The 111,572-nt window shown below is 72.7% G+C and carries 102 protein-coding genes (2 of these 102 cut by a window edge); 63 read left to right on the top strand and 39 right to left on the bottom strand.

Annotated elements, in window-relative coordinates:
• The 3 genes from QM788_RS07315 to apaG all read right to left on the bottom strand — a co-directional run.
• Positions 1-941, bottom strand: the 5' portion of a protein-coding gene (locus QM788_RS07315) for an MltA domain-containing protein (protein WP_415660825.1). Its footprint begins 40 nt before the window's first position; 941 of the gene's 981 nt are visible here — the first part of the coding sequence; its start codon is at positions 939-941; the stop codon falls past the left edge of the window.
• Positions 942-1,309: 368 nt separating this feature from the next.
• Positions 1,310-3,292 (bottom strand): site-specific recombinase, encoded by a 1,983-nt coding sequence (locus QM788_RS07310; protein WP_415660824.1) that lies wholly within the window; start codon positions 3,290-3,292, stop codon positions 1,310-1,312.
• A complete protein-coding gene (apaG, locus tag QM788_RS07305; protein WP_415660823.1) occupies positions 3,289-3,663 on the bottom strand; it encodes a Co2+/Mg2+ efflux protein ApaG in 375 nt (124 codons plus the stop codon). Before apaG ends, QM788_RS07310 begins: the two co-directional genes overlap by 4 nt.
• A gap of 63 nt (positions 3,664-3,726) precedes the next feature.
• On the opposite strand from apaG, the gene QM788_RS07300 reads away from it, so the two are divergent.
• From QM788_RS07300 to QM788_RS07290, 3 genes are all read left to right on the top strand, one after another.
• On the top strand, positions 3,727-4,341 hold the full coding sequence (locus QM788_RS07300; protein WP_415660822.1) for a DNA-3-methyladenine glycosylase I: 615 nt from the start codon (positions 3,727-3,729) through the stop codon (positions 4,339-4,341).
• Between the two features lie 10 nt (positions 4,342-4,351).
• Positions 4,352-5,035 (top strand): ribulose-phosphate 3-epimerase, encoded by a 684-nt coding sequence (rpe, locus tag QM788_RS07295; protein ID WP_415660821.1) that lies wholly within the window; start codon positions 4,352-4,354, stop codon positions 5,033-5,035.
• Between the two features lie 71 nt (positions 5,036-5,106).
• On the top strand, positions 5,107-5,580 hold the full coding sequence (locus tag QM788_RS07290) for a low molecular weight protein-tyrosine-phosphatase (RefSeq protein WP_415660820.1): 474 nt from the start codon (positions 5,107-5,109) through the stop codon (positions 5,578-5,580).
• Between the two features lie 9 nt (positions 5,581-5,589).
• Here the strand turns inward: QM788_RS07290 and QM788_RS07285 are convergent, their stop codons facing one another.
• The 4 genes from QM788_RS07285 to QM788_RS07270 form a co-directional block, all read right to left on the bottom strand.
• On the bottom strand, positions 5,590-8,691 hold the full coding sequence (locus tag QM788_RS07285; protein WP_415660819.1) for an efflux RND transporter permease subunit: 3,102 nt from the start codon (positions 8,689-8,691) through the stop codon (positions 5,590-5,592).
• Entirely contained in the window at positions 8,688-9,899 is a 1,212-nt protein-coding gene (locus QM788_RS07280) for an efflux RND transporter periplasmic adaptor subunit (protein WP_415660818.1), read from the bottom strand. Before QM788_RS07280 ends, QM788_RS07285 begins: the two co-directional genes overlap by 4 nt.
• A 106-nt stretch (positions 9,900-10,005) precedes the next feature.
• Complete coding sequence (locus tag QM788_RS07275) at positions 10,006-10,914, bottom strand: pseudouridine-5'-phosphate glycosidase (protein WP_415660817.1); 909 nt, start codon at positions 10,912-10,914, stop codon at positions 10,006-10,008.
• On the bottom strand, positions 10,911-11,819 hold the full coding sequence (locus QM788_RS07270; protein ID WP_415660816.1) for a PfkB family carbohydrate kinase: 909 nt from the start codon (positions 11,817-11,819) through the stop codon (positions 10,911-10,913). Before QM788_RS07270 ends, QM788_RS07275 begins: the two co-directional genes overlap by 4 nt.
• A gap of 70 nt (positions 11,820-11,889) precedes the next feature.
• Here QM788_RS07270 and gph point away from each other — a divergent pair, with 70 nt between their 5' ends.
• Entirely contained in the window at positions 11,890-12,558 is a 669-nt protein-coding gene (gene gph, locus QM788_RS07265; RefSeq protein WP_415660815.1) for a phosphoglycolate phosphatase, read from the top strand.
• 8 nt (positions 12,559-12,566) lie between these two features.
• Here the strand turns inward: gph and QM788_RS07260 are convergent, their stop codons facing one another.
• Complete coding sequence (locus QM788_RS07260; protein WP_415660814.1) at positions 12,567-13,163, bottom strand: chalcone isomerase family protein; 597 nt, start codon at positions 13,161-13,163, stop codon at positions 12,567-12,569.
• Positions 13,164-13,423: 260 nt separating this feature from the next.
• Here QM788_RS07260 and trpE point away from each other — a divergent pair, with 260 nt between their 5' ends.
• The 6 genes from trpE to QM788_RS07230 all read left to right on the top strand — a co-directional run bounded on the left by trpE (position 13,424) and on the right by QM788_RS07230 (position 19,249).
• Complete coding sequence (trpE, locus tag QM788_RS07255; protein ID WP_415660813.1) at positions 13,424-14,908, top strand: anthranilate synthase component I; 1,485 nt, start codon at positions 13,424-13,426, stop codon at positions 14,906-14,908.
• Between the two features lie 76 nt (positions 14,909-14,984).
• Complete coding sequence (locus QM788_RS07250) at positions 14,985-15,569, top strand: anthranilate synthase component II (protein WP_415660812.1); 585 nt, start codon at positions 14,985-14,987, stop codon at positions 15,567-15,569.
• Positions 15,566-16,615, top strand: a complete 1,050-nt coding sequence (ltaE, locus tag QM788_RS07245) for a low-specificity L-threonine aldolase (RefSeq protein ID WP_415660811.1) — start codon at positions 15,566-15,568, stop codon at positions 16,613-16,615. Before QM788_RS07250 ends, ltaE begins: the two co-directional genes overlap by 4 nt.
• 3 nt (positions 16,616-16,618) lie before the next feature.
• Complete coding sequence (gene trpD, locus QM788_RS07240) at positions 16,619-17,653, top strand: anthranilate phosphoribosyltransferase (protein ID WP_415660810.1); 1,035 nt, start codon at positions 16,619-16,621, stop codon at positions 17,651-17,653.
• Positions 17,653-18,444 (top strand): indole-3-glycerol phosphate synthase TrpC, encoded by a 792-nt coding sequence (gene trpC / locus QM788_RS07235; RefSeq protein ID WP_415660809.1) that lies wholly within the window; start codon positions 17,653-17,655, stop codon positions 18,442-18,444. The genes trpD and trpC overlap by 1 nt, the downstream gene beginning before the upstream one ends.
• A 118-nt stretch (positions 18,445-18,562) precedes the next feature.
• Positions 18,563-19,249: a uracil-DNA glycosylase gene (locus tag QM788_RS07230; protein ID WP_415660808.1), complete on the top strand. Its 687-nt coding sequence runs from the start codon at positions 18,563-18,565 to the stop codon at positions 19,247-19,249.
• A 26-nt stretch (positions 19,250-19,275) separates the two neighbouring features.
• Here the strand turns inward: QM788_RS07230 and QM788_RS07225 are convergent, their stop codons facing one another.
• On the bottom strand, positions 19,276-19,479 hold the full coding sequence (locus tag QM788_RS07225) for a hypothetical protein (RefSeq protein WP_415660807.1): 204 nt from the start codon (positions 19,477-19,479) through the stop codon (positions 19,276-19,278).
• Positions 19,480-19,636: 157 nt separating this feature from the next.
• Between QM788_RS07225 and QM788_RS07220 the strand changes: the two genes are divergently transcribed.
• Complete coding sequence (locus QM788_RS07220) at positions 19,637-20,203, top strand: thymidine kinase (RefSeq protein ID WP_415660806.1); 567 nt, start codon at positions 19,637-19,639, stop codon at positions 20,201-20,203.
• 152 nt (positions 20,204-20,355) lie between these two features.
• Here QM788_RS07220 and QM788_RS07215 read toward each other — a convergent pair whose 3' ends face one another.
• Entirely contained in the window at positions 20,356-20,592 is a 237-nt protein-coding gene (locus QM788_RS07215) for a hypothetical protein (protein WP_056266878.1), read from the bottom strand.
• A gap of 178 nt (positions 20,593-20,770) precedes the next feature.
• Between QM788_RS07215 and QM788_RS07210 the strand changes: the two genes are divergently transcribed.
• The 7 genes from QM788_RS07210 (at position 20,771) to pssA (ending at position 27,228) form a co-directional block, all read left to right on the top strand.
• On the top strand, positions 20,771-22,471 hold the full coding sequence (locus QM788_RS07210; protein ID WP_415660805.1) for an alkaline phosphatase family protein: 1,701 nt from the start codon (positions 20,771-20,773) through the stop codon (positions 22,469-22,471).
• A 62-nt stretch (positions 22,472-22,533) separates the two neighbouring features.
• Positions 22,534-23,406 (top strand): neutral zinc metallopeptidase, encoded by an 873-nt coding sequence (locus QM788_RS07205; protein WP_415660804.1) that lies wholly within the window; start codon positions 22,534-22,536, stop codon positions 23,404-23,406.
• Between the two features lie 134 nt (positions 23,407-23,540).
• Positions 23,541-24,254: a hypothetical protein gene (locus QM788_RS07200; protein ID WP_415660803.1), complete on the top strand. Its 714-nt coding sequence runs from the start codon at positions 23,541-23,543 to the stop codon at positions 24,252-24,254.
• Between the two features lie 40 nt (positions 24,255-24,294).
• Positions 24,295-24,591 carry an HPr-rel-A system PqqD family peptide chaperone gene (locus QM788_RS07195; protein WP_415660802.1) on the top strand — a complete coding sequence of 99 codons (297 nt, stop codon included), beginning with the start codon at positions 24,295-24,297 and terminating at the stop codon, positions 24,589-24,591.
• On the top strand, positions 24,588-25,499 hold the full coding sequence (locus tag QM788_RS07190) for an HprK-related kinase A (RefSeq protein WP_415660801.1): 912 nt from the start codon (positions 24,588-24,590) through the stop codon (positions 25,497-25,499). Before QM788_RS07195 ends, QM788_RS07190 begins: the two co-directional genes overlap by 4 nt.
• A complete protein-coding gene (locus QM788_RS07185; RefSeq protein WP_415660800.1) occupies positions 25,496-26,596 on the top strand; it encodes a nucleotidyltransferase family protein in 1,101 nt (366 codons plus the stop codon). Before QM788_RS07190 ends, QM788_RS07185 begins: the two co-directional genes overlap by 4 nt.
• Positions 26,597-26,610: 14 nt before the next feature.
• On the top strand, positions 26,611-27,228 hold the full coding sequence (gene pssA / locus QM788_RS07180) for a CDP-diacylglycerol--serine O-phosphatidyltransferase (RefSeq protein WP_415660799.1): 618 nt from the start codon (positions 26,611-26,613) through the stop codon (positions 27,226-27,228).
• A 3-nt stretch (positions 27,229-27,231) separates the two neighbouring features.
• On the opposite strand, the gene QM788_RS07175 is transcribed toward pssA, so the two are convergent.
• The gene (locus tag QM788_RS07175) at positions 27,232-27,453 is read right to left on the bottom strand and encodes a hypothetical protein (protein ID WP_415660798.1); all 222 of its coding nucleotides are present in this window, start codon (positions 27,451-27,453) and stop codon (positions 27,232-27,234) included.
• Positions 27,454-27,768: 315 nt separating this feature from the next.
• Here QM788_RS07175 and QM788_RS07170 point away from each other — a divergent pair, with 315 nt between their 5' ends.
• Positions 27,769-27,945 carry a hypothetical protein gene (locus QM788_RS07170; RefSeq protein ID WP_415660797.1) on the top strand — a complete coding sequence of 59 codons (177 nt, stop codon included), beginning with the start codon at positions 27,769-27,771 and terminating at the stop codon, positions 27,943-27,945.
• On the opposite strand, the gene QM788_RS07165 is transcribed toward QM788_RS07170, so the two are convergent.
• Entirely contained in the window at positions 27,946-28,854 is a 909-nt protein-coding gene (locus QM788_RS07165) for a LysR family transcriptional regulator ArgP (RefSeq protein ID WP_415660796.1), read from the bottom strand.
• A 130-nt stretch (positions 28,855-28,984) separates the two neighbouring features.
• On the opposite strand from QM788_RS07165, the gene QM788_RS07160 reads away from it, so the two are divergent.
• Positions 28,985-30,259, top strand: coding sequence for a D-amino acid dehydrogenase (locus QM788_RS07160; protein ID WP_415660795.1), 1,275 nt, complete (start codon positions 28,985-28,987; stop codon positions 30,257-30,259).
• Here QM788_RS07160 and prsT read toward each other — a convergent pair whose 3' ends face one another.
• Positions 30,260-33,046, bottom strand: coding sequence for an XrtA/PEP-CTERM system TPR-repeat protein PrsT (gene prsT / locus QM788_RS07155; protein WP_415660794.1), 2,787 nt, complete (start codon positions 33,044-33,046; stop codon positions 30,260-30,262). It lies immediately after the preceding gene.
• Between the two features lie 83 nt (positions 33,047-33,129).
• On the opposite strand from prsT, the gene QM788_RS07150 reads away from it, so the two are divergent.
• The gene (locus QM788_RS07150; protein WP_415660793.1) at positions 33,130-34,407 is read left to right on the top strand and encodes an Hsp70 family protein; all 1,278 of its coding nucleotides are present in this window, start codon (positions 33,130-33,132) and stop codon (positions 34,405-34,407) included.
• Here QM788_RS07150 and QM788_RS07145 read toward each other — a convergent pair.
• Positions 34,331-35,023 (bottom strand): UPF0149 family protein, encoded by a 693-nt coding sequence (locus QM788_RS07145; protein WP_415660792.1) that lies wholly within the window; start codon positions 35,021-35,023, stop codon positions 34,331-34,333. The genes QM788_RS07150 and QM788_RS07145 overlap by 77 nt on opposite strands.
• A gap of 118 nt (positions 35,024-35,141) precedes the next feature.
• Here QM788_RS07145 and QM788_RS07140 point away from each other — a divergent pair, with 118 nt between their 5' ends.
• Positions 35,142-37,316: a putative bifunctional diguanylate cyclase/phosphodiesterase gene (locus QM788_RS07140; protein ID WP_415660791.1), complete on the top strand. Its 2,175-nt coding sequence runs from the start codon at positions 35,142-35,144 to the stop codon at positions 37,314-37,316.
• Here the strand turns inward: QM788_RS07140 and gshA are convergent.
• From gshA to QM788_RS07105, 7 genes are all read right to left on the bottom strand, one after another.
• Positions 37,313-38,806: a glutamate--cysteine ligase gene (gshA, locus tag QM788_RS07135; RefSeq protein WP_415660790.1), complete on the bottom strand. Its 1,494-nt coding sequence runs from the start codon at positions 38,804-38,806 to the stop codon at positions 37,313-37,315. The two genes, QM788_RS07140 and gshA, sit on opposite strands and share 4 nt — an antisense overlap.
• Before the next feature lie 46 nt (positions 38,807-38,852).
• Positions 38,853-40,517, bottom strand: a complete 1,665-nt coding sequence (locus tag QM788_RS07130) for a SulP family inorganic anion transporter (protein WP_415660789.1) — start codon at positions 40,515-40,517, stop codon at positions 38,853-38,855.
• Positions 40,514-42,553, bottom strand: a complete 2,040-nt coding sequence (locus QM788_RS07125) for a diguanylate cyclase (protein WP_415660788.1) — start codon at positions 42,551-42,553, stop codon at positions 40,514-40,516. Before QM788_RS07125 ends, QM788_RS07130 begins: the two co-directional genes overlap by 4 nt.
• The gene (locus QM788_RS07120; protein WP_415660787.1) at positions 42,550-44,649 is read right to left on the bottom strand and encodes a diguanylate cyclase; all 2,100 of its coding nucleotides are present in this window, start codon (positions 44,647-44,649) and stop codon (positions 42,550-42,552) included. Before QM788_RS07120 ends, QM788_RS07125 begins: the two co-directional genes overlap by 4 nt.
• A gap of 131 nt (positions 44,650-44,780) precedes the next feature.
• Positions 44,781-46,475 (bottom strand): ABC transporter ATP-binding protein, encoded by a 1,695-nt coding sequence (locus QM788_RS07115; RefSeq protein ID WP_415660786.1) that lies wholly within the window; start codon positions 46,473-46,475, stop codon positions 44,781-44,783.
• A gap of 71 nt (positions 46,476-46,546) precedes the next feature.
• Positions 46,547-47,572 carry an ABC transporter permease gene (locus QM788_RS07110; RefSeq protein WP_415660785.1) on the bottom strand — a complete coding sequence of 342 codons (1,026 nt, stop codon included), beginning with the start codon at positions 47,570-47,572 and terminating at the stop codon, positions 46,547-46,549.
• A gap of 150 nt (positions 47,573-47,722) precedes the next feature.
• Positions 47,723-48,661 carry an ABC transporter permease gene (locus QM788_RS07105; RefSeq protein WP_415660784.1) on the bottom strand — a complete coding sequence of 313 codons (939 nt, stop codon included), beginning with the start codon at positions 48,659-48,661 and terminating at the stop codon, positions 47,723-47,725.
• Between the two features lie 150 nt (positions 48,662-48,811).
• Between QM788_RS07105 and QM788_RS07100 the strand changes: the two genes are divergently transcribed.
• The 9 genes from QM788_RS07100 to QM788_RS07060 all read left to right on the top strand — a co-directional run bounded on the left by QM788_RS07100 (position 48,812) and on the right by QM788_RS07060 (position 58,036).
• Positions 48,812-50,608 carry an ABC transporter substrate-binding protein gene (locus QM788_RS07100; RefSeq protein ID WP_415660783.1) on the top strand — a complete coding sequence of 599 codons (1,797 nt, stop codon included), beginning with the start codon at positions 48,812-48,814 and terminating at the stop codon, positions 50,606-50,608.
• A complete protein-coding gene (locus QM788_RS07095) occupies positions 50,608-52,407 on the top strand; it encodes an ABC transporter substrate-binding protein (RefSeq protein WP_415660782.1) in 1,800 nt (599 codons plus the stop codon). The genes QM788_RS07100 and QM788_RS07095 overlap by 1 nt, the downstream gene beginning before the upstream one ends.
• 127 nt (positions 52,408-52,534) lie before the next feature.
• Positions 52,535-52,864: a PspC domain-containing protein gene (locus QM788_RS07090; RefSeq protein ID WP_415660781.1), complete on the top strand. Its 330-nt coding sequence runs from the start codon at positions 52,535-52,537 to the stop codon at positions 52,862-52,864.
• 43 nt (positions 52,865-52,907) lie between these two features.
• On the top strand, positions 52,908-53,108 hold the full coding sequence (locus tag QM788_RS07085; protein ID WP_415660780.1) for a hypothetical protein: 201 nt from the start codon (positions 52,908-52,910) through the stop codon (positions 53,106-53,108).
• 6 nt (positions 53,109-53,114) lie between these two features.
• Positions 53,115-53,405 (top strand): type II toxin-antitoxin system PemK/MazF family toxin, encoded by a 291-nt coding sequence (locus QM788_RS07080; RefSeq protein ID WP_415660779.1) that lies wholly within the window; start codon positions 53,115-53,117, stop codon positions 53,403-53,405.
• A gap of 102 nt (positions 53,406-53,507) precedes the next feature.
• A complete protein-coding gene (locus QM788_RS07075) occupies positions 53,508-55,274 on the top strand; it encodes a phosphodiester glycosidase family protein (protein WP_415660778.1) in 1,767 nt (588 codons plus the stop codon).
• 357 nt (positions 55,275-55,631) lie between these two features.
• Positions 55,632-56,442 (top strand): IS5 family transposase gene (locus tag QM788_RS07070; protein WP_415660777.1). Its coding sequence is split into 2 segments (ribosomal slippage): positions 55,632-55,895 and positions 55,897-56,442, totalling 810 coding nucleotides; the frame shifts between segments, so codons are not numbered across the junction.
• A gap of 87 nt (positions 56,443-56,529) precedes the next feature.
• The gene (locus tag QM788_RS07065; protein ID WP_415660776.1) at positions 56,530-57,129 is read left to right on the top strand and encodes an ATP-dependent Clp protease proteolytic subunit; all 600 of its coding nucleotides are present in this window, start codon (positions 56,530-56,532) and stop codon (positions 57,127-57,129) included.
• A 10-nt stretch (positions 57,130-57,139) separates the two neighbouring features.
• Entirely contained in the window at positions 57,140-58,036 is an 897-nt protein-coding gene (locus QM788_RS07060; protein WP_415660775.1) for an alpha/beta fold hydrolase, read from the top strand.
• A 24-nt stretch (positions 58,037-58,060) separates the two neighbouring features.
• On the opposite strand, the gene QM788_RS07055 is transcribed toward QM788_RS07060, so the two are convergent.
• A complete protein-coding gene (locus QM788_RS07055; protein WP_415660774.1) occupies positions 58,061-58,483 on the bottom strand; it encodes a copper chaperone PCu(A)C in 423 nt (140 codons plus the stop codon).
• 48 nt (positions 58,484-58,531) lie between these two features.
• On the bottom strand, positions 58,532-59,629 hold the full coding sequence (locus QM788_RS07050; protein ID WP_415660773.1) for an AraC family transcriptional regulator: 1,098 nt from the start codon (positions 59,627-59,629) through the stop codon (positions 58,532-58,534).
• A gap of 155 nt (positions 59,630-59,784) precedes the next feature.
• On the opposite strand from QM788_RS07050, the gene QM788_RS07045 reads away from it, so the two are divergent.
• Genes QM788_RS07045 through QM788_RS07025 form a run of 5 tightly spaced genes read left to right on the top strand, consistent with a single transcriptional unit; the run spans position 59,785 to position 63,702 of the window.
• Positions 59,785-60,693 carry an alpha/beta fold hydrolase gene (locus QM788_RS07045; protein ID WP_415660772.1) on the top strand — a complete coding sequence of 303 codons (909 nt, stop codon included), beginning with the start codon at positions 59,785-59,787 and terminating at the stop codon, positions 60,691-60,693.
• Positions 60,694-60,727: 34 nt separating this feature from the next.
• Entirely contained in the window at positions 60,728-61,150 is a 423-nt protein-coding gene (locus tag QM788_RS07040) for a hypothetical protein (protein ID WP_415660771.1), read from the top strand.
• A gap of 4 nt (positions 61,151-61,154) precedes the next feature.
• On the top strand, positions 61,155-62,273 hold the full coding sequence (locus tag QM788_RS07035; RefSeq protein WP_415660770.1) for a PHA/PHB synthase family protein: 1,119 nt from the start codon (positions 61,155-61,157) through the stop codon (positions 62,271-62,273).
• Between the two features lie 16 nt (positions 62,274-62,289).
• Entirely contained in the window at positions 62,290-62,892 is a 603-nt protein-coding gene (locus QM788_RS07030; protein WP_415660769.1) for a GNAT family N-acetyltransferase, read from the top strand.
• A gap of 39 nt (positions 62,893-62,931) precedes the next feature.
• Positions 62,932-63,702, top strand: coding sequence for an SDR family NAD(P)-dependent oxidoreductase (locus QM788_RS07025; RefSeq protein WP_415660768.1), 771 nt, complete (start codon positions 62,932-62,934; stop codon positions 63,700-63,702).
• Positions 63,703-63,714: 12 nt separating this feature from the next.
• Here the strand turns inward: QM788_RS07025 and QM788_RS07020 are convergent, their stop codons facing one another.
• Positions 63,715-64,491: an esterase/lipase family protein gene (locus tag QM788_RS07020; RefSeq protein WP_415660767.1), complete on the bottom strand. Its 777-nt coding sequence runs from the start codon at positions 64,489-64,491 to the stop codon at positions 63,715-63,717.
• Positions 64,492-64,714: 223 nt separating this feature from the next.
• Between QM788_RS07020 and QM788_RS07015 the strand changes: the two genes are divergently transcribed.
• From QM788_RS07015 to QM788_RS06985, 7 genes are all read left to right on the top strand, one after another.
• The gene (locus tag QM788_RS07015) at positions 64,715-65,479 is read left to right on the top strand and encodes an esterase/lipase family protein (RefSeq protein ID WP_415660766.1); all 765 of its coding nucleotides are present in this window, start codon (positions 64,715-64,717) and stop codon (positions 65,477-65,479) included.
• A gap of 145 nt (positions 65,480-65,624) precedes the next feature.
• A complete protein-coding gene (locus tag QM788_RS07010; protein ID WP_415660765.1) occupies positions 65,625-65,756 on the top strand; it encodes a hypothetical protein in 132 nt (43 codons plus the stop codon).
• 73 nt (positions 65,757-65,829) lie between these two features.
• On the top strand, positions 65,830-67,446 hold the full coding sequence (locus QM788_RS07005; protein ID WP_415660764.1) for a WS/DGAT/MGAT family O-acyltransferase: 1,617 nt from the start codon (positions 65,830-65,832) through the stop codon (positions 67,444-67,446).
• Positions 67,447-67,500: 54 nt separating this feature from the next.
• Entirely contained in the window at positions 67,501-68,817 is a 1,317-nt protein-coding gene (locus QM788_RS07000) for a spinster family MFS transporter (protein ID WP_415660763.1), read from the top strand.
• A 25-nt stretch (positions 68,818-68,842) separates the two neighbouring features.
• The gene (phaP, locus tag QM788_RS06995; protein ID WP_415660762.1) at positions 68,843-69,313 is read left to right on the top strand and encodes a TIGR01841 family phasin; all 471 of its coding nucleotides are present in this window, start codon (positions 68,843-68,845) and stop codon (positions 69,311-69,313) included.
• A gap of 110 nt (positions 69,314-69,423) precedes the next feature.
• Complete coding sequence (locus QM788_RS06990) at positions 69,424-71,127, top strand: long-chain-fatty-acid--CoA ligase (RefSeq protein ID WP_415660761.1); 1,704 nt, start codon at positions 69,424-69,426, stop codon at positions 71,125-71,127.
• 21 nt (positions 71,128-71,148) lie between these two features.
• A complete protein-coding gene (locus QM788_RS06985; protein ID WP_415660760.1) occupies positions 71,149-72,513 on the top strand; it encodes an amidohydrolase in 1,365 nt (454 codons plus the stop codon).
• A 9-nt stretch (positions 72,514-72,522) separates the two neighbouring features.
• Here QM788_RS06985 and QM788_RS06980 read toward each other — a convergent pair whose 3' ends face one another.
• The 3 genes from QM788_RS06980 to QM788_RS06970 form a co-directional block, all read right to left on the bottom strand.
• Positions 72,523-73,428 carry a hypothetical protein gene (locus tag QM788_RS06980; protein ID WP_415660759.1) on the bottom strand — a complete coding sequence of 302 codons (906 nt, stop codon included), beginning with the start codon at positions 73,426-73,428 and terminating at the stop codon, positions 72,523-72,525.
• Between the two features lie 3 nt (positions 73,429-73,431).
• Positions 73,432-74,211 (bottom strand): SDR family oxidoreductase, encoded by a 780-nt coding sequence (locus QM788_RS06975; RefSeq protein WP_415660758.1) that lies wholly within the window; start codon positions 74,209-74,211, stop codon positions 73,432-73,434.
• A gap of 121 nt (positions 74,212-74,332) precedes the next feature.
• Complete coding sequence (locus tag QM788_RS06970; RefSeq protein WP_415660757.1) at positions 74,333-74,809, bottom strand: flavin reductase family protein; 477 nt, start codon at positions 74,807-74,809, stop codon at positions 74,333-74,335.
• Between the two features lie 116 nt (positions 74,810-74,925).
• Here QM788_RS06970 and QM788_RS06965 point away from each other — a divergent pair, with 116 nt between their 5' ends.
• Positions 74,926-75,885: a M48 family metallopeptidase gene (locus QM788_RS06965; RefSeq protein WP_415660756.1), complete on the top strand. Its 960-nt coding sequence runs from the start codon at positions 74,926-74,928 to the stop codon at positions 75,883-75,885.
• A 13-nt stretch (positions 75,886-75,898) separates the two neighbouring features.
• Here QM788_RS06965 and QM788_RS06960 read toward each other — a convergent pair whose 3' ends face one another.
• Together QM788_RS06960 and QM788_RS06955 are read right to left on the bottom strand one after the other, a co-directional pair.
• Positions 75,899-76,534, bottom strand: a complete 636-nt coding sequence (locus QM788_RS06960) for a Crp/Fnr family transcriptional regulator (protein WP_415660755.1) — start codon at positions 76,532-76,534, stop codon at positions 75,899-75,901.
• Between the two features lie 48 nt (positions 76,535-76,582).
• Positions 76,583-77,260 carry a helix-turn-helix transcriptional regulator gene (locus QM788_RS06955; RefSeq protein WP_415660754.1) on the bottom strand — a complete coding sequence of 226 codons (678 nt, stop codon included), beginning with the start codon at positions 77,258-77,260 and terminating at the stop codon, positions 76,583-76,585.
• A 256-nt stretch (positions 77,261-77,516) separates the two neighbouring features.
• On the opposite strand from QM788_RS06955, the gene QM788_RS06950 reads away from it, so the two are divergent.
• The 5 genes from QM788_RS06950 to QM788_RS06930 all read left to right on the top strand — a co-directional run bounded on the left by QM788_RS06950 (position 77,517) and on the right by QM788_RS06930 (position 82,009).
• Positions 77,517-78,317: a class II glutamine amidotransferase gene (locus QM788_RS06950; RefSeq protein ID WP_415660753.1), complete on the top strand. Its 801-nt coding sequence runs from the start codon at positions 77,517-77,519 to the stop codon at positions 78,315-78,317.
• 104 nt (positions 78,318-78,421) lie between these two features.
• On the top strand, positions 78,422-79,546 hold the full coding sequence (locus tag QM788_RS06945; RefSeq protein ID WP_415660752.1) for an MlaE family ABC transporter permease: 1,125 nt from the start codon (positions 78,422-78,424) through the stop codon (positions 79,544-79,546).
• Positions 79,546-80,340: an ABC transporter ATP-binding protein gene (locus QM788_RS06940; RefSeq protein ID WP_415660751.1), complete on the top strand. Its 795-nt coding sequence runs from the start codon at positions 79,546-79,548 to the stop codon at positions 80,338-80,340. Before QM788_RS06945 ends, QM788_RS06940 begins: the two co-directional genes overlap by 1 nt.
• A complete protein-coding gene (locus QM788_RS06935; protein ID WP_415660750.1) occupies positions 80,337-81,380 on the top strand; it encodes an MlaD family protein in 1,044 nt (347 codons plus the stop codon). Before QM788_RS06940 ends, QM788_RS06935 begins: the two co-directional genes overlap by 4 nt.
• A complete protein-coding gene (locus QM788_RS06930) occupies positions 81,377-82,009 on the top strand; it encodes a membrane integrity-associated transporter subunit PqiC (protein WP_415660749.1) in 633 nt (210 codons plus the stop codon). The genes QM788_RS06935 and QM788_RS06930 overlap by 4 nt, the downstream gene beginning before the upstream one ends.
• 333 nt (positions 82,010-82,342) lie before the next feature.
• Here the strand turns inward: QM788_RS06930 and QM788_RS06925 are convergent, their stop codons facing one another.
• On the bottom strand, positions 82,343-84,859 hold the full coding sequence (locus tag QM788_RS06925) for a TonB-dependent receptor domain-containing protein (RefSeq protein WP_415660748.1): 2,517 nt from the start codon (positions 84,857-84,859) through the stop codon (positions 82,343-82,345).
• 102 nt (positions 84,860-84,961) lie between these two features.
• Between QM788_RS06925 and QM788_RS06920 the strand changes: the two genes are divergently transcribed.
• On the top strand, positions 84,962-85,699 hold the full coding sequence (locus QM788_RS06920; RefSeq protein WP_415660747.1) for a response regulator transcription factor: 738 nt from the start codon (positions 84,962-84,964) through the stop codon (positions 85,697-85,699).
• Positions 85,700-85,705: 6 nt separating this feature from the next.
• Positions 85,706-87,064 carry a sensor histidine kinase gene (locus QM788_RS06915; RefSeq protein WP_415660746.1) on the top strand — a complete coding sequence of 453 codons (1,359 nt, stop codon included), beginning with the start codon at positions 85,706-85,708 and terminating at the stop codon, positions 87,062-87,064.
• On the opposite strand, the gene QM788_RS06910 is transcribed toward QM788_RS06915, so the two are convergent.
• Together QM788_RS06910 and QM788_RS06905 are read right to left on the bottom strand one after the other, a co-directional pair.
• Entirely contained in the window at positions 87,061-88,176 is a 1,116-nt protein-coding gene (locus QM788_RS06910) for a YbdK family carboxylate-amine ligase (RefSeq protein WP_415660745.1), read from the bottom strand. The genes QM788_RS06915 and QM788_RS06910 overlap by 4 nt on opposite strands.
• A complete protein-coding gene (locus QM788_RS06905; RefSeq protein ID WP_415660744.1) occupies positions 88,173-89,420 on the bottom strand; it encodes a cation:proton antiporter in 1,248 nt (415 codons plus the stop codon). Before QM788_RS06905 ends, QM788_RS06910 begins: the two co-directional genes overlap by 4 nt.
• Before the next feature lie 84 nt (positions 89,421-89,504).
• Here QM788_RS06905 and QM788_RS06900 point away from each other — a divergent pair, with 84 nt between their 5' ends.
• Together QM788_RS06900 and QM788_RS06895 are read left to right on the top strand one after the other, a co-directional pair.
• On the top strand, positions 89,505-90,068 hold the full coding sequence (locus tag QM788_RS06900) for an MOSC domain-containing protein (RefSeq protein WP_415660743.1): 564 nt from the start codon (positions 89,505-89,507) through the stop codon (positions 90,066-90,068).
• A complete protein-coding gene (locus QM788_RS06895; protein ID WP_415660742.1) occupies positions 90,065-91,204 on the top strand; it encodes a hypothetical protein in 1,140 nt (379 codons plus the stop codon). The genes QM788_RS06900 and QM788_RS06895 overlap by 4 nt, the downstream gene beginning before the upstream one ends.
• Here QM788_RS06895 and QM788_RS06890 read toward each other — a convergent pair whose 3' ends face one another.
• Complete coding sequence (locus tag QM788_RS06890) at positions 91,205-92,287, bottom strand: alkene reductase (RefSeq protein WP_415660741.1); 1,083 nt, start codon at positions 92,285-92,287, stop codon at positions 91,205-91,207.
• A gap of 111 nt (positions 92,288-92,398) precedes the next feature.
• Here QM788_RS06890 and QM788_RS06885 point away from each other — a divergent pair, with 111 nt between their 5' ends.
• Genes QM788_RS06885 through QM788_RS06875 form a run of 3 tightly spaced genes read left to right on the top strand, consistent with a single transcriptional unit; the run spans position 92,399 to position 94,798 of the window.
• Positions 92,399-93,253: a 23S rRNA (adenine(2030)-N(6))-methyltransferase RlmJ gene (locus QM788_RS06885; protein ID WP_415660740.1), complete on the top strand. Its 855-nt coding sequence runs from the start codon at positions 92,399-92,401 to the stop codon at positions 93,251-93,253.
• A gap of 16 nt (positions 93,254-93,269) precedes the next feature.
• The gene (locus tag QM788_RS06880) at positions 93,270-94,031 is read left to right on the top strand and encodes a UPF0149 family protein (RefSeq protein ID WP_415660739.1); all 762 of its coding nucleotides are present in this window, start codon (positions 93,270-93,272) and stop codon (positions 94,029-94,031) included.
• Positions 94,031-94,798, top strand: a complete 768-nt coding sequence (locus QM788_RS06875; protein ID WP_415660738.1) for a metallophosphoesterase — start codon at positions 94,031-94,033, stop codon at positions 94,796-94,798. The genes QM788_RS06880 and QM788_RS06875 overlap by 1 nt, the downstream gene beginning before the upstream one ends.
• Here QM788_RS06875 and QM788_RS06870 read toward each other — a convergent pair.
• The gene (locus QM788_RS06870; protein WP_415661169.1) at positions 94,773-95,738 is read right to left on the bottom strand and encodes a DMT family transporter; all 966 of its coding nucleotides are present in this window, start codon (positions 95,736-95,738) and stop codon (positions 94,773-94,775) included. The genes QM788_RS06875 and QM788_RS06870 overlap by 26 nt on opposite strands.
• A gap of 41 nt (positions 95,739-95,779) precedes the next feature.
• A complete protein-coding gene (gene glpD, locus QM788_RS06865; RefSeq protein ID WP_415660737.1) occupies positions 95,780-97,264 on the bottom strand; it encodes a glycerol-3-phosphate dehydrogenase in 1,485 nt (494 codons plus the stop codon).
• A gap of 26 nt (positions 97,265-97,290) precedes the next feature.
• On the opposite strand from glpD, the gene glpK reads away from it, so the two are divergent.
• Entirely contained in the window at positions 97,291-98,751 is a 1,461-nt protein-coding gene (glpK, locus tag QM788_RS06860) for a glycerol kinase GlpK (RefSeq protein ID WP_415660736.1), read from the top strand.
• A gap of 13 nt (positions 98,752-98,764) precedes the next feature.
• Here glpK and QM788_RS06855 read toward each other — a convergent pair whose 3' ends face one another.
• Entirely contained in the window at positions 98,765-99,082 is a 318-nt protein-coding gene (locus QM788_RS06855) for a DUF805 domain-containing protein (RefSeq protein WP_415660735.1), read from the bottom strand.
• 122 nt (positions 99,083-99,204) lie between these two features.
• Here QM788_RS06855 and QM788_RS06850 point away from each other — a divergent pair, with 122 nt between their 5' ends.
• The gene (locus QM788_RS06850) at positions 99,205-99,894 is read left to right on the top strand and encodes a helix-turn-helix transcriptional regulator (RefSeq protein WP_415660734.1); all 690 of its coding nucleotides are present in this window, start codon (positions 99,205-99,207) and stop codon (positions 99,892-99,894) included.
• 132 nt (positions 99,895-100,026) lie between these two features.
• On the opposite strand, the gene QM788_RS06845 is transcribed toward QM788_RS06850, so the two are convergent.
• Entirely contained in the window at positions 100,027-102,828 is a 2,802-nt protein-coding gene (locus QM788_RS06845; protein ID WP_415660733.1) for an ATP-binding protein, read from the bottom strand.
• Between the two features lie 81 nt (positions 102,829-102,909).
• Between QM788_RS06845 and QM788_RS06840 the strand changes: the two genes are divergently transcribed.
• Positions 102,910-103,536, top strand: a complete 627-nt coding sequence (locus QM788_RS06840) for a glutathione S-transferase family protein (protein WP_415660732.1) — start codon at positions 102,910-102,912, stop codon at positions 103,534-103,536.
• A gap of 687 nt (positions 103,537-104,223) precedes the next feature.
• On the opposite strand, the gene sppA is transcribed toward QM788_RS06840, so the two are convergent.
• Positions 104,224-106,104, bottom strand: coding sequence for a signal peptide peptidase SppA (sppA, locus tag QM788_RS06835; RefSeq protein WP_415660731.1), 1,881 nt, complete (start codon positions 106,102-106,104; stop codon positions 104,224-104,226).
• An 85-nt stretch (positions 106,105-106,189) separates the two neighbouring features.
• Between sppA and QM788_RS06830 the strand changes: the two genes are divergently transcribed.
• Positions 106,190-107,842, top strand: coding sequence for an FMN-binding glutamate synthase family protein (locus tag QM788_RS06830; protein ID WP_415660730.1), 1,653 nt, complete (start codon positions 106,190-106,192; stop codon positions 107,840-107,842).
• Between the two features lie 78 nt (positions 107,843-107,920).
• Positions 107,921-108,568, top strand: coding sequence for a hypothetical protein (locus QM788_RS06825; RefSeq protein ID WP_415660729.1), 648 nt, complete (start codon positions 107,921-107,923; stop codon positions 108,566-108,568).
• Positions 108,569-108,596: 28 nt separating this feature from the next.
• On the opposite strand, the gene QM788_RS06820 is transcribed toward QM788_RS06825, so the two are convergent.
• Positions 108,597-109,226 carry a glutathione S-transferase family protein gene (locus QM788_RS06820; RefSeq protein WP_415660728.1) on the bottom strand — a complete coding sequence of 210 codons (630 nt, stop codon included), beginning with the start codon at positions 109,224-109,226 and terminating at the stop codon, positions 108,597-108,599.
• Positions 109,227-109,430: 204 nt separating this feature from the next.
• Here QM788_RS06820 and QM788_RS06815 point away from each other — a divergent pair, with 204 nt between their 5' ends.
• The gene (locus tag QM788_RS06815) at positions 109,431-110,591 is read left to right on the top strand and encodes a YjgN family protein (protein ID WP_415660727.1); all 1,161 of its coding nucleotides are present in this window, start codon (positions 109,431-109,433) and stop codon (positions 110,589-110,591) included.
• Positions 110,591-111,572, top strand: the 5' portion of a protein-coding gene (locus tag QM788_RS06810; protein WP_415660726.1) for a M48 family metallopeptidase. Its footprint extends 47 nt past the window's final position; the window shows 982 of its 1,029 coding nt (coding positions 1-982); the start codon lies at positions 110,591-110,593; its stop codon lies off the right edge, out of view. The genes QM788_RS06815 and QM788_RS06810 overlap by 1 nt, the downstream gene beginning before the upstream one ends.

The following is a 111,572-nucleotide window of genomic DNA, read 5'->3' as shown; positions in this document are numbered from 1 at the left end:
AGCGGCTGCCGGGTGCGGCTGGCGCGCAGCGCGGCCTCGTCGCCCCAGCCCCAGAACAGGTCGGCGCGCACGGCGCCCTGGATGGCGCTGCCGGTGTCCTGCGCGAACACGAGGCGGCGCAGCGGCGTGGTGGACAGCGGCTCGGTGCTGTCCAGCCACAGCGGCGTGCCGAGCGCGATGTGGCTGCGGTCGATGGCGACGGAGCGGCCCGGCGTCAGCGGCACGCCCTGCGCGCCGCGCGGGCCTTGCGCCGGGTCCGGCAGCGGCTCCTCGCGGAAGTAGACGACGCGCGGGTTCACGGCCAGCGCCTCGCCCACCCTGGCCGGGTTGCGGCGCGCCCAGTCGCTCAGGGTCTGCGGCGTGGCGTCGCGCACCTCGCCGCGGGCCAGCAGGGCCTGGGCGACGGAGGCGAAGGGCTGGTCGTTGTGGCCCGCCCAGGCGACGCGGCTGATGCGCTCGGCGCCCGCGGCGTCGCGCACGACGAGCCGGCCCGAGCCCTGGATCTGTAGCTGCAGCAGGCCGAACGGGTCGTCCAGGTAGGCCAGCTCCAGCGCCGCGAAGCGCGGGTCGGCGGCCATGTCGCGGCGCGGCGTGCGGCGGAGCCGGGGGTCGGCCGGCAGCGCATGCAGCGGCCACTGGAAGGCGCCCTGGCGCGTGCGGCGCGCGGCGAGCTGGGGCTCGAAGTAGCCGGTCAGCAGGCCCGTGGCCTCGCCGTCGCCGGCGGCCAGCCGCCAGGGGCGCAGGTGCTTCATCAGCAGCGCGGCGGCCTCCAGCGGGTCGCCGGGCGGCTGCAGCGCGGCGCGGGCGCAGAACTCGGCCCAGCCGGGCGCCGGGCGCTGGCAGCCGGCCAGCAGCGCGGGCCAGGCGGCGAGCAGGTCGTCGCCGCCCCAGCCGGGCAGGTCCCGCCAGTCGGCGGCGGCCCAGCGGCCCGCCGCGGGCATGGGCTTGGCGGGCCCGGGCGCAGCCGGCGGCAGCAACGGCGGCGAAGAGCAGGCGGCGAGCATTCCTAGAATCGCCGCCAGTCCTCCACGCGCCCACATCGCCATGCTGCTCCTCGCCCTCGAAGCCCTCGGCGCGCTGCTGATCTTCGTCTTCATCATCTGGTGGACCATGTTCGCCGGCCGCAACAAGGGCGAGCGCCGCGACGACGCCTGACCGCGCGTCGCGTGACCCGCATCCCTTGAATCTGCGGGCCGAGCGCCGGGCCGCTCCCAAGCCGGCCCGCTCTGGCGATGTGCTTGCCGGTCAATCCGGCAAGCATCGCCGTCCCCTCGGGGGACCGGCCAAGGTAATCCTTGGACGAGGGGCTTCACTTCGGCGGGATCAGGAAGCTCAGCGGCTCGCGCCACAGCCGCGCGCGGATCGCGGCGTAGACGCGCCGGCGGTCCGCCAGCCGCACGCCGCGCGAGCGCAGCGCGACCTTGAAGGCGCACAGGAAGCTCACGCCCACGTTCAGCACGCCGATGCCGGCGATGCACAGCACGCAGGACCAGAACGCCCACGTCGCCATCACGCCCACGCCCAGCGCGCCGACGGCCGCTGCCAGCTGGCCGGTGGCGAGCGTGACGTGGCGCACCTCCAGGCCCAGCCCCAGGAAGCCCAGCAGCGCGGGCGCCAGGCCCAGCATCAGCCCGAGGCTGGTGTTGGCGGCGACGCCGGAGATGTTGGCCCGCCACCAGCGCGACCAGCGCTGCGCGCGCGCCTGGCCGAAGATGGCGACGATGCGCGGGTTCCAGGCGATGGCGCTGTCCAGCCGGTGGAACACGAACCAGTTCTCCACCCAGCCGGCGACCAGGCTGGACGCGAACAGCAGCGTGCCGGTGAACGCGGCGAACAGCAGCGACGGGCCGAACAGGTCCAGCGAGTGCAGCACGTAGTGCGCCTCCTTGTCGCCCACCAGCGGCGCGCCGAAGACCAGCCAGCACAGCCCCTGCACCGCCAGCACCAGCGGCGCGACCAGCGCGAGGTTGCCGAGGATGCCGGCCACCTGCGAGCGCGTCAGGTGCGTCACCTCGTCGACGAAGCCCTGCAGGCCGTCGTCGCGGTCGATGTAGAGCAGCTTGTCGGCCATCGCGGGCGCGGTCATGGCCGGCTGCTTGGTGGCCACCGTCCAGTGCAGCAGGTGGATGAGCACGAAGCTCAGCGCGTAGTTCACGCCGGCCCAGAAGCCGCCCCAGAACGCCGTGAAGCCCAGCAGCGCGATGAAGAACTTGGCGAAGGTGGTGCCGGCGATGACGGCGCCGCCGCCGGCCGCGCGCCTGAGCATGTCGCGGTACTCGGCGCGGTTGCGGGTGATGTAGTGCTCGCCGGTCTCGGCGCTGCGCTCGGCCACCTTGCGCGCCAGCAGCGAGTAGTGCCGCGAGAACAGCGTGCGCAGGCTGCGCCGCTCGTGCACCACGCGCACCAGGCCGGCCACCAGCCGCAGCAGCTCGCGCTGCGGCTGCGGCGACACCAGGCAGGACAGCAGCGCCTCGATGCGATCCAGCCGCGCCGTCAGCTGCTCTACGGAGAACATCAGGTCCACCGACACGCCGTGCACCTCCAGGTGCGCGGGCACCGTCAGCGCGGCGGCGCGGCAGCGGTCCAGCAGCGCGCGCAGGTATTGCAGCGCCGGGGCCAGCGCGTCGCCGGCGCCGTCCTCGCCGCGGTGCTGCAGCACGCGCTCCACGGCCTCCCACGCGGCGGGCAGCTGGTGGAAGGGCTTGTCCTGCAGCAGCGGGCCGTCCATGCGCGCGCGCAGCGCCCCGGCCAGGCCGGCCGCGTGCACGCTGCTGACCAGCACGGTGACGGCGGCGCGCATCTCGACGCGCCAGCCGTCGTCCGGCGCGGCGCGGAACAGCAGGCTCAGCCGGCCGAGCAGCTCGTCGTCGATCGCGGCGATCCAGTCCTCGTCGGTCTCGTCGCCGAACAGCAGCTCGAACAGCTCGGCCAGGTCGCGCGTGTCGGTGGTGTGCGGCAGCAGGCGGCGGCGCAGCCGGCCGAGGAACTCGTGCCACAGCGCCATGCGCGGCGCGAAACCCACCTCGGCAAACAGGCTGACGGCGTCCACGTCGTTCCACACCCCGGCGATCACCTCGGCGAACGCCCAGGCGTGCTCGGGGTGGCGCTCCAGCACGTTCAGCAGGTGCTTGAGCCGCACGACCGGCCGCACCACGGGACGCGGCGCGGCGGCCGCGTCCTCGCCCGGCGCATGGCGCAGCCACTCCAGCAGCCGCACCAGCCACAGGTTGCGCTCGGCCAGCGCCGCCTGCGGGTCGGCGGCGTTCAGCAGCGCGGTGAGGTCCCAGTTCAATGCAGGGACGCGCTGTCGGCGAGCAGGAACTCGGCGACCTCGGCGTGGAAGATCTCGCAGCCCTCGGTCACGCACAGGAAGCGGCCGCGCATGCTGCCCTGCGGCGTGCCGATCTGCGCCCACGAGCTGTACTGGAAGCTCTGGCCCGGCGCCAGCACCGGCTGGTGGCCCACGACGGCCAGGCCATCCACCACCTGCACCTGGCCGCGCGCGTCGCTGATCTCCCAGTGCCGGCCGATCAGCTGGGCCAGCACGTCGCCGGTGTTGGCGACGGTGACGGTGTAGCTGAAGGCGTACAGGCCTTGTTCAAGGTGGGTCTGCTCGGGCAGCGCCTGCACCGCGACGCTGCAGGTGAATCGAGGGGATGCCATCGGGGAATTGTGGGGGCCGGCGGCTATGCTCGGCGCCCGTTCATCGGGAAGGCGTGATCCTAAATGCTGAAGCTCCTGTACCTGCCGCCCGACGGCCGCCCGCGTTGCGCCTGGTGCGCTGCCGCGGCCGGCGACGCGCTCTACCTGCGCTACCACGACGAGGAATGGGGCCGGCCCGTGGCTGACGACGTCCGCCTGTTCGAGAAGCTGTGCCTGGAAGGCTTCCAGAGCGGCCTGTCGTGGCGCACCATCCTGAACAAGCGCGAGGGCTTCCGCGCCGCGTTCGCCGGCTTCGACTTCCACCGGGTCGCAAAATTCGGCGCCCCGGACGTAGCCCGGCTGCTGGCCGACCCGGGCATCGTGCGCCACCGCGGCAAGATCGAGGCCGCCATCCACAACGCCGGCCGCTGCGTGGCGCTGGTGGCCGAGACGGGCAGCCTCGCCGCCTACCTGTGGCGCTTCGAGCCCGCGCCGAATTCGGTGGCGCACGGCCTGGCCACGTCGCCCGCGTCCGAAGCGCTGTCCCGGGATCTGAAGAAACGCGGCTGGAAGTTCGTCGGCCCGACGACGATGCACGCGCTGATGCAGGCCATGGGCCTCATCAACGACCACCAGCCCGGCTGCCACCACTGGGCCGAGGCGCAGCGGGCGCGGGACGGGTTCCGGCGGCCTTCCTAGAATCCGCGCCATGAGCACCTTCCGCATCGCCCCCAGCCTGCTGTCCGCCGATTTCGCCCGCCTGGGCGAGGAGGTCCGCGACGTGCTGGCCGCCGGCGCCGACTGGATCCACTTCGACGTGATGGACAACCATTACGTGCCCAACCTGACCTTCGGGCCCATGGTCTGCGAGGCGCTGCGCCCGCACGCCGTGAGGCCCGACGGCACGCCGGCCACCATCGACGTGCACCTGATGGTGCAGCCGGTCGACGCGCTGGCCCAGGCCTTCTGCCGCGCCGGGGCCGACGTGGTGAGCTTCCACCCCGAGGCCAGCGCCCACGTGGACCGCACGCTGCAGCTCATCAAGGCCGAGGGCAAGCAGGCCGGCCTGGTGTTCAACCCGGCGACGCCGCTGGACGTGCTGGAGTGGGTGATCGACAAGGTGGACCTGGTGCTGCTGATGAGCGTGAACCCCGGCTTCGGCGGGCAGAGCTTCATCCCGTCGGCGCTGCAGAAGCTGCGCCGCGCGCGCGCGCTCATCGACCGCAGCGGCCGCGACATCCGGCTGGAGATCGACGGCGGCGTGAAGGTGGACAACATCCGCGAGATCGCCGCGGCGGGCGCCGACACCTTCGTCGCCGGCTCGGCGATCTTCGGCAAGCCGGACTACCGGGCGGTCATCGACGCGATGCGCGCCGAGCTGGCCCGGGCCTGAGGGCTTGAAGACCGCGATGCCGACACGCCCACTTCATTCGCTGCGCCTGCGGGCGGCCGGGCGGCGCTGACATGGCCGCCGTCCTGCTCGTCTGCACCGCCAACATCTGCCGCTCGCCGATGGCCGAGGCCGTGTTCAAGGCGCGGCTGGGCGAGGTGTTCCAGACCATCGCCTCGGCCGGTATCCACGCCGACCCGCGCGGCGGCCCGGTGGATGCGCGCGCCGCCGCGGCGCTGGCCCGCCGCCACTACGGCCTGGACCGCAAGTGGCGCTCGCGCCGCGTGGACATCGACGAGCTCGGCCGCTTCGACCTCGTGCTAGTGATGGAGGCCGAGCACGTCGACGCGCTGCGCCGGAAGGCCGCGCCCGAGCACCACGCGCGCATCCTGCTGCTGACCGACTTCGTGCCCGAGCTGGCCGGGCAGGATGTGCCCGACCCCTACTTCGGCCCCGCCGCGGGCTTCGACGCCGTGATCGGCATGATCGAGCGGGCGGCCGGCAGCCTCCAGCGGGCGGCCCGCGAGGGCCGGCTCAAGTTCAGCTGACCGGCGCGCTCACGCCGCCTTGCTGGCGAACTCGGCCACCTCGCGCGTGTCCGGCCCCGAGCCGCTGAAGCGGTCCAGCGCCAGGTAGATGACCGGCGTGATGTAGAGCGTCACCGCCTGCGACAGGATCAGCCCGCCCACCACCGCCAGGCCCAGCGGCTGGCGCAGCTCGGCGCCGGCGCCCAGGCCCAGCGCGATGGGCAGCGCGCCCATCAGCGCGGCCAGCGTGGTCATCATGATCGGGCGGAAGCGCAGGATGCAGGCCTCGCGGATGGCCTGGGCCGGCGCCATGCCCTGGTGGCGCTGCGCGTCCAGCGCGAAGTCGATCATCATGATCGCGTTCTTCTTGACGATGCCGATCAGCATGACGATGCCGATGGTGGCGATGATGGTCAGCTCCATGCCGAACAGCTGCAGCGTCAGCAGCGCGCCGGCCGCCGCGGACGGCAGGCCGGCCAGGATCGTCAGCGGGTGGATGTAGCTCTCGTACAGCACGCCCAGCAGCACGTAGATCACCGCCACCGCCAGGCCGATCAGCAGCAGCTGGCCGCCCTGCGAGTCCTGGAACACGGCCGCGTCGCCGCCATAGCTGGTGATGATGTTGGCCGGCAGCTTGATCTCCTGCGTGAACGCGGCGATCTGCTTCGTCGCGTCGCCCAGCGGCACGTTCGGCGCCAGGTTGAAGCTGATCGTGACGGCCTGCAGCTGGCCCTGGTGGTTGACCGCCGTCGGCCCCAGCGTGCGCTGCACGGTGGCGAAGGCGGTCAGCGGCACCTGGGCGCCGCCGCTGCCGCGCAGGTAGATCTTGTCGAACGCGGCCTCGCTGCTGCGGTCGGCGTCGCCCGCCTCCATGATGACCTGGTAGGTGTTGCTCTCGGCATAGATGCTGGACACCTGGCGCTCGCCGAACGCGCCGTACAGCGCGTTGCGCAGGTCCTGCATGTCCACGCCCAGCAGCGCGGCGCGCTCGCGGTCGATGACGAGGCTGGCCTGCAGGCCGCGCATCTGCGAGTCGCTGGTGATGTCGCGGAAGCGCGCGTCGCCGCGCAGCTTCTCCTGCAGCCGCGTGGCCCAGGTGCCCAGCTCGCCGGCCGACACGGCCTGCAGCGTGTACTGGTAGCGGCTCTTGCTCTGGCGGCCGCCCAGCTGCAGGTTCTGCACCGGGCGCAGGTAGACCTGGATGCCCGGCACCGCACGCAGCTTCTTGCGCAGGTCCTCCAGCACCTGCGGCATGGCCTGGCGGTCGCCGCGGGGCTTGAGGTTGATGAACATGCGGCCGGTGTTGCTGGCGCTGCCCGACGGGCCGCCGCCCACGGCGGAGCTGAGCGCGGCGACGTTGGGGTCATTGCGCACGATGGCCGCCACGCGCTCCTGCAGCACGGTCATCGCGGCGAACGAGGTGTCCTCGGCGGCCTCGGTGCTGGCCTGGATCTGGCCGATGTCCTCCTCGGGGAAGAAACCCTTGGGGATGGTGGCGTAGAACCACACGGTGGCGACGAAGCTCAGCACCGCGACGCCCAGCACCCAGGCGCGGCGGCGCAGCGCCAGGTCCAGCGTGCGCGTGTAAAAGCCGAGCGTGGCCGCGAAGCCGCGCTCGAACAGCCGGCCCAGCGCGCCGTCCTCGTGGTGCTCGCCGGCCTTCAGCAGCCGGCTGCACAGCATCGGCACCAGCGTCAGCGACACGACGGCCGAGACCAGGATGGCCAGCCCCACCACCACCGCGAACTCGTGGAACAGCAGGCCGATGACGCCCGGCATGAAGAAGATCGGGATCAGCACCGCCACCAGCGACACCGAGATCGACAGGATGGTGAAGGCCATCTCGCGCGCGCCGCGCACGGCGGCGTCGAAGGGCTTCATGCCGTCCTCGACGTGGCGGACGATGTTCTCCAGCATGACGATGGCGTCGTCCACGACCAGGCCGACGGCCAGCGTGATGCCCAGCAGCGAGATGTTGTCCAGCGAATAGCCGAGCGCGAACAGCAGCGTCAGCGCGCCGATCAGCGAGATCGGCAGCGAGGCCGCCGGGATCAGCGTGGCCACCGCGCGGCGCAGGAAGATGAAGATCACCAGCACCACCAGGCCCACGGTCAGCGCCAGCGTCAGGTAGACGTCGTGCAGCGACTCGCGGATGGACAGCGAGCGGTCGTTCAGCGTCGACATCTTGATGGACGCCGGCATCTGCTGCGCATAGCGCGGCAGCAGCGCCTTGACCTTGTCCACCACCTGCACCGTGTTCGCGTCGGGCTGGCGCTGGATGGCCAGCACGATGGAGCGCTCGCCCTGGTAGGTGGAGTAGGTCTTGCTGGTCTCCACGCTGTCCTGCACGTCGGCCACGTCGCGCAGGTAGACGGGCGCGCCGTTGCGCGAGGCCACCACCGTGCGGCCGAACTCGGCGGCGTTGCGCAGCTGGCGGTTGGCCTGGATGGTCAGCGTCTGGCGCGAGCCGTCCAGCACGCCCACCGGCGTGTTGGCGTTGGCCGCGCGCACCGCCGTCTGCAGCTCTTCCAGCGTGATGTTGCGCTGGTTCAGCAGGTCGGTGCGCACCTTGATGCGCACCGCGTAGCGCTTCTGCCCGTAGATGGACACCTGGGCCACGCCGTCCACCGTGGACAGCCCCGGCGACAGCAGGTTCTCCGCGTAGTCGTTCAGCTCGGTCAGGTCGATGGACGGCGAGGTCAGCGCCACCAGCAGCACCGGCGCATCGGCCGGGTTGACCTTGCGGTAGCTCGGCGGCGAGGTCATCTCGGCCGGCAGCGCGCGCAAGCTGCGGAACAGCGCCGCCTGCACGTCCACGGCCGCGTCGTCGATGTTGCGCGACGGGTCGAACTCCAGCGTCAGCGAGGTGTTGCCCAGCGTGTTCGTGGACGAGATGGTCTGCAGGCCGGCGATGGTGGAGAACTGCTTCTCCAGCGGCAGCGCGACGGACGAGGCCATGGTCTCCGGCGACGCGCCCGGCAGCGAGGCGCCGACGTTGATGACCGGCGTGTTGTAGGACGGCAGCGCGGCCACCGGGATACGGCTCCACGCGGCCAGGCCGGCGATGACCAGCGACAGGTTCAGCAGCACGGTCATGACCGGCCGCCGGATGAAGGCCTCCGTCAACCTCATGTGCCGCTGCCCGACGTGGCCGACGCGGCGCCCGAGCCGCCTGAACCGCCCGGGCCGCCCGCGCCGCCACCGGGCTGGCCGGCCTGAATGCGCAGCGGCGTGCCCGGCCGCAGGTTCTGCTTGCCGTCCATGACGACCTGCGCCGTCGCGTCCAGGCCCTCGACGATGGCCTGCTCGCCGATGGCCTGGCGCACCCGCACCGGCACCAGCCTGGCCGTGCCGTCGGGCGCGACGACGTACACCGAGCGCTCATTGCCGCGCATGATGATGGCGGCCTGCGGCAGCACCGTCACCCCCTGCAGCGTGCGCAGCGTGACGCGCACGCGCAGGTACTGGCCCGGCCACAGCGCCTGCGCCCGGTTGTCGAACTCGGCCTTGACCTTGATCGTGCCGGTGCTGGCGTCCACGAGGTTGTCCACCGCCGTGACGCGGCCCTTCACCGCCGGCGCCCCGCCGGGCATCAGGGCCTCCACGGCCAGCGCGCCGCCGCGCGTGGCGGCGAGCAGCGCGTCCAGCTGCGTCTCGGGCACGGTGAAGCTGACGGCGATCGGGTCCAGCTGCGCGATGTTGACCAGCGGCGCCGCGGTCGCGCTCGCCTGCACCAGGCTGCCCGGGAACACGCTGACGATGCCCGCCCGGCCGCTGATCGGCGCGCGCAGCTCGTTGTAGCCGGCCGTGACCTGCGCCGCCTGCACGGCCGCCTCGTCGCTCCTCACCAGCGCCCGGCCGGAATCCAGGCCGGCCTGCGCCGTGTCCACCGCGCTCTGCGCGATGAAGCCCTGCGCCTGCAGCTCCTGCGCGCGCAGGAACTGGCGCTCCAGGTCCTGCAGCGCGGCGCGGTCGCGCGCCAGCTGGGCCCGGGCGCGCTCCACGGCGGCCTGGTCGGCGCGGCCGTCGAAGCGGAACAGCAGCTCGCCCTTCTTCACGTCCTGCCCGTCCTTGACGAACACCTGCGCGACCGTGCTGGTGGTCTGCGCGCGCAGGTCCACGCTCTGCAGCGCGGTGACGGTGCCGCTGGCCTCGACGGTGACGGGCACGTCCGCCTGCGCCACCCGCACCACGCTCACGTTCTGCGGCGGCGGCGCGCTGGCCGCACCGGCCGGGGCGCCGGCAGCGGCGGGCGCGCCGTCGGCCTGGCGGCCGCAGCCGCTCAGCGCCAGGGCGGCCAGCAGCAGGCCGGCGGAGATCAGGGAAGGGGTCGGGCGCATGGGGCGGACCTGCCAGGGGTCGGAAGTCATGGGAAGGGGCCGGGAAGGCGCGCCAGCTTAGCCGGCGCGTTTTGCTCGCAGGTTGCTGCGCGCGTGCTTTTTGCCGTCAGCCCAGCAGCGCGCGGGCCAGGCGGGCGCCGGCCGCGGCGTTGTGCTTGACCAACGCGATGTTGGTGGCCAGGCTGCGGCCGCCGGTCAGCGCCTTGATGCGCGCCAGCAGGAAGGGCGTGACGGCCTTGCCGCCGATGCCCTGCGCGCCGGCCTCGGCCAGCGCCTGGCGCGTGATGGCGTCGATCTCCTCGCGCGGCATCGCCTGCGCCGCCGGCACCGGGTTGCTCACGACGACGCCGCCCGAGAGGCCCAGCGCCCACTTGGCGCGGATGAAGCGGGCCTGCTCGGCGGCATCGTCCATGCGGAAGTCGGCGCGCAGGCCCGAGTCGGGCGTGAAGAAGGCGGCGAAGTTGTCCTGGCCGATGGACAGCACGGGCACGCCATGCGTCTCCAGGTACTCCAGCGTCAGGCCCAGGTCCAGGATGGACTTGGCGCCCGCGCACACCACGGCCACCGGCGTGCGCGCCAGCTCCTGCAGGTCGGCCGAGATGTCGAAGCTCTCGTGCCCGCCGCGGTGCACGCCGCCGATGCCGCCGGTCACGAACACCTCGATGCCGGCCAGCTGCGCGCAGATCATCGTCGCGGCCACGGTGGTGGCGCCCAGGCGGCCGGTGGCGACGGCATAGGGCAGGTCGCGGCGGCTGAGCTTCATCGCGTCGGGCGCCTGCGCGAGCTGCTGCAGCTCGCCGTCCGTCAGCCCGACGCGGATGCGCCCGCCGATGACGGCGATGGTGGCCGGCACGGCGCCCTCGGCGCGGATGACGCCCTCCACCTCGCGGGCGGTGTCCAGGTTCTGCGGCCAGGGCATGCCGTGGGCAATGATGGTGGATTCGAGCGCCACGACGGCGCGGCCCGCCGCGCGGGCGGCCGCCACTTCGGGCGAGAGCTGGATCAGGTCGTTCATCGGTCGTCCAGGAAACTGGGGTTCAGGTCGGGGGACACGCTGTCCTCGGTCTGCAGCGTCAGCGCGGCGAGGGCCAGGCCCAGGCGGGCGGCGGTGTCGAAGTCGTCCGGCGCGCGCAGCAGCGCGGCGCACACGCCGGCCGCCAGCGCATCGCCCGCGCCGGTCACGTCCACCACCTCGACCGGCGGCGCCGGCCAGCGGCGCTGCGCCCGGCCGGGCACGCTGAGCAGCAGGCCGGCATCGCCCAGCGACACCAGCACGCAGCGCACGCCGCGCGCATGCAGCGCCGCCAGCGCGGCGTCCGGGTCCGCGGCGACGGTGGCCAGCTCGGCCGCGTTCAGCAGCAGCAGGTGCAGGCCGTCCAGCCGCTCGGGCAGGCGCTCCATCTTGGCCTCGGACACCGCCACGCCCACCAGCGGCGCGCCGCCGGCACGCGCCTCGTCCAGCAGCAGCTGCCAGGTGTCGGTGGGCAGGTTGCCGTCGGCCACCACCAGCGCCGCGCCGGCGCGCAAGGCCTTGCTGGCCGCCAGCGCCCAGGGGTTGAGCTGCTCCACCAGCGGCATCGACGCCAGGCTCAGGTGCAGGCTGCCGTCGGGCGCCAGCACGGCGGTGTAGCTGTCGCTGACGTGGCGGCGCAGCCGGATGACGGCGCGCGTGTCCAGGCCCACCTGCACGGCCCGCTCCAGCAGCAGCTGCCCGCCCGCGTCGTCGCCCACGGCCGCGATCAGCGCCACGGGCAGGCCCAGCCGGGCCAGGTTCTCGGCCACGTTGCGCACCACGCCGCCGGGCGTCTCATGCGCCTCGCAGGGGTTGGACGAGCCGGGCAGCACGCGCGCCAGCAGCCGCAGCTTGCGGTCGATGTTGAAGCCGCCGATGCAGACGACGGGGGCGGCGGGGGTGTGCATCGCGCGATTCTAGGAAGCCGCCCGGCCGCGGCCAGAATGCGCAGCCCCGTCCACGCCCCGAACGCCGCCCATGCCCCACCTCCCACCCCCGCCGCTGGCCTGCATCCTCGACCTCGACGGCACGCTCGTCGACACGCTGGGCGATTTCGTCGCGGCGCTCGGCCTCACGCTGGCCGACCTCGGCCTGCCGGCCGTGAGCCGCGAGTTCGTCGCGCACACCATCGGCCGCGGCGGCGAGCACCTGGTACGCGCGACGCTGGCCGAGGCCGGCGGCGACGCGGCGCTGTTCGACCGCGCCTGGGCGCTGTACCAGCGGCACTACGCCGCCGTGAACGGCGCGCACGCGGCGGTGTACCCGGGCGTCGTCGCGGCGCTGGACCGGCTGCGCGCGCACGGCCTGCCGCTGGCCGTGCTGACCAACAAGCCGGCCGCGCCGGCCGCCGAGCTGCTGAAGCGCACCGGCCTGGACGGCTATTTCGCCCACGTGTTCGGCGGCGACAGCTTCCCGCGCAAGAAGCCCGACCCGCTGCCGCTGCTGAAGACCTGCGAAGCCCTGGGCACGCCGCCCGCACGGACCTGGATGGTGGGCGACTCGCGCAACGACGCCGAGGCCGCGCACGCGGCCGGCTGCCCGCTGGTGCTGGTGACCTATGGCTACAACCATGGCGAGGACATCCTCGCCGTGCCGGCGCTGCGGCACCTGGACCGCCTGGACCAGGGCCTGCCGGCGCTGCTCTGAGCGCCGCGTCAGCGCTTGCGCCGGCCGCCCAGCAGCGCGTCCTTCAGGCCGTCGTCGGCCGGCTTGTCGCCCAGCCAGATGCGCAGCAGCGCCGAGAAGAACTCGGGCTCCTTGATCGGCTCGGCCAGCAGCGACTTGCCGTTCAGGCTGATCGCGGAGCCGGCGCCGGGGATGTAGTCCACCGAGAAGTTGTCGCCCGCCACCAGCGACTTGCGGCTGGCGAAGATCTCGCTGAGCCTGAGCACGCCGTTGATGGACTTGACGAACTCCTCGCGCGGCGCGTTGGCCTCCATGCCCTTGGTGAACAGCTTGCCGAACTCGTTGCCGTCCACCTCGCGCAGCATCTGGATGTGCAGGCGCTTCGGCCCGGGCGCGGCCAGCACCTCGGCGGTGCTGCCGGCCCGGCTGGCCAGGTACAGGCCGGCGGTGTAGACCTTGACGACGAACTTGTAGCGCACGCCGGCGCCGTTGAGCACCAGCTTCTGGCCCGCCAGCTCCGCCGTCGGCTCGTACTTCACGTTCGCCACTTCGACCGGCTGCCCCCGGACCGCCCCCGGGCCCAGGCCGGCTGCGGCCACCAGGGCCGCGACGATGAATGCGCGCATGTCCGTCTCCGTGTTCGCGGCGCGATAACTGCGCCTTCGCGGGCCGAAGTATGGCGCGCCTTGAAATACACTCGCCGCCACCATGTTCATCACGCGCAAGCACATCACGGGGTCGAGCGACCGGGGAGCCTGGCCCTGGCGTCGCCCGTCCGCTGCCGACTGATGCCGCTTGGCGCGCCCTGACGCGCTCCCGTCCGCGTTGCCCGTCCCCATGACCGGGCTGCACGCCAAGCCCTGAAGACCCGCTTCCAAGGTTTGACGTGATCACCGAACTCGAATTCCAGAGCCTCGCCGCCGAGGGCTACAACCGCATCCCGCTCATCAGCGAGGCGTTCGCGGACCTCGAAACCCCGCTGTCCCTGTACCTCAAGCTCTGCGCCGCCGGCCAGAGCCGCAACAGCTTCCTGCTGGAGTCCGTCGTCGGCGGCGAGCGCTTCGGGCGCTACTCCTTCATCGGCCTGCCGGCGCGCACGCTGGTCCGCGCCACCGGCATGCGCTGCGAGGTCGTCACCGACGGCGCCGTCGTCGAGACGCACGAGGGCAACCCGCTGGACTTCATCGCCGCCTACCAGGAGCGCATCAAGCCGAAGATCCCCGCCGGCCTGCCGCGCTTCTGCGGCGGCCTGGCCGGCTATTTCGGCTACGAGGCGGTCCGCGCCATCGAGAAGCGCCTGGCCGGCACGCAAAAGGACGGCGGCCTGGGCACGCCGGACATCGTGCTGCTGCTGAGCGAGGAGGTCGCCGTCATCGACAACCTGTCGGGCCGGCTCTACCTGATCGTCTGGGCGGACCCGCGCCAGCCCGAGGCCTATTTCCGCGCCACCAAGCGGCTCGCGCAGCTGCGCGACAAGCTGGCCTACTCGGTCAGCGTGCCGCGCGTGGCCCGGGGCGAGCCCCACCCCGCGCAGCGCAGCTTCGCCAAGGCCGATTACCTGGCCGCCGTGCAGAAGGCCAAGGACTACATCGCCGCCGGCGACCTGATGCAGGTGCAGGTGGGCCAGCGCATCGCCAAGCCCTACAAGGCCGAGCCGATCGCGCTGTACCGCGCGCTGCGGGCGCTGAACCCCAGCCCCTACATGTACTTCTACGACCTGGGCGACTTCCAGATCGTCGGCGCCAGCCCCGAGATCCTGGTGCGCGAGGAACACGCGGGCGACGGCTCGCGCAAGGTCACGATCCGGCCGCTGGCCGGCACCCGGCCGCGCGGCGCGACCGTGGAGCGCGACCTCGCGCTGGAGGCCGAGCTGCAGGCCGACCCCAAGGAGCGCGCCGAGCACCTGATGCTGATCGACCTGGCGCGCAACGACATCGGCCGCATCGCGCGCACCGGCAGCGTCAAGGTCACGCAGGCGTTCACCATCGAGCGCTATTCGCACGTGATGCACATCGTCTCGAACGTCGAGGGCGTGCTGCGCGACGACGTGGGCCAGCTCGACGTGCTGAAGGCCACCTTCCCCGCCGGCACGCTGACCGGCGCGCCCAAGGTGCGCGCGATGGAGCTGATCGACGAGCTGGAGCCCGTGCAGCGCGGCATCTACGGCGGCGCCTGCGGCTACCTGAGCTTTGCCGGCGACATGGACCTGGCGATTGCGATCCGCACCGGCATCGTCAAGAACGGCATGCTGTACGTGCAGGCGGCAGCGGGCGTCGTGGCCGATTCGGTGCCCGAACTGGAGTGGCAGGAAACCGAGGCCAAGGCGCGCGCGCTGCTGCGCGCAGCGGAACTGGTCGAGGAGGGGTTTTGATGAGCCCCCAAGTTCACTTCGTTCACTGCCCCCCACGGGGGCTGGCCTCCCTTGGGGCGGCCCGGCGGGAGGCCAAATGCTGCTGATGATCGACAACTACGACAGCTTCACGTTCAACATCGTCCAGTACCTCAGCGAACTGGGCGCGGACGTGAAGGTCGTGCGCAACGACGAGATCACCGTGGCCGAGATGGCCGCACTGAATCCCGACCACATCGTCTTCTCGCCCGGCCCCTGCACGCCCAACGAGGCGGGCGTCTGCGTGGAGGCCATCCGGCATTTCCTCGGCAGGAAGCCGCTGCTGGGCGTCTGCCTGGGCCACCAGGCGATGGGCCAGGCGCTGGGCGGCACCATCGTCCGCGCGCAACGCCAGATGCACGGCAAGGCCAGCACGATCACGACCGACCAGCGCGGCGTCTACACCGGCCTGCCGCGCGAGTTCAGCGTCATCCGCTACCACTCGCTCGTCATCAAGGAAGCGAGCTGCCCGGCCGTGCTGGAGATCACGTCGCGCAGCGACGACGGCGAGATCATGGGCGTGCGCCACCGCGAGCTGGCCGGCACGGCCACGCCGATGGAGGGCGTGCAGTTCCACCCCGAGTCCATCCTGTCCGAGCACGGGCACGCGATGCTGCGCAACTTCCTGGAGTTGCGGCCATGAGCGATTACGCGCCTGGTTCGGGCGACGGCAGTGGCCACGTGATTGCCGACCTGCGCAGCGACACCGTCACCCGGCCGATGCCCGCGATGCGGGAAGCCATCGCCCGCGCCGAGGTCGGCGACGACGTGTTCGGCGACGACCCGACCGTCAATGCGCTCCAGGAGCGCGTCGCCGCGCTGCTCGGCAAGGACGCCGCACTGTTCATGAGCAGCGGCACGCAGAGCAACCTGTGCGCGCTGCTGGCCCATTGCGGGCGCGGCGACGAGTACATCGTCGGCCAGCTCGCCCACGCCTACCGCTACGAGGGCGGCGGCGCGGCGGTGCTGGGCGGCATCCAGCCGCAGCCGCTGGACAACCAGCCCGACGGCACGATCAAGCTCGCCGACATCGCCGCCGCCGTCAAGCCCGATGACGCGCACTTCGCGCGCACGCGGCTGCTGGCGCTGGAGAACACCTGGAACGGCCAGGTGCTGCCCGCCGGCTACGTGGACGCGGCCTGCGAGCTGGCCCGCTCGCGCGGCCTCGCCACGCACCTGGACGGCGCGCGGCTCTTCAACGCCGCCGTCGCCTCGGGCCGCCCGGTGGCCGAGCTGGCGCGGCACTTCGACTCGGTGTCGATCTGCTTCAGCAAAGGCCTGGGCGCGCCGGTCGGCTCGATGCTGGCGGGCTCGCGCGAGTTGATCCGCCGCGCCCACCGCGCCCGCAAGATGCTGGGCGGCGGCCTGCGCCAGGCCGGCCTGCTGGCGGCCGCAGCCGACCATGCGCTGACCCACCACGTCGAGCGCCTGGCCGACGACCATGCGCTGGCCCGGCGGCTGGCCGAGGGCCTCGCGGCGCTGCCCGGCGTCACGGTCACACCACCGCAGACGAATATCGTCTTCGCCCAGGTGGCCGACGACCGCGGCCCGGCGCTGCTGGAGCACCTGCGCTCGCGCGGCGTGCTGGCCACCGGCCTGATCGGGCTGCGCTTCGTCACGCACCTGGGCGTCGATGCGGCGGGCATCGAGCACGCCATCGCCGCCGCCCGCGAATTTTTCGAGGTCTGAACCATGCCCATCACCGACACCGAGGCGCTGACCCGCGTCATCGAGCATCGTGAGATCTTCCACGACGAGATGCTGACGCTGATGCGCCGCATCATGGCCGGCGAGATGTCGCCCGTCATGGCCGCCGCGCTGCTGACCGGCCTGCGCGTGAAGAAGGAAACCATCGGCGAGATCACCGCCGCCGCGCAGGTGATGCGCGAGCTGTCCAACAAGGTGCCGCTCGCGCCGCAGCCGCATCTGGTCGATGTGGTGGGCACCGGCGGCGACGGCGCGCACAGCTTCAACATCTCGACCTGCTCGATGTTCGTCGCCGCGGCGGCGGGCGCGCAGGTGGCCAAGCACGGCAACCGCAGCGTCAGCAGCAAGACCGGCAGCGCCGACGTGCTGGAGGCGCTGGGCGCCAACATCCAGCTCAGCCCCCGCCAGGTGGCCGCGAGCGTGGCCGAGTGCGGCATCGGCTTCATGTTCGCGCCCAACCACCACCCGGCGATGAAGAACATCGCGCCGGTGCGCAAGGAGCTGGGCGTGCGCACGATCTTCAACATCCTGGGCCCGCTGACCAACCCGGCCGGCGCGCCCAACATCCTGATGGGCGTCTTCCACCCCGACCTCGTCGGCATCCAGGTGCGCGTGCTGCAGCGCCTGGGCGCGGAGCACGCGCTGGTCGTCTACGGCAAGGACGGCATGGACGAGATCTCGCTCGGCGCGACGACGCTGGTCGGCGAGCTGAAGGACGGCGCGGTGCGCGAGTACGAGGTGCATCCGGAGGACTTCGGCCTGCCGATGGCGAGCAACCGCAGCCTCAAGGTGGAAGGCCCCGAGCAGTCGCGGCAGATGCTGCTGGGCGTGCTCGAAGGCCAGGCCGGCCCGGCGCGCGACATCGTGCTGCTGAACGCCGGTGCGACGCTCTACGCGGCCAACGTGGCGGGCTCGATCGCGGACGGCATCGCGCGCGCGCGGCAGGCGCTGGACAGCGGCGCGGCGCGCGCCCGGCTGGACGCCTTCGTGAAGACCACGCAGGGGCTAGGGGCGCACTGATGGCCGACATCCTGAAGCGCATCGTCGAGGTCAAGTGGGAGGAGATCGCGGCGGCCAAACACAGACGCTCGCTCGCGTCCCAGCGCGAAGAGGCCGAGAGCCGCAAGGGCGAACGCCGCGGCTTCGAGCGTGCGCTGCGCGCCAAGGTCGCGGCGGGCCAGGCCGGCGTCATCGCCGAGGTCAAGAAGGCCAGCCCGAGCAAGGGCGTGCTGCGCGAGGACTTCCGCCCGGCCGCCATCGCCGAGAGCTACGCCCGCCACGGCGCGGCCTGCCTGAGCGTGCTGACGGACGAGCGCTTCTTCCAGGGCTCGGTCGGCTACCTGCGCGAAGCCCGCGCCGCCTGCGAACTGCCGGTGCTGCGCAAGGACTTCATGGTCGATGACTACCAGGTCATGGAAGCCGGCGCGATGGGCGCGGACTGCATCCTGCTGATCGCCGCCTGCCTGGCCGACTCGCAGATGGCCGACCTCGAAGCCGCCGCCCACGCCATCGGCCTGGACGTGCTCGTCGAGGTGCACGACGGCGACGAGCTGGACCGCGCGCTGCGGCTGAAGACGCCGCTGGTCGGCATCAACAACCGCAACCTGCGCAGCTTCGACGTGACGCTGGACACGACGCTCGGCCTGCTGCCGCGCGTGCCGGCGGATCGGTTGCTGGTGACCGAGAGCGGCATCCTCGGCGCGCCGGACGTGAAGCGCATGCGCGATGCGAACGTGAACGCCTTCCTCGTCGGCGAGGCCTTCATGCGCGCGTCCGACCCCGGCGCGGCGCTGGCACAGTTGTTCGGATGACGGCCTGCCCCTCGCCCACCCCCGCAGCGCTGGACGCGTGCGGGTCTGGTCGGTCCCCCGAGGGGCCGGCTTGGGAGCGGCCCGGCGCTCGGCCCGCAAGTTTCATGGAAGCACTGGCATGCGGCTGCCCCTAGACCTCCCCGACACCGACTGGCGCCCCGTCGTCGAAGCCTGGGCCGGGTCGCCCGCCGGACAGCGGCTGCAAGCCTTCCTGGCGGAGCGCGTTGCGGCCGGCGCGACGATCTACCCGCCCGAGCCGCTGCGCGCGCTGACACTGACGCCGCTCAGCGCAACACGCGTCGTCATCCTCGGCCAGGACCCGTACCACGGCGCCGGCCAGGCCGAGGGCCTGTCCTTCAGCGTGCCGGCCGGCGTGCCGCTGCCGCCCAGCCTGCGCAACATCTTCAAGGAGATCCAGCGCGACCTCGGCACGCCCTGGCCCAAGACGGGCAGCCTGGTGCGCTGGGCCGAGGGCGGCACGCTGCTGCTGAACGCGGTGCTGAGCGTCGAGGACGGCCAGCCCGCCAGCCACGCCAACCAGGGCTGGGAGCCGCTGACCGACGCCATCATCAAAGCCGCCGCCGAAGACCCTGCGCCCAAGGTCTTCATGCTCTGGGGCAGCTATGCGCAGGCCAAGGCGCCGCTGATCGCCGCGGCGCGGCAGGACCACCTCGTGCTGAAGGCCAACCACCCGTCGCCGCTGTCGGCGCTGAAGCCGCCGCGCCCCTTCATCGGCTGCGGCCACTTCTCGACGGCCAAGGCCTGGCTGGAGGAGCGCGGCCGGGGCGCGCCGCGCAAGGCCTGACGGCCTGAGGCCCGATCGCCGCCGCGCTACGGCAGCGTCTTGCAGCTGGGCTTGCAGACCACCTCGTTGCGGCCGAGCAGCCGGATGGACTGCAGGCTGGTCGGCGCGCGGTGCTTGCCGCACTTGAAGCAGGAGCGGGTGTGGCCACTGCCGAGGAAGGGCGAGCCGCCCACTTTCGACTGGTAGCGCAGGCCATCCTGGCGAACCGCGGTCACGGTGTCTTTGCTCATGCTGGGCAGGGGTGGGTGCGAAATGGGCATTGGGGCACAGCGCGGCGGCCGGCGCCATCTCGCAAGCCCGCGTTTTGCCGCAAAACACGGGCTTCCCCTACCCGCAAGCACGGGGTCGCCCGCCGGGGACAATGCGGCCGTCGCTCCTCACGCCCCCATGGCCAAGCTCTTCTTCCGTTACGCCGCGATGAACGCCGGCAAGTCCACCGCGCTGCTGCAGGTCGCGCACAACTACGAGGAGCGCGGCCACCGCGTGCGCATCTTCACCGCGCGGCTGGACAACCGCTACGGCCACGGCCTCGTCACGTCGCGCCTGGGGCCGCAGCGCCAGGTGGAGCAGTTCGACGACGACACCGATTTCATCGCGCTGATCGACCACAGCGGCCCCGGCATCGCCTGCCTCCTCGTGGACGAGGCGCAGTTCCTGTCCAAGCGCCAGGTGCAGCAGCTGCACGAGCTGGCGCACCTGCGCAACCTGCCGGCCATCTGCTACGGCCTGCGCACCGACTTCCGGGGTGAGCTCTTCCCCGGCTCGGCCACGCTGCTGGCGCTGGCCGACGAGATGGACGAGATGAAGACCATCTGCGACTGCGGCCGCAAGGCGACGATGAACATGCGCGTGGACGCCCACAACCGCAAGGTCACCGAGGGCGCCCAGGTGGAGATCGGCGGCAATGCGCGCTATCGCTCGGTCTGTGGCAGGTGCTTCCGCCAAGGCGGCTGACCAGCCCCTGGGCCCGAGCAGGGCGTAGTGCCTGCTGGCGCCGCCGCCGGGCCGCCCCAAGGCGGCGCTGCGCGATTCCTTGAGGGGCCATCGCCCGTCAAGGAATCGCCCCCCTCGGGGGGTGGGCCAGCGTACCCGCTGGCCCGGGGGCCCTATTTAGCGGCGATCTGCGCGTCCAGCTCCTTGCAGGACGGCGAGCACACGGGCTGCGACTTGCCCAGCAGCTTCTTGGACTTGAGCATCGCGCGCGGGCGGTGTTTGCCGCAGAGGAAGCAAGACATCGTCGCGGCGCCGAAGGAGGAGGTCGCCGCGAACGGCGAGCCGGGAGCTTTGGAGCGGTAGCGCAGACCATCCGCTTCGATGGTGGTCTTGGTGGTTTCTTTGGCCACGCTGGTCCTGTCGAAGAGTGTTGTGAGAGGGAAGCGCGCGGGCAGACGCGCGGGCCCCGTATTTTCCACGATGCGCGAAGCCCCCGGGCTAGGGCTTTCAACCACCCCCGCGCCGGCCGGCTTTACAAGCCAGACATTGGGACGACGTAAGCTCGCGCACCCCTGTCACAAAACCGTCATGATGAACTCCCGCCGCCGCCTATTGAGCCTGGCCCTCGCCGCTGCCGCCTCGACACTGTTCAGCGCCTGCAGCACGCCCCCATCCGCCACGGTGCCGCCACGGCAGGCGCAGCAGGCGCCGAAGCTGCTGGTCCTGGTGGTCATCGACGGCCTGCCCATGCGCCAGGTCACCGGCTACCGCGACCTGCTCGCGCCGGACGGCTTCGCCCGCTTCCTCGACCACGGCCGCTGGTTCTCCGATGCGCACTACGCCCACGGCCACACGGTCACGGCGGCCGGCCATGCGGTGATGCTGTCCGGCGCCTACCCGCAGCGCAGCGGCATCATCAGCAACGAATGGCGCGACCCCGCCACCGGCGCCCCCGTCTACAACACCGGCGACGCCGCCTACCGGTACATCGACAGCCCGACCGCCCCGCTGGCCGGCACCAGCCCGCGCAGCCTGAAGGTGGAAACGCTGGGCGACGTGCTGCGCACGCGCTCGCCGGCCTCCAAGGTGATCGGCATCTCCGGCAAGGACCGCGGCGCCATCCTGCCCGCCGGGCACAAGGGCACGGCCTACATGTACATGAGCGAGACGGGCCGCTTCGCCTCCAGCACCTACTACATGGCCGCCCACCCGCAATGGGTGACCGACTTCAACGCCGCCAAGCCCGCCGACGCCTTCTTCAAGAAGGCCTGGACGCCGCTGCTGCCCGGGTTCGACTGCCCCCAGACCACGTCCGCCTGCGCCTACGCCCGCTCCGTGCCGGACGGCCAGCCCTGGCAGGTGGCCAGCGGCAACGGCAACCGCCTGCCCGCCGTGCTGGGCGACAAGATGGACGCGCCCGGCCCGCGCTTCTACGGCAACATCCTGCCCTCGCCCTTCGGCGACGAGCTGACGCTGGCCTTCGCCCGCGCCGCCGTGAAGAACGAGCAGCTGGGCCAGCGCGGCGTGCAGGACATCCTGTCGGTGAGCCTGTCCAGCCACGACTACATCAACCACGCGTTCGGCCCCGAGTCCCGCCTGTCGCAGGACCACCTGCTGCACCTGGACCGCCACCTGCAGGCCTTCTTCCGGTTCCTCGACCAGACCGTGGGCGCCGGCAACTACGTGCTGGCGCTGACGGCCGACCACGGCTTCACCGACACGCCCGAGTGGGCCGCCACGCAGGGCCGGGACGCCCACCGCTTCGCCGGCGCGGTGTCGCTGGCGGTGGTCAACACGGCGCTGAACGAGAAATTCGGCGTCGCCCAGCTGGCGCGCGGCTTCTCCGCCGCCGGCCTGCTGCTGAACGACGCGCTGATCGCCGAGCACCGGCTGAACGCCGCCGACGTGCAGGCCACCGCCCGCGACGAACTGCTGAAGCTGCCCGGCGTCGCGGCCGTGTTCACGCGCGAGCAGCTGCTGGGCACCGACACGGCGACGCCCTACCTCGACGCCATGCGCAAGTCCTTCGACCCGACCCGCGCCGCGCCGCTGCAGATCGTGCTCAAGCCGCACTGGATCTACAGCTACCGCCCCGGCGGCAGCACGCACGGCAGCCCCTACCGGTACGACACCCACGTGCCGCTGCTGTTCTGGGGGCCGGGCTACGTCGGCCAGGGCGAGATGAAGAACCGCGTCGAAGTGGCCGACCTGGCGCCCACGCTCGCCGGCATCGCCGGCCTGCCCGCGCCGGCCCAGGCCCAGGGGCACGACCTGAAGCTCAGGCCCTGAGCGCCGGCCCCCCCGGCTGCGGGGCCTTACGATGACGCGACCGACCAGAGGAGACGACCGCCATGAAATGGGAAGGCCAGCGCGAGAGTGACAACGTCCAGGACGCCCGCAACAGCAGCGGAGGCCGCGGACTGCCGATCGGCGGGCGCGGCATCGGCATCGGCGGCGTGGCCATCGCGCTGCTGGCGTCCTGGGTGCTTGGCGTCAACCCGCTGACCGTGCTGGGGCTGCTGCAGGGCGGCGGAGGCGCCCCCCTGCCGCAGGCGGCGCCAACCGCCACCGCCCCGCCGCAGGACGCCGCCGGGCGCTTCGTCAGCGTCGTGCTGGCGGACACGGAAGACGTCTGGGGCGCCTACTTCCAGCGCAGCGGCCAGCAGTACCCGGCGCCGCAGTTGGTCATCTTCCGCGGCCGCTACCCCACCGCCTGCGGCGCCGGCGAGGCGGCCATGGGCCCGTTCTACTGCCCGGCCGACCGCAAGGTCTACATCGACCTGAGCTTCTACGACACGCTGCGCGAGCGCCTGGGCGCCCCCGGCGACTTCGCGCAGGCCTACGTCATCGCCCACGAGGTGGGCCACCACCTGCAGAACCTGATGGGCACCACCGAGAAGCTCGACCGCGCCCGCGGCCGCGTCTCCGAGCGCGAGATGAACGCCATGAGCGTGCGGCTGGAACTGCAGGCCGACTGCTACGCGGGCGTCTGGGCCAACCACTCGCAGCGCGGCAAGGGCTGGCTGGAGCAGGGCGACATCGAGGAAGCGCTGAACGCCGCCGCCCAGATCGGCGACGACACGCTGCAAAAGCGCAGCAGCGGCTCGATCGTGCCGGAAAGCTTCACCCACGGCAGCAGCGCGCAGCGGACGCGGTGGTTCAAGCGCGGCCTGGAGGCGGGCGACCTGAAGGTCTGCGACACCTTCTCCGCGACGGCCCTGTGACAAGTGGCACGGCCCGCCCACCCGTTCAAGGGGGCGCCCGGCGTGCCCTGCCGGGCTTTGTGTGGAACACTTCCGACCCGTTTGCCGAGGCTGTCCGCAGCGCTGGCAGCCCTATCGATTCCGAGGCCTTTGTCATGAGCGAACACCAACCGAACGACTCGCAGCCCGCGCCCGGCGCGCCAGCGCATGTTGACGTGTCCGCCCGCCAGGCGGCTTCGGAGCGCCGCCGCCGCTTCATCAAGATGGGCGCGGGCGTCGTGCCCGTGGCGCTGACGCTGAGCAGCCGCCCCGTGCTGGCGACCAACAGCCAGGGCAAGTGCTTCTCGGCCTCCGCCTGGGGCTCGGTGCAGACGCTGGTCGGCACCAATGCCAGCCAGTACACACGCAAGGCGGCCGCAGCGCCGACGGTGACCTGCTACACCCTCGCACAGTGGGTCGCCAAGTACCGGACCGGCAAAACCGACTACGCAAGCTGCGATGGCTGGCGCAAGAACTCCATCAGCTGCGCCGACCTGAAGGTCAGCACCGTCAAGAAGTACACAGTGGGCAGCGCCTGCGGCAGCGCCAACGGTACCGCCGGGATCGGCAAGAACGTGAAGATCTGGGACGCGCTGACCGGCAATTACTCCGCCGCCCAGAAGGCGATGCTGGTCGCCTGGCTGAACTACCGCATCAGCAACACGACGAAGACCGACGTGTGCGTGATCGACACCTTCTCGTCGAACCAGCTGACCACGCTCGGCAACATCGTCGCCGCCGGCTCGGGCAAGGGCCCGGACGGCAAGACCTGGTATGCCGAAGACGTCCGACGCTATCTGGAAAGCAATTTCATCGGCCGCCTGAGCTGAGCCGCTCGCGCTGCCGGCGGTGACAGGCGCCTGAACGCAGATGCGGGAGCCCTTGTGGTGCATCCATCGGCCGGCCGACATCTGCTGGCGTGACTGGGAGGGGCTGGGCGCCGTCTACGACGACGGCTGCGGCGACACCCACCTGGTCGACGCGCTGTCCATCGAACTCCTCGAACTGCTGGCCCGGCAGCCGCGATCGGTGGCGCAACTGGTCGAACAGCTGGCCGACGCGACCCCCGAGCTGATGGACGCAGAAACGGCGGCCGCCTTCTTCGACCGCCAGCTGCGCGCGCTGCGGGACCTGGGGCTGGTCGGGCAGCTCCCCCCGCCGCCATGAAGCTCCGCGACCTGGCGCCCCGGGATCTGCGCCGCCGGCTGGCCCGCGGCGAGCTGGTCGTCAAGGTGCCGCCCTTCGTCGCACGCCTGCGCTCGGACCTGGACCGGGTCGCCGAGGACCTGGCCTTCCTCTATGCCGACTTCGACCTCGGCACGGCCGAGGACTTCGCGGATTTCCACCTCGAAGTGCGGCGGGAAGGCGGCCTGCGCCGCTGGGTCAAGCCCATGGCCCGCTTCTACGCCGACGGCGAGCCCGCCTTCAGCCCGCTGCCCGCGGAGCAGGGCTTCCACATGATCGAGTGGGGGCTGAACTGGGCCGTCAGCACGATGGCCCACCCCTACCTGTCCTACCACGCCGCCGCGCTGGAGCGCGACGGCCGGGCCCTGGTCATGCCGGCCCCCCCCGGCTCGGGCAAGAGCACGCTGACGGCCGCGCTGGCGCACCGGGGCTGGCGGCTGATGTCCGACGAAATCACCCTGTACGACCCGGCCGGCGGCCGGGTGACCGGCATGGGCCGGCCGGTCAACCTGAAGAACGTCTCCATCGACGCGATCCGGCGGTTCGCGCCGCAGGCCGAGCTGACGCGCCCGGTGCCGGACACCACCAAGGGGACGCTCGCGCTGATGAAGGCCCCCGCGCAGAGCGTGGCCCGCGTGGCCGAAACCGCGCAGCCGGCCTGGATCATCACGCCGCGCTACACCGCTGGCGCCGCGCCGGCGCTGGCCGACGTGCCCAAGGCCCGCATGCTGCTGCTGCTGGCCGAACAGGCGTTCAACTACGACCTCCATGGCCGCCCGGGCTTCGAGGCCACGGCCGACCTGGTCGACCGCTGCGACTGCCTGGAATTCCAGTACTCGTCGCTGGCCGAGGCCGTGCAGCGCATCGACCAATTGGCGGACGCCGCATGAAGACCGCATCCGCCCCGCTGCTGCTGCGCGTGCTGCTGGACCCGGCGTCGGCGCTGCGCCTGCGGCCGCTGGACTGGGACCTGCTGCTGCGGCAGGCGCGCCGGGGCCTGCTGCTGGCCAAACTGGCCGTCGCGCTGAAGCCCTGGCTCGAACAGGTGCCGCCCGGCCCCCGCCACCACCTCCACGCCGCGCTGATGACCGCCGCGCGCCAGGCCAAGCTGACGCACTGGGAGGTGAGCCGGATCCAGGCCGCGCTCCAGCCCCTGGGCGTGGCGCCCATCCTGCTGAAAGGCAGCGCCTACCTGATGGCCGGCCTGCCGGCCAGCGCGGGCCGCGTGTTCGGCGACGTCGACATCCTCGTGCCCCGGGACCGCATCGCCGACATCGAAGCCGCCCTGCTCGCGCACGGCTGGTCCTTCCAGGACGACCTGGACGCCTATGACGAGCGCTACTACCGCGAGTGGATGCACGAGATCCCGCCGCTGACCCACGAGCAGCGCGGCAGCAGCCTCGACGTCCACCACACCATCCTGCCGCCCACGGCGCGCATCCGGGTGAACACGGCGGCATTGTTCGAGGACGCGCAGGAGCTGCCGGGCCACCCCGGCGTGCGCGTGCTGGCGCCGGCCACCATGGTGCTGCACAGCGCCACCCACCTGTTCCACGAGGGCGAGCTGGAGAAGGGGCTGCGCGACCTGTTCGACCTCGACGCGCTGCTGAGGGACTTCGGCCGCGACCCCGGCTTCTGGGACGCGCTGCTGCCGCGTGCCCGCTCGCTCGGCCTGGGCCGGCCGCTGGCCCTCGCGCTGCGCTACACCACGCGCCTGCTGGGCACGCCCGTGCCCGCCGCGGGGCTGCAGGCTGCCTGCGCCGGCAGCCCGGCCAGCCAGCCGCTGCTGGACGCCTGCTATGCCCGCGCGCTGATGCCCGACCACCCCAGCTGCGACCGCCCGCTGACCGGGGCCGCCCGGCTCGCCCTGTACGTGCGCTCCCACTGGCTGCGCATGCCCGGCGGCCTGCTGCTGCGGCACCTGGCCCGCAAGGCCTGGCTGCGGCTGAAGCCGCCGCCCGAGCCGGAGCCGCCCGCCACGGCCTGACAATCGCGGCTGCCATGGACAAGCCCAAGCCGTTCTCGATGATCCGCGAGTTCCACCTCGCCGACTGGTTCACGCTGGGCAACGCCTGCGCCGGCATGGGCGCGCTGTTCGCGGTGATGAGCTTTCTGCAGAGCGGCGACACGCGGCACCTGCAATACGCCTGCGCGCTGATCCCGCTGGCGCTGGCCTTCGACGTGCTCGACGGCCGCATCGCGCGCTGGCGGCAGAAGAGCTCGGCGCTGGGCCGGGAGCTGGATTCGCTGGCCGACGTCATCTCGTTCGGCGTCGCGCCGGCCGTCATCGCCTACGGCTGCGGCATGCAGGGCCTGTACGACCGCATCGTGCTGGTGTTCTTCGTCGCCTGCGGCGTCAGCCGGCTGGCGCGCTACAACGTGACGGCCGAGAAGCTCAGCGCCGGCTCGGACAAGGTGGCCTACTTCGAGGGCACGCCCATCCCGACGTCCATGCTGCTGGTGGCGGTGCTGTGGGCCGCCGCGGCGCAGGGCGCCATCGGCGACGCGCTGTGGGGCGGCGTGTGGTGGATCGCCGGGTTCCGGCTGCACCCGCTGGTGCTGCTGTTCGCGCTGTCCGGGTCGCTGATGGTGAGTCGGATCCGGATTCCGAAGCTGTAGGCGTCAGGCCGTCCGGCGCGACAGCCAGCCCAGCGGGGACTCCTGGGACGGGCGGGCGGACTGCGATTCGAGGTAGTCGCTCTTGGGCTGGCTGCGGTAGTCGCTGATGCCGCCGCCGTCCAGGCAGGCGTCCAGGCCGAAGGCGGTGCCGAGGTCGGCCGGGTCCGGCGCGTTGCGCACGGCGGCGCCACGGCGGAAAAAGCGCAGCGCGGGAACGAATCGCATGGCAAACCTCGTGGGGTGGCGTTCGACAACCGCGTCGAACCGTGCCGGCAGTGTGCGGGATCGATATGACAAATGAATCCCTCAACTGTGAGTAAATATTGCCCTTCGCCCCAGGACCACACATTCAGGGTGGGTCGCCGGCCCCGCAACGGCAGGGTCCGGGCCTCAAGCGTGGCGATTTCGCATCAGGGGCCGGGCCGCGCTCGCCGCAAATTGCGGCACTGCACAAAAAACCACACCGCCCGGAGGTCCGCCGGTCCATCCCCCCTGGATGGGGGTAAGCTGCCGCTCCTTCGGACCTCCGGGCTTTCCCGCATGAATTCAGCACTCTTGAAATGGTTCGCCCACGGCATGGTCGGCCTGGTCGTGGCCGGCACGCTGTGGGTGGCCCAGGCGGTGCAGCCCAGCGAGCACGACGTGATGTCGCTGTTCATCTCCCAGGCCGTGGCGGCGGCCGACACGGCGGCTTCCGCGCCCACCGTCACGCGCTGATCAGCCGCCCAGCGCCCGGCGCGCGCCGTCGGCCAGCGCCTGGCCGATCTGGTCCAGCAGCGCGCCCCGGCCCTGCAGCTGCCATTGGTGCCAGTAGAGCGCCACGTCCACGCCCACCGCCGGCTCCAGCATGACGAGGCGGCCCACCGCGACCAAGGGCCGCACCTGGATCTCCGGCGCCACCCCCACGCCCCAGCCCATCACGGCGGCGTTCACATAGGCCTCGCTGGAGGGCACGAAGCGCTCGCGCAGCCGCGGCGCGCGCACGCCGAAAGCCTGCGACACCCACTGCACCTGGTTGTCGTCCTTGCGGTTGAACACCAGGAAGGGCGTGTCGGCGAAGTTGCCGGCGTGCAGGCCGTCCGGCAGCTGCGCCGCCAGGAAACGCGGGCTGGCCACCGCGACGTAGCGCATCACGCCCAGCGGCTGCACGCGGCAGCCCTGCAGCGCCTCGGCGACCGTGGAGACGCAGCCCAGCACCGCGCCCTGGCGCAGGCTGTCGTGGGTGAAGTCCTGGTCGTCGACGACCAGTTCCAGCCCATAGCCCTCGCGCAGGCCCTGCTGCACCAGGCCGTCCAGCGCCGGCAGCACCCAGGTGGCCAGGCTGTCGGCATTGACGGCGATGGCCAGGCGCGACTGTGGCGCCACCCGCTCGCCCAGCTCCCGCGCCACGTCCACGCGCAGCGCCTGCAGCTGGCGGGCGAAGCGCAGCAGCACCTTGCCGGCCTCGGTCAGCCGCAGCGGCCGGGAGCGCACCACCAGCGGCTGGCCGGCCTGCGCCTCCAGCGAGCGCAGCCGCTGCGAGACGGCGCTCTGCGTGATGGCCAGGCGCTGCGCGGCGCGCTCGAAGCCCTGCTCGTCGGCCAGCGCGGCGAGGCAGTCCAGGGCGGCGGGGTCGAAGTCGCTCATAAGCCTTGCTAATGTAGAGCGAGAAATATGAATCCCGCTTCTTGAATGGGCGGCGGCTGCGGAGAATCCGCCGATGCGCACGCCCCGCCTGGGCATGCAACCGCCCGCTCCACCCGCTCACGAGCCCCCCATGAAGATCGTCGTTCTCGGCGCCGGCATCATCGGCATCGCCACCGCCTGGTACCTGCTGGACGAGGGCCACGAGGTCATCGTCGTCGACCGCCAGCCCGACGCGGCGCTGGAAACCAGCTTCGCCAACGGCGCGCAGATCTCGGTCAGCTTCTGCGAGCCCTGGGCGAACGCGGGCGCGCCGTTCAAGGTGGCCAAGTGGCTGCTGCGCGACGACTCGCCGCTGCTGTTCCGCCCGCGCCTGGACCCCAACCAGTGGCGCTGGGGCCTGTCCTTCCTGACGCAGTGCACCACTGCCGCGTTCGAGCGCAACGTGGAGGCGCTGGTGCAGCTGGGCCGCTACTCGCACGAGTCGCTGAAGGAACTGGTCGCGCGCACCGGCATCGAGTACTGCCGGCTGGAGCGCGGCATCCTGCACTTCTTCTCCAGCCAGGCGGACTACGACAACGGCGCGGCCGGCGCGGAGATCATGCGCCGCCACGGCGTGGACCGCCGCGTGCTCAGCCGCGAGGAGGTGCTGAAGATCGAGCCGGCGCTGGCCGGCTTCGGCGCCCAGGTGGCCGGCGGCACCTTCACGCCCAGCGACGAGAGCGGCGACGCCAAGGTCTTCACGCAGCAGCTCGCGCGGCGCTGCGCCGAGCGCGGCGCGCAGTTCCTGTACGAGCACGACATCCTGGCGCTGCAGCGCGCGGGCGACGGCATCGCCGCCGCGCACATCGCCCACACCCGCACCGGCGAGCGCAGGACGCTGGCTGCCGACGCCTTCGTCGCCGCGATGGGTTCGTACACCCCCGCGCTGGTGAAGCCGCTGGGCGAGCACCTCGCCATCTACCCCGCCAAGGGCTACTCGGCCACGCTGCGGCTGAAGAAGCCCGAGGCGGCCAGCGTCGTCAGCCTGCTGGACGACAGCCGCAAGATCGCCATCTCGCGCCTGGGCGACCACATCCGCATCGCCGGCACGGCCGAGCTGTCGGGCTTCGACCTGAACCTCGACTCGCCCACCGCCCGGGTGCGCTGCGCGGCGCTGGTCAGGCGCTACGAGGAGTTGTTCCCCGGCGTCGCCGACACCCGCGAACCCAACTACTGGGCCGGCCTGCGCCCCAGCACGCCGACCAACATCCCCTACATCGGCCGCAGCAGCCAGGCGCGCAACCTGTGGATCAACGCCGGCCACGGCACGCTGGGCTGGACGCACGGCGCCGGCTCGGGCCGCGCGCTGGCCGAGCTCATCGCCGGCCGCCGGCCCGGCATGCGCTTCGGCTTCTACAACGCCTGATCACAGCGTCTTCAGCAGCGCCTCCACGTCCCGCTGCTGCGGGAACTTCGCGCCCAGCCTGGCCAGGCCGTCCAGCTCCAAGCGGGCGGCGGCCTTGTCGCCGGACTGGATCAGGATGCGCGCCAGGTTCAGGCGGTAGGCCGGCTGCTCGGGCTGCTCGGCGACGAGCTGGCGCTGCAGGCTGACGGCGCGGCCGAACTGCTTCTCGTTGGCCAGCACGGTGGCGTAGGTGTCGCGCAGCGCCGCGTCCTCCGCCTTCAGCGCCAGGCCGCGCTCGGCCAGCTCGCGCGCGCCGGGCTTGCCCTGCTTGCTGCGCAGCCAGGCGACGTTGTTGATGAGCGGGACGGCGTCGGGGTTGCGCTGGAGCAGCGCCTCGTAGCGGGCCAGCGCGCCGTCCAGGTCGCCGCGGGTCAGCAGCAGGTCGGCGGCGGCGGCGGCGAAGGCGCTGTCCTGCGGATGCGCCTGCCGCCATTGCGCCTCGAAGGCCAGCGCCTCGTCGCGCTTCCGGTGCGCCAGCAGCGCCGCCAGCAGGCGTGGCGCGGCGTCGCCCGGCACGCGCAGCGTGGTGGCCTTGCGCAGCAGCGCGATGGCGGCATCCGGATTCTTGCGGCCCATCTCGACCTCGGCCTCGGCGACGAACGCGAAGGCCTCCTGCGGATGCTGCTTCTGGCGCTCGTGCAGCGCGGCCAGCGCCTCGTCGGTGCGGCCCTGGCGCAGCGCGAGCTGGATCAGCAGCCGCTGCGCCACCGCCGCGCCCGGCTCGGCCTCCAGCGCGCGCTTCACCTCGCGCTCGGCGCCGGCGTCGTCCTTGTCCATGAAGCGCAGCTGCGCCAGCCCGAGCCAGCCGGCGGCGCGCTGCGGCGCCAGCGTGGTGAGCTGCGTGTAGGTCTTGCCGGCCTGGGCGCGGTCGCCGGCGGCGAGCTGGGTGCGCGCCAGGCGCTCCAGCAGGTCGGGGTTGAGCGGCAGCGCGGCGGTGGCCTCCTGCGCCGCCTGCGCGGCGGCGGCCGCGTCGCCCAGGCGCAGCCGGTGGTCGATCAGCGCCAGGCGCAGCGCCGGCTCGGTGGGCTCCTCGCGCACGGCGGCGGCCAGCACCTCGGTGACGCGCTCGGCGGGCGCCCGGGTCTGCACCAGCAGCTCGGCCAGCGCCAGGCGGGCCTGCGGCGCGCTCTTGTGCTCGGCGATGAAGCTTTCCAGCCGCTTGACGGCGGCGTCGCCGCGGCCGGCCTGCAGGTCCAGCGACACCCGGCCCAGTGCGGCGGGCAGGTAGCCGGGGTCGGCCTTGAGCGCGGCGTCGAACGCGGCCTGCGCGCCGGCCGCGTCCTTGCGCACGAGCAGGATGCGGCCGCGCAGCGCGTCGGGCACGGGGCTGCCCTTCATCTTGGGCGCGAGCCTGTCCAGCGCCGCCAGCGCGGCGGGGAAGTCCTGGCGGCGCATCAGCGCGTTGACCAGCATCAGGTCGTAGTTGCCGCCGCCGTCCTTGGCGGCGAGCTCGCGCAGCTGGACGATCGCCGCGTCGGCCTTGGCCCGCGCGGCGCCGCCGGGCGTGGCGCCGTCGCGCGCGATGGCCGCCAGCGCCAGCGCGGCCTGGGTCTTGGCGTCGTCCGGGCGCAGCCGGGCCGCCGCGCCGAAGGCCTGGTCGGCGGCCTCGAAGTCGCCCTGCATCAGCTGCGCCCGGCCGGCCAGCATCAGCGTCTCGGCGTCGGCGCGGCCGCTGTCCAGCACGGGGCGCAGCGTCTCCAGCGTCTTGGCCGGCTGGTGGCGCTGCAGCTGCAGGCCGGCGGACTGGCGGCGCAGCGCGGGGTCGTCCGGCGCGAGCTTGAGCGCCTGGCCCAACAGGTTCTCGGCGTCGGCCAGCTCGCCGAGCTGCTGGTGCGCGCCGGCCGCCAGGCGCAGCAGCGGCAGGTAGCTGGGCATCAGCTTGAGCAGCGGCAGCGCCAGCTCGCTGGCCTTGGCGGCGTCGCCGCGGGCCAGCGCCACCTGTGCCTGCAGGAAGCGGCCCTGCGGCTTCTTGGCCGCGGCGGGCGGCATGTCGTCGACGAGCTTGGCGGCGGCGTCCACCTGCTGGCGGGCGAAGGCCAGGCGCACCAGCAGCGAGCGGGCGTCGTAGCCGCCCGGGTCGGCCGCCACCGCCTGCGCCAGCAGCGGCTCGGCCTCCTCGGCCTTGCCGCGCGCCAGCAGCACCTCGGCCTTCAGCAGCAGCGCCGGGGCGGACTGCGGGCTGCGCTGCAGCACCTGGTCCAGCATGGCCAGCGCCTCGTCGGGAAGCCGGCTGGCCAGCTTGACGCGCGCGCCGGCGATGGCGGCCGCGTCGGACTGCGGCGCCAGCTGCAGCGCGCGGCTGGCGGCGGCCTTGGCCTCAGGCAGGTTGCCTTGCGCGAGGTAGGCCAGCGCCAGGTGCTGCTGCAGCGTGGCGCCGGCCTGCGGGTCGGCCAGGCTCTGGTCCGCGAACTCGGTGATCAGCTTGCGCGACTGGCCGGAGTACAGCAGCGCCTGCGCCAGCAGCGGCGCCAGCGCGTCGCGCGGCGCGCCCAGCTCCCAGGCGCGGCGCAGCTCGATCTCGGCGCCGGCCAGGTCGCCCGCCTCCAGCAGCGACTGGCCCAGCAGCTGCCGGGCGACGGCGTTGTCGGGGCTTTGCTGCAGCAGGTTCTTCAGCTCGATGACGGCGCCCGCGTTGTCCTTCTCCGCCAGGCGCTTCTGGGCGGCGGCGAGCAGGTCCTGCTCCGTGCGTTGGCTGCAGCCGGCCAGGGCGGCGGCCAGCAGGATCAGGGCGAAATGGCGCGGTTTCATCGTCTCTCCGGGAACGGGCCGGCGATTGTGTTCCTAGAATCCGCGCCCCTTGTCAGGACCGGCCCCCGCGCCGCCGCCACGCCATGAGCAATCCGCCCGGTTTCTGCGCCATCGATTTCGGCACCTCCAACTCCGCCGTGGCCGTGCCGGGGCCGGACGGTGCGATGCGCCTCATCGAGCTGGAGCCCGGCCAGCGCACCATGCCCACGGCCGTCTTCTACTTCGCGGAAGGGCCGCACGACGCCGACGGCCCGCCGCGCGCCTTCGGCCGCGCCGCCGTGGCCGCCTACGTGGACGGCCACGACGGCCGGCTGATGCGCTCCATGAAGAGCATCCTCGGCTCGGCGCTGATCGACCAGACCACCGACGTCGGCGGCGGCCGCGGCGCGCGCTACGCGGACATCGTCGCCGGCTACCTGAAGCGCTTGCGCCGCCTGGCCGGCGAGCCCACGCGCGCGGTGCTGGGCCGGCCGGTGAGCTTCGTCGACGGCGACCCCGCGCGCGACGCCGCCGCGCAGGCGCAGCTGGCGGCCTGCGCCCGGGCGGCCGGCTTCGACGAGGTGCATTTCCAGTACGAACCGATCGCCGCGGCGTTCGACTTCGAGCAGCAGGCCAGCCGCGAGCAGTTGGTGCTGGTGGCCGACATCGGCGGCGGCACCAGCGACTTCTCCGTCGTCCGCGTCGGCCCGGAGCGCATGCGCCGGCTGGCGCGGCGCGACGACATCCTGGCCAGCCACGGCCTGCACGTCGCCGGCACCGACTTCGACCGCCACATCGAACTCGCCGGCATGCTGCAGGCCTTCGGCTACCGCGCCCTCGGCCCGAGCGGGCGCGAGGTGCCCAGCGGCCTCTACTTCGACCTGGCCACCTGGCACCTCATCAACACCTGCTACGCGCCGCTGCGCGTGGCCGAGTGGCGCGGCATGAAGGGCTGGTTCGGCGACGCGCGCCAGCACGCGCGGCTGATGACGGTGCTGGACGAGCGCCTGGGCCACGACCTGGCCGCGCGCGCCGAGGGCGCCAAGATCGCCATCTCCGGCGGCGCCGACACCACGGTGGACCTGGGCCACGTGGAGCCCGGCCTGCTGCTGCCGCTGGGCGAGCGGACCGCCGTGGCCGCGCTGCGCGCCGACCTGGACCGCATCATCGCCACCGCGCACGAGACGGTGGCGCTGGCGGGGCTGACGGCCGATCAGGTGGACGCGCTGTACTTCACCGGCGGCTCGACCGGGCTGCGGCTGCTGGTGGACGGCATGGCCGCCGGCTTCCCGGCCGCGGCGCGCGTCAGCGGCGACCGCTTTGCCTCGGTCGCGGCCGGGCTGGGGCTGCACGCGCAGCGCCTGTTCGCCGCGGACCGCTGAGGCCGCCACGGCCGGGCTCGGCCCGCAGCGGCCGCGACACGTCCGCCAGCATCAGCACCGCGCTGACGAGGCCTTCCACGGCTTCTTCGAGATCGGCCGGCGGCTCCAGCGACTCGATCTCCTCCAGCAGCGCGTCGGCGTCTTCCAGGTCGTCCGGGTCCAGGTGCAGGTAGATCGCGGCCAGCGGCTCCAGCAGCGGCTCCTCGGGCAGCTGCAGCAGCGCCGGATGCGCGTCCAGCGCATGCGCGAAGCCGGCCACCCAGGGCAGCACCGCGTCGCTCGGCCCGGCCTCGTCGTCGAGCTCGAAGACCCACGGGTCGAACCACTGCCGGCCGGTGATGGCCAGGTTCAGTTCCTTGTGCCGGCGGCGCAGCAGCGCCAGCAGCTCGTCGTCGACGCGCGCCGGCGTCGGCCGGCCCTCGCTGTCCAGCAGCGGCGGCAGCCACGCGGCCAGCAGCACCGCCTGAGGCTGCAGCAGCACGCCGCACAGGTAGCCGTCCAGCATGCTCACGTCCAGCGGCTGCAGCGGCGCGGGCAGCGCGTCGAGCAGCGCCTGCAGGCGCTCCAGCTCGGCTTCGGACAGGGTTTCGGCGGCGTGGGGCGTGGGAGCGGGCATGGCCGGATTATCGGCAGCGGGCCTGGGCCGTCCTTTTTTGGCCTGTGGCGTCAACCCTTCACGGCCGGCGCGGGCGGCGGGGCGCGGGGCGCGTGGCGGCGCTTTCATACTCGCCGCCATGCCCGCCACCCTCGCGCTGAGCTTCGACCCTGCGGTGGTCGTGCTCTCCTACCTCACCGCCGCCTTCGCGTCCTATGTCGCGCTGGACCTCGCGCAGCGCGTGCGCACGCCGGACCTGGCCGTGGCCCGCGCCTGGTGGATCGCCGGCTCGCTGTCCATGGGCACCGGCATCTGGGCCATGCACTTCCTCGGCATGCTGGCGCTGCGGCTGCCCTTCGCCACCGGCTACGACGCCTCCACCACGCTGCTGAGCTGGGTGGCCGCCGTGGCCGTGTCCGGCGTGGCGCTGCGCATCGCCGCCAACAACCGGCTGACCCTGGCGCGGCTGGCGACCGGCGCGATCAGCATGGGCGTGGGCATCTGCGCCATGCACTACATCGGCATGGCGGCGCTGGTGCTGTCGCCCGGCATCCGCTGGCACTGGGGGCTGGTGGCCGCGTCGGCGGCCATCGCCACCGGCGCCTCGGCCGCGGCGCTGTGCATCTTCTTCTGGCTGCGCCGGCTCGCGGCCGGCTGGGCGCAGTGGGGCCAGGTGGCGGCCGCCCTCGTCATGGGCGCGGCGGTGGCGGGCATGCACTACACCGGCATGGCGGCGGCGGGCCTGGACGCGGCTTCCATCTGTGTCAGCACGGACGGGCTGCGCGGCGACCGGCTCGGCCACCTGGTAGCCGGCGCCACCGGCGCGCTGCTGCTGCTGACGCTGCTGACCTCGGCCATGGACGCCCGCGCCCAGCGCCACAACAACCGGCTGCAGACCTCGCTGACCGCCGCCACCGCGGAGCTGCAGGCGCGCGCGCTGCGCGATCCGCTGACCGGCCTGGCCAACCGCCAGTTGCTGGACGACCGCCTGCAGCACGCCGCGGCGCGCGGCCGGCGCGGGGCCGTGCGGCTGGCGCTGCTGACGGTCAACCTCGACGGTTTCAAGCCCATCAACGACAGCTTCGGCCTGACCGCCGGCGACCACGTGCTGCGCGAGACCGCGCGGCGGCTGCAGGCGCTGGCGCGCGGCCACGACACGCTGGCCCGGCTCGGCGCGGACGAGTTCGTGCTGCTGATCGAGGGCGACGCGGCCGAGGCCACGCTGGCGCAGGTGGCGCAGCGCCTGCTGGACGCGCTGGCCTTGCCCCTGCGCGACGTGCCCGGCGCGGGCAGCCAGCCGCTGCGGCTGTCGGCGTCCATCGGCATCGCGCTGTACGACGGCCAGGCGCCCGGCGAGACGCTGGTGGCGCAGTCGGACTCGGCGGCGCAGTCGGTCAAGCGCGCGGGCGGCAACGGCTTCGCGTTCTTCGAGGCCCACATGCAGGCCGGCGTGCGCGAGCAGGTGGAGCTGGCGCGCGACCTGCGCGCCGCGCTGGCCGGCGAGTCCGGCGGCGGCCGGCTGGCGCTGCACTACCAGCCCAAGGTCGCCACCCGCGACGGCGACGACACCGAGGTCAACGGCGTCGAGGCGCTGCTGCGCTGGCAGCACCCGCAGCGCGGCGGCGTCAGCCCGGGCGTGCTCATCCCGGTGGCGGAACGCTTCGGGCTCATCATGCCGCTGGGCGACTGGGTGATCGCCGAGTCCTGCCGGCAGATCGCCGCCTGGCGCGACGCCGGGCTGCAGATGCGCGTGGCCATCAACCTCTCGGTGCAGCAGCTGCGCCAGCCGGACGCGCTGGTGCGCCGCTTCGAGCAGGCGCTGGCCGAGCACGGCGTCGATCCGCGGCAGCTCACCTGCGAGATCACCGAGTCCGTCGCGATGGACGACGCCGCCGCCACCGAGCGCACGCTGCGCCGCCTGGCCGACCTGGGCCTGGCGCTGTCCATCGACGACTTCGGCACCGGCTATTCCAGCCTGGCCTATTTGCGCCGGCTGCCGGTGTCGCAGCTGAAGATCGACCGCAGCTTCGTGCAGGACCTGGAGACCAGCGCCGACGCGCGCGCCATCGTCAACGCCGTCATCGAGCTGGCCCACGCGCTGAGCCTGAGCGTGGTGGCCGAAGGGGTGGAAACCGAAGGCCAGGCCGCCGTGCTGCGCGGCAAGCACTGCGACAAGCTGCAGGGCTTCCTGTTCGCGCGGCCCATGCCGGCCGACGAATTGACCCGCTGGGCGCTGGAGCACCAGGCGCCGGGCGGCGGCGGGCTGCGCTTCAGCGCGTCGCTGTACGGCGAGCTGCCCGACGGGCCTGGCTAGACCGCCATGCGCTCCGGCGCGACGTAGTGGCGCCGGAACTCCTCGAACGGCAGCGTGTCCGCCGCCTCGATGCGGGCCTGCTCGGCGCGCGAGTCGGCGGCCAGCCGCTCGAAGCGGCGCTGCAGCGCGTCGGGGAAGGGCAGCGCCAGCAGCGCGGCGCGGGCGGCGTCGCTGCGGTGGCGGATGAAGGCGACGTGGCTGTCGTGGAAGTCCCGCGCCATGGCCGCCAGCACGCGGGCCGACGGGCACAGCGCCGGCTCGGCCAGCCGGCGGCCGACGCGGGCGAGCGCGTCGCGGTAGGCGCTGCCGCCGTGCGCGGCGTCCAGCGCGGCGGCCTGCACCGCGCAGCCGGCCAGGATCTCGCCGGCCCAGTCCGCCAGCGGCAGTTCGCCGCGCCGCCAGTGCTCCAGCACCAGGCCGGGCTCGCGGCCGCGCGCGGCGACGCGGTGCTGGTTGCGCGCGTTGGCGGCGATCTCGGCGGGCGTGTCGGCGGGGCTGTCGCCGTGCAGGCAATGCAGCAGGAAGGCATCGAGCACGCGGATGGCGTCGGCGCCGATGCCCACGGGCTCGAACGGGTCCAGGTCCATCAGCCGCACCTCGATGTACTCCACGCCGCGCTCGCGCAGCGCGTGCAGCGGCCGCTCGCCGGGGCGGATCACGCGCTTGGCGCGGATGGTGCCGTAGAACTCGTTCTCGATCTGCAGCAGGCTGGTCGAGAGCTGGTTGTAGTCGCCGCCGGGCGTCTGCACGCCGATGGCCTCGTACGCCGGGTAGGGCGTGGCCAGCGCGTCCTGCAGCGAGGCGGCATAGCTCTCCAGGCAGTTGTAGCTGACGGCGATGCGGGCCTGCGCGTCGCTCTGGTAGCCCAGCGGGCCCATGCGCAGCGAGGTGGCGTGCGGCTGGTACAGCGTGCGGCCGGACAGCCGCTGCAGCCCGTGCTCGCGGCCGGCGACGAAGCTCTCGCACAGCGCCGGGCTGGCGCCGAACAGGTAGAGCAGCAGCCAGCCCTCGCGGCGGAAGTTGCGGATGGCGGCCAGGTAGCCGTCGGTGCCCACGCCGGGCAGCGACCAGTTGTAGTGGATGCCCGAGATGGTCTGCATGCGCCGGCCGTAGCGCTGGCCCAGGCCCATGCGGTAGACGCTCTTGGCGCGGCCCACGTTGCTGTGGCCGTAGCGGCCGATGGGGATGGTCTCGTCGGCCGGCAGCCCGCAGGGCATGGAGCTGGCCCACAGGCGCTCGTCGCCCAGCGCGCGGTAGACCGCCTGGTGGATCTCGGTCAGCTCGCCCAGCACCCCGTCCACCCCGGCGTGGACGCCGGTGATCAGCTCCAGCTGGGACTCGCTGTAGTCGGTGGTGATGTGCGGATGCGTCAGCGCCGACCCCAGCGCGGCGGGGTGCGGCGTCAGCGCCAGGCCGCCGTCCGGCAGGGCGCGCAGGCTTTCCTTCTCGATGCCACGGCGGATGCCGCGCAAGGTCTCTTCGTTGTTCATGGCGTCCGGGGACCGCGAATCGGGCCGGAACGGTAGCAGATGCGCGCTAAAGCTGCCCCGGCGCGTCCAGGTCGGCCTGGCTGGGCCGCAGCGCCTGCTCGCCGGCCTGGATGCCCTCGTGGTGGCTGAGGTAGAGCGACACGTCGTGGCGCTCCAGCCAGCCCACGGCGCGCAGGCGGTCCAGCACGGGGCCTTTCACCTCGGAGAACTCCAGCCGCAGCCCCTCGGCGGCCAGCGCCGCGTGCAGCTCCTGCAGCGCCACCAGGCCGGAGACGTCGATGTGGTTCACCGGCGCCATCAGCAGCAGCACCCGCTGCGGCGCGCCGACCTGCGCGCGGTGCTCGCGCACATGGGCCAGCACCACGTCGGCCAGGCCGCGCGCGTTGGTGAACACCAGGCTCTCGTCGATGCGCAGCCCCACCACCTCGGGCCGGCACTCCACCGCGAAGCGCTCCACGTTGCGGAAGTGATGCGTGCCCGGCACCCGGCCGATGCGCGCCACGTGCGGCCGCGCGGTGCGCTGGATCAGCAGCGCCACCGAGCCCGCCACGCCCAGCGCCAGCGCGGCGCCGACGCTCCAGGCCAGCACCGTGACCGACACGGCCGCCATCAGCAGCCCCTCGGCCGGCGCGTAGCGCCAGGCCTCCCGGTAGGGCTGCAGCGAGAAGCCGCCCAGCACCGCCACGACGATGGTGGCCGCCAGCACCGGCTTGGGCAGGTGGGCCAGCGGCCCGGCCAGCAGCGCCATGGCCAGCGCCATGAAGACGGCGACGAACACCAGCGCCCAGCGGCTGTGCGCGCCGGCCTCGTGCAGCAGGATGCTGCGCGAGAAGCTGCCCGCCACCGGCATGCCGCCGGTGAGCGACGCCACCAGGTTGGCCGCCGCCAGGCCGCGCAGCTCGGCCGCGGGCAGCAGCTTCTCGCCGCGGCGCTGCGCCAGCGACTCCGACACCGCCAGGCTGGACACGAAGGCCATCAGCGCCACCAGCGCCGCGCTGGGCAGCAACTGCCACCACAGCGCGCCCTGCAGCGGCGGCAGGCCCAGCGGCAGCGACAGCGCCGGCAGCGCGCCCACCTGCGCCACGCCCCGGCCCGCGGGCGTCAGCGCCGACAGCGCCATCGCCGCCACCAGCAGCGCCAGCGGCGCCAGCCGCATCAGCAGCCGCGAGCCCGCCCGGCGCGCCAGCAGCAGCAGCGCCACGGCCGCCGCGCCCCAGGCCGCGCTGCGCAGCCCCCAGCCGCCGTGCAGCGCGGAGGCGGCCAGGTCCGGCAGCGTGAAGCCCGCCGCCGCGCTGCCCAGCAGCACCGGCAGCTGGCTGGCCGCGATCATCAGCGTGGCGCCGTTCTCGAAGCCGCGCAGCGCCGGCACCGAGAGCAGGCTGGCCAGCGCATCCAGCCGCAGCAGCGCGGCGGCCGCCAGCAGCAGCCCCACCTCGGCGGCCAGCACCAGCGCGCCGGCCTCGGCGCCGACGCTGGCCGGCAGGCCGGCCAGCGCCTGCGCGATCATCAGCGCCAGCACCGCCACCGGCCCCAGGCCCAGCACCGGGCTGGAGCCCAGCGCCGCGTAGGCCAGCAGCGGCAGCAGGCTGGCGTACAGCCCCACCTGCGCGGGCAGGCCGGCCAGCATCGCGTAGGCCAGGCTCTGCGGGATCAGCAGCACGGCGACGACGGCGCCGGCCACCAGGTCGGCGCGCCAGGTGGCGGGTTTCATGTCAGCGGCGCGGGGCCGTCCAGCACCGTCAGCGTGACCTGGCCGCCGAGGCAGGCGGCGTCGAAGTCCTGCAGGATGGTGCCCAGCGCGGCGGCGTCGGGCGCCTCGACGGCGGTGATGCCGACGGCACGGTTGCGGCCCTCGGCCTTGGCCTTGTAGAGCACCATGTCGGCCCAGTTGACGGCCTGCTCCCAGTGCAGGCGCAGCACCGGGCCGCCGGCCCGCCCGCCCAGCGGGAAGCTGGCGAAGCCGAGGGAGGCGGTGACGCGCAGCGGGCCGTCGGGCGTCGCGACGGGCTCGCCGCCGATGCCGCGCAGGATGCGCTCGGCCATCTGCACCAGGTCGGCGCCCGGCGTGTCGGGCGCGAAGACGAGGAACTCCTCGCCGCCCCAGCGCACGACCAGGTCACTGTCGCGCACCGCGGCGCGGATGCGGCGGCCCACCTCGACGATGACCGCGTCGCCCGACGCATGGCCGTGCTCGTCGTTGACGTTCTTGAAGTGGTCGATGTCGACCATCATCAGCGCGCCGTGGAAGCCATCGGCGCGGTTCTCGCGCGCGCGCTGCTCCATGACGGCCAGGAAGTGGCGGCGGTTGGACAGGTCGGTCAGCGGGTCGCGCTCGCTCTGCGCGCGCAGCCGGCTCTGGTTGGCCGTCAGCCGCGCCTGCGCGCGGCGCATGCGCAGCAGCGTGACGCCCACCAGCGCGATGGACAGCAGCAGCAGCGCGCCCACCGCCACGCCCACCTTCTGCGCCAGCCGGCGGTTCTCCAGCTGCTGGTCCTTGAGCTGGCCGTCGCGGGCCAGCAGGTCCAGGTCGCGCTGGCGGGCGGCGCTGTCGTACTTGCGGCGCAGCTCCTGCAGCGCGGCGGCGCGGTTGCGCTCGTTGCTGCGCGCGGTCAGCTCGCGCTCCTCGTGGAAGGCGGCCAGCGCCTCCTTGTACTGGCCGGCCTCGGCCCAGGTCTCGGCCAGCTCGCGCAGCGCGCGGGCGCGCGGCACCAGCAGGGAGGGGTCGATGTCCAGCTCGGCGACCCGGGCCAGCTCCTGGCGCGCGGCGTCGAACTGGCGCAGCTTGATGTGGGTGACCGCCAGGTTGTGGCGCAGGCCGCGCTCGTAGTTGCGGTCCTGGAAGTGCTGCATCACCGGCAGCGCGCGCTGGCCGGTGGCGAGCGCCTCCTTCAGCATCCCCAGGTGCATGTAGGCGTCGACGAGGTTGCTGCGCAGCTGCGCGGCCAGGCGCGGCGCGTCGGCCCGCTCCGCCAGCGCCAGCGCGGCCTCCAGCGCGCTGCGCGAGGCGCCGACGTCGCGCGCGCGGCGCTCGACGCCGGCCTCGAAGTTGCGCACCCGCGCGCTGGCCAGCAGGTCGCCCTGGGCCTCGGCCAGGGCCGCGCGGATGTGGTCGCGGGCCGCGTCCAGCTGTTCCTGCGCCTGCAGCAGCAGCGCCAGCTGCCCGAGGCTGAGGGCGGTGAGGTAGCGGTCCCCGCCGGCCCGGGCCAGCGCCAGCGCGCGGCGCACGCTGGCCTCGGCGTCGACGACGGTGCCCTGGGCCGCCTGCTCGCGCTGCGTCAGGCGCAGCGCCTCCCAGGCGTTGCGGAAGTCGCAGCCCAGCTCGCGCACGGCGCGCGCCTCGTCGCCCCTGGGGCAGCGCGCCTCCATGCCGGCGAGCGCGCGCGCGGCGAGCGCGATGGCGGGCTTGCCCGCGCGCTCCTGGATCAGCGCACGCAGCAGCCAGCCGAAGTCGGCGCCGTCCGGGCGGGCCATCAGCTGCGTGGCCACGGCCTCGGCGGCCTCGGCCTGGCCGCCGGCCAGCAGCACCTTGCCGCGCGCCAGCAGCCAGGCCGGCTCGCGCGGCTGGCCGGGCCCGGCCTGGGCGGGCCAGCGGCGCTCCAGCTCGGCGAGCATGCCCTCGGGGGCGTCGCTGGCGCGCCGTGTGATCTGCTGCAGCAGCGCCTCCTCGGCCGCCACGTCCGGCACCGCGGCCCGGGCGGCGGCGGCAGCCAGCAGCAGGGCCAGCGCGAGCGTGCGCACGGGCCTCATGCGCCGGCCGGCCGGGGGCCGTCGTCCAGGGCGTAGCGGGAGTCGGCCGGCAGCGCGGGGCCGCCGAGCACCGTCAGCCCGACACGGCCTTCGCCCCACGCGGCCTCCAGGCGCGTGGCCAGGGCGGCCGCCTCGGCGGCGTCGTGCGCGTCCAGCCGCTCCACGCCGTAGGCCTTGTTGCGGCCATGGGCCTTGGCGATGTACATGACGGTGTCGACCAGGTCGATGGCCCGCTCCCAGCACAGGTAGACGCCGTGCGGCGCCAGCGGCAGGCTGACGAAACCGATGGAGGCGGTGACGGCGATCCCGCGGCCCTCGAACGCCACGGGCTGGCCGCCGACGAGGTCGAGCAGGCGCTGGGCGAGCTGCGGCGCGGACATGGTCGCGCGGGCGCGGGCGACGATGAGGAATTCCTCGCCGCCCCAGCGGACGATCAGGTCGTCGTCGCGCACGGCCTCGCGCAGCCGGCGGGCCAGCTCGACGAGCACGGCGTCGCCGGCCGCATGGCCGAAGCCGTCGTTGATGCGCTTGAAGTGGTCCACGTCGACCAGGAACACGCTGGCGGCCAGGCCCTCGCCGCCGGACAGGCTGCGGATGGCGGCCTGGAAGTGGCGGCGGTTGGCCAGGCCGGTCAGCGGGTCGGTCTCGCTCTGGCGCTTCAGCGACGCATTGCTGTGCGCCAGCTGCTCGTTGGTGCGGCGCACGCGGCGGAAGGCCTGGTACAGCAGCCCCAGCGACACCACCACGCAGCCGCCCAAAGCGGCCCACAGCGACAGCGCGAGGTTGCGCTGCTGCACCTGCTCGGCCTTGAGCGCGTTGTCGCGGTTGAGCAGCTCGATGTCGCGGGCGCGCTGCTCGGCGTCCTGGCGCTCCTGGGCCTCCAGCAGCAGCTTGCGGGTCTCGTCGCGCAGCACGCGGTCCGCCAGGCGGCGGTGCTCGCGCCAGGCGCCGACGGCGCCGCCCAGGTCGCCGGCGCGCTCCAGGTAGCCGGACAGCTCCTTCCAGGTGTCGGAGGCGTAGGACAGCGCGCCCTGCTGCTCGTCCAGCAGGATGCCGCTGCGCACGTCCTCGCGGCCCTCGGCGACGCGGCCCAGCGCGATCTTGGCCAGGCCGATGTTGATGCGGGCCAGGCTCTCGGCGCTGCTGCTGCGCGCCGCGCGGGCCAGCGGCAGCGCCTGCTCGGCCAGCTGCAGCGCGCGCGCCGGCTGGCCCTGGCGCAGGTGGTAGTCGGCGTAGTTGCCCAGGCCCAGCGCGCGCACCGCCTCGGCACCGGCCAGCGTGGCCTGCTCCAGCGCGTCGGCGTAGGCCTGCTGCAGGATGCCGGAGTCGCTGTCGTCCACGTGGACGATGCCGCGCACCGTGTGGACCTGGTTGAGCGTCATCGGGTCGGGGTCCCTCTGCGCCTCGGCCAGCGCCTGGGCGGCGATCTGGCGCGCCCGGGCCGGCGTGTCGGCGCGGAAGGTGGTGAAGGCCAGGTCCGCGAGCGACAGCGCCAGGCGCCAGGGCTGGCCGATCTGCTCGGCCAGGCGCTTGGCGCGGTGGCTCTCGGTCATCGCGGCGTCCAGCTCGCCGGCATCGCTGCTGACGGACGCGAGCAGGCCGTGGTAGCGCCAGCGGTAGGTCAGGCCGGCGGCGGCGACCTGGTCCGGGCTCAGGGCCAGCAGCAGCTTGCGCGCCTCGCGCAGGTCGCCGTGCTGGCGCAGGTATTCGGCGCCGACGTTGGTGGCGGCCACCACGGCGTCGGCGCGCTGCGGGCCGGCGGGCCAGTCGCTCAGCGCCTGGACGATCTGGTCGTTGGTGACGCGGTCGCGCGCCAGCGCCGAGAGCTGGCCGCGCAGCGCCAGCACCTGCAGCCGGGCCGGGCTGCCGGCCGGCAGCGCGGCGCCGCGCTCGCGCAGTTCCCGCTCGTACTGCTGCGGCTTGGCGCGGGCGGCGCGCTCGATGCGCTCCAGGTCGCGCTGCAGCGCCTCGTCCACGGCGGCGGCGCCGGTGGACGGGGGCGGCTGCGCCTCGCCGCCGGGCGCGCAGGCGCACACCAGCGCCAGCGCCGACAGCGCGGCGCAAAGCGTCGTTCTTGAAGCCAGAAAGGGGTGCATCGCGGCGGCGGGAGATCCTGGGCCCGCGCCGGTCATTTCAGCGCGGTTCGGCGCGGCCACCCGGGCCGCCGCGCCGCAGAGCGTTGAAATTGCACGCGAACCCCTGTTCCAGCGGGCATGCCGGCGCCCCGTCAGCCGCTGCGGCCCAGGTAGCCGCGCGGCACGGCGCCGAGCAGCCGGCGCGTGTAGTCCTGGCGCGGCGCGGCGATCAGCTCGGCCGTGGCGGCCTGCTCGACGACATCGCCGTTCTGCATGACCAGCACCTCGTCCGAGATGAACTTGACGACGGCCAGGTCGTGGCTGATGAAGATGTAGCTCAGGCCGAACTCGTCCTGCAGGTCCTTCAGCAGATTGAGCACCTGGGCCTGCACCGACACGTCCAGCGCCGACACGGCCTCGTCCAGCACCAGCACCTCGGGTCTCAGCGTCAGGCAGCGCGCGATGGCGATGCGCTGGCGCTGGCCGCCGCTGAACTCGTGCGGGTATTTGTCCATCGCGCCCGCGTCCAGGCCCACCTTTTCCAGCAGCGCGACGGCGTGCGCCTCGCGCTCGGCCGTGTCCCGGCCGATGCCGTGGATCTCCATCGGCTCGCGCAGCGTCTGGCCGATCGTGAAGCGCGGGTTCAGCGAGGCATAGGGGTTCTGGAACACGACCTGGATGCGGCGGCGCATCTGCTGCCAGTCGGCGCCGCTCATCTTCAAGAGGTCGCGGCCGTCGAACAGCACCTGGCCGCCCAGGGTTCCCGATGTCTGCTCGTGCAGGCGCAGCAGCGCGAGGCCCATCGTCGTCTTGCCCGAGCCGGACTCGCCGACGACGCCCAGCGTGTGCCCCTTGCGCAGCTTGAAGCTGACGCCCTTGACGGCCTGGAACTCGCGCTTGCCGAACAGGCCGTCCTTGAGCCAGAAGCTCTTGCGCAGGCCGGTGACTTCCATGATGACGGGCGCGCTGTCGTCCTTGGCCTCGGCCGCGGCTGCTGCGGCGCGGCCGGCGATGTGGTCGTCGATGACCATCAACCGCGCCGGGTTCTCGGTCAGCGAGGGCCGGCAGGCCAGCAGCGCCTTGGTGTAGGCGTCCTGCGGGTCGTTGAAGATGCGCGCGACCGGCGCGTTCTCGCGCACCTGGCCGTGGCGCATGACGACGACGTGGTCCGAGATCTCGCCGACGACGCCCAGGTCGTGCGAGATGAACAGCAGGCTCATCCTGTGGCTCTGCTTGAGCTTGGCCAGCAGCTCCATGACCTGGCGCTGGATGGTCACGTCCAGCGCGGTGGTGGGCTCGTCGGCGATCAGCAGCTTGGGGCCGCAGGCCAGCGCGACGGCGATCATCACGCGCTGCTGCTGGCCGCCGGACATCTCGTGCGGATAGGCCGCGAGCCGCCGCTTCGGCTCGGGGATGCCGACCTCGTGCAGCAGTTCCTCCGCCCGCGCGAGCGCCTGGCGGCGGGACAGGCCCATGTGCTTCATCAACGGCTCGCAGATCTGCGTGGCGACGTCGAAGACCGGGTTCAGCGAACTCATCGGGTCCTGGAACACGCAGGCGATGTCCTTGCCGCGCAAGGCCTGCAGCTCGCGCAACGAGGTTTGCAGCAGGTCGCGGCCCTGGAACAGGATGCGGCCTTCGCGCTCGGCATTGCTGGGCAGCAGGTTGAGCACGGACATGGCCGTCACGCTCTTGCCCGAACCGGACTCGCCGACCAGCGCCACCGTGCTGTTCTCCGGCACGTCGAAGCTGACGCCCTTGACGGCGAGCTGGCGCCGCATGACGCCGCCCTCCTTGCCCATGCGGAAGGCGACCTTCAGGTCCTGGATGCTCAACAACGCATTCATGGGTGCACCCTTCGCGCTACGCGCTGTCCCGCCAGGCGGGAGCTGAACCCCTTCGGGCGGCCGTGCGGGGCTCATTCCAGCCCCCTCAACTTCGGATCGAGCGCATCGCGCAGCGCATCGGTGAAGAGCGCGAACGCGGTGACGAAGACGGCCATGCAGGCCGTCACGGCGGCCAGCTGCCACCAGTAGCCGAGGATCATCTCGTTCTGCGCCTCGGCCAGCATCGTGCCCCAGCTCACCTGATCGACGCCGACGCCCAGGCCCAGGTAGCTCAGGATGACCTCGCTCTTGATGAAGCTGACCACGTGCAGCGACAGCTGCACCAGCGCCACGTGCGACACATTGGGCAGGATGTGCTTGAACATGCGCGACCACTGCGAGGCGCCGATGGCCTCGGCCGAGCGCACGTACTCGCGCACGCGGTGCTTGATGAACTCGGCGCGGATCAGGCGGTAGATGCCGGTCCAGCCGGTCAGCGCCAGGATGGCGACGATGGCACCCATGCCGCGCGGGAAGATGGCCGCGAACGCGAAGATCAGCAGGATGCTCGGGATGGCCGTGAAGACGTTGTAGACCCACTCCAGCAGGTCGCCGACGCGGCCGCCGAAGAAGCCCGACACGGCGCCCAGCACGGTGCCGATCAGCGTCGCGACCAGCGCCGCCGCGAGGCCGACGACGATGGACACCTCGGCGCCCTTGATGACCTTGGCCAGCACGTCGCGGCCGAGGCGGTCGCCGCCCAGCGGCAGCGTCTCGGCCTTGGGCGCCTCGTCGGTCTTGAAGGCGCGGGCGCGCTCGGCCCACTCGGCGTAGCGGGGTGCCAGCGGGTCGATGTCGGACAGGTCCACGTTCGGGCCCTTGGGCTCGGCGATGGTGCCGGTGTCCTCGGCCGGCTGGGGCCCAAGCAGCGTCGGCGGCGCGTTCGGCACGCCGACCTCCTGCTGCCAGCCCGCCGCGACGAGGTTTGCCGCCGCCAGCAGCACGAGCACGAGGAAGGCGCCGACGATCCACATCGACACGATGCCGACGCGGTCGGTCCTGAGCCGCCGCCAGGATGCGGCCCAGACGCCGCCGGAGGAGGAAAGGGATGCGTTCATGTCATTTGCCCTTGCGGGACGAGCGCCGGGCCGCTCCCAAGCCGGCCCGCGCTGGCGATGTGCTCGCGGCTCGATGCCGCGAGCATCGCCGTCCCCTCGGGGACCGACCGGGCACGCCTGCGTTCAGCAGGGCGGGACTGGGCGAGGGGCTCATTTCAGCACCACCCTGGGATCGACGAGCTTGTAGAGCAGGTCCACGACGAGGTTGACCGTCATCGTCAGCGCGGCCAGGTAGATCGCGAACGCCTGGATGACCGGATAGTCGCCGCGGTTCACGGCCAGCAGCAGCTCGCGGCCCAGGCCGGGGATCGAGAAGAACACCTCGATCAGGAACGAGCCCACCAGCACGCCCGGCAGCAACACGGAGACGTTGGTCAGGATCGGGATCATCGCGTTGCGCAGCACGTGCTTGAGCAGCACCGTGCGCTCGGTCAGGCCCTTGGCGCGCGCGGTGCGCACGTAGTCGTGCCCGATCTCGTCGAGGAAGAAGCTGCGGTACAGCCGGATCTGCGGCGCCATCGACACCGCCACCGCGACCAGCACGGGCAGCGGCGCATACGTCGTCAGGTTGGTCCAGTGGTTGCCCGTCCAGCCCTGCACCGGGAACCAGCCGAGGCGGAAGGCGAACAGGTACTGCGCCAGGATCACGTAGACCAGCAGCGAGATGGACACGGCCACCGTCGTGCAGATCATCACCGCGCGGTCCGTCAGGCTGCCGCGCACGGTGGCGACGGCCAGCGCGAACGGGATGGCGAGCAACACCTCGAGGACCAGGATCGGCAGCGTCACCGTCAGCGTGGCCGGCAGCCGCGTCGCGAACAGGTGCGCGACCGACTCGTTGGTGGCCCAGCTCTTGCCCCAGTCGAAGGTGACGATCTGCTGGATGAAGATCCACAGCTGCTCCCAGACCGGCTTGTTCAGCCCGAGCTGCTCGCGGATGGACGCGATCTGCTCCGGGCTCGCGTTCAGGCCGCCGAGGATGATGGCCGGGTCGCTGCCGAAGTACTTGAACAGGAAGAACACCAGCAACACGACGCCGAGCAGGGTCGGGATCATCTGCCACAGGCGTCGGATCAGATAGGCCGCCATTCAGGACTCCAGCGGGGCTCCAGAAAACGCGAACCCCGCCGAGGGCGCGGGGTTCGCGGAGAAACGGGCGCAGTCTATGCGAGCGCCGCGCGCGGCCGGCCTGACGGTTTCACTAGACTGCGCCCTTTCTTCGCGCCCGCACCTCCCGAGATGAAGCTTCACGTCCTGCTGCCCGCCCTGCTGCTGGCCTGCGCCGCCCAGGCCTCCCTGGCCGCCGACAAGGTGGTGCGCTTCGCGTTCCGCGTCGCGGAGACCGGCTTCGATCCGGTCCAGACCACCGACACCTACTCCAAGGCGGTGCTCGCCGGCATCCTCGACGCGCCGCTGGAGTACGACCTCGGCGCCCGCCCGTTCAGGATGCGCCCGGCCACGGCGGCCGGGATGCCCGAGATCAGCGCGGACTTCAAGACCCTCACCTTCCGCATCAGGCCCGGCATCTATTTCGCCGACGACCCGGCCTTCAAGGGCAAGAAGCGCGAACTCGTCGCGCAGGACTACGTCTACTCGCTCAAGCGCCACTACGACCCGCGCTGGAAGAGCGGCAACCTCTACCTGCTGGAGAACGCGCAGATCCTCGGCCTGTCCGAGCTGCGCCGCGAGCTGATGGCGGCCAAGAAGCCCTTCGACTACGACCGCGAGGTCGAGGGCCTGCGCGCGCTGGACCGCTACACCTTCCAGATCAAGCTCGGCACGCCCGACCCGCGCTTCATCCAGAACTTCAGCGACGCGGGCACCTTCGGCGCCGTCGCGCGCGAGGTGGTCGAGTTCTACGGCGACAAGATCATGGAGCACCCGGTCGGCACCAACGCCTTCCGGCTCAAGGCCTGGCGGCGCAGCTCGCTGATCGTGCTGGAGAAGAACCCGAACTTCCGCGAGATGCGCTACGCCGAGGTGGCGCCGCCCGATGCCGACGCGCGGCTGCGCGCCGAGGTCGCCGCGCTGCAGGGCAGCAGGCTGCCGCTGGTGGACCGCGTGGAGATCAGCATCATCGAGGAGAGCCAGCCGCGCTGGCTGGCCTTCGTGCGCGGCGAGTTCGACGTCATCGAGGAGGTGCCGGCCGACTTCGCCGGCGAGGCCATGCCGCGCGGCCAGCTCGCGCCCCACCTCGCCAAGCGCGGCATCCACATGCAGCGCTACCCGCGCGTGGACGTGGCGGTCAGCTACTTCAACATGGAGGACCCGGTCGTCGGCGGCTACACGCCGGACAAGATCGCGCTGCGCCGCGCGATCAACCTGGCCGTGGACCTGGACAAGGAAATCCGCCTCGTGCGCCGCGGCCAGGCCGTCAAGAGCCAGGGGCCGGTGCCGCCGATCGCCTTCGGCGGCTCGACCGAGTTCAAGACCGAGATGAGCGAGTTCGACCCCGCCCGCGCGAAGGCGCTGCTGGACCTGTACGGCTATGTGGACAAGGACGGCGACGGCTGGCGCGACCTGCCCGGCGGCGGCCCGCTGGTGCTGGAGTACGCGACGCAGCCCGACGCGCAGAGCCGCCAGCTCGTCGAGCAATGGCAGAAGAACATGGACGCGATCGGCATCCGCATGAAGTTCAAGGTCGCCAAATGGCCCGAGAACCTGAAGGCCTCCACGGCGGCCAAGCTGCAGATGTGGGGCGTGGGCTGGGTCGGCACGACGCCGGACGGCGACACCTTCGTCGCGATGGGCTCCAGCAAGGCCAAGGGCGCGGCCAACCGGTCGCGCTTCGACCTGCCGGCCTACGAGGCGCTGTACGACCGGCAGAAGTCCCTGCCCGACGGCCCCGAGCGCCAGGCCGTCATGCAGGATGCGCAGCGCCTGCTCGTCGCCTACGCGCCGTACAAGTTCCACGTCCACCGCATCTGGACGGACATGGCCCAGCCCTGGGTCAAGGGCTACGTCCGCAACCTGTTCGTGCGCGACTTCTGGAAGTACGTGGACATCGACACCGCCGCGCTGCCCAGGCCGCAGTGATGAAGCGCCTGCTCGCCGCCCTTGCGGCCTGTGCGGCACTGCTCGCCGCGCCCGCCCGCGCGGCCGAACCCGTCAAGACGCTGCGCTACGCGCTGCGGGTCGCCGAGACCGGCTTCGACCCGGCGCGCATCTCCGACCTCTACTCGCGCTCGCTGGCGGCCCACATCTTCGAGAGCCTGTACGAATACGACCCGCTGGCGCGGCCGACCCGGATCGTGCCGCTGGTCGCCGCCGGCATGCCGGAGATCAGCGCGGACTACCGGACCTTCACGATCCGCCTCCTGCCCGGCATCCATTTCGCCGACGACCCGGCCTTCCAGGGCCGGCCGCGCGAGCTGACGGCGCAGGACTTCGTCTACAGCATCAAGCGCTTCGCCGACCCGGCCACCCATGCGCAGAACTGGGCCGACTACGAGGACGCCGGCCTCGTCGGCCTGGCCGCGCTGCGCGAACAGGCGATCCGGACCAAGCAGCCCTTCCCTTACGACACCGAGGTGGCCGGCGTGCGCGCGCTGGACCGCTACACACTGCAGCTCAGGACGACCGAGCCGCGGCCGCGGCTGGTGGCGTCCATCCTGACCGGCAACGACCTCTACGGCGCCGTCGCGCGCGAGGTGGTCGAGTTCTACGGCGGCGGGATCATGGAGCACCCGGTCGGCACCGGCCCCTTCATGCTGAAGACCTGGCGGCGCAGCTCGCAGATGGTGTTCGAGCGCAACCCCGGCTACCGCGAGCGCCGCTACGAGGCCCGGCCCGCGCCGGACGACGCCGAGGCCCAGGCCATCTACGCGAAGCTCAAGGGCCGGCGCCTGCCGATGGTCGACCGGGTCGTCGTGGACGTCATCGTCGAGAACCAGCCGCGCTGGCTGGCCTTCCTGAACGAGGAGCACGACTTCATCGAGCGCATGCCCGAGGAGTTCATCACCCAGGCGGCGCCGGGCGGCCGCCTGGCGCCCAACCTCGCCAGGCGCGGCATGACGGCGGTGTTCACGCTGGCACCGGACGTGACGCTGACCTGCTTCAACATGGACGACCCGGTCGTCGGCGGCTACACGCCCGACAAGGTGGCGCTGCGCCGCGCGATCTCGCTGGCCTACGACGTGCGCAAGGAAATCCGGCTCGCGCGCCGCGGCCAGGCCGTGCCGGGCCAGGCCCCCGCGATGCCCGGCACCTCGGGCTACGACCCCGCCTTCAAGAGCGAGATGAGCGACCACGACCCGGCCCGCGCCCGGGCCCTGCTCGACATGTACGGCTACCTGGACCGCGACGGCGACGGCTGGCGCGACCTGCCCGGCGGCGGCCCGCTGGTGCTGGTGCGCAACACGCAGTCCGACTCGCTGAGCCGCGCCATCGACGAGCTGTGGGACCAGGCGCTGCGCGCCGTGGGCCTGCGGCTGCAGCTCAAGGTCCAGCAATGGCCCGAGAACCTGAAGGCCGCCCAGGCCGGCAACTACCAGATGTGGCCGGTGGGCTCCTCGGCCTCGCAGCCCGACGGCATCGGCCTGCTGCAGTACTACTACGGCCCGGCCGCCGGCACCTACAACCTGCCGCGCTTCAAGAACGCGCGCTTCGACGCGATCTACCGGCGGATGCAGGCCCTGCCCGACGGCCCCGGGCGCCAGGCGCTGTTCCAGGAGGCCAAGCGCATCGCGGTGGCCTACCTGCCCTACAAGGTCCACGCCCACCGCATCATCACGGACATCGAACAGCCGTGGATGACCGGCTTCCGCCGCCCGCTGTTCTCGCAGGACTTCTGGCAGTTCGTCGACATCGACGCCACGCGCCAGCCCGCCCGGTGACGCCAGCCCGCCCGGTGAGCGCCGTCCATCCGCCGGAATGCGCGGCCCGTCGCACGCCGCTGGCGCGCGGGCGGCGGTCCGTTAGGCTTCGCCCCACCACCCGCCCCCACCCGCCCAGGAGCCCGAGATGACCACCGCCGACGAACTCAACCAACTGGCCGACCTGCACGCCCGCGGCGTGCTCAGCGACGAGGAGTTCGCCCAGGCCAAGGCCCGCGCGCTCGGCGGCGCGCCGTCGGCGCCCGCGGGTGGCGGCGGCAACCCCAACCTCGGCGCCGTCAACGGCCTGCGCCGCGCCCGCATGGACCGCTGGCTGGGCGGCGTGTGCGGCGGCATCGCCCGCGCGACCGGGCTGGACTCCTGGGTCTGGCGCCTGATCTTCGCGGTGCTGTTCCTGGCCTTCGGCAGCGGCATCCTGGTCTACCTGCTGCTGTGGATCTTCGTGCCGGAGGAATGACCCGGCTCGTAAACTGAGCGCCTCCAAGCAGGGACGCGCCACCATGAACGCCATCGCACAAGCCCTGATCGACAAGATCCGGCACCTGCCGCCGCAACGCATGGCCGAGGTCGAGGACTTCGTCGACTTCCTGCGCGCCCGCGACGACGAGCAACGCCTGGCCCAGGCCGCCGCCAAGGCCAGCGAAGCCAGCTTCGCCCAGGTCTGGGACAACGACGACGACGCGGCCTACGACCGCCTCTGACCCGCCATGGCCGCCACTGCCCGCCCGGCCTTCGGCGACGTGGTGCTGGTGCCCTTCCCGTTCACCGACCAGTCCGGCATCAAGAAGCGCCCCGCCGTCGTCGTCTCCAGCGCCGCCTACCACGCCCGGCGGCGCGACCTGGTCATCCTGGCGGTCACGAGCCAGGTGCGCACGCAGCGGGACCTCGGCAATCGCTGGCATTCTGACCAGACCGTCTCCACGGCCAAGTGGGGAGACGAGTTGCAACTCAATCCTGCGGCAAGCTACCGCATGTCGGTGAGCCGGTGCCAGAAGTGATCGATCCAACCCTGGTCGGCTCCGATGGGAGCCTAGGGATTGATCGCTTCCGCGCGCGTCCGAATACTGCACTACGTCCATTAACCTACAGGGAATTTCGCCATGTCCATTCGCTCCTTATCGTTCGTTGCCCTGATCTTTATCTCGACCAGTTCGCACAGCACCCCCCCCTTCGCACCCAGGCCGGTTGCAAAATTCGACATCTCGGCCCCGCGTGAGGCCAATACTGCCCGCCTAAAGATCCTGATCGCCTCGGACGGTTCCCACGCTGAAAACGGTATCGTGGTGGGTGGAGTAACCGTCTGCTCCAGAAACGAATGCGTGAAGTCTTATACAGAAAACAAGCTGATCGACCTCAGCCATGCACGAAACGGTCAAGCAAGAGAAGTGATCGACCTTACGGTACCAATCATGGATGTCGAGAGCATCCTTTTCGACTCGGTTGCGGGCGGCAAAACCGTCGAGGGAAAAGTAAATCTGGACAGTCCATTGAAACTGTCGAATGATATTGAGGGTGGCGAAGTCCTTGTCCTTCTGGGTGACCGGTCGAGGGCTACGCGGCGGACCTTTTCGCCCACTTCGGCGGTCGGACTTATCTTCAGTTCGAAACGTGAGTCCATCTACTACAATCCAAAATCTTCTATTTCGGCACACCTGAAGCTAGGCACACGCATCGACATCCCGGCTGGTGCAACGAAGCGTGCGCAGATATTCAGTGTCGCAATCCACGATACCGGAGACAATCTGCCTCTCGTCGATATCTTTCCGGTGATAAATCTGGATGCCCCGATCAGGGTCTCCAGTCGACGCACTGTCAGAACAACGATGGGACGAACTCCAGATATTGGTGCCAATCAGGATTCGTCCTCGCATGAAATAACGCGCACGATTCCAAGCACTGGCGTCTTGCGCATGACCGACTCTCCCGCAAGGAGCCTGGGGTCGCCGAGCGCAGGCATGGTGTCCGCAGCAGCGGTCACCGACAACTGCGCGGCCTTCCTGAACAACCATGCGCAGCTAATTTCCTACTCTCTGGCAACAACCGGCACGGTGTACGTGAAAGGCTGCGAAAGCACAGCACCATTTGTTCACATAGCGATCGCTAACAACGCGGATCCGCGAGAGCGACTCACCCTTCGCTACAACAAGACAGGGTTTCTCAGTCAGTTAAATCTACAACCCATTGAATCACTCGGCACTGGTAGCCAAGTCGCGTTAAACGGGTTCACCTGGGTCGGCGATACCGGCATCGGCGGCGGCAAGGGCTACGTTCGTGGTTTTGTCCAGTACAACGAAGAAGTTCTCGGAAGTAACCGTGTGAATGGTGGAACAGAAGGCGTATTTGACGGCAACAAACTTACCTTCCTCATTCAGCCGTCCGTTCTCCCCCGTTGGAAGGAAGGTTCCCAGCCGCCACTCTGGACAACAGGATTGGAGGGTGTTAACTATCCCTATACTGTGGCCAGTTCTTCCACATCGATCCTAAAGAACGGAGTCTGTACGGGAGACACAACATCTAACCAATGGTCGGCTTTCGGAACGACGCCCACCAATAGACTCATCTTCATCTCATCGACTTCGACAGGCAGCACCAGCGCAGCGGAGTTATGTGCAGTGTTCCAAGCGCTCGGTGCCAACTACGCGATCCGGCTCGACGGCAGCACGGCAACTGGCATGACGGTCGATGGCATTCGAAAGAATCCTATCACTGGCGCTAGCTCATTCATCTATGGCTCTTCCCGCCATATCGCATACGCACTGACAATGGTTTATCCATCAGGGTCGCCTGACTCGACACCGGTGATTGAGGCGACCACCATCAATCCGCCGAAGGATCCATGCAAAATCAGACCCGCTGCATGTAGCTGAAGGCACTTCGTCATGCACAGCATGACCTCCTCCCACGTTGGAAAAGTTGAGCGAACAAAACATGACCAACGTGGAAGACTTACGGCTTCTTCGAAGCTGCGGCTCCAGTTCACCTAACCCGATCTACGAACTGGACAATCTGTCCCGGTGTCCCGGATCGCCAACTTGCAATTGGCGCTGTACGGCGCTTCCGCAGACGCGAAGCCCATCGCGCGCCTCCAAGATATGCGGCCGATTCGATCCACGCTTTTGGAGGGAGGCTCCGTCCCCAGGCGATGCTGAGGTCGCCCCTGTTCTTGCCAACGGCGGACTTCCTTAGAGCGTGTTTACGATCTCATTTCCTCCGACAATTGTTGGGTGAAGAGGAAGCCGTACCCAAGCGGCATCAGTCGAGAGAAGTTTGCCGAGATCGAGCCGCTGCTGCGCAGCGTTCGGCGCAGCACCAAGCCGATCAAGGTCGATCTGTACGAGGTGTTCTGCGCAGTGCTGTACCTGCTGCACACGGGTTGCCAATGGCGCTATCTGCCGCCGCAGTTCCCCAAGTGGCCCAGCGTCTATGCGTACTGGCGCAAATGGAGCGAGCCTGACCAGCACGGAGTGAGCGTGCTGGAGCAGGCTTTAAAAAAATCAGGTTGGCGCGGCCCGCGAGAGACAGGGGCGCAACGCCTGCAGCGCGTTCTTGATCGTGGACGCGCAGAGCGTGAAGAACACGGACACGGCGGGGTTCAAGGGCTATGACGCAGGCAAGAAGGTCTCGGGGATCAAGCGCCACATTGCGGTGGACACCCAGGGGCTGCCCCATGCGGTGGCGATCACGACGGCCGAAGTGACGGACCGCAAAGGAGCGCTGGCGGCATTCAAGCGCTGCAAGCCGTCGCTGGGGCGGGTGCAAAGCGTGCTGACGGACAGCGGCTACACAGGCCAGCCCTTCGCGCAAGGCGTCAAGGACATCCTGGGTGAGCACGTGACGGTGCAGATCGCCAAGCGAAGCGAGTTGCACTCCTTCAAGGTCATGCCCAAGCGCTGGGTTGTCGAGCGCAGCTTTGCCTGGTTGGAGAAAAACCGCAGACTTTGGAAGAACTGCGAGCGCTGGCTCAACACCAGCTTGCAGTTCGTCCATTTGGCGTTTCTGGCTCTGCTACTCAGGAGATCGCAAACACGCTCTTAGCGACATGCCCCAAGCTGGCGGCCGCCGACGCGGTCGGGTAGCCCGCATCTCGGGGTAAGGTATCGCCCTCAAACCTGACCCGAGACCATGCACCACCACACCCTCGCCGCCGCCGACGACAAGGCCGCCAAGAAAGACGCCCCCGAGAAGATGGAGGAGCAGCTGCTGTTCAAGGGCCGCTTCGTGATGATCTTCGGCGAGATCGACGACAAGATGGCCCACGCCACCTGCCGCCGCCTGCTGGCGCTGGCGCAGGAGTCCGACGCGCCCATCACGCTGCTGATCTCGTCGCCCGGCGGCCACGTGGAGAGCGGCGACGCCATCCACGACATGATCCGCTTCGTGCGCGCGCCGGTGAACGTCGTCGGCACCGGCTGGGTGGCCAGCGCCGCCACCCACATCTACCTGGCCGCGCCCCGCGAGCGCCGCTTCGCGCTGCCCAACACGCGCTTCATGATCCACCAGCCCGCCGGCGGCGCCGGCGGCCAGGCCAGCGACATCGCCATCCAGGCCCGGGAGATCATCCGCACGCGCGAGCGCATCGCCGCCGTCATCGCCCGCGAGACCGGCCAGCCGCTGGCGCGCGTGGCCGCCGACATCGAGCGCGATTTCTGGATGGGCACCGACGAGGCCATCGCCTACGGCCTGGTGACCCGCGTCATCGAACGCCAGGCCGAGCTCGGCTGAGCCGGCGCCGATGCAAGTCAGCGCCAACGGCGTCCGCCTGGAAGTCGACGTCCAGGGCCCCGACGGCGGCGAGCCGCTGTTGATGGTCATGGGCCTGGGCATGCAGCTCATCGGCTGGCCGGACGGCCTGGTCGAGCAGCTGGTGGCCCGGGGCTTCCGCGTCATCCGCTTCGACAACCGCGACGTGGGGCTGAGCCAGCCCTTCGACCAGCTCGGCGTGCCCAGCCTGCCGACGGCGGCGCTGCTGCACGCGCTGCGGCTGCCGGTGAAGGCGCCCTACCAGCTCGCCGACCTCGCCCGCGACGCGGTGGGCGTGCTGGACGCGCTGGGCATCGCCCGCGCGCACGTGTGCGGCGCCTCGATGGGCGGCATGGTCGCGCAGCACCTGGGCTTCGCCCACGCGGGCCGCGTGAAGAGCCTGACGCTGATGATGACCACCAGCGGCGACCGCGCCCTGCCCCGGGAACGGCTGAAGGTGCGGCAGGCGCTGCTGTCGCGCCCGCGGCCGTCGGCGTCGCCGCAGCAGCGCTTCGAGAACATCCTGGACCACTACGTGAAGCTCTACGGCCTGATCGGCAGCCCCGGCTACCGGCCCGCGCCGGCCGCGCTGCGCGAGCGCATCGCCGGCAGCGTGCGGCGCGCCTACCGGCCGCAGGCGGTGGCGCGCCAGCTGGTGGCCATCGTCGCCGACGGCCACCGCGCCCAGCGCCTGCCGCGCATCACGGCGCCCACGCTGGTGCTGCACGGCCGGGAGGACGCGCTGATCCCGGTCGCCGCCGGGCACGACCTGGCGCGGCGCATCCCCGGCGCGGCGCTGGAGATCCTGCCCGGCTGGGGCCATGACCTGCCGGACCCGCTGTGGCCGCGCTTCGCGGACCACATCGCGGCCGTCGCGCAGCGCGCCTGAGGCCCGCCCGGGGCCGTTCGCGGTTCAGCGGGCCCGGGCCTGGGCCCGGACCTCGACGGCCGTGCGCCGCTGGTCGTCGCCCTCGACGGTGAGCGTCAGCGGCACGGTGTCGCCGGCCCGGATGGGCGCCTTCAGTCCCATCAGCATGACGTGGTAGCTGCCCGGCCGCAGCGCGACCGCCTGCCCGGCGGGCAGCGGCAGCGCAGCGACGGCGCGCATGCGCATGACGCCGCCGTCCATCGTCATCTCGTGGATCTCCACCACCGCCGCCAGCGGCGAACTGGCCGCCACCACCCGCGCCGGCGTGGCCGAGGTCAGCCGCATGAACGCGCCGGTGGCCTGCTGCGGCGCCACGGTGGCGCGCACCCAGGGCTCGTCGACGCGGAGCTGCGCCTGCGCGGCGAGCGGGAGGGACGACAGGGCGGCGGCGGTCAGCAGGCGGCGCATGGCGGGAACGTGGGCAAGGGCGGGGCCCGGATTGTGCGGCCGCGCCGTTCAGACGCGCGCGGGCGGGCGGCCCGCGGGCGCGGCCGCCGCCGGGCCGCGGCTGGCATCGGCGCGGCCGCCCCGGTATTCGTGCGGCGTGCGGCCGGTCCAGCGCACGAAGGCGTGCCGGAAGTTCGCGGCGTCGCTGTAGCCCAGCCGGGTGGCGATTTCCTCGGTGGTCATGCGGGTCTGGCGCAGGTAGTCGATGGCCAGCCGGCGGCGCACCTCGGTCAGCAGGTCCTTGAAGGTCGTGCCGTCGCTCTCCAGCCGGCGGCGCAGCGTGCGCGGGTGCAGCGACAGCGCGGCGGCCATGGTCTCGATGGTCGGGAAGCGCCACGGCATCTGCTCGACCAGCGTGCGCCGCACGATCGCGGCGGTGCCGCCCGCGTGGGAGAGGTCCACCACGAACTGCTGGCAGATCTCGCGCACCGCGCCGTGGGTCGCGGTATCGGGGATGCGGTTGGCGAAGCGGGCCCAGTCCATGTCGATGACGACCTCGTCGTGGCGCTGCCCGAAATGCACCGGGCAGCCGAACAGCGCCGGGTAGCGGGCCGCGTCCGCCGGTGCCGGGCAGGCGGCGCGGATCTCGACGAAGTTGAAGTCGCCGCCATGCAGGTCGCGGCTGACCGTGAGCTGCGCGGCGCAGGCGAACTCGAGCGCGAAGCGGTAGAGCGGGTCATGCGGGTCGGGCGTCACCAGCACCTCGTAGGCGTAGACGCCGTGCTCGCCGTCGCAGGTGAACAGGCTGGGGCCCGCCATCGGCCCGGTCATGCGGTTGTACTTGACGATGAAGTCCACCTGGTCGGCGTGCGTTGGGCTGCTCAGCAGGCCGTAGCCGTAGATGCCCAGCGCGGTCAGGTGCATGCGGCTGCCGGCGCGGAAGGCCGTCGCGGGGTCCACCGCGAGGCGGGCCGCGTTGCGGAACACCGCCGCGCCCTGCGCGAAGGAGACGAGCAGCCGCGCGTCGGCGAGCGCGTCCTCGGTGATGCCGCTGCCGGCCAGCACGGCGGCCGGCGCGATGCCGTCCTCGGCCAGCGTCGCCACGAGCGCGGCGATCTTCTGCGCGCCATAGACGCGCGGCTCCATGTCCGGTGGGGGGCGATGCATGCCTGTGTCTCCGTCGTCTTTCGTGCTGCGGAAAAGATAGCAGATAGGCCTTGTCCCGATTTCACCGGGATTCGGTTTGAAGCAACCTTGGCCCCGCCGCTGCCGGCGGGAAAGATCGCGCCGCCCATTCCAATCACAACATCGAGACAAACCCCATGACCGCTCCCGACCCGACCCCCGCGCTGCGCGTGCAGGCCAACGGCATCGAACTGGCCTACGACAGCTTCGGCGACGCCGACGCCCCGGCGCTGCTGCTCATCATGGGCCTGGGCACGCAGATGATCGCGTGGGACGAGCCCTTCTGCGAGGCGCTGGCCGCGCGCGGCTACCGCGTGATCCGCTTCGACAACCGGGACATCGGCCTGTCCTCGCGGCTGGACGCGGCCGGCGTGCCGGACGTGCGCCAGATGCTGATGCTGGGCCTGGCCGGCCAGGACGCGGGCGCCGTGCCCGTGCCCTACAAGCTGGCCGACATGGCGCTGGACGCCGTCGGCCTGCTGGACGCGCTGGGCATCGCCAGCGCGCACGTGGTGGGCGCCTCGATGGGCGGGGCCATCGCGCAGGAGATGGCCATCCGCCATCCGCAGCGCGTGCGCACGCTGGTGTCCATCATGGCCACCAGCGGCGCGCCCGGCCTGCCGCCGCCCACGCCCGAGGCGCTGGCGCTGCTGCTGACCCCGGCGCCCACCGACCGCGCCGGCTTCACCGAGCGCTACCAGCGCATGATGAAGCTGCTGCGGGCCGGGGACTTTCCCGAAGAGGAGGCGCTGGACGCCGCCCGCGCCGGCCGCACCTGGGCGCGCGGCCTGAACCCGGCCGGCTACGCGCGCCAGCTCGCGGCCATCCTCGCGTCGGGCAGCCGCCGGGAGGCGCTGGCGTCGGTGCGCACGCCGACGCTGGTGATCCACGGCGACGCCGACCCGCTGGTGCCGGTCGAATGCGGCATCGACGTCGCGCAGGCCGTGCCGGGCGCGCGCCTGCTGCGCATCGAGAAAATGGGCCACGCCTTGCCGGCCTGGACCTGGCCGCAGATCATCCAGGCCATTGCCGAGCACGCGGTGTGAGCGGCAGGCAGGCACACGACAAGGAGCTGCGCACATGGCCACCCCTTCCTTTCTCGATCCGCTGCAGATGTGGCGGGACGCGGTGAACAAGCTGGAAAAAGAAGTCAACACGCTGGCGGCGGGCAGCACGCAGTCCGAGCAGGTGGTGCGCTCGCTGCACGGCTTCTCGTCGGCGTCGCTGGCGCTGCAGCAGGTCGTCGACAAGAGCATCAGCGCCTACCTGCGCAAGGCCAACCTGCCCAGCCGCAAGGAGGTGGCCGACCTGGCGGAGACGCTGCAGCGCATCGAGGGCAAGCTCGACCGGCTGCTGCCGCCGGACCCGGCGGCCGAGGCGCCGGCGCGCCCGGCGCGCACGCGCCGCCCGCCCGCCAGCGCCGCGGTGGCCCCGCCGGAGCCGCCGGCCGCGAAGCCCGCCGCCAAGCGGCCCGCCCGCCGCCGCGCGCCGGCCAGGGACTGAGCCCATGGCCACGCGCGCCAAGGACAAGACGGCGGAGAAGCCCGCCGCCGCCACGCCGCCGCCCGACCCGTCCGTGACCGACCGGCTGCGCCTGGAGGTCGAGCGGGCGGTGCAGCGCAGCCTGAAGGCCATCGAGCTGCTGGGCGCCGCGCCGCCGGACGTGGGCCGCACGCCCAAGCAGGTGATGCACCGGCGCGGCACGCTGGAACTGGTGCGCTACCAGGCGATGGCCGACGAGGTCTACCGCGTGCCGCTGCTGCTCGTGATGGCGCCGACCAACAAGGGCTACATCCTCGACCTGACGCCCGGCCAGAGCCTGGTGGAGTACCTGCTGCAGCGCGGCTACGACGTCTACATGCTCGACTGGAACCCGCCGTCGGACGCCGAGGGCCGGCTGACGATCGACGACTACGTGCTGGACTTCATCCCCGACTGCATCCGCCGCGTGCAGCAGGACTGCGGCGAGCAGGAGGTGACGCTGGTGGGCTACTGCGCCGGCGGCCTGCTGTCCACGCTGTACCAGGCGCTGCACGCCGACGGGCCGGTGAAGAACCTCGTCTGCTTCACCACGCCCATCGACTTCTCGAGCATGAAGATCTTCCGCGCCGTCTCCGACGAGCGCGCCTTCGACGTCGACGGCTTCGTCGAGCGCGTCGGCGTCGTGCCCAGCGACGTCGTCGCCTCGGGCTTCGAAGTGCTGCGCCCGGCCAGCCGCATCGCCGGCCAGGTGCGGCTGTGGGACAACCTGTGGAACGACCAGTTCGTCAAGGGCTACCGCATGATGGAGCGCTGGGGCAACGACACGCTGCCGCTGCCCGGCGGCTACTTCCGGCAGATGACCCAGCAGCTGCTGCGCAAGAACGCGCTGCACGAGGGCCGGCTGCGGATCGGCGGCCGGCCCGTGGACCTCGGGCGCATCACCGTGCCGCTGCTCAGCATCGTCGCCCAGTACGACCACATCGTGCCGCCCGAGTGCTCGCGCCCGCTGATCGAGCGGGTGGGCTCGCGGGACAAGCAGGAAATCATGCTGCCGGGCGGGCACGTCAGCATCGCCGCCGGCGCCAACGCCATCAAGCGCATGTGGCCGGCGCTGGACGCCTGGCTGCAGCAACGCTCCACCTGACCCCGGAGAACCCCGCATGACCGACTCCCCGCGCAGCTACCCGCGCCACCTCGACTGCGGCGGCACCGCGGTCGAGATCGCCCCCATGACCAGCCGCGACGGCGCGGCGCTGACCGACCTGGTGGCCACGCTGCCGCCCCACGACCTGCTGTTCCTGCGCCGCGACCTCAGCCACCCCAAGGTCATCGCCGCGTGGATGCGCGCGCTGGACGAGGGCGAGCTGGCCAGCCTGGTGGCGCGCGCCGACGGCCGCATGGTGGGCTGCACCGCCATCTTCACGGACGCGCTGAGCTGGTCCCGGCACGTCGGCGAGCTGCGCGTGCTGCTGGACCCGGCCTGGCGCGGCCGGGGCCTGGGCCGCGTGCTGATGCAGGAGTGCTTCGTGCAGGCGCTGGCGCTGGGCCTGACCAAGCTGGTCGCGCAGATGACGACCGACCAGCGCGCCGCGATCGCCGTGTTCGAGGAACTCGGCTTCCGCGCCGAGGCGCTGCTGTCACGCCATGTGCGGGACCGCGACGGCGCGCTGCACGACCTGGTGCTGATGAGCCACGACGTGGGGGCGGTGGCCGCCCGCCACGAGCTCTACGGCCTCGGCGACGCGCTGGGCACGCCCGGCTGACGCGCCCTCAGAACATCAACCCCCAAGAGGAGACAAACCATGGATCTCGGTGCAATGCTCGCAGGCAAGCGGGTGCTGGTGACCGGCGCATCGTCGGGGCTGGGCGAGAACTTCGCCCGCCAGGCGGCCGCCTGCAAGGCCAGCGTGGTGATCGCGGCGCGGCGCAAGGCGCGGCTGGACGCGCTCGCCCAGGAGCTGGACCGGCTCGGCGCGCCCCAGGTCACGGTGCTGGAGATGGACGTGGGGTCGGAGGCGTCGGTGGACGAGGCCTTCGCCGCCATCGATGCGTCCGGCGGCCCGCTGGACGTGGTGGTCAACAACGCCGGCATCGGCGGCGACGGCGCGGCGGTGTCGATGCCGATCAAGGACTTCGACGACGTGATGGCCATCAACGTGCGCGGCGTCTGGCTGGTCGCGGTGCAGGCCGCGCGGCGCTGGAAGGCGGCCGGGCGGGGCGGCTCCATCATCAACATCGCGTCCATCCAGGGCGAGCGCGTGATGCCCTACATCACGCCGTACTCGACCTCCAAGGCCGCCGTCGTCCACATGACCAAGAGCCTGGCGCTGGAATGGGCGCGCTACGGCATCCGCGTCAACGCGATCGAGCCGGGCTACATCGCCACGGAGATGACCGACGACATGTGGCAGACCGAGCACGGCCAGGCGCTGATCAAGCGCATCCCGATGCGCCGGCTGGGCAAGCCGGAGGAGCTCAACGGCCTGTTCCTGCTGCTGGCGACGGAGGCGGGCTCGTGGATGACCGGCGCCTGCGTGCCGGTCGACGGCGGCCACCTCTGCTCGTCGCTGTAGCCGCCGGCCGCGTCACGCCGCCCGGGCGGCGTCCACGCGCGGGTACAGCGCCCGCAGCAGCGCGGGCGGCTTGAAGGCCTGCCACTGCCCCTGCGGCTGCGCCAGCCGGTCGCCCACCGCGTACAGCACTGCGGCGTTCGCACCCAGACCCAGGTGGCTGCCGTACACGGTGATGTTCTCGCTGCGCGCGGCGACCGGCACGACGCTGTTGCGCCAGGCGACGATGCCGTCGCTGCGGCTCCAGATGGAGGTGCGGGGCACCGTGTCCGGGTCGACGGCGCCGGACCATTCCCGCGCGTCCTCGTGGGCGCTGCGGCCGCTGGCCATCTCGTAGAGCCGCCAGGCGCGCGTCGCGTAGGGGTGGCCGCCGACCGGGCTGCCCAGCATGACCACGCCGCGCACCGCGTCCGGCCGCTCCTGCGCCAGCATGCGCGCATACATGCCGCCCAGGCTCCAGCCAACCACGCTGACCTGGCGGCCGCTGGCGTCGGCGATGCGGTCCAGCTGCGCGAGCATGGTTTCGCGCACGCCGTCCCGGGGGCCGAGGTTGCGGCCCTGGCCCCAGCCATGCACCTGGTAGCCCCGGTCGCGCAGGAAGGCGCGCAGCAGCAGCGTCGAGCGGTCGCTGGCGGCCAGGCCGGGCAGCACCAGCACCGGGTGGCCATCGCCGCGCGGCGCGAGCGCCAGCGTCGGCGCGAGCAGCGCGGTGGCGGTCATCTCGCCCATCGCGCGCCACTCCAGCCACTGGAGCAGGCGGGGCGGCGGGGCCAGGGCGGTTGAGCTGTTCATCGTGCGTTCTCCTTTCGAATCCATCAACGCCCGGGCATCTTCCCGCAGGCGGCGCCGCTTGGGAACGCCGAGGCGCAGCACCCATGCGCGCTTGCGACAGCGCGTCCGGAATTCACCGCGAACTGGCCCGTTGCAACCTTTCTGGCGTGGCGCAAACGCCGGAAGCTGCGCCGCATTCCGCGCCTGCGCCCGCCCTTCGTGGCTCCACCTGATGGCTCGACCCGTGGCTGAAACCGACCCCTCCCTGCCGCCGTCCCGGCGCCTGCTGATGCTGGAGGCGCGCGCCGTCGCCGAGCTGTCGGCCTTCTTCGCGATGGCGCCGCTGCTGCGCCGCGCGCCCGCCGGCGACGGCCATCCGGTGCTGGTGCTGCCCGGCCTGGCCGCCAGCGACCGCTCGACGCTGCCGCTGCGCGCCTTCCTGCGCGACCGGGGCTACCAGGCGCATGGCTGGAAGCTGGGCAACAACTTCGGCCTGCGCCCCGGCGTCGAGGAACAGCTGGACGCCCGGCTGGCGGAGCTCCACGAGCGCCACGGCCAGCCGGTCAGCCTGGTCGGCTGGAGCCTGGGCGGCATCTTCGCGCGCGAGATGGCACGCCGCGCGCCGCAGCGGGTGCGCGGCGTGATCACGCTGGGCAGCCCCTTCGGCGGCGCGCCGCGCGCGAGCAATGCCTGGCGGCTGTACGAGGCGGTCAGCGGCCACAGCGTCGACGACTGGCCGCACCGCGAGGACGCGAAGCGCCCGCCGCCGGTGCCCGCGACGGCGATCTTCAGCCGCAGCGACGGCATCGTCGCCTGGCAGGGCTGCCTGGAGCGCGAGGGGCCGACGTCGGAGAACATCGAAGTCGAGGGCAGCCACTGCGGGCTGGGCCACAACCCGGCAGTGCTCTACGCGATCGCCGACCGGCTGGCGCAGCCGCCGGGGCAGTGGCGGCCGTTCGACCGCAGCGGGCTGCGCGGCAGGCTCTACCCCGACCCGCACCGCGCCTGAAATCACCGGAAAGCGGTCAGACTTCACCTTTCCCCGGTCCGCGCACACGCGCAAAGATGCGCGCACCCGGAGCGCCGCCGCAGCAGCAGGCGGAAAGCACATAAAACGACAGGCGTCCCCGCTCCGACGCCACTGGAGACGAGACATGAACGATACGCCCAGGCACGGCCTGCGCTCGCTCGACGACGGCCGCCACGCGCCGGCTCGCCGGGCCGAGCCGCCAACGAAGCTCCCGGTCGACGACGGGACGGGCCGGCGCGCGGCACCGGCCGCCTGACGCCCCGCGCCGCCCGGCGGCCCGCGCGCCACCCCATTCCGCCCTTCCCCTGCCGATCGAAAGACATCCCGCCATGAATCACCTCAGCGGCATCGACGCCTCGTTCCTGCACTTCGAAACCCCCGAGACCCCGATGCACGTGGCCAGCCTGCTGCTGCTGGACCTGCCCGAGGGCTACGACGGCGACTTCTACGAAGACGTCAAGGCCATGATCCGCGACCGGCTGCACCTGGCCACGGTGCTGAACCGCAAGCTCGCGCCCATGCCCTTCGAGCTGGCCGAGCCGGTCTGGATCGACGACGACGACATCGACATCGACCACCACGTGCGCAGCCTGACGCTGCGGCGGCCCGGCACGATGGAGCAGCTCGACACGCTGATCGCCCGCCTCCATTCGACGCTGCTGGACCGCAGCCGGCCGCTGTGGGAGATGTACGTCATCGAGGGCCTGGAGAACGGGCAGGTCGCCTTCTACTCCAAGGCCCACCACAGCGGCGTGGACGGCAAGGCCGGCACGGAGCTGGCCAAGGTGATGTACGACACGACGCCCGAGGTGCGCAAGGTGCGCCCCCCCGCCCGCAAGCGCGGCGGCGGCAACTACCAGCTCGGCATGGCGGAGCTGCTGGGGGCGGCGGTGTCGAACACGGCGCGGCAGTACCGCAAGCTCGCCGGGCTGCTGCCCACCGCCGTCAAGGCGCTGGGCGCCGCGGGCCAGGTGATCGCCAGCCAGCGCACCGCCAAGGGCGAACGCGCCATCAACCTCGGCCTGGCGCCCAAGGCGATGTTCAACGTGCCGATCACGAACCAGCGCTCGTTCACGACGATGTCGGTGCCCTTCGACGACCTGAAGCAGCTGGGCAAGCGCGTCGGCGGCACCGTCAACACCATCGTCATGGCGATGTGCAGCACCGCGCTGCGCCGCTTCATGAAGGAGCGCGGCCTGCTGCCCAAGGAGGCGCTGATCGCCGCCGTGCCGGTGAGCCTGCGCGCCGAGGGCGACGATTCGATGAACAACCAGGTGTCCATGGTCCGCGTGGACCTGGCCACCGACATCGACGACCCGGCGGAGCGCTTCAAGGCCATCCACACCTCGTCCGAGGCGGCCAAGGCCGTCGTCCGCGAGCTCAAGCCGGTGCTGGGCGTGGACGTACCGGTGACCGGCGCGCCCTGGTTCCTGACCAGCATGGCCTCGCTGTACGGCCGCTCCAACCTGCCGCGCAGCGTGCCGCCGCTGGCCAATGTGCTGATCTCCAACGTGCCGGGGCCGCCGGTGCCGCTGTACGTGTGCGGTGCGCGCATGGCGCACTTCTACCCGGTGTCCATCCCCTACCACGGCAGCGCGCTGAACATCACCGTGCAGAGCTATGCCGGATCGCTGGACTTCGGCGTCACGGCCTGCCGCCGCATCCTGTCCCAGGAGGAGTCCTACGAGCTGATCGGCCACCTGCGCGCGGCGCTCCGGGAGATCGAGCGGCTACCGGGCGTCGATGCACCGGCCCCGGCCGAGGCGGCGCCCCCGCCCGCCGCCGGCAAGCCCAAGCCCAAACCCGCCAGCGCCGCGCCGCGCAAGCCGCGCGCGGCGGCCCAGCCCGGCCCGGCCCCGGCCCCGGCGCCCGCGCCGGCCCGCAAGGCCGCCGCCAAGAAGCCCGCCGCCAAACGCACCGGCGGCGCGGCGCGGGCCAGGACCTAGCCCCACGCCGGCACGGGCCGGCCCGATGGACGACAACAACACCCGGAGACACCCATGGACAAAGACAAACAAGCGAACAACGCCTGGCGCATCCTGTTCCTGCTGTTCCTCGCCAACCTGTTCAATTTCTTCGACCGCACGATCCCGGCGGTGCTGACCGAGCCCATCCGCAAGGAGTTCGGCCTGAGCGACACCGAGCTGGGCCTGCTGGCCGGCGGCTTCACGGTCGTCTACGCGCTGGCCGGCATCCCGCTCGGGCGCCTGGCGGACCGCGCATCGCGCAAGTCCATCATGGGCTGGGGCCTGGCGGCCTGGAGCCTGCTGACCGGCGCCTCCGGCGCGGCGTGGAACTACACCTCGTTCTTCTTTGTGCGCCTGGCCGTGGGCGTCGGCGAGGCCAGCTACGCGCCCGCCGCCTCGGCCATGATCGGCGACCTGTTCCCGGCCAACAAGCGCTCGCGCGCGATCGGCATCTTCATGCTCGGGCTGCCCATCGGCCTGGTGCTGGCCTTCTTCACCATCGGCGCGATGGCCAAGGCCTTCGGCAGCTGGCGGGCGCCGTTCTTCGTCGCCATGGTGCCGGGCCTGGTGCTGGCGGTGTTCATGTTCTTCATCCGCGAGCCCGCGCGCGGCGCCGCCGAGACGCAGCAGGTCACCGAGCAGAAGATCGACCGGCCGCTGCGCAAGATCCTGAGCATCCGCACCATGTGGGCCATCATCGTCGCCGGCATCACGCTCAACCTGGCCTCGTATGCGGCCAACGCCTTCCTGGTGCCGCTGGTGCAGCGCTACTTCCAGCTGCCGCTGGCCAGCGCCGGCATGGCCACCGGAGTGATCGTCGGCATCTCCGGCCTGGTCGGCCTGACGCTGGGCGCGCTGATCGCCGACAAGCTGCACCAGATCAACGAGCGCGCCCGGCTGATCTACGGCGCGCTGAGCATGTTCGGCGCCGCGGCGCTGGTGTGGTTCGCGCTGCGGACCGGCGCGGAGGAGTTCACCGCGTTCGTCGCGCTGTTCGCGCTCGGCTGGCTGCTGCAGTACAACTTCTACAACTGCGCCTACCCGGCGATCCAGGACATCGTCGAGCCCCGCCTGCGGGCCACCGCGATGGCCGTGTTCTTCGCGGTGCTGTACGTGCTGGGCGGCTCCGCCGGCCCGCTGATCACCGGCGCCTGGTCCGACCACGCCGCGAAGGCCGCGATGGCCGCGGCCGGCGCGACGCAGATGACCGACCACTTCCGCGGCATCGGCCTGCACGAGGCGATGGTCGTGGTGCCGATCGCGCTGCTGGTCACCGGCGTCGCGCTGCTGTTCGCCAGCCGCACCTTCTCGGCCGACGCCGCCGCGATGCGCAACGGCCGCCAGGCCTAGTTTTCAACCCCTCAGGAGCATCCCCATGGCAACCCGCAAGAAGGCCGGCACGACGGCCAAGACGAGCGCGAGCGCACCGGCCGCCTGGCCCGGCCTGCCGACGCTGGACGACCTGAAAGGCCTGGCCGAGCAGTTCAAGCTGCCCGGCGTGGACCTGTCCGCGCTGGCCGACTGGCAGCGCAAGGACCTCGAAACCATCGCCGAGGCGCAGCGCCAGGCCTATGAGGGCATCAAGTCGCTGGTCGAGCGGCGCAACGAGATCCTGGCCGAGACGCTGGCCGAATGGCAGGCGGCGATGAAGGAGGTCCGCGGCGCCGACGCGCCCGCCAAGGCGGCCGGCGAGGCCGTCAAGGGCGGCGTGCAGCGCGCCATCGAGAACTTCCGCGAGCTCTCGGAGATGGAGGCCAAGGCCCGCAGCGACACCTGGAAGGTGCTGCAGGACCGGCTGCAGGAGAACATGGCCAGCCTGCAGCAGCTGCTCGCGCCGAAGAAGTAGGCGGCGCGCGGGGCGGCCCTGGCTCGCCCCATCCACGAACCGCGCGCCCGCAGCCGCAGGCGGGCCCCCATCACGAACGGCGCCCCACCCGGACGCCACGGAGACGACTCATGAACCCAACGCCCTGGCTGGCGTCCTACCCGAAGAGCATGCGGTGGGACCTCCAATTCAAGCCCGCCCCCGTCCAGCAGCTGCTGGAAGACGCCGTCGCGCGCTTCCCCGACAACCCCGCCGTGGAGTTCATGGGCCGGCGGCTGAGCTACCGCGAACTGGGCGCGCTCACCGACCGCGGCGCCAAGGGCCTGCAGGCGCTCGGCGTGGGCCCGGGCGTGCACGTGGGCCTCTTCCTGCCCAATTCGCCGCACACCATCGTCGCCTTCTTCAGCATCCTGAAGGCCGGCGGCACGGTGGTGAACTACTCGCCGCTCGACGCCGCCAAGGTGCTGGAGCACAAGATCGAGGACAGCCAGACCGACTTCCTCTTCACGCTGGACCTGGCCGCGCTCTACCCGCAGATGGCCGGCATGCTGGGCAAGACGCGCCTGAAGAAGCTGATCGTCGGCAACGTCGCCGAGATGACTCCGGCGCCCGACGCCGTGGCCGCCCGGATGAAGGAGCGCAAGGAAACGTCCGACGTGGTGTGGGACGAGCGGCACCTCAGGTTCGCCGACCTGCTGGACAACGACGGCGCCTACACCCGCCACCCCATCGCCGACCCGGCCGAGGCCATCGCGGTGCTGCAGTACACCGGCGGCACCACCGGCCTGCCCAAGGGCGCCATGCTCACGCACGCCAACCTGAGCGCCGCCGCCGAGCAGTACCACGAATCCACCCAGTACGAGACCCCGCTGCTGACGCCCGGCGACGAGCGCCTGCTGGGCGTGCTGCCGCCGTTCCACATCTACGCGCTCACCGTCAACATGCTGTTCGGCATCCGCGTGGGCGCCGAGATCATCCAGCACATGCGCTTCGACCCGAAAGCGGCACTGGAGGACATCGCCAACAAGAAGATCACGATGTTCTGCGGCGTGCCGACGATGTTCACCGCGCTGATCTCGCACCCCGACACGCCCCAGTACGACCTGCGCACGCTCAAGTATTGCGGCTCGGGCGGCGCGCCGCTGCCGGTCGAGGTCGGGCAGCGCTACACCGCGATCACCGGCACCGAGGTCTCCGAGGGCTGGGGCATGACCGAAACCTCGCCGACCGGCACCTTCTCGCCGATCAGGCGCAGCAAGGCCGGCTCCTGCGGCATCCCGCTGCCCGGCATCACCATCAAGCTGCTGTCGCTCGACGACCCCAGCCGCTACGTCGCGCAGGGCGAGAAGGGCGAGATGTGCATCAGCGGCCCCAACGTCATGAAGGGCTACTGGAAGAACCCCGAGGCCACCGCCGCGGACACCACCTTCGACGGCTTCTTCCGCACCGGCGACGTGGCCTACATGGACGACGAGGGCTATCTGTTCATCGTCGACCGCTGCAAGGACATGCTGCTGTGCAGCGGCTTCAACGTCTACCCGCGCGTGCTGGAGGAAGCCATCTACCAGCACCCGTCGGTGGGCGAGGTGTGCGTGATCGGCATCCCCGACAGCTACCGCGGCCAGTCGCCCAAGGCCTTCGTCGTGCTCAAGCCCGGCGCCGAGGCGTTCACGCTGGAGCAGCTGCAGGCCTTCCTGAAGGACAAGCTGGGCAAGCACGAGATGGTGCAGGCGCTGGAGATCCGCAGCGCGCTGCCCAAGACCGCCGTGGGCAAGCTGTCCAAGAAGGACCTGGTCGACGAGGAAGCGCGCAAGCGCGCCGCGGCCGCCGCCTGAGAGCTTGAGAGGAGGACTTCCATGCCGATGACCGATGTTTCCTGGCGCCGCAAGCCGGCGCGCCTGGCCGTGGCGGCGGCCGTCGCGGGCGGCTTCGCCTGCGCCGCCGCAGCCCAGGCGATCCCGCCCGCGCAGCTGCAGGAGCTGGGCCAGCGCGCCGACGCGGTGAAGCCCAGGATGGTGGCCTGGCGGCGCGACCTGCACCAGCACCCGGAACTCTCCGGCCAGGAGCTGCGCACCGCGAAGATCGTCGCCGCCCACCTGCGCGCGCTGGGCATGGCGGTGAAGACGGGCGTCGGCGGCACCGGCGTGGTGGGCCTGCTCAAGGGCGGGCTGCCGGGCGCCACCGTCGTGGCGCTGCGCGCCGACATGGATGCGCTGCCGGTCAAGGAGCACACTGGCCTGCCCTTCGCCTCCACCGCCGTCGGGCGCAACTTCGGCAAGGAGTCGCCGGTGATGCACGCCTGCGGGCATGACGGCCACACCGCCATCCTGATGGGCGTGGCCGAAATGCTGGCGGGCATGCGCGCGCAGCTCCCCGGCACGGTGAAGTTCATCTTCCAGCCCGCCGAGGAAGGCCGCTCCGAGCACCCGAAGCACGAGGACGACCCGTTCGGCGCCAAGGCCATGATCGCCGACGGCGTGCTGGACGACCCCAAGGTCGATGCGATCTACGGGCTGCACCTGGCGCCCGGCCCGGCCACCGGCAGCGTCGGCTACCGCGTCGGCCCGATGATGGCCGGCGCGGACGGCTTCAGCATCAAGGTGACCGGCCGGCAGACGCACGGCTCGCGGCCGTGGGACGGCGTGGACCCGATCACGGCGTCCGCGCAGATCATCAACGGCCTGAACACCATCGTCAGCCGCCAGCTCAACATCACGGCCGTGCCCACGGTGGTGAGCATCGGCGCCATCAACGGCGGCAACCGGGAGAACATCATCCCGGACACCGTGGACATGCTGGGCACGCTGCGCACCTTCGACAACCAGCTGCGCGACGACGCAAAGAAGCGCATCGTCCACACGGCCACCGCCATCGCCGACGCCAGCGGCGCCAAGGCCGAGGTGAGCTTCAGTGCCGTCTCCTACCCGCCCACGGAGAACCCGGCCGAGCTGTCCAGGCAGGCGGTGCCGGTGCTGCAGGCCGCCACGGGCGGCAAGGCGGTCCAGATCCCGCTGGTCAGCGGCTCGGAAGACTTCTCCGACTACCAGCTCCAGCTGAAGGTGCCCGGCTTCTTCTTCATCCTCGGCGCGCCGCCCAAGGGCCGGCCGCCGGCGCCCAACCACTCGCCGCTGTTCGACTTCGACGAGGACGCCATGCCCGTGGGCGCCAAGGCGCTGGCGGCGCTCGCGCTGGACCGGCTGCTGGCCCAGCCGCTGCGCTGACGCCGCGCGTCAGCCCCGCAGGTAGGCGATGCCGGTCAGCTTGCCCTGGCCCTGCAGGATGACCTGGCCCGAGCCCGGGCGCCGCAGGTCGACGACGCGCAGGTGGCCACCCAGGTCGCTGACGAACATGCGCCGGCCCTGCGGGTCGTGCGCCAGGCCGATGCCTTCCTCCAGCCCCGACAGCAGGATCTCCTGCTCCACCAGCCGGCCGTCGCGCAGCCGGGCCCGGTTCAGCGTGTTGCCGTCGGGCGGCGCGCCGCGGTCGGTCCAGTAGAGCTGCGCGGCCTCGCCGTCCCATTCCAGGTCGATGGGCTCGGGCAGGCCGTCGAGCAGCGTCTGCACGTCGGTGCGCGCGGCCGGGTCGACGGGGCGGGCGGCCAGCGGCGCGCGCAGGATCCGCCCCTCGCCGCCCTTCGGCCGGCCCTTCTGCGTCCAGTACAGGAAGCCGCCCTCGGCATCCACCGCGACGCCGACGCAGTGGCGGCGGCGGTCCTGCCGGTGCTCCGGGGTGGTGCCGGTCTGCACGTGGACCACCCGGTCCGAGCCGTCGGTGCGCGCGCTCATCACGCGCAGGCCCTCGCGGTCGCACCAGTAGATCCGGTCGCCGTGGGCGTCGTAGGTGATCTGCTTGCCCGTGACGAACACCCCCTCCGGCACGATGACCGTGCGCTCGCTGCCGTCGAGCCGGGCCCGCTCGACGTACCCGTCGGTGGCCCAGAAGTCCTCGCCGTCGCGGACCACGCCCATGAAGGTGTAGAACAGCTGCCCGCGGGCCGGGTCGACGGTGACGCCGTCGGGCTTGGACTCCAGGCCGTCGACCAGCACCCGCAGGTCGCTGCCGTCGCTGGCGACGGACAGCACGCGGGACACGCGGCCGAGGCTGAGCACGATGACTCGATCGGTGGTTGCGCTCATGGCTCAGCCCAGGCTGGTCTGGTCCCCGTCCACCGGGATGGCCTGGCCGGAGATGTTGCGGCCGGCGTCGCTGGCGAGGAACTCCACCAGCGCGGCGATGTCGTCCGCCGTCACGCCGCGCCGCAGCGAGACGCGCTGCAGCGCGCGGCGCTGCAGCTCCTCGAAGGACAGGCCCGCGGCCTCGGCCTTCTCGCGCATCACGCGCTCGACGCGCGGGCCCTCGACGATGCCGGGCTGGATGACGTTGACGCGGATGTTGTCCGGCCCGAGTTCGATGGACAGGGTCTTGGTCAGCCCGACGATGCCCCATTTGGCCGCCGCATAGCTGGACCGCTTCGGATAGCCCAGGCGCCCGCCGATGGACGACATGTTGACGATGCTGCCGCCGCCGGCCGCGCGCAGCAGCGGGATCGCCCGGCGCGTGCACAGGAAATGGCCGTCCAGGTTGACCGCGATGGTGCGGCGCCAGTCGGCCAGCGACAGCTCCTCCAGCGGCGCCGTCGGCCCGGAGATGCCAGCGTTGTTGACCAGGATGTCCAGCCCGCCCAGGCGCGGGCCCACTTCGGCGAACAGCGCATCGACGTCCTGCTCGTTCGAGACGTCGGCGCGCAGCGCGAGCCGCTCGTCGCCCAGCACCGCGGCGCAGCCGCGCAGCGCCGATTCGTCGACGTCGCAGACCATGCAGCGCGCACCGGCGGCGATCAGCCGCTGGGCGATGACGAGGCCGATGCCCGAGGCGCCGGCCGTGACCAGGGCGCGCTTTCCGGCGAGAGGTGAGTTCATGTCGTCTCCAGGAGGAAGGGCCGCTTCGGTGAGCGGCTGGCGCCCATTCTTTGGCGCGCCTGCGCGCCGGACAAGGTGCGCAGCGCCCGCCTGGGGGTGAGTTCTTGACAGCGCGCGCCGGCTACAGCGGCAGCTCGGTGAAGTAGCGCCCGCCGTGGAAGATCAGCGGCTGCGCGCCGGGGCGCGACGTGCAGCGCTCCACCTCGCCGACGAAGATGACGTGGTCGCCCTCCTCGTAGCGGCTGCGGTTGGCGCACTCGAAGCAGGCCACCACGCCGTCCAGCACCGGCGCGCCGCCCGCGCCCTCGCGCCAGGGCACGCCGGCGAAGCGGTCGATGTCGCGCGTCGCGAAGCGCTGGGCGATCTCCATCTGGTCCGCCGCGAGGATGTTGATCGCGTAGTGCGTGCCATGCGTGAACACGGGCAGCGAGCCGGCGCGCCGCGCCAGGCTCCACAGCACCAGCGGCGGCTCCAGCGACACCGAGTTGAACGAATTGGCCGTCAGGCCCACGAGGCCGCCGTCCGCCGAGCGCACGGTGACGACGCACACGCCGGTGGCGAACATGCCGAGGGCGGCGCGGAATTGCGAGCTGTCCATGTCAAGGGCACCCGGCCGCGGGGGTCGGCGGGCGGCACGGGCGGGAGGGCGGATTCATGCCCGGATTGTCGCCAGTCCTACGCCCCCCCGCGGCGGGCCGCCGCACAATGCGCGCCATGGCTGATCCCGACTTCCTCGTCCGCGACGACCTGCAGCTCTCCCACCCGCCGCAGCGCCGGTTCGGCGCCTGCGCCGACTGCGCCGCCGGCCGGTGCGCGCCGCCGCGCCAGCGCGGCCGGCGGCTGTTCACCGGCCTGCTGGGCGCCAGCGCGCTGGCGCCGGCCTGGGCACGCGAGGGCGTGGACGTGGGCAAGAAGAGCTGGGCCACCAAGGTCGTGCCGGCCGAGCAGCTGGAGCAGGCCGGCAGCCAGCAGTACGCGCAGATGCTGCAGCAGGCGTCCCGGCAGCGCGCGCTGGCGCCGATGAACCATCCGCAGGTGCAGCGGCTGCGCTACATCGCGCAGCGCATCATCCCGTTCAGCTACGAATGGAACGACCGCGCGCGGCAGTGGCAGTGGGAGGTCAACCTGCTGGGCAGCCCGGACCTGAACGCCTTCTGCATGCCCGGCGGCAAGATCGCCTTCTATTACGGCATCCTGGAAAAGCTGAAGCTGGAGGACGACGAGGTCGCCGCCATCATGGGCCACGAGGTGGCGCACGCGCTGCGCGAGCATGCCCGCGAGCGGGTCGGCAAGTCGGCGGCGACCGGCCTCGCCGTCGAACTGGGGTCGGCCCTGTTCGGGCTGGGCAACCTGGGCCGCACGCTCGCCAACTACGGCGGCCAGTTGCTGAACCTGAAATTCAGCCGCGAGGACGAGAGCGAGGCCGACCTGGTGGGGCTGGAGCTGTCCGCCCGCGCCGGCTACGACCCGGCCGCCGCCGTGCGGCTGTGGCAAAAGATGATGGCCGCCAACCAGGGCGCGCCGCCGCAGTGGCTGTCCACCCACCCGGCCAGCGGCACGCGCATCCGCGACCTGCAGGCCAACCTGCCCAAGGTCGCCGGCCTCTACACCCGCGCGCCGCGCCCCGAGCGGCGCTTCCCCATCGCGCTGCCACTGAAGTCGTCCGGCGGCTGAGCGCCGGGCGGCGTCACCACCGGCTGGGCAGCGGCTGCAGGCGCTGGTAGACCCCGGGCGCCATGCGCAGCAGGTAGCCGCCGCGCTCCAGCGACTTCACCAGCTTGGACACCATCTCGCGCGAGCAGCCCAGCCGCTGCGCCATGCCCTGGTGCGTCAGCGCCAGCGGGCTGTCGTCGGCGGTGGCTTCGTCCACCAGCAGCTTCAGCCGGGCGTAGACGTCGTTGAGCGCCAGCTGCTTGGCCGACAGCGTCGCCGCCCGCGCGCGGCGGATCACCTTGGTGAGCAGCTCGAACGCGAACTCCGGGTGCTCGCCGATGTGCGCCAGCAGGCTGGCGCGCGTGGCCAGCACGAGCAGGCTGGCCGCCTCGGTGATGACGCTGGCCGAGCGCGGCCCGCCGTCCAGGCTCATCTCGCCGACGTACTCGCCGGGGCCGTAGATGCCGAAGGTGATCTCGCGGCCGCGCGCGTCGCTGCTGTAGGCCCGCAGCGAGCCGGAGACGATGAGGTAGAGGCTGTCGCCCACCGAGCCTTCCGCGATCAGCACCACCCCCTTGCGGTAGCGGCGCACCACGCCGCGGGCGGCCAGCGGCTGCAGCGCGGGCGGCAGGGTGAGGAGCTCGGTGGCGAAGGATTCGTCGGCAGGCATCCGGCAGGCGGCGGGCAGGAGGACAGGGCACGCGCGGCGCGCCGGATGTTAGTTCACCTGCCTGGCCGGCCGCAGCGACGACACCAGCGGCGGCAGCATGGCGAGCTGGCGCACCAGGTCGCCGATGCTGTCGGCGCCGCTCTTGGCGCGGATGCTCTGGATCTGGCTGCGCACCGTCGATATCGCCACGCCCTGGCGGGCCGCCACCTCGGTGGGCCGGACGCCGGCGGACAGCGCCTTCAGCACCTCGGTTTCGGCCGGCGTGAGCTGGTGGCGCAGCGCGAACCACTGCGCGGCCAAGTCGCCGCACAGCTGGCGCCGCTCCAGGATCAGCAGCACGGCGGCCTGGCTCACGTCGCGGTTCAGCGGCACGACGACGACGTTGGCCCGGCCGCAGGCGGCGCGCTCGTCGCCCAGGCGCAGCAGGCAGCGCCGGCCGCCGGCCTCGGCGCCGGCCAGCGCATCGGCCAGCGGCACCGCGTCGGTCAGCAGCCGGGCGCGCAGGTGCGGGCCGACCATCTCCAGCGGATGGCCGCCCTCCAGCGCCGCGCGGGCAGCCAGGTTGGTGTGCATCACGCGGGCGGCGCCGTTGAGCAGCACCACGCCGTGGTCCAGTTCCTCCAGCACGAGGCCCATCCAGTGGCTGGTCAGCGACGCCGCCGCGCGGCGTTCGCCGGAACGAGGGCCGGCGGCCGGGCCGGTCGAGGTGAGTTCGGTGCTCCACATCGCAGCGCTCCTGGGCCCGGCAACACGGGCCATCCGCAAAGGGTAGGAGGATTTGTGAGATTTTTGTGGTGAATGTTCCCAGATGTCGCCGCGGGCGCCGCCGGCCATGGCGCCGGGACTGCGGCGTCCACGCCACCGGGCGTCGTGTACAAAACACGAAGTCATGAACTCATGACGCATGCGTCGTTGGCGTTTCTGTCATCCATCGTCAGACTTGCGGCGTTCAACCGCCTTCACGAGCTGCCAGAGCCTCCCGATGTGTGAGCTTTTCGCCCTCAACAGCCGCCTGCCGGCCGCCGCCAACTTCTCGCTGCGCGGCTTCGCCGCCCGTGGCGGGCGCACCGCGGACCATGTCGACGGCTGGGGCGTGGCCTTCCACGGGGGCGAGCAGTGCGAGGTGGTGGTCGAGGACCGGCCGGCCGCCGAGTCGGACCTGGCCTCCCACTACGGCCGCCACCCGGTGCTGGCCCGCAACATCATTGCCCACGTCCGCAAGGCCACGCAGGGCGTGCGCGCGGTGGAGAACTGCCACCCGTTCCGCCGCGAGTGGGGCGGCCGCACCTGGGTGTTCGCCCACAACGGCGACCTGAAGGACTTCCACCCGACGCTGGACGGCCGCTTCACGCCCACCGGCCAGACCGACAGCGAGCGCGCCTTCTGCTGGCTGATGCAACGCCTGCAGCAGCGCTTCGACGACCGGCTGCCGGACTGGCCCGAGCTGGCCGCCACGCTGGCGCCCTGGGTGCGCGAGATCGCCGCGCACGGCCGCTTCAACCTGCTGCTGACCGACGGCCGCGCGCTGCTGGCCCATGCCTCCACCCGGCTGCACTGGCTGCGCCGCCAGCCGCCGTTCGCCCACGTGCGCCTGCGCGACGGCGACCTCAGCGTGGACCTGGCCACGCTGAACGGCCCGCGCGACCGCATGACGCTGGTCGCCACCGAGCCGCTGACGCACGACGAGGCCTGGGCCGCGTTCCAGCCCGGCGAGGTGCGCGTGTTCGAGCAGGGCGACTGCATCTGGCTCGGCGAGGGCGTGGCGGAGCTGGCGGCCGCCTGAGCCTGCCGGCCGCGCGCCCCCCGGCCGCCGTCGGCGCGGCGCTTCATGGCATGCTCGCGGGCACGCTGGCATCCGGGTTGCGGATGCGCGCTTGCCCACGGAGCATGTCCCTCCCCCATTCCCCGTTTTCCACGCCCCTGACGCCGCCCGCGGCCGGCGCGCGCTGGGAGGGCGAGGGCCGGCAGTGGCGGCTGGTGCTGGCCGGCGACGCCCAGGCCGGCGCCGTGCTGCCCGCGCCGCCGGCCGCGCTGCCGGTGGCCGCGGGCACCCGGCTGTCGTTCGACAGCGCCGCGCTGGCGCGCTGGCAGCCGGGCTTCGCGGCCGCGCTGTGGCAGGCGCTGGCGCCGCTGGCGCGCGGCGGCGTGGCGCTGGACCTGTCCGGCCTGCCGCCCGGGCTGCGGCCGCTGCTGGCGCTGAGCCTGCCCGCGCCCGGGGCCGCCGCGAAGAAGCCGGCCGCCGCCGCCGAGCCGGCGCCCGAGCCGGGCTGGCGCCAGACGCTGGCCTTCGTGGGCGACACACTGGCCGCCGTGGGCCGGCTGCTGCGCGGTCGCACGGCGATGCGGCTGTCCGACTGGCTGTGGCAGATCGAGCAGACCGGCCCGCGCAGCCTGCCCATCGTGCTGCTGGTCAGCTCGCTGGTGGGGTTGATCGTGGCCTACATGGGCGCCGAGCAGCTGCAGCGCTTCGGCGCGCAGAGCTTCATCGCCAACCTGGTCACCATCGGCGTGGTGCGGGAAATCGCGGCGCTGGTGGTGGGCATCGTGCTGGCCGGCCGCGTCGGCGCGGCGTTCGCGGCGCAGCTGGGCAGCATGCGCGCGGGCGAGGAGGTCGACGCGCTGACCACGCTGGGCGTGGACCCGGTGGAGCACCTGGTGCTGCCGCGCATGCTGGCGCTGCTGGTCACCGGCCCGCTGCTGACGCTGTGCGCCGGCGTGGCCGGCCTGTGCGTGGGCTGGGGGGTGGCGGTGGGCCTGTACGACGTGCCCGCCATGGCCTACGTGAACACCACGCGCGAGACGCTGTCGGGCTGGGACCTGGCCGTGGGCCTGCTCAAGGGTAGCGTCTACGCGGTGCTGGTGGCGCTGGCCGGCTGCCGCCAGGGCCTGCACGCCGGGCGCAGCGCGCAGGCGGTGGGCGAGGCGACGACGGCGGCCGTGGTGCAGGCCATCGTCTGGATGGTGATCGCCGCGTCGCTGCTGACGGTCATCTTCCAGCGGCTGGGGGTGTGATGGCGGGCGAGGTGCTGATGCGCGTCGAGAACCTCAGCCTGCACGCGGGCGGCCGCGAGCTGCAGCGCGGCCTGAGCTTCGACGTGCTGGCCGGCGAGGTGCTGGCCATCTGCGGCGCCAGCGGCTGCGGCAAGAGCACGCTGCTGCGCCACCTGATCGGCCTGCAGGCGCCCCGGGCCGGCAGCGTCACCTGGGTGGCCGGCGGCGCGCAGCGCGACGTGTACGGCGACGACCCGCCGCGCCGCGAGATCGGCGTGGCCTTCCAGGCCGGCGCGCTGTGGAGCAGCATGACCGTGGGCGAGAACGTCATGCTGCCGCTGGAGCTCCACACCGGCCTGGACGAGCCGCAGCGCGAGCAGCAGGCGCGCTTCAAGCTGGCGCTGGCCGGCCTGCCGGACCCGGCCACCTTCGACGCCGAGCCGGCCTCGCTGTCCGGCGGCATGAGGAAGCGCGCGGCCATCGCCCGCGCGCTGGTGCTGGACCCGCCGCTGCTGTGCCTGGACGAGCCCTCCGCCGGGCTGGACCCGCTGACCTCCGCGCGGCTGGACGACCTCATCCAGCGGCTCAAGGACGACGTGGGCACCGCGATCGTGCTCGTCACGCACGAGCTGGACAGCCTGTTCGCCGTGGCCGACCGCGTGCTGTTCCTGGACGTTCAGGCCCGCACCGCCACCGCGCTGGGCCCGCCCGCCGAGCTGCGCGACCACGGGCCCGCAGCCGTGCGCGAGTTCCTGACGCGGGGCCGCGCGGCCCCGGCCCACGCCCCCCACGACGAGAACGAGGAAGCCGCATGAAACGCCGCCGCGCCAGTCCCTTCGCCATCGGCGCCTTCGTCGTCGCCGGCCTCGCCGTGCTGGCGGTGGCGCTGATCGCGCTGCCCGGCCAGCACTGGTTCAAGCGCCCGGAGCGCGTGGTGATGTTCTTCTCGGGCTCGGTGTTCGGGCTGCAGAAGGGCGCGCCGGTGGTGTTCCGCGGCGTGCGCATCGGCGACGTGACCGACATCAACGTCCACTACGACGCCCGCTCCGACAGCTTCGCCATCCCCGTGGTCGCCCAGCTCGATGCCGAGGCCGTGCGCGGCCTGGACGGGCGCAAGGGCAACGACGACATCGGCCACGCGCTGCCCAAGCTCATCGAACGCGGCCTGACCGCCCAGCTCGGCACGCAGAGCCTGGTGACCGGCCAGCTCTACGTGGACCTGGACTTCCGCGCCAAGCCGCCCGGCCGCCTGCACGGCGGCTTCCAGGGCGACGCGACCGAGATCCCCACCAGCGCCACCGCCTTCCAGGCCATGAAGGACCAGCTGGAAAGCCTGGACCTGCGCAAGATCGTGGACGACATCCGCCAGGTCGCCAACTCCACCCGCCAGCTGATCGCCGCGCCCGAGCTCAAGCAGGGGCTGGCGGACTTCGCCGCCACCGCCACGCACGCGCGCCGGCTCGCCGCGCAGCTGGAACGCCGCGCCGCGCCCGTGGCGCAAGGCATGGAGCGCGCCATGGCCAGCGTGGACCGCGCGGGCGACAAGGTGTCCGCCGTGGCCGACAAGCTCGGCACCGGCGCCGACCGCGCCAACGAGGTGCTGGACCCGCAGGGCGCCGTCGTGCGCGACCTGCGGCGCAGCCTGGCCGAACTGGCGCAGGCCAGCGCCTCGCTGCGCGAGGCGGCCGACGGCGACGGCCCGCTGCTGCAGCAGACCGAACGCACGCTGCGCGAGCTGACGCAGGCCGCGCGCGCGCTGCGCGGCCTGGCCCGCTCGCTGGACGCCCAGCCCCAGCAACTGCTGCTGGGCCGCCAACCCGACCCGGCGCCCCCCGCCGTGGAGCCCGCCCCATGATGACGACGCCCCTGCCCCCCCACCACGCCCTGCGCCGCCGCGACGCCGCGCTGCTGCTGGCCGCCGCGGCGCTGGCCGGCTGCGCCACGCGCAGCGCCCCGCCGCGCCGGCTCTACGGCCTGACCGGCACGCCGCCGCTGCCCGCCGGGCACCAAGCCGGCCGGGACAACCGCGCCTGGGTGCTGGGTCCGCAGGTCGGCCTGCCCGACCTGCTGGACCGCGACGAACTGCTCGTGGCCGAAGGCAGCGCCGGCCTGCGCCCGCTGCCCGAGGCCCGCTGGGCCGAACCGCTGCGCGAGGCGCTGCCCCGCGTGCTGGCCGAGGACCTGTGGCGACTGCGCCAGCCCTACCCCGTCACGCTGGGCAAGCAGCACACGCCGGACGGCGAGTCGCTGCGGCTGGTCGTGCAGGTGGACGAATGGCTGGCCCGCGCCGACGCCGCCGGGCTGGCGCTGCGGCTGCGCGCCCGCTGGCACTGGCTGCCGCTGCAGGCGCCGGCCGACACCGCCTTGCCGCCCCCCGGCGGCGCCGACCTGCGGCTGCCCTGCGCGCCGCAGGCCGATGCGCTGGCCGACGCCTACCGCCGCAGCGTGACGCTGCTGGCGGCGGCCATCGTCGCGGGGTCGTGAGCACCGCCGCAGGGCACGACGCTTGCAGACGGCTCCGGGCCGCCGCTAACCAGGGGCGCCTTTGAGGCTTGAACCTGCCGGTCGGCCCGGACGGCCGACAAAAGTTCAGAACTCAGCGAGCAGGACGTCCAGAATCGTCGGTGCCGAGATGCCGCAACTCATTGAAACCCAATGCGCCCGAGTTCAAGATCCAACGAACTTCGACAGCCGCCGGGCGGGGCACTGGTTGCGACCACGTTGGCGGCATAAGCCGCGTTTTCCAGGCGAATCGCGATGGAAAACGCCCGCCAGGCGGGCAGCGCTGGCGGGCGTGGGCAGGGAGGGGCGGCGCGCTCAGAAGCGCAGGTTGACGCCCACCCAGAAGCTGCGCGCCTTGTCCTTGGTCTGGTAGTCGTCGCTGCAGGTGTAGGCGTCCTGCGTGGCGGCCAGCGCGCACTGGGCGGACGTGAAGTCGCGGTCCAGCAGGTTGTTGATGCGCGCGTTGACCGTCAGCGTCGGGCTGAACCGGTAGCTGGCCGCCAGGTGCAGCATCTCGTAGCCCTTGTAGTAGTTGTTCTCGCCGGTCGTCGCGTTGCGGCCGTTGAAGCGCTTGGAGCGCGCCTCCACCGTCAGCGTGGTGCTCAGCGCCTCGGTGGCCTTCCAGGTCAGGCCGGCGTTGAACATGTGCTTGGCCGGGTTACTGGTGATCGGCAGGCCGGCCTCGACGCCGGACTTCTGCTCCGAGTCCGTGTAGGTGTAGTTGCCGCGCAGGCTCAGGCGCCCGGGCAGCTGCACGCGGCCGGCCAGCTCCACGCCGCGCGACTCGGCGCGGTCGATGTTGTGCTTCTGGCCGAAGCTGGTGTAGCCCAGGTCGGCCCAGCCCACGCCCAGCTCCACGCAGGGCTGGCCGGCGGCGGCCAGCTCGCAGTTGGGCAGGTTCTCGGCGGTGGCGATCTTGTTGCGGAAGCGGTTGGTGAACACCGTCGCGTTGACGCCCAGCGCGCGCGTCTCGTAGTACACCGCCAGCTCGCCGTTGACGCTGGTCTCGGGCCTCAGGCCCGGCGAGCCGACCAGGGGCAGCACGCCCTGGCCGCCGAAGCCGGTGATGCCGGGGTAGAGGTCGCTGGTCTTGGGTGTCTTGTAGCCGGTGCTGATGCCGCCCTTGGCGGTCCAGTTCGGCGCCAGGTTCCACACGCCGTAGACGCGCGGGCTGGTGCGGCTGCCGAACACGTTGTGGTGGTCGTAGCGCAGGCCGGCGGTCAGCGTGAACTGCCGGGTCAGCGCCCAGTTGTCCTCGGCGAACAGCGCCCATTGCTTGTGCGGCTGCACGACGCCGGCCTGGTAGCCGCCGCCGAACATGCCAAACACGCTGTCCTCCATCTCCGCGTCCAGGATCTGCGCGCCCAGCACCACGTCGTGCTGCTGGCCGAGCTCGAAGTCCACCTTGCCGTCCAGCGAGGTCTGGCGCACTTCCATCGTGCGGCGCGCGCGCGGCAGCAGGTTGGCGTTCAGCCAGGCCGCCTGCGCGGCGTTGGGCACGCCGGTGGTGATGCCGCCGGTCAGCTGGCCGGCGGTCAGCTGGCCCTGGGTCTTCATGTAGGCCAGCAGTTCGGCGCGCTCCTCCACCGTCAGCGGCTGCGAGCGGCCGAGGTTGGCCGTCTCCACGTGGCTGAGGATCAGCTCGGTGTTGAAGCCCTCGAAGCGGCCGGTGTGGCTCAGCGACAGCTGCTCGCGGTTGAAGCGCTGCTGCTCGGTGTAGCCCACGCGCGGCTGGGCCACCAGCACGTTGCGGAACGGCGCGTTGCCCGCGCTGACGGCGCGCGAGGCGTCGAAGTTCGGGTTGGCCACCACGGCGCGCGCCAGCGTCTTCGGGTTCCAGGTCGCCAGGTTGGCCGCGGTGCCGGTGTAGCCGGCGCCGTAGAAGGGGTTGGCATAGCTGGGCGTGGCCTTGTTGCCGGTGCGCCAGAGCGAGTCCACGCCGTCGCGCGTGCCGAGCTGGGCCTCGCTGTTGTCATAGCGCTGGCGGGACAGGTCGTAGTCCAGCAGGATCTCGTGGCCGGCCACGGGCGTCAGCGCCAGCCGCACGCCGCCGGACTTGGTGAGGTTGGCCACCGTGCGGCCGCCACCGCCGAAGCCGAGCGACCGGCTCCACATCGTGCCGTCCGGCAGCGGCAGCGCCTCATAGGTGGGGTTGGAGGCCTCGCGGTCGTAGTAGCTGCCGCGCAGCGACAGGCCCAGCAGGCCGGGCAGCAGCGGGCCGGTGGCGTAGACATCGACCGTGCGGTCGTCGCCGAACTCGTCCTTGCTCTGTTTGGTGGTGCTGGCCGACAGCGAGCCCAGCCACTTCGTGCCGACCTTGCGCGTGATCACGTTGATCACGCCGCCGATGGCGTCCGAGCCGTACAGCGTGGACATCGGGCCGCGGACGACCTCGATGCGCTCGATCGCTTCCAGCGGCGGCAGGTGGCTGAACTGGCTGCCGCCGAAATTGTTCGGGTAGATGTCGCCGACGTTGCTCTGGCGGCGGCCGTCGATCAGCACCAGCGTGTAGTCCGCGCCCATGCCGCGGATGCTGATGGTGCCGGCGCCGGCCTTGTCGCGGGTCTCGCCCACGTCCACGCCCTCGGTGTCGCGCAGCGCATCCAGCAACGTCAGGTAGGGGCGCGTGGACAGCTCCTCGCGGCTGATCACGCTGATGCTGGCCGGCGCCTCGGTGATCTTCTGCACCAGGCGCGACGCGGAGACGACCACCGGCGCCAGCACGTTGTCCGCGGTCGCGGCGGCCTGGGCCTGGGCCGGCGCCGACGACGCGGCCAGCGTCAGCCAGGCGATGGCCTGCGCGGCCGGGTGGAGACGGAAGAAAGCGGACACCGATCCACGGGTCCGGCACTGCGGGGCCATCGGGGGAACTCCAGTAACACTATGTTCAAATGAGAATCGTATGCATTACGCTTCTTGAAAGTTTGTCAACCCATGGCAAGCGCTGGCCGGCTGCTGGTCGTCGATGACCACCCTGAGATCCGGGACGCGCTCGATGCGTTCCTGAGCCGCCGCGGCTTTGCGGTGGACACGGCAGCCGACCTGGCCGGCGCGCGCCGCGCGCTGCAGGCCGGCGGCGGCTTCGACCTGCTCGTGCTCGACGTGATGCTGCCCGACGGCAGCGGCCTGGCGTTCTGCCACGAGCTGCAGCAGGCCGGCGGTCCGCCGGTGATCCTGCTGTCGGCGCTGGCCGCGCCGGCGCAGCGCGTCGCCGGGCTGGAGACGGGCGCGGACGACTACCTGATCAAGCCCTTCGAGCCCGACGAGCTGAGCGCGCGCATCCGCAACGTGCTGCGCCGCTGCGGCCGGCGCGCGCAGCTCGGGCCGGCCTGGGTCTACCGCTTCGCCGCCTGGTGCTTCGACCCCGCCGAGCGCCGCCTGCGGCACGAGGACGGCCGCGAGCTCGTGCTCGGCGCCGCCGAATCGCGCCTGCTCGGCGTGCTGCTGCAGCGCCCGGGCGAGGTGCTGGGCCGCGAGCGGCTGCTGGACCTGTGCAGCGACGGCGCCGAGGTCTACGACCGCAGCATCGACAGCCAGGTCAGCCGGCTGCGCCGCAAGATCGAGGCCGACCCACGCCGGCCGGCGCTGCTGCGCACCGCCTGGGGCGACGGCTACCTGCTGGCCGTGCCGGTGCGCCGCGAGGCGGCCGCCGCCGCGCCGCTGGCCGCCTGAGCCGGCGTGAGCGCCCTGCCCCGCGTGCGCCGGCCGCTGCGGCTGCGCACCCAGCTGCTGGCGGTGCTGGCCCTGGCGCTGGTGCTGGCCGACGCGCTGGTGCTGGCGCTGTGGTGGCATGCCCATGGCGGCGTCCACCCGGTCGCGCGCGAGCAGGTGCAGGACCGGCTGCTCGCCGTCTACCGCCTCGCCGAAATCGCCCGGCCGGAGCGCATCGGCGTACTGCTGGGCGCCGCCCAGTCGCCGGAGGCGGTGTTCCAGGTGGCCGCCGCCCCCGGGGTCGATGCGGGGCCGATGACGACCGACGAGCGCGCCTTCGCCGCCGGGCTGCACACCCGCGTCGGCGCGGCGCCGGCGGTGCGCGTGCGCCTCGGGCCGCTGGACGACCCGCTGCCGGGCCGCCGCGCCGGGCTGCCGGCCTGGTGGCCCGGGCAGCCGGCGTTCGGCCTGCGGGTGGCGCTGGCGCTGCCCGACGGGCGCTGGCTGAACGCCCGGCTCGGGCCGATGGCGCAGCCGGGCGACACGCGGCTGATCGCGGCCTCGCTGCTGATCAGCGCCCTGCTCGCGGGCGGCCTGGTCGCGCTGGCGCTGGCGCGCCTGCTGCGGCCCTGGCGGCGCCTGGCCGACACCATGCAGCGCTTCGGCCGCGGCGAGCGCCCGGCGCCGCTGCCGCTGCACGGCCCGCGCGAACTGCGCGAGCTGAGCGCCAGCTTCAACGAGCTGCAGGCCCGGCTGGGCCGCTACGTGGACGAGCGCACCCGGCTGCTGGCCGCGATAAGCCACGACCTGCGCGCGCCGCTGACCGCGCTGCGGCTGCGCGTCTCGCTGGTGGACGACCCCGGGCCGCGCGCCGCGATGCTGCGCTCGCTGGCCGAGCTGCAGGAGCTGGTGGACGAGACCCTGCGCTTCGCCCGCGACGAGCACCAGGCCGACGCCAGCGAGGACCTGGACCTGGCCGCGCTGTGCGCCGGCCTCGTCGATGCGCGGCGCGGCACCGGCCAGCCGCTGGAGCTGGCGGCCCCGCCCGGGCCGCTGCCCTGGCGCGGCCGGCCGTTGGCCTTGCGCCGCGCCATCGGCAACCTGCTGGACAACGCGCTGCGCCATGGCCGGCGCGTGCGGCTGGTGCTGCACCCGCCCGGTGCCGGCGGCGTGCGGATCGACGTCGACGACGACGGCCCCGGCATCCCGCCGGAGCGGCTGGCGCGGGTCTTCGAGCCCTATGTGCGCGGCGACGACGGCGTGGCCGACAGCTTCGGCCTGGGCCTGGCCATCGCGCTGTCCTGCGTGCAGCTGCACGGCGGCACGCTGAGCCTGAGCAACCGCGCCGAAGGCGGCCTGCGCGCGCGCATCGCGCTGCCCGCCTAGCCGTGCCAGCGCTTGGTGGCGCGGCGCACCACCTCGGCCAGTTGGTGGGCGTCGGCCTCGATGTGGCGCAACCAGGTCGCGTCGTTGCCGGTGCCGGCGATCTCGCGGCGCAGGTACTGCAGCGCGGGCTCGGCGCGCAGCTCGGCGGCATGGCCGTCCAGCCGGCTCAGCACGGCCAGCAGATCGTCGCGCAGCACGCGGTGCTCGCCGGTCTCGGGGTCGACGAAGGTGCCGTCCAGCCCGAAGCGGCAGGCCTGGAAGCGGTTGAAGGTGTAGGGCAGGTAGTCGTCCTCGCTCAGCGTGAACGGCTTCTCGCGCGTCAGCCAGTGGGCCAAGCACTGGATGAAGCCGGCCAGCGCGGCGGCCTTCTCGATGGTCAGCGGCGTGTCCAGCACGCGGACCTCGATGGTGCCGAACTCGGGCTTGGGGCGGATGTCCCAATAGAAGTCCTTCATGCCCGAGACCACGCCGGTGCGCGTCATCTTGCCGAAGAAGACCGCGAAGTCGTCCCAGGTCTGCACGAACGGCGCGCGGCCCGACAGCGGGAAGGCGAACACCGAGTTCAGCCGCGCCGAGTCGAAGCCCGTGTCCTCGCCCTGCACGAACGGCGACGAGGCCGCCAGCGCGATCAGGTGCGGGATGAAGCGGCTCATGCCGTGCAGCAGCACCAGCGCCTCGTCGGCGCTCGGGCAGCCGACGTGGACGTGCTGGCCGAACACGGTGAACTGCTTGGACAGGTAGCCGTACAGCGACGACAGCTCGTGGAAGCGCTCGGTCTGGAAGATGCGCCGCCGCGTCCAGTGCTGGAAGGGGTGGGTGCCGCCGCCGCACAGGCTCACGTCCAGCCGCCCGGCGCAGTCCACCAGCGCGTTGCGGATCTCGCCCAGCTCGGCCAGCGCCTGGCCGTAGCCGGCGCAGACGCCGGTGGACAGCTCGATCATGCTGCTGGTGATCTCAGGCTTCACGTCGCCCGGGATGCGGTGCCGCGCCATCAGCCGCAGCAGGTCGCCCGAGACGGGCGCGAGGTCGTAGTCGTCGCTGTTGACGATCTGCAGCTCCAGCTCGACGCCCAGCGTCAGCGGCTGCGAGGTGGCGAATGAACCCAGGCTCATCGAGTCGTCTCCGTCTTGTGCTTGCGCCGCGGCGCCGGGGGCAGCTCGCCGGCCAGGCGCAGCGCGAACTGCACGGCGATGGGGCCGGCCAGCTCCAGCACCGCGATGCTGGCCAGGATGATGGGCGCGGCGCCGGCCGCCAGGCCCGGCTCGGCGCGCATCAGCTCGCTGAGCATGACCAGCGCGGTGGCGGACAGCGGCGTCATCGCGATCGACAGCGCCACGCCCTGGCGCAGGCTGGCGCCGGACCAGCGCGACAGCGCGACGATGGCCAGCGCCTTGGCCGCGAAGCGCGCCGCCAGCAGCGCCAGCGCCGCGAAGCCGCCGGCCACCAGGATCTGCGGCGTCCACGCCGAGCCGACGATGACGAACAGCATCAGCACCAGCGCGCCGCCCGAGGTGCCGAAATGGCGCGGCCACACCCAGGGCCGCTCGCTGGCGTTGCGCAGCAGCAGGCCGGCCAGCAGCGGCATCAGCAGCGTGGACACGCCGATGGCCCGCGCCGCGACGAGGGCGAAGGCGACCAGGCCGAACAGCAGCAGCGCCGCGCTCTCGTTGCGCAAATCCAGCCGGCGCGCGACCAGGAACACCGCGCCCGCCAGCAGCGCGGCCACGCCCAGCGTGGTCAGCAGCGAGATGGCCAGGCCGGCCAGCGCCTGCGGCAGGCTGCCGCCGTCGTCGGCGGCCCACCAGGTGCGCACCAGCGTCAGCGCGACGGCGGCGTACAGCGTGTTCAGCGCCGTCAGCAGCGTGGCGCGCTGCGTGACCTGGCCCTCCGCGCCCAGCTCCATCGCCACGCGGCCCGACACCGCGGCCGGCGCCGGCATGGCCAGGATGGCGCAGGCGACGGTCGTGGGCCAGCCCAGGCCGAACAGCCGCAGCACCACCGCCACCGCGGCGGCGCTCAGCAGCGCCTCCGCCAGGCTGGTGGCGGCCAGGCCCGGGTTGCGGCGCAGCCAGCGCAGGTGGACGCGGCTGCCGATCTCGAACAGCAGCAGGCCCAGCGCCAGGTCCGTCACCGTCTGCGCCGCGCCGTTCAGCGGCATCGCCACGCCGTGGCCGAAGGCGGCCGCGACGCAGCCCGCGAGCGTGTAGCCCGCCACGCGCGGCAGCCGCGTCGTCGCGGCGATGAATTCGCCGGCCAGCGCGCCGGCCAGCAGCACGCCGACGATGAACATCAGCTCGCCCGGCGGGGTGACGGCCAGGCCGGCCCAGACCCTCGCGCCGCTGTCGAGTGCGGTCATGCACGACTCCTTTCCAGTGAATGGGTGGGGGCGGGCCTGCCAGGCCCGCCCGGGGGGCGCATCGCCGTCGATCAAAATGCGGCCATGCACCTGCTCAGCGTCAACACCGCCCGCGTCGAGCACTTCGTCGCGGCCGGCGGCCAGTCCTTGGACTCCGCCATCCGCAAACGCTCGCGCGAGGGGCGCGTCGCCGTGCGGGCGCTGGGCCTGGCGGGCGACGAACAGGCGGACCTTACCGTACATGGCGGCCTGTCCAAGGCCGTGTACGCCTACCCGCACGAGCACTACGCCTTCTGGACCACCGTGCGCGGCCAGGCCCAGGTGGCCGGCGCACTGCAGCCGGGCGACCTGGGCGAGAACCTGACGATCGCCGGCCTGCTGGAAAACCGGGCCTGGCTGGGCGACGTGCTGCGCTTCCCCGACTGCGAGCTGGTCGTCTCCGAGCCGCGCCAGCCCTGCTTCAAGTTCAGCGCGCACATCGGCTTCGGCCAGGCGGCCAGGCTGATGGCGCAGAGCGGCTACTGCGGCTTCTACCTCGCGGTGAAGCGCGAGGGCACGATCGCCGCGGGCGAGGCGTTCGAGCTGCTGCCCGGCCCGCGCGAGGTCGGCGTGGCGGAACTGTTCAAGGCAAGGATGAGGAAGCCATGATGACGATGCGACGCCGGGAATGGCTGGCGGCGGCCGGCCTGCTGCCCTTCAGCGCCCATGCCGGTCCGGTGCTGCAGGTGGGGCCGACGCGCGCGCTGCGCTCGCTGGCCGCGGCCGCGCGCCAGGCCACGGACGGCACGCGGGTGGAGGTGGACGCGGGCGACTACGTCGGCGACGTGGCCGTCTGGCCCCAGCACGACCTGACGCTGCGCGCCGTGGGCGGCCGCGTCCGGGTCGTCGGCGCCGGCGCGCATGCGCAGGGCAAGGGCCTGTTCGTGACGACGGGGCGGCGCCAGCGCATCGAGGGCTTCGACTTCAGCGGCGGCGTGGTGCCCGACCGCAACGGCGCCGGCATCCGGCTGCAGTCCGGCTCGCTGACGCTGGTGGACTGCGGCTTCCGCGACAACGAGAACGGCCTGCTGACGGCCAACGACGAGTCCATCGAGCTGGACATCGTGGACTGCGACTTCGGCGCCATCCTGCCGCGCGGCGGCCAGACGCACAACCTCTACGTCGGAGGCATCCGGCGCCTGGCGGTCACGGGCAGCTACTTCCACCACGGCATGCAGGGCCACCTGCTGAAGAGCCGCGCGGCCGTCAGCCACATCCTCTACAACCGCCTGAGCGACGAGATCGGCGGCCGCGCCAGCTACGAGCTGGAGTTCCCGAACGGCGGCGTGGCCGTGGTGATGGGCAACCTCATCATGCAGAGCTCCACGACGGACAACCCGCACGTGATCTCGTTCGGCGTCGAGGGCGCCAAGTGGCCCCGGCAGGCGCTCTACCTGGTCCACAACACGCTGGTGGACCAGCGGCCCAGCGGCGGCATCTGGCTGCGCGTGACGCCGCGGCAGGCCGAGGTGATGCTGGCCAACAACCTGTTCGTCGGCGGCCAGAAGCTGCCCGCCGACAACGCCTGGACGCAGCGCGCCAACTTCACGGCCGACTGGGACGCCTTCGTGCGCGCGGTGCGCGAGGACTTCCGGCTGGCGCCCGGCTCGCCGCTGCGCGGCAAGGCGCAGGACGCGGGCGAGGCCGAGGGCGTCCGGCTCAGCCCGGTGCGCGAGTACCGCCACCCGCACGCCAGCGTCGCGCTCGCCGGCCCGGCGCGGCACCCGGGCGCCTTCCAGTCCTGATCAGGCGGCCTCGGCCGCCGGATAGTCCGTGTAGCCCTCGGCGCCGCCGCCGTAGAAGCTCTCCTTGCGCGCCGCGGCCCAGGGCAGGCCGGCGCGGATGCGTGCCGGCAGGTCGGGGTTGGCGATGAACGGCCGGCCGAAGGCCACCGCGTCCGCCCGGCCGCCGGCCACGGCCGCCAGCGCCGCCGCGCCGTCATAGCCGTTGTTGGCGATGTAGGGGCCGCCGAAGCGGCGGCGCAGCTCGGCGTAGTCGAACGGCGCGTTGTCGCGCGGGCCGCCGGTGGCGCCCTCCACCACCTCCAGGAAGGCCAGCTTCAGCGGCGCGAGGCGGTCCGCCACGTGGTTGAACAGCGCCTGCGGGTCGCTGTCCTGGCCGATGTCGTTGGCCGGCGTGACCGGGCTGAGCCGCAGCGCCGTGCGGCCCGCGCCGATCGCGTCGGCCACGGCCGCCATCACCTCGACCAGCAGCCGCGCGCGGTTCTCGATGGGGCCGCCGTAGGCGTCCGTGCGGTCGTTCGCGCTGTCGCGCAGGAATTGCTCGATCAGGTAGCCGTTGGCCGCGTGCACCTCCACGCCGTCGAAGCCGGCGGCGATCGCGTTGCGCGCGGCCTGCGCGTAGTCGGCGACCAGCGCCGGGATCTCGCCGGTGGCCAGTGCGCGCGGGGTGTCGGTGGGCACCAGCTCGCCGTGGGCCGCGTAGGTGCGCGTCTTGGCGGCGCGGGCCGTGGACGACACCGGCGCCGCGCCGCCCGGCTGCAGCCGGTTCACCGAGATGCGGCCCACGTGCCAGAGCTGGATGACGATGCGCCCGCCCGCGGCGTGCACCGCGTCGGTCACCTGCCGCCAGGCGGCGATCTGCGCCGGGCTGTGGATGCCGGGCGTGTCGAAATAGCCCTGGCCGTCGGGGCGGATCTGGGCCGCCTCGGTGATCAGCAGGCCGGCGCCGGCGCGCTGGCGGTAGTACTCGGCGGTCAGCGCCCGGGGCAGCTGGCCCGGCGCGCGGTTGCGCGTCAGCGGCGCCATGACGATGCGGTTGGCGAGCGGGATGTCGCCGAAGCGGGCGGGGTCGAACAGGGTGGGCATGGTGGGGGGCGGGGTTCCGTGGGATGGATGCGAAGGCCGCAAGGCTAGCCGGGTTGCCGCTTCCCCCGGCCGGGTGGGGTTGGACGGCGGTGTGTTAGCGACAATCCGCCCATGCTCGCCTACCGCCACGCCTTCCATGCCGGCAACCATGCCGACGTCCTCAAGCACCTGGTGCTGACCCGCGTGCTGCGCTACATGGGCGAGAAGGACAAGCCCTACACGCTGATCGACACCCACGCCGGCGCCGGCGGCTACTCGGTCGAGGGCCGCTACGCGCAGAAGAACGCCGAGTACGCGGCCGGCATCGCGCGCCTGTACGACGCCACCGACCTGCCCGCGCCGCTGGCCGACTACGTGGGCCTGGTGCGCGCCTTCAACCCGGACGGCCAGCTGCGCCAGTACCCCGGCTCGCCGGCCATCGCCAACTTCGTGCTGCGCGACACCGACCGGCTGCGCGCCTACGAGCTGCACCCGACCGACCACCGCATCCTCGCCAGCTACCTGGAGGCCCGCCCCCACACCCAGGTCAGCGACCGCGACGGCTTCGCCGCCATCAAGGCCGAGCTGCCCTCGCCCACGCGCCGCGCCGCGCTGCTGATGGACCCGCCCTACGAGATCAAGACCGACTACGCCAAGGTGCTGGCCGCGCTGCGCGAGGCGCTGGAGCGCGCGGCCGACACGGTGGTCATGGTCTGGTACCCGCAGCTGCAGCTGCTGGAGTCCACCCAGCTGGCGCCGCGCCTGAAGGCCAGCGCCGACGCGATGGCCAAGAAGGGCTGGCTGCATGTGCGCCTGAGCGTGGCGCAGGCCGACGAGCGCGGCTTCGGCATGCTCGGCAGCGGCATGTTCATCGCCAACCCGCCGTTCACGCTGCACGGCGAGCTGGCCGACTGCCTGCCGCTGCTGGTCGAGCGGCTGGGCCAGCACGACGGCGCGAACTACGTGCTGGAGCACAAAGCGGCCTGACGAGGACAATCCCGCCATGAGCACCCAAGACCTGACCGACGCCGAGTTCGCCGAACTCGACGAACTCCTCGCCGCCACGCCCGCGCCGCTGCAGCCGCTGGACGCCTCCATGCTGGACGGCTACCTGTGCGGCGTCATCGTGCAGCCCCGCCTCATCGACGTGGACGAGTGGCTGCCCAACATCTTCGACTACGACGGCGGCCGCCTGCCCGAGTCGGCGGACGCCGCCTGGCTGGACCGCATCACCGCGCTGGTGCAGCGCCGCCACGCCGCGCTGAACCGCGGGCTGGTGGAGGACGGCTGGTTCGACCCGGTCATCCTCGACATCGACGAGGAGCAGCCCCCCGAGCCGCTGCCCGAGGGCGCCAGCGACGAGGAGCGCGCCGCCCGCGACAGCTACGAGGCGCTGGGCCCGATCTCGCGCGCGCTGATGCCCTGGGTGGCCGGCTTCCAGCATGCGGTGCTGTGCTTCCCCGAGCTGGCCGAGCTGCCCGACGACGACGTCGCCACCGCGATGGCCCGCCTGTACCGCCACCTGCCGGCCGAGACGGCGGAGGAAAAGGAAGTCGTCGCCACGCTGGACCGCGCATACCCGCTGGAGGACCTGGACACCGCGATCGAGGAGCTCGTCGCCACCGTGGCCGACCTGGCGGACCTGACGGAAGAGGCGCGCTACCGCGTCGACACCATCCGCCGCGACCAGCCCAAGGTCGGCCGCAACGACCCCTGCCCCTGCGGCAGCGGCCGCAAATACAAGACCTGCCACGGCGCCAACTGATGCGGCTGCAGCTGCTCTCCGACCTCCACCTGGAGACGGAGCGCTATGTCCCCACGCCCGCACCCGGTGCCGAGCTGCTGGTGCTGGCCGGCGACATCGACGCCACCTGGCGCGGCTTCGAGCACTTCCGCGGCTGGCCGGTGCCGGTGCTGTTCGTGCCGGGCAACCACGAGTTCGACGGCCGCGACGTGGACGACGCGCGCGACGCGCTGCGCGCCCACGTGCAGGCGCTGGGCCTGCGCATGCTCGACGACGAGGCCGTCGTCATCGCCGACGCCCGGGGCCGGCGCGTGCGCTTCGCCGGCAGCACGCGCTGGTGCGACTTCGACGCCTTCGGCCCCGCCGGCCGCGAGCGCGCGATGCGGGCGGGCGGCTATTTCCAGAAGGTCATGCAGGCCACGCGCCACGGCCAGCCCTTCGGCGTCGAGGCCGTGCGCGCGCTGGCGCTGGACAGCCGCGCCTGGCTGGCCGGCGAGCTGCAGCGCACGGGCGACTGGGACGCCACCGTTGCCATCACCCACTTCGCGCCCAGCCTGAGGAGCGCCGACCCGCGCTACGGCCGCCAGCCCGGCACGGCCAGCTTCTGCAACGACGACGAGGCGCTGCTGCCCGGCGCCGCGCTGTGGCTGCACGGCCACCTGCACTGCCGGCAGGACTACCGGATCGGCGCCACCCGCGTGGCCAGCAACGCGCGCGGCCATGCGCGCAAGGGCGAGGCCGACGGCTTCGACGGCCAGTGGGTCATCGAGGTTTTCGCACCGGCTTGATGCGCAGCGCCCACATGACGCCGGCCATCAGCAGCGCGATGCCGGCCAGCGTCGCCGGCGGCGGCATGCGCCGGTGCCAGGCGAAGGCATAGGCCAGCGCCGACAGCGTCTCGAAGACGATCAGCTGGCCCGACAGCGAGGTCGGCAGCCGCTGGCTGGCCTCGTTCCAGCACAGCGTGCCCAGCCAGGACGAGCACAGGCCGATGGCCACCATCAGGCCCACGTAGCGCAGCGGCTCGTCGCCGAGCGGGAAGGCGTGGCCGGCCGGCAGCAGCGTGCCCGGCGCCGCGACGTGGACCGCGCCCACGGCCAGCAGCGCCGCGAGCGCCAGCGGCAGCGTGACCAGCCCCTGCGCCGTCGCCCAGGCCCGGGGGCTGCGGTCGCCGTGCGCGCGCAGCCAGTCCGCATTGCGGATGGGGTACCAGGTCCAGCAGGCCAGCGCGGCCAGGGCCAGCAGCGCGCCCTCGGCGTAGCGCCGCGGGTCGCCCTGGCCGGCCCGCAGCGCGGCCAGCTCGTCGCGGTTCACCAGCGCCAAGCCGGCCGCGATCAGTGCCAGCGAGGGCAGCAGCCTCGGCCACGGCAACTGGCCGTCGCGCACGCGGTTGCGGTGGTTGGCACACAGCGCGATGACGACCGGCAGCGTGCCGATGATCATGGTCGGCAGCGGCGCGCCCGCGTGCTGGATGGCGGCCGACAGCGTCAGGTAGTACAGGAAGTTGCCGATGGCGCTGAGCTTGACAGCCTCCCACCAGTCGGCCGGCCGCAGCTCGCGCAGCGCGCGGCGGTCCACCAGCGCCAGCGGCAGCGCGATGAGGCCGAAGGCGAGGTAGCGGCCCGCCACCAGCAGCGCGGGCGGGCAGGACGGCAGCATCACCGGCGCGACGAACACCAGCCCCCACATCAGGCCCGCGACGAGGGCGAACAGCACACCGGACAGCATGGCCGGCATCATGCCGCGGCCACCGTTCGCGCCATGGCGGCTCAGGCTTCGCGGGCGAACCAGTCGTGCACGGCCTCGCGCTCGGCCGGCGCGAGATGCAGGCCCAGCTTGCCGCGCCGCCACAGCACGTCGTCGGCGCTGCGCGCCCATTCCTGCGCGACGAGGTGGCGCAGCTCGGCCTCGAACAGCCCGGGCGCGACCTCCCGGCCCGGCGGCGCGGCGAGCACGCCGTCCGCGCGGTCGCCGTAGGCGCGCGCGAGCCGGGCGACGAGCGCGGGCGCGCGGTCGGCGTGGCGGGCCTGCAGTCCGGCCGTGAAGGCGGCGAGGTCCACGCCATGCTCGCCCAGGTCGCCGCCGGGCAGCGTGGCGCCGCGTGTCCAGGGCCGGCGCGGCTCGCCCAGCAGCGCGCCGAGTTGCGTCGCGCCGTCCTCGGCCAGCTTGCGGTAGGTGGTCAGCTTGCCGCCCCAGACGTTCAGCAGCGGCGCGCCGCCGGCGGCGTCGGCCTCCAGCAGGTAGTCGCGCGTCGCCGAGGACGCCGGGCCGCCGCCGTCCAGCAGCGGGCGCACGCCGGCATAGGTCCACAGCACGTCGGCCGGGCGCACCGGCGCGGCGAGGTAGCGGCTGGCCTGCTCGCACAGGTAGTCCACCTCGGCGGCGTCGATGGCCGCGCGCGAGGGCGGCGCCTGGTGCGCGGGCAGCTCGACGTCGGTGGTGCCGATCAGCGTGAAGCGGCCCTCGTAGGGGATCGCGAAGAGGATGCGGCCGTCGGGGTTCTGGAACAGGTAGGCGTGGTCGTGCGCGAAGCGCTGCGCCACGACGATGTGGCTGCCCTTGACCAGGCGCAGCCCGCGCGCCGGCAGCGGCCGGCCGTCCGCGCCCTGCGCGTGCTCGCGCAGGAAGCGCTCGGCCCAGGGCCCGGCCGCGTTGACCAGCGCGCGGCTGCGCAGCGTGCGCCCGCCCTGCAGCGTGATGCGCCAGTCCGCGCCGCGCACGGCGCGCGTGACGGCGCAGCGCGTCAGCACCTCGGCGCCGCGCGCCCGCGCGTCCAGCGCGTTGGCGACGACGAGGCGGGCGTCGTCCGCCCAGCCGTCGGCGTAGACGAAGCCGCGCGTGAACTCGGGCCGCAGCGGCGCGCCGTAGACGCTGCCGGCGAGCCGCACGCCGTGCGAGCCCGGCAGCAGCTCGCGGCGCGCGAGGTGGTCGTACAGGAACAGGCCGGCGCGGACCAGCCATGCCGGCCGCAGGTGCGGCGCGTGCGGCAGCACGAAGCGCAGCGGCCGGATCAGGTGCGGCGCGGCGCGCAGCAGCACCTCGCGCTCCTGCAGGGCCTTGCGCACCAGCGGGAACTCATGGGTTTCCAGGTAGCGCAGCCCGCCGTGCACGAGCTTGGTGGAGGCCGACGAGGTGTGCGCGGCCAGGTCGTCCCGCTCGGCCAGCAGCACCCGCCAGCCACGGCCCGCGAGGTCGCGCGCCAGGCCCGTGCCGTTGATGCCGCCGCCCACGACCACCACGTCAAAATCGTCCATGCAGCCACTCTAAGTGAACGACCGCCATGGACGCCTTGCTCGCGCTGGACCAGGGAACCTCAAGCTCGCGCGCGCTCGTGTTCGACCGCGCCGGCCGGCTGCTGGCCGTCGCGCAGCGCGAACTGGCGCAGCACTACCCGCAGCCCGGCTGGGTCGAGCACGACGCCGGGGAGATCTGGGCCGGCCAGCTCGCCTGCGCGCGCGAGGCCGTGGCCCGGGCGGGCGTGAGGCCCGCCGCCATCGGCATCACCAACCAGCGCGAGACCACCGTGCTGTGGGACCGCCGCACCGGCGAGCCGCTGCACCGGGCGCTGGTCTGGCAGGACCGCCGCACGGCGGCGCTGTGCGAGCAGATGAAGCACCAGGGCCTGGAGCCGCGCATCCGCGCGCTGACCGGCCTGGTGCTGGACCCCTATTTCTCCGCGACCAAGCTGCGCTGGCTGCTGGACCAGGTGCCGGGCGCCCGCGCCCGCGCCGAGCGCGGCGAGCTGGCCTTCGGCACCGTGGACAGCTGGCTGCTGTGGCAGCTGACCGGCGGCCGGGTCCATGCCACCGACGTCAGCAACGCCTCGCGCACGCTGCTGTTCGACATCCACCGCGGCGGCTGGAGCGACGAGCTGCTGGCCCTGTTCGACATCCCGCGCGCGCTGCTGCCCGAGGTGCTGCCCTCGGCCGGCGCCTATGGCGTGGCCGGCGAGTTCGGCGTGCCGATCGCGGGCGTGGCCGGCGACCAGCAGGCCGCGCTGTTCGGCCAGGCGGCGCTCGCGCCCGGCCAGGCCAAGAACACCTACGGCACCGGCTGCTTCCTGCTGATGCACACCGGCGCGCAGGCGCATGCGTCCACCCAGGGGCTGATCACCACGCGCGCCGCGCAGGCGGGCTCGGCGGCGCAGTACGCGCTGGAGGGCAGCGTGTTCGTCGGCGGCGCGGTGGTGCAGTGGCTGCGCGACGGGCTGGGGGCCATCCGGGACAGTCGCGAGGTGCAGGCGCTGGCGCTGAGCGTGCCGGACACCGGCGGCGTCATGTTCGTGCCCGCCTTCGCCGGCCTGGGCGCGCCCTACTGGCGGCCCGACGCGCGCGGCGCGCTGCTGGGCCTGACGCGCGGCACCACGCAGGCCCACATCGCGCGCGCGGCGCTGGAGAGCATCGCCTTCCAGAGCGCGGCGGTGCTGAACGCGATGAACGCCGACGTCGGCGTCGCGCGGCTCACGGAACTGCGCGTGGACGGCGGCGCGTCGGCCAACGACCTGCTGATGCAGTTCCAGGCCGACCTGCTCGGCATCCCGGTGCTGCGGCCCCGGGTCATTGAGACGACGGCGCTGGGCGCCGCGCTGCTGGCCGGGCTGGGCGCGGGGGTCTACGCATCGGCGGACGAGATCGGCGCCCTCTGGCAGCTGGAGCGCGCCTTCGAGCCGCGCATGTCGCGCGACGAGGCCGGCGCGCGGCTGGCGCAGTGGGACCGGGCGGTGCGGCAGGTGCTGGCCTGAGGGCGAGCGTTCGTCAGAGGACGAGCGCGCCGTCCTTGCTCTCCTGCGCCAGCAGCACCAGCAGCACGATGCCGCCGACGACCGGGACCAGGCCGATCAGCACCCACCAGCCGCTGCGGCCGCTGTCGCGCAGGCGGCGCACCGCCACGGCCAGCCCGGGCAGCAAGGTGCCGAGCGCGAAGGCGTAGTACGCGAAGTCGCTGACCATCATCAGCCCCACGCCGCACAGCACGAGGAACAGGAAGAACCACCAGTACTCCGGGCGGCTGGCGCGGCCGGAGAAGTCGGCGTACTTGCTGAAGCAGGTGCGGATGGAATCCTGGAACGTCATGGCGGGCCACTCCCCTGGGGCGGTGAAACAAGGCCGCGATGCTAGGGCCGCGCGGGCCGCCTGCCACTCCGGGTCGGCCCCGGGGGGCGCCGTGCCCGCCCCTGTCGCCACAATGCCGGCCCATGCGCCGTGCCGACCGCCTGTTCCAGATCGTCCAGCTCATCCGCGGCCGCCGCCTCACCACGGCGGACTACCTCGCGCGGCGGCTGGAGGTGTCGCTGCGCACCGTCTACCGCGACATCGCCGCGCTGGCCGCGCAGGGCGTGCCCATCGAGGGCGAGGCCGGCGTGGGCTACCGCATGCGCGCGGGCTTCGACCTGCCGCCGCTGATGTTCAGCAAGCAGGAGGCGCAGGCGCTGGTGGCCACGGTGCGCATGGCCGAGTCGCGGCTGGACGCCGTGCTGGCGCGCGAGGCCGAGGCGGCGCTGTCCAAGATCCTGGCCGTGCTGCCGCTGGACGCGCGCGCGGCGGCCGAGAGCCTGGCGCTGTACGCGCCGCTGCCGGCGCTGGACCCGGCCACCAGCACCCGCCTGACCGCGCTGCGCGAGGCCACCGAGGCGCGCCGCAAGCTCCGGCTGGGCTACCTGGACCTGGGCGGCGCGCGCAGCGAGCGCACCGTGCGCCCGCTGGCCTGCCTGTTCTGGGGGCCGGTGTGGACGCTGGCCGCCTGGTGCGAGCTGCGCCAGGACTTCCGCAGCTTCCGCGTGGACCGCATCGAGACGCTGGACGTGCTGGACCAGCGCTTCCGCGACGAGCCGGGCCGCACGCTGGCGGACATGAACCGGCAGCGGGAGGGGCAGGGCGGCGGTTAGCGCGGCGCGCACCGGCCGCACTGGCCGTGGCGCGGGCAAGACGTCGGGGCTCGCCGTGCCGGATTGGTAAAGCGCGGCGCCGATGAATGGAAAGTCCGGCGGCCTGAATGGTCAAGTCGGCGCAGCCGCTTCTCAGCGCCCCAGCACGCGCAGCAGCTCGGCCTCCATCACCGGCTTGGCGATGAAGCCGTTCATGCCGGCGGCCAGCGCGGCCTGGCGTTCCTGGTCGAGCACGGCGGCGGTGAAGGCGTGGATGGGCAGCGCGGCGGTGGCCGGGTCGGCGCGCAGCAGCGCGGTGGCCGCGAGGCCGTCCACCTTGGGCATGTGCAGGTCCATCAGCACGGCGTCCAGCCGGCCGGCCTGCGCGCGGGCCAGCGCCACGGCCTGCTCGCCGTCCTCGGCTTCCAGCACGTCGGCGCCCAGGCGCTGCAGCAGCGCGGTGATGATGAGGCGGTTGACCGGGTTGTCCTCGGCCACCAGCAGGCGCTGGCCGGCCAGCGGGTGGCGCGCCGGCGGCTGGGCGGGGTCGTGCGCGGCGGCGTCGTCCGCGCGGGCGGCTGCGGGCAGCGCCAGCTCGGCCCAGAAGGTGGAGCCGCTGCGGCCGTCGCTGTCCACGCCGACGCGGCCGCCCATGCGCGTGGCCAGTTCGTGGCAGATGGACAGGCCCAGCCCGGTGCCGCCGAAGCGCCGCGTGGTGGAGTCGTCGGCCTGCGCGAAGGGGCGGAACAGCCGCCGCTGCAGCGCCGCCGGCACGCCGATGCCGCTGTCGCGCACGGCCAGGCGCACGCGCCCCGGCGCCACCGACTCCACGGTCAGGCGGATGCCGCCGCGCTCCGTGAACTTGAGCGCGTTGACGAGGAAGTTGGCGAGGATCTGGCGCACCCGCAGCGGGTCGCCGACGACGTGGCGGGGCAGGCCGGGCGCGAGCTTGAGCTGCATCTCCAGCCCGCGTTCGCGGCCCAGCGCGGCGCCGCCCTCGAAGCTGGCGCGGGCCAGCGCGTGCAGGTCGAACTCGACGTGTTCCAGCGCCAGGTGGCCGGCCTCGATCTTGGAGAGGTCCAGCACGTTGGAGACGATCTCGTTGAGCGTCTCAGCCGCGCTGACGAGGTGGGCCAGGTACTGCGGGCGGCGTTCGTCGGGGCCGGCCTGCTGCAGCAGCCGCGCCAGGCCCAGCACGCCGTTGAGCGGCGTGCGGATCTCGTGGCTCATCGTCGCCAGGAAGGCGCTCTTGGCGTGGCTGGCGGCCTCGGCCTGCTGCTTGGCGGCCTGCAGTTCGCGCTGCTGGCGGCGGTGCTCGGTGACGTCCTCGGCCACCCACAGCGTCGGGCGGTCGCTGCCGGCGCCGCTGCGGCCGGGCAGCGGCGCGGGCAGGCCGCGCGCGTTGAAGCGCACGGTGATGCGCTCGCCGCCGGGCTGGCGGATGAAGTCGCGCTCGAAGGCCTGCGCGGCGCGGGCGATCTCGTGCGCGGCGGGCAGGGCGGGGCTGCCGTCGGCCAGCCGGGGCTCACGGCCGCCGAAGATGTCCTGCCAGTGGCGGTTGACGCGGTCGAAGCGCTCGCCGCGGGTCAGCGCGATGCCCACGCTGGCGTGCTCCAGGATGGCCTCGGCCTCGATGCGGGCGCGTTCGCCGTCGGTGATGTCGCGCGCGATCAGCATGGCGGCGGGCACGCCGTCCCATTCCAGCGTGGCCGCGGAGACGAGCACGTCGCGCCATTGGCCGTGCACGAGGATGGCGGAGCGGAAGTCGCGCGTCAGGCCGGTGGCGGCCAGCTCGGCCGCCAGGCGCCTGGGCTCGCTGCTGTCGGGCCACAGGCCCAGCTCGCGGCCGGTGCGGCCCATCAGCTCCTCGCGGCTGCGGCCGGCCAGCGTGCAGAAGCCCGAGTTGGTGAAGCAGATGCGGCCGTCGGCGATGTGCGCGACGCAGATGGCGTCCGGGCTGGCGCGCAGCAGCCGGTCCAGCATGCTGGCGGTGCGCTGGTGCTGCTGCAGCGCCAGCCGCTCGCCGGTGATGTTGTGGCTGACGCCGCGCCAGCCCAGGTGCGTGCCGTCGGCGGCGAACAGCGGCTCGCCGGAGCTGAGCGTCCACAGCAGCCGGCCGTCGGGCATGCGGAAGCCGTTGACGCGGTCCTGGAAGGCGCGCTTGGCGCGGATGTCCTCGCGCAGCGCCTGGGAGTCGGCGTCGCGCACGAGCATCGCGCCGCCGGGCTCGCCGATGCGCAGGAAGTCTTCGCGCTTGTGGCCCGACAGCGCCTCGAACTCCTCGGACAGCGTCGTCACGCGGAAGCGCGCATCGACCTGCCACTCCCAGTTGTGCGCGGCCCGCACCAGCCGGGCCAGGCGGGCCTCCTCGGTGAGCGCCTTGCGCAGCGCCGCCACCACCACGCGGTTGATGAGCAGCGCGGCCAGCAGCGCCGTGGCGGCGTACATGGTGTGGGCGACGAGGCGGTCGGCCAGCGTCACATGCACCGTCGCGGCCTGGCCGGTGATGAGGCCGCGCGCCTCCAGCAGCGCCAGCCCGCCGACGGCGGCCAGGTAGAGCGCGGCCAGCCCCAGCGCCGTGCGGCTGCCGGCCAGCCCGCCGCCCAGCGTGATGGCCAGGCAGGCCATGGCCAGCGACACCGTGTGCACGCCCAGGCCGGACTGCATCGCGTGCAGCGCCAGCGTGGCGATGGTCACGGTCAGCGCGACGGCGCAGGCCGCCCCGGAGCGCCCGGCGCGGCGCAGCGTCGCGGCCGCCGCCGCGGCGGCCAGCATGCCGAGCGCGATCAGCAGCCGCTGGCCGGACAGCGCGCTACCGCTGCCGGTGGCGAACTCCACCGCGCCCACCGCCGCCAGCGCCGCGCCCAGGCACAGCATGACGATGGCCAGCACGCGCGCCGCCAGCTGGTGCGGCGTCTCGCGCGGGCTGGCGGCGGCGGGCGGGGGACTCGTCATGGCGCGAATCATCGCGCGGTCCGCGCGCGGCCCCGGCGTGGCACGTACAGTGCGCCGCGTCCTCCTTCACGCCCGCCCGCCATGATCGAACTGCACTACTTCCCGAGCAACGCCAGCTTCGCGCCGCACCTGCTGCTGGAGGAGATGGGCGTGCCCTTCACGCTGCGCCAGGTGGACCGCGCCAACGGCGAGCACAAATCGCCGGCCTACCTGAAGCTCAACCCCAACGGCCTGATCCCGACGCTGGTGGACGGCGAGCTGGTGGTCTACGAGACGGCCGCCATCCTGATGCACCTGGCCGACGCCCACCCGGGCTTCGCCCCGGCGCCGGGCACGCCCGGGCGGGCGCACTACTACCAGTGGATGGTGTGGCTGACCAACACGCTGCAGGCCATGCTGATCCACTACTTCTACCCGGAGCGCATGGCCCCGGACGCGGCCGGGGTGAAGGCGCGCGCCGAGGCGCAGGTCGGCCCGATGCTGGACCAGCTCGACGCCGAGCTGGCCCGCCACGGCGGCCCGTGGTTCCTGGGCGAGCACTACACGGCGGTGGACCCGCTGGTCTTCATGCTGTGCCGCTGGACGCGCATGCACGCCCGGCCGGCCCGGGCGCGGCCGGCGCTGGGGGCCTACCTGGCGCGGGTGCGGGAGCGGCCGGCGACGCGGCGGGTGGTGGAGAGGGAGGGGTTGGGGGAGCCGGTGTATTGAATGGGCTGCTTTTGCGGCGGTCCGTATGCTGCCGAGCAGCGTCAAACCCGCGCTGCTTTTGCGGGGAGCTTTTGCGGTTCGGTGCACCGCGCCGGGAATCCGCCCCGGCGGGCGGGTAACTTTCTTCTGTCGGCGCCAGAAGAAAGTCACCAAAGAAGAGGCGCTGAACCGCACGCGGGTGCAAGCCCGCCGTGAGCCTCTTCGAAAACACGCGCTCTGATCCAGGCAAGAAGCGACCCGCTGCGCTCTCGCCGCTGTCCCTGTGACGAGGCCCAGCCTGCCACCATCGGCCCGGCCAACGTCGGCTGCACGCCGAACTCACGAGTCGAAATGCAAGCGTCGCTGGGGCGACGCGTCGGCGCGGCTGGTGCCTTCCCTGGTGAGCCCGGCGTGCAGCCGGCGTTGACCGGCGTGAAGGTCCGTGCTGTGGTGCTGGTCACAGGGACAGCGGCGAGAGCGCAGCGGGTCGCCTCGGGGCGCTCGTCGGGCGCTTGTTTTCGCGCGCGGCGCTTGCGCCAGGGCGGTGGAGTGCGGTTGGCGCCTCTCTTTTGGTGACTTTTCTCTGGCAAGACAGAGAAAAGTTACCCGCCCGCCGGGGCGGATTCCCGGCGCGGTGCACCGGGTCGAAAGGCTCGCCGCAAAAGCAGCGCGGGTTTGACGTCCGCAGCAGCAAGCCGCTCCAGCGCATCAAGGCGCCGCACACAGGCAATGCACCGCCGCCACCCTGTCCCACCGTCCCTGAGCGCCCTGCGCCGCCAGCGCCTTCAGCGTCGCCAGTTCCTCGGCGACCGGCGCGGGCAGCGCGTCCAGGCCCAGTGCCTGCCCCAGCGCCCGGGCCAGCGGCGGCGCCAGCACGTCGGCCAGCGACGCGAGCAGCCGCTCGCGGCGGCTCAGGTCGCGCTCCACGTAGGCGATGCGCGGCGGCTCGCCGGCCTTCAGGTCCAGCTTGGCCAACTGCGCGGCCGCCCGCACCGCGTCGTCGAAGCGGCCCAGGCGGTCCACCAGGCCGCGCTCCCGGGCCTGCGCGCCGGTCCAGATGCGGCCCTGGGCCACGGCGTCGATCTGCGCCGGCGTGGACTTGCGCGCCTGCGCGGCCAGGCCCTTGAAGCGGTCGTAGACATGGTCGATGCCCGCCTGCACCGCCGCCGCCATGCGCGGGTCCAGCGGGCGGCGCGGGTCGAAGCCGCCGGCCAGCCAGGTGGTGCGCACGCCGCCCGTGTGCAGCGACAGCTTGTCCATCAGCCCCTCGGCCGTGGGCAGCAGGCCGAACACGCCGATGCTGCCGGTGATGGTGCCGGGGTCGGCGATGACGGCGTCGCTGCTGGTGGCGATCCAGTAGCCGCCCGAGGCCGCCACGTCGCCCATGGACACGACGACCGGCTTGCCGGCCGCACGCGTCAGCTCCAGCTCGCGGCGCACGATCTCCGACGCGAACGCGCTGCCGCCCGGCGAGTTCACGCGCAGCACCACGGCCCGGATCGCGGCGTCCTCGCGCGCCTTGCGGATCAGCCGCGCGGTGGAGTCGCCGCCGATGCGGCCCGGGCCGGCGTCGCCGTCCACGATCTCGCCCTCGGCGACGACGACGCCCACGCCCGGCTGCGCGGCGCTGGGCGCGCCGGCGTCCTTCACATGGGCCAGGTATTCGCCCAGGCCCACCTGGCGGAAGCTCTTGGCCTGCTCGTCCGGCGCGCCCCGGGCGATCAGCAGCTCGCGCATCTGGTCGCGCGTCTTCAGGCCGTCCACCAGCTTCTGCTGCAGCGCCAGCTGCGCGGCGTCGCCGTTCACGGCGGCCAGGCGCTGCGGCAGGTCGTCGATGCCGCGGGCGATGCTGCCGGCCTCCAGCTTGCGCGCGGCCTCGACGGCGTCGGTGAAGCCGCGCCACAGCTCGCCGTAGACCAGCCCCTCGGCCTCCAGCGACGCCGGGCTCGGGCCGTTGGCGGTGTAGGTCTCGCCGAAGCTCTTGTAGGTGCCGGCCTTGATGACGTGGGCGGTCACGCCCACGCGGTCCAGCGCGTCCTTGTAGTAGGTGCGCCAGCGGCCGAAGCCTTCCAGCATCACCAGGCCCATCGGATGCAGGTAGGCCTGGCTGGCCTGCGCGGCCAGGTAGTAGCCGCGCTGGCCGTAGCTGTCGGCATAGGCCAGCACCGGCTTGCCGCTCTGCTTGAAGCGCTGCAGCGCCGCCGCCACCTCGTGCAGCCCGGCCAGGCCCGCGCCGTCCAGCCCGTCCACGTCCAGCAGCACGGTGCTGATGCGCGCGTCGCGGGCGGCCTGGTCCAGCGCGGCCAGCACGTCGCGCAGCCGCGTCTGCCGCGGCAGGCCGCGGCCCTGGGCCTGCGCCAGCAGCTGCTCGCGCGGGCTGGCGGAGAACTGCTCGACCAGGTTGCCGTCGAGCTTGAGCACCAGCGTGGTCTTGTCGGCCAGCGGCCGCGGGCCGCGGCTGAGCAGCGCCGCCGCGACGGCGACGATGAGCAGCAGCACCAGCAGGTTCAGCAGCACGCGGCGGGTGCCGTCGAGCAGCCGCCAGGCCGTGGAGAACAGCCAGCCGAGGCCGGAGAACAGGGACTTCATGGACCGTTGCCTTGAGGGTTGACGCCGGGCGATTGTCAGGGGCGGCGGCGCTAAGCTCCGCCGGTCACGGTTGCGAGGACGCCTCATGCTTGCTTGGCCCGCTTGGACGCGCCGCATCAACCAGCACTTCCCGCTGCGCTACGCCGCCTGGGCGCTGTGCGCGCTGCTGGCGCTGCTCTTCGCCATCGGCTGGCAGGCCGGGCTCAGCCACGGCCTGCTGGCGCTGGCCTTCCTGGCGCTGGCGCTGCTGGGCCTGCGCGACGCGCGCCAGCCGCGCCACTCCATCCTGCGCAACTACCCCGTCATCGGCCACCTGCGCTTCCTGCTGGAGTTCATCCGCCCCGAGATCCGCCAGTACTTCCTGGAGGGCGACAACGATGCCGCGCCGTTCTCGCGCGCGCAGCGCTCCATCGTCTACCAGCGCGCCAAGGGCGACCCCGACCAGCGCCCCTTCGGCACGCAGCTCGACGTCGGCGCGCGCGGCTACGAGTGGATCAACCACTCGCTGGCGCCCACCCACCTGACCAGCCACGACTTCCGCATCACCATCGGCGCGGGCCGCGCCCAGCCCTACTCGGCCAGCGTGTTCAACATCTCGGCGATGAGCTTCGGCGCGCTCAGCGCCAACGCCATCCTGGCGCTGAACCGGGGCGCCCGGCTGGGCGGCTTCGCGCACGACACCGGCGAGGGCTCGATCAGCGCGCACCACCGCGTCCATGGCGGCGACCTGATCTGGGAGATCGGCTCCGGCTACTTCGGCTGCCGCAACGACGACGGCAGCTTCAGCGCCGAGAAGTTCCAGGCCGGCGCCACCGACCCGCAGGTCAGGATGATCGAGCTCAAGCTCAGCCAGGGCGCCAAGCCGGGCCACGGCGGCGTGCTGCCGGGGCCGAAGGTGACGGCGGAAATCGCCGCCGCGCGCGGCGTGCCGGTGGGCGTGGACTGCATCTCGCCGGCCCGCCACAGCGCCTTCTCCACGCCGGTCGAGATGATGCGGTTCATCGAGCAGCTGCGCACGCTGTCGGGCGGCAAGCCCACCGGCTTCAAGCTCTGCATCGGCCACCCGTGGGAGTGGTTCGCGCTGGCCAAGGCCATGCTGGAGACCGGCATCACGCCGGACTTCATCGTCGTCGACGGCGCCGAGGGCGGCACCGGCGCGGCGCCGCTGGAGTTCACCAACCATGTCGGCGCGCCGGTGCAGGAGGGGCTGCTGCTGGTACACAACACGCTGGTGGGCCTGAACCTGCGCGAGCGCATCAAGATCGGCTGCGCCGGCAAGGTCACCAGCGCCTTCGACATCGTGCGGCTGATGGCGCTGGGCGCCGACTGGTGCAACGCCGGGCGCGGCTTCATGTTCGCGCTCGGCTGCGTGCAGGCGCAGGCCTGCCACACCGGCCACTGCCCCACCGGCGTGGCCACGCAGGACCCGCTGCGCCAGCGCGCCCTCGTCGTGCCCGACAAGGCCCAGCGCGTCGCCAACTTCCACCAGCACACGCTGAAGGCGCTGAAGGAGCTGGTGGAGGCCGCCGGCCTGTGCCACCCGCAGGAGATCACCGCGCAGCACATCGTGCACCGGCTGGACCGGCACGAGGTGCGGCTGCTGGCCCACCTGCTGCCCTTCGTGGAACCCGGCGCGCTGCTGCGCGGCGAGCTGCCGCACGCCACCTTCCGGATCTACTGGCCGCTGGCCAGCGCGCACAGCTTCGCGCCGCAGGGCGCCATCGGCCGCTCCCCCTGAACCGGGCGGCCGCGCGCGGCGGAAACGGCCTCTTGCGCCCGGACAATGCCCGCCGCCCGCCGCCCGCCGCCCCCCGCCATGCCCACCGTCTACCTGCTCCGCCCCACCGACGCCATGCGGCAGCGCACGCACGCGCGGCTGCAGCAGGCCGGCGGCGTGGCGCTGGCCGGCAGCTGCGACAACCTGGCCGACGCGCTGGCCGAGATCGACGCGCTGGCGCCCGACATCGTCGCCTGCGACCTGCGCCTGGCGGACAGCCACGCGATGCGCGCGGCGCATGCGCTGGGCCGGCTGGCCGTGCGCCCGCAGCTGCTGCTGTTGACGCCCACCGCCGACGACCTGCAGCTGTTCGCCGCGCTGAGCGCCGGCGGCAACGCCTACCACGTGGACGACGGCAGCGGCGCCGGCCTGGCCGACGCGCTGGCGCGGCTGCACGACCGCCGCGCCCGGCTCAGCCCGCAGCTCTCGCGCCAGGCGCTGGCCGCGTTCGGCATCGAGCGCAGCCCGCTGGCCGTGGCCCGCCAGGCCGCCGCCGCGCGGGACGCCAGCCCCGCCGGCCGCCAGGTCGACCAGGCCAGCCGCCACGTGCTGACGCTGCTGTCGCAGGGCCTGCTGCTGGCCGAGATCGCCGCGCTGTGGGCGCTGGAGGCCGCCGAGATCGAGCGCCGCCTGTGGCGCCTCGTGCGCCTGCTGCACGTCCGCTCGCGCGAACTGCTGATCGCCTGACCCGGCGCGCGCGCCGGCTCTCAAGCTCTCAGGCCGCCGGCGGGATGGTGTCGATGAAGCTCTGGCGCTGCGACAGCTTGTCCATGTGCCGCGCCAGGTTCGGGTAGGTCTCGCGCCAGCCGATCTCCGGGAAGCGGAACGCCAGCCAGCCCAGCGCGCAGCCCACCGCGATGTCGGCCAGCGAGAAATGGCTGCCCGAGCACCAGGCCTTCTCGCCCAGGCCCTGGCTCATCGCCGCCAGCGCGGCGTCGACCTTGTCCAGCTGGCGCGCGATCCAGGCGTCGCTGCGCTGCTCCGGCGGGCGCTGCGCCCAGCTGCGTTCCATGCGCACGAGGATGGCGGCGTCGACGAGGCCGTCGGCCAGCGCCTCCCAGGTGCGCACCTCGCAGCGCTCGCGGCCGCGCTCGGGGATGAGCCGGCCCACGGGCGACAGCGTGTCCACGTACTCGACGATGACGCGCGAGTCGAACACCGCGCCGGTGATGGAGTCCTGCCCGTCCATCACCAGGCAGGGCACCTTGCCCAGCGGGTTCATCTTCAGGATGGCGTCGCTGGCCCAGACGTCTTCCAGCACCAGCTGGTAGTCGAGCTTCTTCTCGGCCATCACGATGCGCACCTTGCGCACGTAGGGGCTGGTGAGCGAACCGATCAACTTCATCGCGGGCATAGGGGCAAACGGGGTCGGGAGTCGAAACGATTCTAGCCAGCGCCCCCGGGCGGCCGGCCCGGGCGGCGGGGCTGTCGGGCCGTGCCGACAGGCCCCTGGGAAACAGGGATTGCCAGCGGCGGCGGCGCTGCGCCAAAGTGCCGCCCGCGCCATCGCGCCAGACGGTGGCCGGCATCCGCCTCCCAGGGAGACCCCATGAACGACCTCAGCGCCGCGCCGGCGCCGGTGCCGCCGCGCACCCTCGACATCCGCTTCACCGGCTCCGGCAGCGAGTACTTCCGCATCTGGGCGGTGAACCTGCTGCTCATCCTGTGCACGCTGGGCCTGTACCTGCCGTTCGCCAAGGCGCGGCGCCTGCGCTACTTCTACGCGAACACGCTGGTGGACGGCCAGGCGCTGGGCTTCCACGGCAACCCGCGCAAGATGTTCCGCGGCTTCCTGCTGCTGATCGCGCTGATGGGTGCCTACAGCGCCGCGGGGCAGTTCTCGCCGACGGCGGCCTTCGTCGCCTTCCTGATCCTGTGCGCCGTGTGGCCGGCGCTGTGGCGCGCGTCGCTGCAGTTTCGGCTGGGCAACACCAGCTGGCGCGGCCTGCGCCTGCGCTTCCGCGGCTCGCTGGCCGGCGCCTACCGGGCCTGCGCGCCCAGCTACCTGCCGGCCCTCGCGCTGGTGGGCAGCGCGCCGCTGCTGGACCCGCAGGCCGTCCGGGCCGCCGGCGGGTTCACGCCGGCCGTGGCGCTGTACGCGGCCGGCGCGCTGTGCCTGGTGCTGTTCGCGCCGTGGTCGCTCGCGCTGTTCAAGCGCTACCAGCACAACGGCTATGGCATCGCCGGCCAGCACGGCCGCGTGAAGCTGTCGGTGGCCGAGGTCTACCTGCTGGCGCTGAAGGTCGTCGGCATGTCGCTGCTGCCCCTGGTGCTGCTGGGGCTGATCATGGCGGCGAGCGCGCAGGCCGCGCGCGCGGTGGGCAGCTCGCGCGAGATGGCGGTCGTGCTGGTCGGGGCGGGCGCGGCGCTGGGCTACCTGGTCTATTTCGCCGTCCTCATGCCCTATGGCGCGGCGCGGCTGCAGAACCTGGTGTGGAACGGCACGCGCAGCGAGGCGCTGGCCTTCCGCAGCCGGCTGAAATTCCGCTCGCTGTTCGCGCTGACGCTGAAGAACTGGCTGCTGACGCTGTTGACGCTGGGCCTGTACCGGCCGTTCGCCGCCGTCGCCACCGCGCGGCTGCGGCTGGAGGCGGTCGGCATCGATTGCGCCGACGACCCGCTGGACTGGGTGGCCGCCGCGGGCGCCGGCCACGAGGACGCCACCGGCGATGCGGCAGGCGACTTCTTCGGCATCGACATGGGCCTGTGATGGCAGCCGGACCGCGCCTGGCCGCAGACTGGTTCGATGGCCGGCAGGCCCGCGCGCGGCCGGTCGAGGTGTGGCTGGACGGCGGCACGCTGCACTACGGCGAGCACCGCGTGCCGCTCGCCGGCCTGGGCTGGCCGGAGCGCCAGCGGCACGGCCAGCGCCAGATCCTGCTGCCCGGCGGCGGGCTGCTGAGCTTTGCCGACGCGGGCGCGTTCGATGCCTGGGCGCGCGCCTCGGGGCGGGGCGACAGCATGGTCGTGCGCTGGCAGCAGAGCTGGCGGCTGGCCGGGCTGTCGCTGCTGCTGCTGGTGGCCGGTCTGGCCGGGGCCTACTGCTGGGGGCTGCCCTGGGCCGTGGACCGCGCGGTGGACGTGCTGCCGCCGACCGCCGAGCAGCGCCTCGGCGAGCAGCTGCTGCGCAGCCTGGACGGCGACTGGCTGCGCCCGACCCGGCTCGACGACGCGCAGCAGCGGCTCTGGCGCGGCCGCTGGCAGCGGATGCTGGCGCAGGCGCGCGCGGCCGGCGGGCCGGCGCTGCCCGGGCGCTTCGAGATCCATTTCCGCGCCGGCGCGAAGGCGCTGGGGCCGAACGCCTTCGCGCTGCCGGGCGGCGACGTGGTGATCACCGACGAGCTGTTGGCGCTGCTGGCCGACGAGCCCGACGCGGCGCTGACCGTGCTGGCCCACGAGCTCGGCCATGTGCAGCACCGCCACGGCCTGCGGCTGCTGCTGCGGGCCGGCGCGGTAGGGGTCGTCACGTCGGTCCTGCTGGGCGACTTCTCCAGCCTGCTGGCCGCGGCCCCCGCGCTGCTGGCGACCAACGCCTACTCGCGCGACAACGAGCGCGAGGCCGACGCCTACGGCCGCGCGCTGGCCCGGGCCGGCGGCGCGGACACGGCGCGCATGGCGGTGTTCTTCGAACGCGTCCGCAAGCGGCAGGCCGACGCGGCGGGCGAGCATCCGCTGGCCATCGCGGTCGCCA

The sequence above is a fragment of the Roseateles sp. genome (assembly GCF_047654785.1).
In the GTDB taxonomy this organism is placed as follows: Bacteria; Pseudomonadota; Gammaproteobacteria; order Burkholderiales; family Burkholderiaceae_C; genus Pelomonas.
Note: the sequence above shows the minus strand (reverse complement) of the source record. Positions and strands in the feature narration are given on the sequence as shown.

Bases quoted from the DNA above. Each gene is read 5' to 3' on its own strand.
- apaG (WP_415660823.1), bottom strand. From the start codon at position 3,663: ATGGCATCCCCTCGATTCACCTGCAGCGTCGCGGTGCAGGCGCTGCCC.
- QM788_RS07300 (WP_415660822.1), top strand. From the start codon at position 3,727: ATGCTGAAGCTCCTGTACCTGCCGCCCGACGGCCGCCCGCGTTGCGCC.
- rpe (WP_415660821.1), top strand. From the start codon at position 4,352: ATGAGCACCTTCCGCATCGCCCCCAGCCTGCTGTCCGCCGATTTCGCC.
- QM788_RS07290 (WP_415660820.1), top strand. From the start codon at position 5,107: ATGGCCGCCGTCCTGCTCGTCTGCACCGCCAACATCTGCCGCTCGCCG.
- QM788_RS07285 (WP_415660819.1), bottom strand. From the start codon at position 8,691: ATGAGGTTGACGGAGGCCTTCATCCGGCGGCCGGTCATGACCGTGCTG.
- QM788_RS07280 (WP_415660818.1), bottom strand. From the start codon at position 9,899: ATGCGCCCGACCCCTTCCCTGATCTCCGCCGGCCTGCTGCTGGCCGCC.
- QM788_RS07275 (WP_415660817.1), bottom strand. From the start codon at position 10,914: ATGAACGACCTGATCCAGCTCTCGCCCGAAGTGGCGGCCGCCCGCGCG.
- QM788_RS07270 (WP_415660816.1), bottom strand. From the start codon at position 11,819: ATGCACACCCCCGCCGCCCCCGTCGTCTGCATCGGCGGCTTCAACATC.
- gph (WP_415660815.1), top strand. From the start codon at position 11,890: ATGCCCCACCTCCCACCCCCGCCGCTGGCCTGCATCCTCGACCTCGAC.
- QM788_RS07260 (WP_415660814.1), bottom strand. From the start codon at position 13,163: ATGCGCGCATTCATCGTCGCGGCCCTGGTGGCCGCAGCCGGCCTGGGC.
- QM788_RS07250 (WP_415660812.1), top strand. From the start codon at position 14,985: ATGCTGCTGATGATCGACAACTACGACAGCTTCACGTTCAACATCGTC.
- ltaE (WP_415660811.1), top strand. From the start codon at position 15,566: ATGAGCGATTACGCGCCTGGTTCGGGCGACGGCAGTGGCCACGTGATT.
- trpD (WP_415660810.1), top strand. From the start codon at position 16,619: ATGCCCATCACCGACACCGAGGCGCTGACCCGCGTCATCGAGCATCGT.
- trpC (WP_415660809.1), top strand. From the start codon at position 17,653: ATGGCCGACATCCTGAAGCGCATCGTCGAGGTCAAGTGGGAGGAGATC.
- QM788_RS07230 (WP_415660808.1), top strand. From the start codon at position 18,563: ATGCGGCTGCCCCTAGACCTCCCCGACACCGACTGGCGCCCCGTCGTC.
- QM788_RS07225 (WP_415660807.1), bottom strand. From the start codon at position 19,479: ATGAGCAAAGACACCGTGACCGCGGTTCGCCAGGATGGCCTGCGCTAC.
- QM788_RS07220 (WP_415660806.1), top strand. From the start codon at position 19,637: ATGGCCAAGCTCTTCTTCCGTTACGCCGCGATGAACGCCGGCAAGTCC.
- QM788_RS07210 (WP_415660805.1), top strand. From the start codon at position 20,771: ATGATGAACTCCCGCCGCCGCCTATTGAGCCTGGCCCTCGCCGCTGCC.
- QM788_RS07205 (WP_415660804.1), top strand. From the start codon at position 22,534: ATGAAATGGGAAGGCCAGCGCGAGAGTGACAACGTCCAGGACGCCCGC.
- QM788_RS07200 (WP_415660803.1), top strand. From the start codon at position 23,541: ATGAGCGAACACCAACCGAACGACTCGCAGCCCGCGCCCGGCGCGCCA.
- QM788_RS07195 (WP_415660802.1), top strand. From the start codon at position 24,295: ATGCGGGAGCCCTTGTGGTGCATCCATCGGCCGGCCGACATCTGCTGG.
- QM788_RS07190 (WP_415660801.1), top strand. From the start codon at position 24,588: ATGAAGCTCCGCGACCTGGCGCCCCGGGATCTGCGCCGCCGGCTGGCC.
- QM788_RS07185 (WP_415660800.1), top strand. From the start codon at position 25,496: ATGAAGACCGCATCCGCCCCGCTGCTGCTGCGCGTGCTGCTGGACCCG.
- pssA (WP_415660799.1), top strand. From the start codon at position 26,611: ATGGACAAGCCCAAGCCGTTCTCGATGATCCGCGAGTTCCACCTCGCC.
- QM788_RS07175 (WP_415660798.1), bottom strand. From the start codon at position 27,453: ATGCGATTCGTTCCCGCGCTGCGCTTTTTCCGCCGTGGCGCCGCCGTG.
- QM788_RS07170 (WP_415660797.1), top strand. From the start codon at position 27,769: ATGAATTCAGCACTCTTGAAATGGTTCGCCCACGGCATGGTCGGCCTG.
- QM788_RS07165 (WP_415660796.1), bottom strand. From the start codon at position 28,854: ATGAGCGACTTCGACCCCGCCGCCCTGGACTGCCTCGCCGCGCTGGCC.
- QM788_RS07160 (WP_415660795.1), top strand. From the start codon at position 28,985: ATGAAGATCGTCGTTCTCGGCGCCGGCATCATCGGCATCGCCACCGCC.
- prsT (WP_415660794.1), bottom strand. From the start codon at position 33,046: ATGAAACCGCGCCATTTCGCCCTGATCCTGCTGGCCGCCGCCCTGGCC.
- QM788_RS07150 (WP_415660793.1), top strand. From the start codon at position 33,130: ATGAGCAATCCGCCCGGTTTCTGCGCCATCGATTTCGGCACCTCCAAC.
- QM788_RS07145 (WP_415660792.1), bottom strand. From the start codon at position 35,023: ATGCCCGCTCCCACGCCCCACGCCGCCGAAACCCTGTCCGAAGCCGAG.
- QM788_RS07140 (WP_415660791.1), top strand. From the start codon at position 35,142: ATGCCCGCCACCCTCGCGCTGAGCTTCGACCCTGCGGTGGTCGTGCTC.
- gshA (WP_415660790.1), bottom strand. From the start codon at position 38,806: ATGAACAACGAAGAGACCTTGCGCGGCATCCGCCGTGGCATCGAGAAG.
- QM788_RS07130 (WP_415660789.1), bottom strand. From the start codon at position 40,517: ATGAAACCCGCCACCTGGCGCGCCGACCTGGTGGCCGGCGCCGTCGTC.
- QM788_RS07125 (WP_415660788.1), bottom strand. From the start codon at position 42,553: ATGAGGCCCGTGCGCACGCTCGCGCTGGCCCTGCTGCTGGCTGCCGCC.
- QM788_RS07120 (WP_415660787.1), bottom strand. From the start codon at position 44,649: ATGCACCCCTTTCTGGCTTCAAGAACGACGCTTTGCGCCGCGCTGTCG.
- QM788_RS07115 (WP_415660786.1), bottom strand. From the start codon at position 46,475: ATGAATGCGTTGTTGAGCATCCAGGACCTGAAGGTCGCCTTCCGCATG.
- QM788_RS07110 (WP_415660785.1), bottom strand. From the start codon at position 47,572: ATGAACGCATCCCTTTCCTCCTCCGGCGGCGTCTGGGCCGCATCCTGG.
- QM788_RS07105 (WP_415660784.1), bottom strand. From the start codon at position 48,661: ATGGCGGCCTATCTGATCCGACGCCTGTGGCAGATGATCCCGACCCTG.
- QM788_RS07100 (WP_415660783.1), top strand. From the start codon at position 48,812: ATGAAGCTTCACGTCCTGCTGCCCGCCCTGCTGCTGGCCTGCGCCGCC.
- QM788_RS07095 (WP_415660782.1), top strand. From the start codon at position 50,608: ATGAAGCGCCTGCTCGCCGCCCTTGCGGCCTGTGCGGCACTGCTCGCC.
- QM788_RS07090 (WP_415660781.1), top strand. From the start codon at position 52,535: ATGACCACCGCCGACGAACTCAACCAACTGGCCGACCTGCACGCCCGC.
- QM788_RS07085 (WP_415660780.1), top strand. From the start codon at position 52,908: ATGAACGCCATCGCACAAGCCCTGATCGACAAGATCCGGCACCTGCCG.
- QM788_RS07080 (WP_415660779.1), top strand. From the start codon at position 53,115: ATGGCCGCCACTGCCCGCCCGGCCTTCGGCGACGTGGTGCTGGTGCCC.
- QM788_RS07075 (WP_415660778.1), top strand. From the start codon at position 53,508: ATGTCCATTCGCTCCTTATCGTTCGTTGCCCTGATCTTTATCTCGACC.
- QM788_RS07065 (WP_415660776.1), top strand. From the start codon at position 56,530: ATGCACCACCACACCCTCGCCGCCGCCGACGACAAGGCCGCCAAGAAA.
- QM788_RS07060 (WP_415660775.1), top strand. From the start codon at position 57,140: ATGCAAGTCAGCGCCAACGGCGTCCGCCTGGAAGTCGACGTCCAGGGC.
- QM788_RS07055 (WP_415660774.1), bottom strand. From the start codon at position 58,483: ATGCGCCGCCTGCTGACCGCCGCCGCCCTGTCGTCCCTCCCGCTCGCC.
- QM788_RS07050 (WP_415660773.1), bottom strand. From the start codon at position 59,629: ATGCATCGCCCCCCACCGGACATGGAGCCGCGCGTCTATGGCGCGCAG.
- QM788_RS07045 (WP_415660772.1), top strand. From the start codon at position 59,785: ATGACCGCTCCCGACCCGACCCCCGCGCTGCGCGTGCAGGCCAACGGC.
- QM788_RS07040 (WP_415660771.1), top strand. From the start codon at position 60,728: ATGGCCACCCCTTCCTTTCTCGATCCGCTGCAGATGTGGCGGGACGCG.
- QM788_RS07035 (WP_415660770.1), top strand. From the start codon at position 61,155: ATGGCCACGCGCGCCAAGGACAAGACGGCGGAGAAGCCCGCCGCCGCC.
- QM788_RS07030 (WP_415660769.1), top strand. From the start codon at position 62,290: ATGACCGACTCCCCGCGCAGCTACCCGCGCCACCTCGACTGCGGCGGC.
- QM788_RS07025 (WP_415660768.1), top strand. From the start codon at position 62,932: ATGGATCTCGGTGCAATGCTCGCAGGCAAGCGGGTGCTGGTGACCGGC.
- QM788_RS07020 (WP_415660767.1), bottom strand. From the start codon at position 64,491: ATGAACAGCTCAACCGCCCTGGCCCCGCCGCCCCGCCTGCTCCAGTGG.
- QM788_RS07010 (WP_415660765.1), top strand. From the start codon at position 65,625: ATGAACGATACGCCCAGGCACGGCCTGCGCTCGCTCGACGACGGCCGC.
- QM788_RS07005 (WP_415660764.1), top strand. From the start codon at position 65,830: ATGAATCACCTCAGCGGCATCGACGCCTCGTTCCTGCACTTCGAAACC.
- QM788_RS07000 (WP_415660763.1), top strand. From the start codon at position 67,501: ATGGACAAAGACAAACAAGCGAACAACGCCTGGCGCATCCTGTTCCTG.
- phaP (WP_415660762.1), top strand. From the start codon at position 68,843: ATGGCAACCCGCAAGAAGGCCGGCACGACGGCCAAGACGAGCGCGAGC.
- QM788_RS06990 (WP_415660761.1), top strand. From the start codon at position 69,424: ATGAACCCAACGCCCTGGCTGGCGTCCTACCCGAAGAGCATGCGGTGG.
- QM788_RS06985 (WP_415660760.1), top strand. From the start codon at position 71,149: ATGCCGATGACCGATGTTTCCTGGCGCCGCAAGCCGGCGCGCCTGGCC.
- QM788_RS06980 (WP_415660759.1), bottom strand. From the start codon at position 73,428: ATGAGCGCAACCACCGATCGAGTCATCGTGCTCAGCCTCGGCCGCGTG.
- QM788_RS06975 (WP_415660758.1), bottom strand. From the start codon at position 74,211: ATGAACTCACCTCTCGCCGGAAAGCGCGCCCTGGTCACGGCCGGCGCC.
- QM788_RS06970 (WP_415660757.1), bottom strand. From the start codon at position 74,809: ATGGACAGCTCGCAATTCCGCGCCGCCCTCGGCATGTTCGCCACCGGC.
- QM788_RS06965 (WP_415660756.1), top strand. From the start codon at position 74,926: ATGGCTGATCCCGACTTCCTCGTCCGCGACGACCTGCAGCTCTCCCAC.
- QM788_RS06960 (WP_415660755.1), bottom strand. From the start codon at position 76,534: ATGCCTGCCGACGAATCCTTCGCCACCGAGCTCCTCACCCTGCCGCCC.
- QM788_RS06955 (WP_415660754.1), bottom strand. From the start codon at position 77,260: ATGTGGAGCACCGAACTCACCTCGACCGGCCCGGCCGCCGGCCCTCGT.
- QM788_RS06950 (WP_415660753.1), top strand. From the start codon at position 77,517: ATGTGTGAGCTTTTCGCCCTCAACAGCCGCCTGCCGGCCGCCGCCAAC.
- QM788_RS06945 (WP_415660752.1), top strand. From the start codon at position 78,422: ATGTCCCTCCCCCATTCCCCGTTTTCCACGCCCCTGACGCCGCCCGCG.
- QM788_RS06940 (WP_415660751.1), top strand. From the start codon at position 79,546: ATGGCGGGCGAGGTGCTGATGCGCGTCGAGAACCTCAGCCTGCACGCG.
- QM788_RS06935 (WP_415660750.1), top strand. From the start codon at position 80,337: ATGAAACGCCGCCGCGCCAGTCCCTTCGCCATCGGCGCCTTCGTCGTC.
- QM788_RS06930 (WP_415660749.1), top strand. From the start codon at position 81,377: ATGATGACGACGCCCCTGCCCCCCCACCACGCCCTGCGCCGCCGCGAC.
- QM788_RS06920 (WP_415660747.1), top strand. From the start codon at position 84,962: ATGGCAAGCGCTGGCCGGCTGCTGGTCGTCGATGACCACCCTGAGATC.
- QM788_RS06910 (WP_415660745.1), bottom strand. From the start codon at position 88,176: ATGAGCCTGGGTTCATTCGCCACCTCGCAGCCGCTGACGCTGGGCGTC.
- QM788_RS06905 (WP_415660744.1), bottom strand. From the start codon at position 89,420: ATGACCGCACTCGACAGCGGCGCGAGGGTCTGGGCCGGCCTGGCCGTC.
- QM788_RS06900 (WP_415660743.1), top strand. From the start codon at position 89,505: ATGCACCTGCTCAGCGTCAACACCGCCCGCGTCGAGCACTTCGTCGCG.
- QM788_RS06895 (WP_415660742.1), top strand. From the start codon at position 90,065: ATGATGACGATGCGACGCCGGGAATGGCTGGCGGCGGCCGGCCTGCTG.
- QM788_RS06890 (WP_415660741.1), bottom strand. From the start codon at position 92,287: ATGCCCACCCTGTTCGACCCCGCCCGCTTCGGCGACATCCCGCTCGCC.
- QM788_RS06885 (WP_415660740.1), top strand. From the start codon at position 92,399: ATGCTCGCCTACCGCCACGCCTTCCATGCCGGCAACCATGCCGACGTC.
- QM788_RS06880 (WP_415660739.1), top strand. From the start codon at position 93,270: ATGAGCACCCAAGACCTGACCGACGCCGAGTTCGCCGAACTCGACGAA.
- QM788_RS06875 (WP_415660738.1), top strand. From the start codon at position 94,031: ATGCGGCTGCAGCTGCTCTCCGACCTCCACCTGGAGACGGAGCGCTAT.
- QM788_RS06870 (WP_415661169.1), bottom strand. From the start codon at position 95,738: ATGCTGTCCGGTGTGCTGTTCGCCCTCGTCGCGGGCCTGATGTGGGGG.
- glpD (WP_415660737.1), bottom strand. From the start codon at position 97,264: ATGGACGATTTTGACGTGGTGGTCGTGGGCGGCGGCATCAACGGCACG.
- glpK (WP_415660736.1), top strand. From the start codon at position 97,291: ATGGACGCCTTGCTCGCGCTGGACCAGGGAACCTCAAGCTCGCGCGCG.
- QM788_RS06855 (WP_415660735.1), bottom strand. From the start codon at position 99,082: ATGACGTTCCAGGATTCCATCCGCACCTGCTTCAGCAAGTACGCCGAC.
- QM788_RS06850 (WP_415660734.1), top strand. From the start codon at position 99,205: ATGCGCCGTGCCGACCGCCTGTTCCAGATCGTCCAGCTCATCCGCGGC.
- QM788_RS06845 (WP_415660733.1), bottom strand. From the start codon at position 102,828: ATGACGAGTCCCCCGCCCGCCGCCGCCAGCCCGCGCGAGACGCCGCAC.
- QM788_RS06840 (WP_415660732.1), top strand. From the start codon at position 102,910: ATGATCGAACTGCACTACTTCCCGAGCAACGCCAGCTTCGCGCCGCAC.
- sppA (WP_415660731.1), bottom strand. From the start codon at position 106,104: ATGAAGTCCCTGTTCTCCGGCCTCGGCTGGCTGTTCTCCACGGCCTGG.
- QM788_RS06830 (WP_415660730.1), top strand. From the start codon at position 106,190: ATGCTTGCTTGGCCCGCTTGGACGCGCCGCATCAACCAGCACTTCCCG.
- QM788_RS06825 (WP_415660729.1), top strand. From the start codon at position 107,921: ATGCCCACCGTCTACCTGCTCCGCCCCACCGACGCCATGCGGCAGCGC.
- QM788_RS06820 (WP_415660728.1), bottom strand. From the start codon at position 109,226: ATGAAGTTGATCGGTTCGCTCACCAGCCCCTACGTGCGCAAGGTGCGC.
- QM788_RS06815 (WP_415660727.1), top strand. From the start codon at position 109,431: ATGAACGACCTCAGCGCCGCGCCGGCGCCGGTGCCGCCGCGCACCCTC.